This is a genomic window from Nodularia spumigena CCY9414, assembly GCF_000340565.2.
Lineage (GTDB): Bacteria > Cyanobacteriota > Cyanobacteriia > Cyanobacteriales > Nostocaceae > Nodularia > Nodularia spumigena.
In genome coordinates this window covers 4,309,198-4,403,928 of record NZ_CP007203.1, presented here as the reverse complement: position 1 = coordinate 4,403,928, position 94,731 = coordinate 4,309,198, and the positions used below count along the sequence as shown (strand labels likewise).

Sequence of the window (94,731 nt, the reverse complement as noted above, 5' to 3'; positions counted from 1 at the left end):
TGTAAAGAAAAGTTAACCTAATTGGCTTTGTTAAATTTAGTACGTTCTGTCCGGTGTTTTCCTTTTTTACCTCTGGTTTCAACACCATCCATAACTGCATACGCTAGTTCTAATTCATCCTCAAACATTTTTCCAGCAATTTCATCTCGTTTAAGATGTTGCCATTCTAATTCAATTGGATTCATTTCCGAGCAATATTTAGGAAGGAAAAACATATATAAACCCATTTGTTCCCACTTTGTCCATAATGCCTGAACTTCTTTACAACAATGTATTGGTCCATTATCTTGAACTATGACTCTCATTCGTTTACTTTCAGATGCTTCTTGCGCCTCTTGTTCCATCATTTTGATGTAAGAACTGCGCTTAACTCCTCCAATTACTAGACCATAAATAAAGCTAATTAATGGCTGAAATAGCCCAATAATACTGATTCTGCGTCCACGTCTTTTTGTTTGTTCGAGCTTTTTTTGTTCTCCTTTTTGATAGTATGTATAACCTGAATCACTCCAAGCTGAAAATCCTGATTCATCCAAATATTTTAGGTCTATTTCTCCACTAGCCGCAGCCAGTTCTAACATATCCATATCTGCTTGTTTATTTGCACGAGTCACTGGATCTTGTTTTGCTTGATGACTTATTCTTATCCGCTTCCAAATCACCCCTTTTTTTTTAGTCCCCGTCTGATTGTGTTGGTACTTACTTTTATCCCACGCTCTTTATCCAGTTTTTCTGCTAATTGCTTACTGTTATAAGTTTGTGCTTCTTCTTTCAAGCATTTTTCTAAATATTCAATGTCAGCTTCCACCAATTTTGGCTTTCTCCCTCGACCTGGTAACTCATGGAGTCCTTCTATTCCTTCTTTTTCCCACTTATTCAACACGACTCTTACTGTTTGCTCTCCCCAATCAAAGTGAGCCGCTATTTTTTCCACATACCAACCATCTGCATTTAATCTGATTACTTCAGCTCTATCTTTTACTTTCTGCGGTACTTTCGCTGTTCTCAGGTCAAACAACTCTCTATCTTGTTTTTTTGTCAGGAATATCCTTAACCTTGACCCCATATTTACATCACCCTAATATATGTTTTTCCGTATTTACTTATCTTTACACACCTTTAATTTTTTTTGTTTACCTACTTAGACTAGACTAGTTATTTGTAGTGTAGTTTTGTAAAATTCTGTTGGCTTACTGTTTTATGGTTACAAGACTTTCAGCAGCTGTATATGGAGCGGGTACAGCACCAACTGTCACTCCTGGAAAGACTACTGAAGTTGTCCGCAAGACTTATCCGAATTACAAAGTGATTGTTTTAAACGATGACTTTAATACTTTTCAACACGTGTCTGAGTGTTTGATGAAGTATATTCCGGGGATGACTGGTGATAGAGCTTGGGATTTGACTAATCAGATACATTATGAAGGGCAAGCTATTGTCTGGGTTGGCCCCCAAGAAATGGCGGAACTGTATCATCAACAGCTGCGTCGAGCTGGTTTAACAATGGCTCCTTTAGAAGCGGCTTAATTATCATGGGCAAACCCGCAAAAGACGCTTCTGGCAAAGATGGCAGATTAGTCTGGAATCACTCAACTCATCTTTCTGGTCTCATCCCAATTTTAGAACGTCTCTGTCAGCAGGATGGGATTCAAACTGTCACCCCAGGTGTTTTAGGGCGGGCTAAAGGCCATTGTCCAAAAATGCAACTGCGTGTATCTGTACCGATTCGAGGTGGTTATAAAGTCATAGCGCGTCAGGGTAAGACTGTACAAGAGGTTTTTATCCTGACCACTTTAGATCAGGATAAATTTAAAGATACTATTGCGATCGCCATGAAGATAAAATCAGCCTAATAGTCTATTGTCCATCGTGCATCACTTGTTGACTATTGGCTATTCTTCCACTTGGCGGACTGAAAATTTGTGTAATGGCAAACTAAGGACGCAAGAAAAAGTTAAGAAATATGACAAAGCTATCGTCATTTTCACAGACATGAGTACAGTTTCCCAGTCCGGTAAAATCAACTTTTCTAGACCAAAAGCCAAACAGTAAACCAGCCAGTAAGAGAAGCTCATTCTAAAGAGAATTTTCTCTGTTTCTTCTAGATTACCTTTTGGCTGTTTGCGATCGCAAAGTAATAGCAGACCAGCAATACAAGCAACAAAGGATACAGCAACTACAAATTCGTGGCACATTAAATTCATTGAATGCATTTGCGTTGATCCAATACTTTCCCGTTGAGATTCAGTCTAAAGGAATATTCTCCCTATCCCCCAAAAATATTTACAAACTGCAATATATCACTGCAATTAACTTTAAGTAATGCAACGAAAGTTTGAGTCAGATTAAGTTGAATAATTTTAATAATTTTTAATTTAAATTAAATACTTTTGTAAAGCAAGTCTAGGCAACTTATAATGCTAAAAATAATTATTTGTATCAAATAATACTTTGTTTTCCCTTTGAAATAAAAAATGACTATTGAAGAGAACTAATTCTGTTTTGTAACTCAATCAAATCGGGATACTGATTAACATCAAGTTGATTCAACGCCCAATCAAAAAATTTGTCTAGAGCAATATATTGAGATTTTTGTCGCTGCATTGCTTTTTGAATATCCTTACCATGAAACCAGATCAAATACTGCTTCTGTGTCCAAAATTCCTCTTGAGAAAACTGCTGCTGATATATAGCAAGGCTTTGTTCAAATCTATCTGGAGTGACAGTTTCAACAGCCTCTTGAAATCGGTTAATTAATGCCACAGCTTGACTTTGACAGTATTGAAGAGCGAGTGAGGAAGGGAGTTTACCACTTCCACCTGTCCATGTTGTTTTGAGTTGATGTCGAGATGTACTTGATTGTAATAAATCAGCTAATGCCCATCTTACTGCTTGATAATCTTGCAAGCTGATTGCAGCTTCTTCCATCCAACCTGAAATTGCTTCCAAACCTGGTGAATCTCCATGTCCCCATTTAGAATTAGGATTATCTTGTTTTTCTATATATTTTGTGTGCCAATAGTTATGAATTAAATCGGCGTTTAATAGATAATTTTCGACACAAGCACGATGGGTAAGCATCATGGAATTGAGTGGTATTAATGCAATATTATCAGTAGGTTTAGCATCAAAATCGCGGTCGCGAAAAATAATATATTGTTGATTTGTCGCTCCCTCTCTAGAAAAATAACCTTGAAGAAAAACCGAAAAGGTAAATTTACTGCCAGCAGGAACAATTGTGGGCTTATTGGTTAAAACGTTTTCGACAACTCTGTTAAGTAGTCTAAAATCTAAGCTAGTTTGCTTGCCCTCACAGAAAATAATTTTGCCACTAACAACACTCACAATTACACCTCTAGTCTGATAATATATGCTTCAGGTACTAATTGCTCTATATAATCAGAGTGGGTTGTAATAATAAACTGATTATTTGTGCCTAACTTGGGTAAAGCTCTCAGCAATGCCTGTTGCATTGGTGGATGTAGGTGCAACTCAATCTCATCAATAAGAATGACAGAGTTATGAATATTCCAACTAGCAAAGTCCATTAACATCGGGAAAATAGCACGTTCACCCCCGGACATTTCAGAAATTTCATACTGGTTTCTACCGTCATATAAATAAAACCAGAGTTCACTCAAGATATCGTCCACATTCTCTCGCGGAACTGGGCCTTCAAAACTTCGTTCTGGAAAAACTGCTTTGTAAGCGCGTTCAATTTCGGCGTATAAATCCTTTTGTCCTGGGCGTAGAATCCGAATTTTCTCCGTTTCTACATCTTGATGGAATTGTCGCCATTTAGAAAGGCGATCGCGCAAAAGGTCTTCTGTAATTTCTACTTTGCGATCTGGATCTTCTGTAGTTAGGCTAGTTGAAGTTCTCTGTTCTGTGTACCAAAGAATTGTACCCACTCGTTCAAATACTGAAAATCCTTCAGCACGAAGTAATTGTTTAGCGTATTCTCGTCCTTTAAATTGAAATAATTCAGCCGCACTATCTGCTTGAACACGTCCATTTCGCCATTTTAGGGTAACAATATGCTTGTCACCAGGCGGCTGCAAATCACGACCCATATCTTGTAATTTCTGTTGAAAATCTCGCACAGCTTGGAGTTCACCAGATGAGAACTGCACATTTACAGTTACCTCTGGCTCAAATCCTCTCCAGTTACTTCCAAGCAGTTCATAGTTAAATCCTGCCCATTCTAAATCGGAAGGTGCTTTTAAGCGTCCAGTTGCTGTGCCGAGAGTTGACGCGATCGCTTGTAAAAGACTTGTTTTTCCAGCACCATTCATGCCGATGAGAACAATAATATCTCGCGCCAACCCAGTTTCTTGATCTGTGAAATCAAATACTGGAGAAGACCGGAATTTCTTAAAATATTTTAGTTGTAGGGATTGAATTTTCATATTGAGATTCTCCGAAATAGGAGAAACAGTAATTGAAAACAGGATTAGTTTTCACGTAGTTAGCTAAGATTGAATTCACCTAATAAATATGGCTAATGCTCACAAGCAGCAATACTCACCCAGGTGCTAGAACCATCAGCCCAATGTTCTTTTTTCCAAATAGGGGCATTATGTTTAAGAGTATCAATAGCATAACGACAAGCTTCAAAGGCTTCACTACGATGCGGACACCCAACGGCTACTAAGACGCTGATTTCTCCTACTTGCAAACGCCCGACGCGATGATAAATTACTACCCGCTTCACATCAGACCAAGTGGAACGAATATCAGCCGCAATTTGATAGAAAACTCTTAACGCCATTGGTTCATAAGCTTGATATTCTAAGGCAATTACAGGTTGTCCATTTGTTTGATTGCGAACCATTCCACTCATTACGACTACCGCACCGTTAGCTGCGTCGTTGGCTTTGGTGTAGATTTCTTCTAGGGATAATGGTGCAAAGGTGATGGCAAAACTATCTTCGGTTTTTGGTTTAATTGCTGAGGTTAGTGTATTGGACATGGTGGTTTCACGCAGAGGCGCAGAGGCGCAGAGAGAGAGAGTAATTAAGGAAGGGTATTTCTTTGATTCAGAAATTTGAGTTGATGATACATACAGCTAATTTGTGGTAAGTTTACACCTGCTGCTTGGACTTTTTTTAAGGGGTTTCCGAAAATTGCTTCTACTTCTAAGGGGCGGTGTTCATCATAGTCAATTTTCATGCTGGTACGGTATGGTTTCATTTTGAGTGTGTAATTCAGCATGGTTTGAATGAATTTGTCAGGAATTATACGTCCGGAAGTTTTCGCGCCAGCTGCTACTTCGTTCATCAATTGTTCAACTAATTTCCGGGTGTCAGCATCAGCCATTAATTCGTCTGTTGTCGCATTGAGGATTACAGATAGCCCATTGTAGGGTATATTCCACACCAGTTTTTGCCACCGCGCCAGCAATAAATCTGCGGCTAATTCGATGGGGATACCAGCATTTTGAAAGTCATTAGCAATCTGCTGTATCTTGTCTGTAATCGGATGAGGTTGATATTCCGGGGTATATTCCCCCAAGGTAATTTTTCCATAATCTAAGTGATGAATATGCCCTGCTCCCACTTTATTGGAACACAAAAAACATAAACCACCGATAATTTGAACATTGCTGACAATTTGGGCTATGTCTTCTTCTATATTTAATCCATTCTGCAATACTAATACTACGCCAGTATCTTTAACCACGGGTGGTAATAATTTTGGTAGTAAATGGTTTTGTGTTGTCTTCAGTGCCACTATGACTACATCACATTGTGGCATCTGGTTGACATCGTTATAGGCGTTAACTTGGGGAAGGGTAAAATCACCGTCTTTAGACTCGACAAATAAACCAGATTTGCTCACGTGTTCGTAATCACTTTTGAGCAAAAAGTGGACATCTAAACCAGCTTTTTGCAATTTAGCGCCATAAAACCCGCCTAATGCACCAGTTCCGAGGATGGCGTACCTGCGTTCGCGGAGCAGTCCGAAGGAATCGCACATTTCTTTTATACAGGATTCTCTTAGGATGATCATAAAGCGATTTTAACCACGTTATGCATAGTTAACTTTTTTTAATAAAATTTAAAGCTGTTTGATAATAATTTAAATTTTGGTGTGGCTGAGGGAAAATATGAATTTTTTTTTCACTCTGTGGGAAGATTGATGATTATGATAAACATTATTAGAAATTTTTTAAAGTGTTTAAATTATGTTACATGAATGGAGTAATTACTTTAGGTATATGTTAAGGTAAATTCAAATGTCTAAAAATATGTTTTTTCTTATTTTTCAGATGTTGACATTAATCCCACTAAATTGATGCTTGATTTCAACGCCTTAGCTGAATTCTCCCGTAACAATTGCACCAGCATTTGTGCATTTCTTGTCCCAGCAAACATAATTGCTTCATCGCTGACAATTATCCTCACCGTATTGCGTCGCCCCATACATCAAGTGTGGAAATCTGTGGGATTTGCCAGTATTTTCGCCGTAGTGATGGTATACCATGTAATTACTTGGTTTATGATTGGCGTGGTAATGTTGCCAACGTATATATTATTGTCCCTAGCAATCACCTGTTTGCTGACTAATTTTGCAGCTATCCTTTGGCAAAAGCGCCAAGTTCGTAATCATAGTTTGACTCAAAGTGCTTAATATCTCTTGGGAAATAGTTCACCGCTTTTCAGGATATCCAAAATTTGGGCGTGGCTGAATCTGAAGATGAAATGCCAAAATTGCATTTTTTTCATCTTTTTCTCTGCGCCTGGAATGTTTGATGGGTGAGACAACACCAAGTTTAGTTTGGGATATTATTCAGAAATTATACCTTTAATTGTGTATGCTGCCCAGTAGTAAGGATGATTGTAAAGTTTTTTATCGGGAACCATCTTACTACTTCTATATAAATAGGTTGCTAAATAAGCTTTAATTGTTAATTCATCAGTATCGAGATGATTTAGTAAGTCTTCATACCATTTTGTCAGGTCAAGAGCAGTTAGTTCTTTGAGCCATAATGTGGCTTCAGCTAAAGCAGTAACTGGTGATTTATTTAGCTGTAGTCTTCTATAGAACTCAATCATCACTAAAGCACTGGTAGATGATTCTACACTCCATAGTGTACTTACCACATGAGGTATTCCTTCACAGAGAAAACCACTGGCTAAATCCACATATTCGGTAGTAATATTCGGGTTTTTCGTTCTCGCTGTTTCACCAGCCGCAAGAGTAATTAATTTGTAACTATTGAGATTTGTTTGGCAGATTTCTTCTAAGGTTATTTGCTCTTCATCTACTAATAGCAATGCTGATTTTTTTGGTGCAATAAAATTATTGCTCACACGCCCGGCAAAATGCAAAATATTTTTAGGAGCAAACAAGGAATTTGCTACTTGATTTTTGGTAGCATTAGCTCCCTGGATGCGTTGAGGATTATGGAACATCTGGCTAATAATTTCAGATTCTAATTGTGCCAATTTTCCTGGGGAATCATTTGTGCTGTTGGGGTACTCGATACTCAGCAACATTTGATGTTGCAATTGCCAGATATTTTCAGTTTTTACAGACAAACCTTTTTGGACACTGGGCAAATAGCTAATAGTAAAATTATTTGGTAGTTCTTTGTGGGACGGCGAAGAAATATTAAAAAGAGTATGGAGAGGTAATCTATGTAAGTCGCGGTGGGGAATTAATGTTAGTTGGGTGATGTCTTCGAGTTCTTGTGCAATTGTGGAAATTTGGAGAATATTTTGCAGTTGTAACAGCTTTTCTGCCATATCCACTCGCCAAATATGATTGCTTTTGCTGTGTTGGTCTTGGGGTTCACTAAGATATTCTTGGTATTCTTGATGCCAATTTTCCAGCCAATTCTCAAATTCAATTAAGCGTCTGACAGCTTCGGGTAGAGGAAGTTCATCAGCAGGTTGGGGGTTTTCTTCTAAGTCTATTGTGCCGACATCTTGTATGGGTGTAAATAGTAAAATGGGTGATGGGGCTTGGTCTTTAATGATGAAGGTATGTAAGGCTACTGGGCTAATATGCCAATAAATTATGGCTGTGTGGGGATTGAGGAGTTGTTGAACCGAACTGTAGTAGTGTGAGTAAATCTGTTCCTGCCAATCGGATAGTAGCCAAGTTAAACAGGAATTTTTGCCCTGTTCTGCCATTTCCCAGGCTTCTACTAAGTCGCCGTATTCTACGGCTAAATCAACTTCTAATTGACCAATTCCGGCAAATTTGAGCGCTAGCTGTTTTTTACTGTCATCAGAACGAGTTGATTCAGTCAGTAGTTGTGCTAGTAAATCTGCGGCTCGTTGCTGTAATTCTTCTGCTTGTGCTGTTTGACCTATTCCCAAATGTGTTTTAATCAGAGATTGCAAAACTTCTAAATGCAACTCGGTAAAATCTGCTGTTGTGAGAGTTAATAGGGCTTGATTGTATTCAGCTATGGCTTGACACCAATAATTACGGGGTGTGGGAGATTTTTTTCCTAGATCGTAGTATGTATTGCCTTTGGCTAGATGCAATCTACCCCAACCTTCTGGGTGGGTATCTGGGTGAATATGTTTCAAGCCTTCTTCTAGACTTGCTAGTTTACCCTCATAGCCGCTCTGCTGCAAGGCAGGATTTTGTGTGGTGATGCTGGTTAAAGAATTTAATGTTGTGGGGGTAACTAAATGGCTAGCAGCAGTTCCTCGACTAATCCACGCTTCCCAATAGTCAAGTTTAATTTCTAAGGCTTTGTCGTAGGAAACGATCGCATCGGCAAATCTTTCTAAATAAAACAGCGCTACGGCTTGGTTGTACCAAGCTAAGTGAAAATCGGGCTTGATGGCTATGGCGTTGTGGTAGGAGGCGATCGCTTGTTCTCTTTGTCCTAAGTTTTCTAAGGCTATACCCCGGTTATACCAAGCTAAGTATAAATCTGGTTGGGTGGCAAGTGCTTGATCCCAGGAGGCGATCGCTTGGGACCAATTTCCTAAATTAAATAATACTACACCCCGGTCAATCCAAACTTCATGAAAATCTGGTTGAATTTCAATGGCTTTGTCGTAAGAGGCGATCGCTTCTGCATATTGCTCAACAGCCAAGGCTAACCCTCTATAATACCAGTTTCCTGGGTCTTGTGGTTCTAAATTTAGGGCTTGGTCATAATTGGCAATTGCTTCGGGAATTTGTCCTAATTTAAACAGGGCTAAACCCTTGCTAGAGAAAGCTTCTGGATTCTGGGGACCAATGGCGATGGCTTGATCAAAACAGGCGATCGCTTCTTCAAATTGTCCTAACTCACCTAAAGTTGCACCCCGATTATACCAAGATTTGTAGTGATGGGGTTTGAGTGCAATGGCTTGGTCATAAGAGGCGATCGCATCGGCAAAATATTTTAAATGAAATAAAGTTAAACCGTGATTAAACCAATATTCCGAAGAATCAGGATTGATTTCTATAGCTTGATTATAAGAAGCGATCGCTCCGAGCAAATCACCTGTTTTGGCTTGCTGAAGACCTTGATAAAACCAATCTTGCGCTTGAACATCAGGTTGATCAGCAGTAATAACTGGGAGCGGGTTCAAAGTTGAAAGATTAGCCCCTAGCTGTGGGACTAAATTAGCACTTTCATCCCACCTCCCCAAAGAAGCTCCTATTGCTGTTTCAGGTTCTGATTTGGGAATCTCAGTTTTTTGTGCTTCCGACTCCCCCAACATTTCCCTGAAATTGTCCATCACATCTTGCTCAGGCGCTGTGACGAGGGATGGTGCTATATTTTCCTCGGCTTCAACTGCATATTCTGTATTCTCAGTCAATATTCCTGAAGGATAATCAATTGCGGGTATTGCTGCTGTAGTTTCAAACTCTGGGTTTTCCGACTCCCATAAAGATTCGCTGAAATTAGGTATCAACTCCTGTGTTGGAGAGTCTAGAGTGTGATCTAACATTTTTGAGGTTGTGGTGTCACTTTCTGTCTCAGGCTCGCCCAATTCTCCTGTCAACAAGCGGATACCAATATCGTAAGACAGTTCACCAACCTTACCAATTCCCAGTTCGCCTAATTGCATCATTTGTTCTGCTAACTGATAATTGGGCGCTGGTGATAAAAGCAATTTTTCGGCAAATATCAGCAGCCAATCTATCCAGCGATCAACACTGATGCGATCATCCATCCGTTGGAGATACTGGATAGCCCATTGTTGTCCTCGTCCTTGCTGTACGCCTTCCAATAACTGGGTAAATAACACCTCCAGATCCGCATTAGTTAGCTCAGGTAGGGGTTGTGTCACCTCCAAGCCCCTCGCAGCTTTAATAGAACGACTCTGCTGATGATCAACGGGGTTGTTAAAAAATTTGTTAAGCGACTGCAATAGCTGCGTGAGCATCTGGCATACTCTTGGATTTTGTCTCTCCTAAATTGTAGCGATCGTTGTGTCAACAAAAATCAGTAATTACGTAAAACCCAGTGCAATTAAACAGGTTTTTTTGGATCTGGCTATAAAATATATACAAAACTTTTTTATTTCAGGATTGGGGATTGGGGATTGGGGATTGGGGATTTGCGAAGCGCCGCCAGTATTTTAGATGACAGTTCTCCAAAATCTAAAATCTAAAATCTAAAATCTAAAATTTGTGTCTTCCCACGCCCTGATCTCCCTCGTTTCCCAATACCCGCTTAAGTCTGATCTGTATTTGATTGACTGGGAGCATTATATTGATTGATTAGTTCCTGGACAATCAGTTGTGGATCATCTGTCTCAATTGACAGTTGCTGGGCAATTTGCTGGCGTAAATTCTGATCCTGCTGCAACATAATCAACAGCTGATCTAGGGTAACAGTTTGGGTTGCTCCCTCGGTGGGCGAATTTTCTTCCTGACTGACTTTTTCTTCTACTGGGTCATTGTCTGGAGAAGGTAAAGTTGTATTGACTGCATCAGGTCCGTCATATTCCCATATTGGTTCGCCTTGATTACGTGTCAGCACCTGCATTCCAATTTCATAAGCAACATCTCCAACTTGACCAAGGCCCAGATTACCCAGTTGCACGAAGCGAGCAGCTAATTCATTGTTAGGTGTAGGTGATGCTAGCAATCTTTCGCCAAAGCGCCGTAACCATTCTACCCAGCGTTGAGTAGAAACGCGATGTTCAATATTATCTAGCCACTTTTGCGCCCAATCTTTGCCTCTGGCCTGATGCACCCCTTCTAGCAGTTCGTTGAAGAGAAATTCTAAATCAGTGTTGGTTAGGGGGGGTGCTGGTTTGTCTGGCACATGATCCCGGATATTGGAAGAGGTGGGTTGTCCTCCAAATAAGCTGCGAAAAAGACGTTTGAACCATTGAATTAGCCGCCTGAGCATTGTTCTGCACCATTGAGTATTGTTGACTAAAATGTGTAGACTGGAAGTCTTGTGTTTGTTCTAGGGTGTCAGAAACCTCAGTCTAAAGGCATGAGGCTTGAAAGAGAAATCTAGCAAGCCGTTCTGACCAGCCTCAGCACTTCAAGTGCTATGTTTTTTGAGTCACGATACCGGAGGATACGTAGCCAGTCTTCCGCTCTATCGCTAGTGGTTAAACAGTCTTAAGGTCACTGAGACAGTGCTTCTAGCCTAACAAGCTCTTAAAACTTTGGCGAGGCTAACATTACCCCGAAAGGGAGGCTCTTTTAGAGCAACTTACTATGCGTACAGGGTTGGAAAACTTGAAGCAGTAATTGTCCTGCCGAGAGTGCAATACAAAAGCACACCGAGTATCTCAACCCCAAGGCGATAGTAAAACAATTGTCAAGCCGTCATGAAAGGATGGGGTTTCAGACCCATTTTTTTTGATGACACATACATAACCCATGTACAAAAGTTTAAAATAGTTGCATCCCCAACTCGACTGGGTGCTGCTAACCAAAGTAGAAAGGCACTGAAGTCTTCCATCCATGTCTTACGAACCCCTCCACCATAAGTATCGCCCAAAGAGTTTTGCTGAACTGGTGGGACAAGAGGCGATCGCTACTACCCTCACCAACGCGATTCGCACTGCTAAAATTGCCCCAGCCTATTTATTCACAGGCCCCAGAGGCACGGGAAAGACTTCTAGCGCCCGCATTCTCGCTAAATCTTTAAATTGTCTCAACAGTGACCAGCCCACTGCTGAACCCTGTGGAGTGTGTGATGTTTGTCAAGGCATCACCAAGGGCTATTCCCTCGATGTGATAGAAATTGATGCTGCCAGTAACACTGGTGTTGATAATATCCGTGAGTTAATTGAAAAGGCACAGTTTGCCCCTGTACAGTGTCGCTACAAGGTTTATGTAGTCGATGAATGCCATATGCTCAGTACGGCGGCATTCAATGCGTTATTAAAGACATTAGAAGAACCACCGAAGCACGTAGTTTTTGTTTTAGCGACAACAGACCCGCAGCGAGTCTTACCAACGATTATTTCACGCTGCCAAAGATTTGATTTTAGACGTATTCAGTTAGAGGCGATGGTTAATCATTTAAGTGCGATCGCCTCTAAAGAAAATATTAATATTACTTCTGATGCTGTCACCTTAATCGGTCAAATTGCTCAGGGAGGATTGCGAGATGCAGAAAGTTTACTGGATCAATTAGCTTTGACTGTGGGTGAAGTGACACCTGACAAAGTTTGGGATTTGGTCGGTTCGGTGAGTGAACAAGACTTAATTGCCTTATTGAATGCGATCGCACAAAATCGAGCCGAAGGAGTTTTAGATTGTAGCCGGAAAATTCTCGATAGTGGACGGGAACCGCTAATTATTCTGCAAAATCTCGCCGCTTTATACAGAGATTTGCTAATAGCACAAACTGCATCTAATCGTCAAGATTTAGTTACTTGTACTCAGCAAACCTGGACAGCGTTGGTTGAATTGTCCCAAAAACTCGATATGAGTACAATTTTGCAAGGACAGCAACACCTACGCACAGCAGAAGTGCAAATAAAAAATACCACCCAGCCCCGCTTATGGTTGGAAGTAACACTACTAGGATTATTGCCGAGTGCAAATATTCAAACCCAAGCTGCAAGCATACCTCAGCGAGTAAATACGCCTGCTGTAGCTCCCAATTATTACCCAGTTGCTTCTGCACCACCTCAGCCAACAAATCACAATCAGACGGTTAACCCAGTATCTGCACCTCAGCCGACAAATCACAATCCGGTTTATCCAACCCCAACCACACCAGAACCTCAGACTCAAGCACCAGCACCTGTAAATAGTGAACCAGCACCACAGGAAGTTACTACACAATCAGGGTATGACTTAACTCAAGTTTGGCAACAAGTCTGTATGAATATTCAGATGCCTTCTCGGCAAGCTTTACTGGGTCAAATGTGTCAAATTACAGAGTTTAACGGGAACGTGGTTCGTGTTGCTGTCAGAGGCGCTTGGTTAGACACACTTAAATCTGATCTGCCGGTGATTACAGATGCTTTCCAACAGATTTTTCAGCGCGAAATCCAGGTTTATCTGGAAAAAGGAACTTCTTCTACTTCTAAATCAACAAGAACAAATCCTCAACCACAAAATCCTACTCCCGTTCAGCAACCACCAGCAAATAACTATAATCAGCAAATTCAAACTTTAGCACCGACGACTCCAGCGACACCAGCACCAGCACCAGCACCAACACCAACCCCAGCAAAAACCGAATCAACGACGGGTGCAAGTAGAGTGCAAACCCTGCCTCCAAGAACAATGCAAAAGCCTCTGGCTGATTGGGAAACTGATGAAGTGACAATTGCAGCCAAGCGTCTAGCGGATTTCTTCAATGGGCAGGTTATCCGCTTTACAGACGATGGAATTGATTCGCCTGAATCTATGGCTACATCTGAGGGTTTGGATGAACCAGAAATTGATGATGATTAATCATTGACTTTTATTGTGTAATATAGGACTCCTATTTGATTTCTGTTGGCGTAGCCTGCGCTTTGCGCTTACAACTCAAAAAGCTGTTTCCCACGGACCACTCCCTACGGACCACTCCCCACCTACGCAAGTAAGTATGGCTACGCCACGCAAGCTATCAAAAATCAAAGCGGATTACTATAGTACGTAAAATGGCAATAAAACTAGAAAAATTTTGAATTAACCGAGTTTTTCTCCCAAAAAAAAATCCCAAATTAAGAATAAATTCTGAACTTGGAATTTTAAGATTTTTGACTTTTGACTTTTGACTGTTGACTTCCGCAGGTCGGTTAGTCACCGCTACCTGAATGCACTGTTTTAATCCATTTCAGGCGCTTTTCTCTGACGGACATCCGAGCAGTGGTAGCACTCATGACTACCAACCAGTGCAACATATAGAAAGAGCCACGCAGGGTTTGTAACAATAATACAAAAGATGTAGAAATATTGAATTCCTGATCTTGGCGTATGCGCTTAAGTCCGGCAAACATCCCAATAACAGACATACCGACTGATAGTGTAGTTACCGGACCTAAAATTGGTAGACGATGGCGAGCCACCGCCATGAATATATCTGGAACGGCGGCTGTGGGGAGGATATACATAGTGAACATAAATATCAGCATATCCCAGGTTTTCCGCGCGCCCATGCGGTTTTGGAGGATGAGATCCCAGTAATCTAAATAGCGCTGATAGCCGCCTTCTGCCCAACGACTGCGCTGATGCCAAAGAGCGATCGCATTTGTCACACCTTCTTCCTGTACAGCTGGGTATAATGTACACTCAATGTCCCATTTGTCAAGATGTAGGCGCAAAGTCATATCCAAATCATCGGTGATGGTTTCTTCATTCCATCCCCCAAAACTTTCTAAGGCTGTACGCCGGACAAATTGACCATTACCTCGCAGTTCGCCAATCCCAGCGATGGAGACACGTTGCTGCTGAAACCAGGTATCTAAAGCCATTTCAGCCATTTGACCCTGAGTCCAAAAATTTTCCTTGGCGTTGGCTATGGCTTTTCGCACCTGCACCGCCCCCACCTTTTCGCGTTGGAATAAAGGTGCTACCTGTAGCAGTAAGTCTGGTACTACTTGAGCATCAGCATCAAACACTGCGACAATTTCGCCCTTAGTCAATGGCAATACCTGATTCAAAGCTCCTGATTTGCCGCCACTAGCTTCTGGAGAACGCCTGAGAACCTTGAGTTGGTCATATTCTTGGGCTAGTTCCGCTAATAACTGCGGTGTCTGATCGGTGCTGTTATCGTCAATTATCCAGACTTCAAACTGCCCATCTGGATATTCTAGACTACAAAGATTCTTGACTAATTTACCGATAACTGCTTCTTCGTTTTTTGCTGCTACTAACACAGATACAGAGGGAAAATCTCCCTGCATTTCTTTGCTATAGCGCCTGGGTCTAGCAAATACCACCACTAAAGCGTGAAATCCTAGGAGAGTAGTCAGTCCGAGAATAAATATTGAACCCCAAGACGCTAAATGCAGAGCGATAGTACCGCTCCAAACTACAGTTAAAACCAGAGCAGCTTTGCGTCTACGTCCTTGAAACCGGGATGGCAGAGACATGGGATCTACCTCTACCACTGACTCCTCCTCATCTGCCGATGGGTCGGATAATAGGGAGTTAAGTTGGTCAAGCTCGTCGTAATAATCGTCTTCGAGCCAGGAATTCGCTGGCATAGGTTATTTGATTCAAAAACCAGTATCATCATACACCTAAATAAAATAATTGAGGGGAAAATCCAGATGGTTGATTTGAGAATATTTAACCGCCGATGTAGCTGGCTTCTTGAAGGGTACGCCGATGAACGCCGATAAATTAAGATATTTGATGGTTTGATTGGCTGTTTTTCCGATAATTTCGCCTTAAATTAACCCTATGCTTTATATCTTTTAGGGGGGGGGTTAGGGACTGGGTAAATCAATTTTGGATTTTGGATTCGCGTTAGCGCCGTGAGTATTTTAGATTAAACTTCAATCTAAAATCTAAAATTCCTATTCCCCACTCCCTACTCCCCACTCCCTACTCCCTTCTATTCAGCGACTGTAGAAGTTAAGCTCATGGTTTCCCACAGCACCATAGGGTGTGTAGTTGGTAGAGGTTGGTGCAATGCAATTAGCTGGGTTAGGGTGTTCTTTAATTGCGTGCGGGATACGATATCATCTACAAATCCATGCTTTAACAAATCTTCTGCGGTTTGGAAATCTTCTGGTAGTTTTTCGCGCAGGGTTTGCTCAATCACTCGCCGACCTGCAAAACCAATGGTTGCTTTGGGTTCTGCAATGATAATATCTCCCAACATGGCAAAACTAGCGGTAACGCCGCCTGTGGTGGGATTTGTCAAGATGGGAATGTACAGTAATTTGGCTTGACGATGGCGTTCTAAGGCTGCGGAGATTTTAGCCATCTGCATTAAGGAAAGCATTCCTTCTTGCATTCTCGCTCCACCAGAGGTACAAATAATGACTACGGGATAGCGTCGTTGAGTTGCTTGTTCAATTAAGCGGGTAAGTTTTTCACCAACCACTGAACCCATACTACCGCCCATAAAGCGGAAGTCCATCACGCCCAGGGCTATGGGTAAACCGTTGATTTGACCCAAACCGGTTTTAACTGCGTCTACTAAACCCAGTTTATCTTCCATTTCCCGCAGGCGATCGCTATAGGGTTTGCGATCGCGAAATTGCAGGGGATCTGTGGGGCGCAGATGCTCATCTATGGGTTTCCAGGTATTGATATCTATCAACTGGCGGATACGCTCATCGCTATCCACCCGATTATGATGTCCACATTCAACGCAGACCATCTGGTTAGCTTTCAGGTCTTTTGTATAGGTTAATACCCCACATTTGGGACACTTATGCCACAGTCCATCAGCAATTTCTCGTTCTTGGGGTTCTAAGTGGGTAGATCCTGATTTCCTTCGATTTGCAAACCAATCTACCAGAGACTTTAAACCACGTGATTCTTCGTTGTTTGCCATTTTTATCTTTTTTTTAAGTGGGTATGAGGTTGAAAACATATCAAGCCACTATGGGATGTCTAGGTGAAAAAGTTCTAAGTCTAGAGCAACTTAGTTGTGACTCTTGACCTACGCTTTCAAAGTCTCCAGATTTGCTCTTATACAAATGCAAATAACACCCCATTTTAGCTTTTGACTCTTGACTACATCTCAAATTACGCTTATAAGCAATTCCGACCTAATTTTTTATCTGTGGTTGCCAGCTTAACGAAAATGCTGATGCCAACACAAGCCTTTTGCCCGGCTGAATTTTGTCAAGCGATTGCTAGAGTCAAGGTCAATTAAACATCAACCCCCAAACGAGATGCCCTTTTCTCAACCCAATACCGAACCACCGCCCCAATAAATCATTACCGTTGTTAGTTTATGAGAAGTAAGAATCCATAGCGTTGTCTAATCTTCTAGGTATAGCAAAAGTCAAAAGTCAAAAGTGAGCCAGTGCGGTCTTCTCCCAAAGGGAGAGGCTAACGCCAAGGGGGTTTCCCTCATGAGCAACTGGCGAACCCCGAAGGGGTCAAAAGTCAAAAGTGAAAGACTCGCTGTGACTGGGTTTTAGGCTTTTGCCATGTCCTAACAACCTTGGCGGTTGCTATACATAAAGAATTATCTGTGTTCATCTGTGTTTATCTGTGGTTAATTAATTCTTAGCTTACCTACTCAAATTAGAGGTGCTACTTAATCAAACTTATACTTAACAATGGTGATTTTTGATCAAGAGCGTGATACCAGTTACAAGCTGATATTACCAAAAGGTAAAAGGGGTATGGGGTAATGACGGCTACAAACAGGGGGAGTGGGGAGAAGAGGAACGGGGGCAGGGGGTAGGGGGCAGGGGAGAAGAGGAACGGTTGTTAAGTAACCGGAAGTTTTAAAGTAATTTCTCACTCCCCCTTGCTCCGGTGCTCCGGTGCGCCCCTGCTTCTTCTGGGGAGTAGTCCGTGGGGGATAAAATGTTTCATCACTTCCACTAAACCCATGCTCTTTTAAAAAAATAAGCCCAGGTAGGTAGACAGAATCGCTTCACCACCAAATACGGTGATTACTGCTCCTAAAGCTAGAAAAGGGCCAAAAGGTATTTTTTGTCCAACTCTCTGCTGTGATAGCAACATTGCGCCACCACCTATGATTACACCTACGAAACAGGCAATAAAACTAGCCAGAAGCAAATACTTCCAGCCTAACCAAGCTCCCATCATTGCGGCTAGTTTCGCGTCACCTGCGCCCATTGCAGTTTTACCCAAAGCTATAGAACCTACCATAGCGATCGCATCAAACAGCCATAATCCTAATACTGCTCCCACTATGCTGATCATCAGGTGATTGACTAATCCCGTCCAACCCCCTTGTGAAAAGAAACCCACAGTCATTTGAAAGCAAATCCCTATCACTAAACCCGATTTAGTCAGGACATTAGGTAAGGTCATTGTATCCAAGTCAATGAGAGATAAAGCCAAGAGCCAACTACAAAAAGCCCAGTAACTTACTGTAATAATTGAAACTTGAAATTCCCAAAATACTATCAAAAAAATTATACCCGTTATCCCTTCTACCACAGGATAACGGATAGATATCTTGGTTTTACAATAACGGCATCGCCCTCTTAACCATACCCATCCCAACACCGGAACATTATCTGTAGCTCTGAGCTGGTTTAAACAACGAGGACAGCGAGAAGGCGGCCACAGAACAGATAACCTAGCAGGTAATCGATAAACTACAACATTAATAAAGCTGCCAATAGATGCACCCAGAGCGAAGACAATGATACTCGCGGGGACGACCATCAAAATGTCCATATAGTCCTTTGTCATTTTGCATACACTACTCTAGCCTTTCATTGCTGTTTTTTCACAGAAATATCAAGACATTTTCAGAGAGTATATGTCTCATGGCAAAAGTTAATCAATGACCAATGACCAATGACAAATGACCAATGACCAATGACTAATGACTAATACATATGTGATTCAATTTGACTTAATGGTACAAAACATTCTTGAGGTAAAAGTACTGGTTGGTGAGTAAAAATCACTTTACCCCGATGAGTAATGTGATTAATTGCTACTCCTGAAGCTTGTCCAGCTATTTCAGGATGTACCTCACAGTGGATGTAGTAAATCTGCCCTGCTGCTCTGATTAAGGCTGGATCAATCAAAGGAGACTGGTTTTTGGGGGCAGTAAATTTTGCTTGTTCTTGTCGTAATGCGTACACTATCGACTGTTATATAAATTGCTAGATTTGTCTTTAGTTTATCTGATACATTCAGAAAATGTTGCCAAAATGCCAGATTAAGCGGGAAATTATGATTTTTCCATAGCTTTAATTAATGATTCCCCCATAGCACGGCAACCTAGAAGATTCATGCCAGGGGACATAATATCACCCGTGCGATCGCCTTGGGCTAAAACTTGCAATACAGCTTGTTCCATTTTGTCTGCGGCTTGGGGTTGGTCTAAACCGTAGCGTAACATCATCGCTGCACTTAAAACCTGAGCCAGAGGATTGGCTTTATCTTGTCCGGCGATATCGGGGGCCGAACCGTGGACTGGTTCAAACAGACCAGGGCCAGAAGCACCCAAACTAGCAGAGGGTAACATTCCAATACTACCTGTGAGCATGGCGGCTGCATCTGAGAGAATATCGCCAAATAAATTCCCTGTGACAATAGTATCAAACTGCTTAGGAGCGCGTACCAGTTGCATGGCGGCGTTATCAACGTAGAGGTGAGATAATTCCACATCGGGATACTCAGAAGCAAGTTGAGTCATGCGATCGCGCCACAACTGCGATACTTCTAATACATTGGCTTTATCTACAGAACAAAGTCTTCCGCCACGTTTGCGGGCTGCTTCAAAGGCGACGCGCCCAATGCGGTCAATTTCTGACTCAGTGTAAACCATTGTATTTACACCGCGTTTTTCCCCAGTATCAGTGGTGAAAATCCCCTTGGGTTGACCAAAATAAATCCCACCAGTGAGTTCCCGCACCACCATAATATCTACGCCTTCTACAACTTCTCGTTTTAAAGTAGAAGCATCGATTAACTGGGGCAAAATTTGCGCCGGGCGGAGATTAGCAAATAAGCCTAATCCCGCACGTAGTCCTAATAAACCTGCTTCTGGGCGTGAGTTAGATGGTAGGGAGTCCCACTTATAACCACCAATAGCAGCAAGTAAAATTGCGTCACTATGGCGACAAGTATCTAAGGTAGCGGCTGGTAGGGGTTCGCCTGTAGCGTCAATTGCTGCACCGCCAATCAGGGCTTCTGAAAATTCAAATTGTAGGTCAAATTGCTTACCGACAACTTTCAGAACGTCTACCGCTACGGCCATAATTTCGGGGCCAATGCCATCGCCGGGGAGTAGGGTAATGCGGTAGTTCTGGGTCATAGTTAATTATTATGGGGTAAATGCTTGTAGATTAAACATCATACTAAATTAGGTTGCTTACAGGAACTAAGGAAAGGGAACCTCACCCCCAACCCCTCTCCTTACTAAGGAGAGGGGAGTTTTTTGATTACCAATTCCACATGACAGGATTTTCATCGTGATGGTCGGTTACAATGCGCCCAATTGTATCAATTTCTGCGATTTCGTCTTGAGAAAGTCTAATATCAGCAGCTTTGGCGTTGTCTTGGGCTTGTTCGGGATAACGCGCCCCGGCTATAGCATTTGTTTGGGGTTGGGCTATTAACCAAGCTAATGCTAACTGTGCCAGGCTACAATTATGACGCGCTGCGATGGGATGCAGTTTTTCTAAAGCTTGTTGGGCGCGGTCAAAGTTTTCGCCTTGAAATAATTTATTTTTAGCACGGTTATCTGTGGGGTCAAATTTATGACCTGGGGTAAATTTCCCGGTTAATAATCCTTGGGCTAGGGGTGAATAAGCCAATATAGAAATATTATTTTCTATACAATAGGGCATGGCATCTTTTTCTACCTGCCGCCAAAATAAGGAATAAGGTGGTTGTAAGCTGTCAATACGTCCATGCTGTGCGGCTTCTGCTAATTGGGCGCGAGAGAAATTAGATACCCCTATTGACCGGATTTTTCCCTGTTCTTTGAGTTTGTTTAAAGCTTTCATAGTCTCTGCAATGGGGACTATTTCCGAATTGAAAGACCCGGAAGGCCAATGTATTTGGTAAAGGTCTATATAGTCAGTTTTGAGATTTTTTAAGGAGCGATCGCAAGCTTCTATGACTAAATCATACTTGAGATGATTGGCGAAAACTTTTGAGGCGTACTCGACGCGATCGCGCACATCAGATAAAGCTGCGGCGATAATTTGCTCAGAATGTCCTTGACCATAGACTTCCGCCGTATCGATGGTGGTAATACCAGCCTCAAAGGCGGCGCGGATAGTTTTAATTGAGTCCGCATCTTCTATTCCCGTCCACATGGCTTTACCCGCTTGCCAAGTCCCCATCAGAATGGGTGTAATGTGGATATCTGATGTACCTAATCTGCGCTTTTCCATAATGCTTACCTGATGAATATCTCCCAATATCTGATAATTTAACGGTTTTAGCGAAAAATTAAATCACAGTAACGATATATATATGGAATTAACAGTCGTAGCAAATTTTTTTTGAATCTGTGAAAATGCTGCAAACGCAGGTAATGTCAGCCATCCGCCCTCGTGTAGCTATCAAAACAAAGCCTAAATGTGGAAATATCTGCCTAAATCGTAGTTATTGCTACATACAATCGCAAAAACCGCAGATAATATGATAAAAATCTTAACCTTATCGTCAGGTAAGAAAGAAATGTTGGTTTATCCTTATCTCCTACAGGAAGCCATTAATTACCACCCATAGCAGTTAAATAATTTTGCCGTTCTAGTTAGTACACAAAATCACCAATATGTGTGGATAAAAAATTATTACGAATTATCCCACAAGACTGAGGCAGGTATTGACAAAGTTCTGCCAATATGCAATCAAGCGAAAATTAAAGGAGTTTGCCATGCAACGTCAAATGTGCTGGTTATCTAAGTCTGGCGGCGATGGAGAGAAAATTTTACATCTGCAAGCCTCACCCAATCAACCTTGGCGACCCTATACTGCTTTTCCCCACTTTGCAGTGCCTGATTATCAAATTCCTGGTGGTTCTAAAGGTTGGGCAACTTATCAAAAACTTATGAAAGCTGGCTGGACTTTAGTACCTAGCGCACGGGCAAATGAGTTTACCAGCAGCTATGCAGAATCAATTAGGGAGTAGTACCGCAAGGCGTTCGTCAAAAGTCAAAAGTCAAAAGTCAAAAAGCTTTTACGTTGGGCTTTTGAACCTTTTGAAAGGGTATCCATATTTACGCCATGCTGTAGTAGGAAATTAGAAACTACGGGGAAAACCTTGTCCACGAGGGTCTGCGGCTGCTTCTAAATCTCCCTCTGCGGTGACTGCGATCGCGTTAGCATTACCCCAAGAGTTACTTTCGTTAATTTTGTGTCCGCGACGGCGTAACTCTTGCAGGGTCAGTGTATCTAAACCCCAACGTTCCACACGTAGCTGATCGGGTAGCCACTGGTGATGTATGCGTGGGACAGACACTGCTGCACCTACATCCATTTGGTATTCTAACACGTTGAGGATAATTTGCAATACCTGAGTAATGATAGTGCTACCGCCAGGAGTCCCCACGGCCATTCTGAGACGGCCATTCTCAGTGATAATTGTGGGAGTCATGCTAGATAAGGGAGTTTTGCGAGGTGCGATGCCGTTGGCGAGCTGCGCTAACGCATTAGCTTCATTACCCACCAAACCAAAAGCATTGGGTACTCCTGGCGCGGCGGCAAAATCGTCCATCTCGTTGTTAAGAACGATACCCGTTCCCGGTGTGGCTATACCTGCACCAAAGCCTAAATTAATGGTGAAAGTCAGACTGACGGCGTTATGTTCCTCATCGACTACAGTTAAATGGCTGGTTTCAGTGGATTCTTTCGGTAAAATGGGAGTGGGGAGTAGGGAGTGGGGAGTAGGGAAAGAACGTAAATCAACTGGCTTGATTTGACTTGCAGGTTTAGCCGTTGACATATCAATTTCTAAACGGCGTTTTTTGGCGTAGTCTGGGCTGATTAGTTGTTCTACAGGAACTTTGATAAAATCGGGATCACCTAAAAATTCTGAGCGATCAGCATAAGCAATTTTCATCGCTTCCGCCATTAAATGTACAGCATCAGGGTGATGCCATCCTAAAGCTCGCAAATCAGTCTCACCAATCATGTTTAACATCTGCAATAAATGCACACCTCCGGATGAAGGTGGTGGCATTGAGCAGATTTTAGCTTGACGAAAGTTACCACAAACGGGAGTTCGCCAAATTGGTTTGTAGGCTTTGAGGTCTTCTAGAGTAATTAAACCACCATTTTTAGCCATATCCGATGCGATCGCCCAGGCAATATTTCCGGTATAAAAACTGTGGGGACTGCGGGCAATATCCGTTAAAGTCCGCGCCAAATCGCGCTGTACTAGCCTTTCCCCAGGTTGATAAAACTCCCCATTACGAGTAAAAATCTCCCGCATTCCGGGGTTATTTAGCATGGTCTGGAGACGTGTATTGTTGACTGTCAAATAACGAGGAGATAATACACGTCTGAGTATAAAACCATCTTGAGCCAGTGCGATCGCAGGTTTTACCACTTCTGCCCAAGGTAACTTACCATAAAGGCGATGTACTTCATACATTCCGGCTACCGTTCCTGGTGTCGCCACAGCTAAATAGCCAGTAACACTTGCATTGGGACGCACCTTACCATCTGCATCCAAATACATATCTTTTGTCGCTTTTAGGGGTGCGCGTTCCCGAAAATCTAAAGCTTTGATTTCGCCAGTTTTTCCAGAGTGCATTAATAGAAAACCACCTCCACCAATTCCGGCTGAAAATGGTTCCACTACAGAAATCGCAAAAGTTGTGGCTACAGCCGCATCAACTGCGTTACCACCTTGGCGTAACATTTTAATACCTGCGTCACTGGCTAGCGGATGGGCGGAAACCACCATTCCCTTTTGACTGCGTAGGGGTACTGTAAAAGTGTTTACGGCTGTTTGGCTGAAAAAAATAATCAGGCTACAAGAAAAAATAGCGATCGCGAAGCGCTTCGTAGAAATCGCAATCCTTCGGGATACTTTAAAAATAGGCATTTTATGAATTTTGGTTAATATTACTGGGAATTTTAAGTGTACATTATGTCTAGATTTGGCTATTATGATAGTATATTACTGTTATTTAGCTTAAGCAAATTCTCTAAATACTCCCAAAAAATATAATGAACCAAAGCTTAATTATTTTGTAAAAATTATATTATGAATTCTTTTGAAAATATAACTATTCAAGGATATCGCCGTTTGCATAACGTAAAAGTCGATATGCGTAATCTGACAGTTATGATTGGTGCTAATGGCGTAGGTAAAACTTCTTTTTTAGAGATATTTTCACTCTTAGCAGCATCGGCAAAAGGTCAGTTAGAACCAAAGCTTTCAGAGTTGAGTGGACTGAGTGAAATCATCACCCGTGATCAGGCAGATCGTATGGCGATCGCCTTATCGATGAGTGTACCTGGTTATGCAACGCTTGATTACCAACTCGAAGTTGCTCCTAAAGCCTTGTCATACGAAATTGCTTTAGAAACACTTACTCAACAGAATAATCCTGCTGCTTTTGACCCTTTCAAACACATTGACTCTCGTGGTTTAGATGTTAAATATTTTAGTCCAGAGGATCAAAAATTATTGCGTCCGAATTGGGAACATAATCCTTTAGAAACCTCTCTTTCTCAAGTTCCCAAAATGTACCAAGAACCTGAGAATCTTCGTAAAAGATTAGCTTCATGTACTTTTTATGGGGCATTAAATATTGCTGCCAAAAGTCCAATTCGTTTACCTCAATCAATGCGCCCGGCAACTTTGCCAGGTTCCAACGGAGAGGATTTGGTATCCTGTCTTTATTATTTACGAGAAACTGACTCAGAACGATTTGAAATTATAGAAGATACCCTAGTTGCTGCCTTTCCAGATTTTGAGCGATTGGGTTTTCCGCCTGTAGCAGCAGGAACATTGGCAATGACTTGGAAAGATAAAAATTTTTCTAAGCCCCTTTATATGCACCATTTATCTGAGGGAACTTTACGATTTATCTGGTTAGTGACACTGCTGCAAAGTCCAGATTTAACTGCTGTAACTCTAATTGATGAGCCAGAAGTCAGTTTACACCCAGAATTATTGCGACTACTAGCCGATTTAATGCGTGAAGCTGCCAAAAGGACTCAACTAATTGTTGCCACTCACTCAGATAGATTAATCCGATTTTTACACCCTGAAGAAGTACTAGTTTGTAATGCTGAAGATGGTCTAACAACTATGAATTGGGGCGATTCTTTCGATTTAGAGCAATGGCTAGAAGACTATAGTTTAGACCAAATTTGGGCAATGAATTTAATGGGTGGTCGTCCATGAAGATAGCTATTTTAGTGGAAGGTGCAACTGAAAAAGCTTTTCAACCAATTTTAAACGATTTTCTCAAGTCACGCTTACAACAAAGAAAGCCCAGGCTCCAATTCATTCCATATGATGGACGCATCCCCAAAGAAGAAAAACTCAAACGTATTGTCACAAATTTGCTGACAGGAAAACAAGCTGTTAATGCTGTAATTGCACTAACAGATGTTTATACAGGAACCAATGATTTTCAAAATGCAGCAGATGCTAAAGATAAAATGACAGCTTGGGTAGGAAATTGCCCAAATTTTTACCCTCATGCCGCGCAGTATGATTTTGAAGCTTGGCTATTACCTTATTGGAAAACTATTCAGGATTTAGCTCAACATAACAAGTCATCGCCTGGGGTTTTACCTGAGCAAGTTAATCATAATAATCCACCATCATATCGGATTAAAGAAATTTTTGAAATAGGTAAATGTAAACGTAGTTACAATAAGATTCGTGATGCAGCAAGCATTTTGAAAAAAAATGATTTGATAGTTGCGGTTAACCAGTGTGCTGAATTAAAGGCTTTTTTAAACACTATTCTATCTCTTTGTGAGGTTGATTTGATTCCTTGAATAGTATGCGGTTCAAAGCTATAAACAAAACATGGGTTTACGATTAAACGCAGAAATTCCTATAATCCCTGAGACTTGCGAAACTCGCGCACCACAGTTTTGATATCCTGTAATTCACCTTCAACTAAATTATTTAATTCTCGCATTTCATCAGATGTAATTTTTCCAGAAAGTTGATTTATAGCTGTTCTTAATTGCGGATATTTATTCAAAGTTTCTTTACGGACAATGGGCGCAGCTTCATAAGGGGGAAAATATTGTTGATTATCTTTAAGTACCACTAAACCCAAACGGGAGATTTGCCCATCTGTAGAATTTCCTGCTACCATATCCACTTGTTTTTGAATTAAAGCTCGATATATTAAACCCAAGTCCATAATTTGGGGAGATATAGCAAAACGTAAACCGTAGGTTTTCGCTAACCCTGGAAAACCATCTTCCCGTTCTAAAAATTCGTAACCGAACCCACCGCGCCATTGAGGTGTATATTTAGCAGCTTCCGAGAGAGTTTGAATATTATAGCGTCTAGCATCTTCACCGCGAATAATCATGGCAAATGTATTTTCAAACCCTAAACTAGGCATAACTTCTAAATTAAATTGTTTCGCATAAGCCTGTTTTAACTGCTCATGAACTACTTTTGGATCATTAACTGCTTGTTGTTTTAAAATCGCAGTAAAAGCTGTGCCTGTATACTCAATATAAGCATCAATTTGTCCGGCAATAATAGCATTATGACAAACAAAAGAACCACCTAAACGGGGACGACGAGTGACTGTTAAATCAGTGGTTTCTTCAATTTGCTGGGCTAAAAGTTCACCTAAAATATCTTGTTCTGTAAAATCTTTAGAAGCAATAACAATATCACCAGCACCGCTTGTACTAGCATTGAAATTACAACTAGCTATCCCCACCGCCATCACACAAGTTACAATACATAATATCCAAAATCTTTTCATAACCTAAACTTCTCTGTATTCAGCTTTTCACAATCGCCATACTTAAGCGCAATTCAAGCTTTAACTTTTAATTTTTGTTCCAGCCAACCAATAGCTAAATCAGCGACTAATGCAATCATCGCCGCAGGTACCGCACCAGCTAAAATTAACTGATTATTTACCACTGCAATTCCGCGAAAAATAAACACGCCCAAACCACCAGCACCAATGGCTGCGGCGATAGTAGCGATACCGATAGAAATAACTGTTGCTACCCGCACACCTGCCAAAATTACCCCCATTGCTAAGGGAATATCTACTTGTAACAACAATTGTTTATCTGTCATTCCCATACCTCGCCCAGCTTCGCGAATGGCGGGATCTACCCCCATGATACCAGTGTACGTATTGCGAATTATCGGCAGAAAGGAATATAAAGTTAGAGCAACAATTGCTGGGACAACACCAATTCCCCCAATTATCGGGACTGGAATTAATAACCCGAATAATGCTAAACTAGGAATAGTTTGGAGAATATTGGCTATACCGAGAATCGGTTGGCGCAGGTGAGTTTGGCGGGTGATTAAAATACCTAAAGGAATACCGATAAGTGTAGCAGTGGCGATCGCAATACTCACCATAAATAAGTGTTCTAGGGTATGTTGCAGGATTTCTGGGCCATACTTGATCAAGAAAAAGTCTTTCATAAACTCTGTTCCAGTGATTGCAGACATTGCAGAAAAGCTAGACTTTCTGGATGTGGAGAGAGCTTAAATTCATCCTTTGTCCCTAATACTACCAATTCTCCCTCACACATTAACCCAATTCGGTCAGCTAAAACAAAGGCTTCTTGAATATCATGGGTGACAAACACCACTGTTTTATTTAATTCCTGTTGTAAGCGGTGAAATTCTTGTTGGAGTTCTAAGCGGGTAATGGGATCGAGTGCGCCGAAAGGTTCATCCATCAATAATACTGGAGGATCTGCCGCTAATGCTCTAGCTACACCGACTCGTTGCTTTTGTCCGCCGGAAAGTTCATGAGGATAACGCCCCGCAAATTGTCCAGGATCTAAGCCTACCATCTGCAACAATTCATAAACCCGCATTTTAATTTGTTTAGATTGCCAACCGAGCAAATTCGGGACTAAACCCACGTTACGTTCTACAGTAAAATGGGGAAATAAACCAGTTTCTTGAATCACATAACCAATATTACGCCGCAATTTAATTTCATCCCATTGATTTGTGGGAATGCCATTAAATAATACTTCACCTTGTGTAGGTGTAAAAAGGCGATTGATTAATTTCATTGTAGTAGTTTTACCGCTTCCACTACGTCCGAGTAATACTAAGGCTTCTCCTTGACTAATAGAGAAATTGAGATGAGATACTAAAGGGCGATGGTTGCGGCTAAAGGTAACATCGCGAAATTCCACAGCCATTGGTTTTTGTTGTTGCATCACCAAGTTAATTTTTTTTATAGTTATTTACGACTTATGCCAAAAGTTCAGGTTAACGGAATTGATTTGTTCTATGACATCAAAGGACAGGGTGAACCTTTATTATTAATTGCTGGTTTCTTATGCGATCACTCCTATTGGTCGTTAATCATGCCATCCCTCGTTACCCAATATCAAGTTATTCGTGTGGATAATCGCGGACTGGGGCGCAGTTCTGCCCCCGATAGTCCTTATAATCTTCAGCAGATGGCTAATGATATAGCGGCATTACTTGACCACATCGGTATCAATCAGGTAAGTGTAGTCGGTCATTCGATGGGTGGTCAAATTGCCCAAGAACTGGTCTTAGCGCAGCCTGGAAGGGTAAAAAGTCTAATTTTGCTTTCTTCCCTAGCTAAGGGTGATGAAAGATTCAATCATGTGATTTCCACATGGGGCGACCTCCCCAGTAGTATAGACCTGAAGCTTTATCAAAAAGTTGTATTTCCCTGGATATTTACTGATGAGTTTTATAGTATTCCAGGGATGGTAGAACAACTAATTGAGTGGGCAGTGAATTATCCCTTTACACCAGCTACACATACACTCTATCATCATAGTCGGGCTATACTCAGCAGTGATACACAAGACCGACTGCATAAAATTCACTGTCCCACGCTGATTTTAGTGGGAAAAGAAGATATTCTCACCCCAGTTAAGTTTTCTGAACAACTAGCTCAAGGTATTCCCCACGCTGAACTGGTAGTGTTAGACCGTGGTGGTCATGGCTTGTTGATTGAGTCCTCGGATACAGTAATTTCCCTCATGCTGAAATTTTTAGCCCGTCTGTGACTTGCTTCAACATCTCCCCTCTCCTTCTCTCAAAGGGAAACGCTACGCGAAAGCAACCAGAGGGGTTGGGGGTGAGGTTGGTGTATTTGTTCAAATCCGCATTGGGTAACTATTAAGAAAATTTCCTGAGTGACCTAATTGCAGTAATTAACGTAAAGAAAAATGTCAAATTTTTACGTGATTTGGATTCTAGTTAATTTGGGTAGGTGGGATGATAGTGGCATATCATTATAGTAGGCATTGGTCACCCTCTTAATCCTCAAGGATACCAATATAAACATGACAGACTTTAGAGAGCTGCAAGAATGGGAAAAAGCGCACGAACTCACAATTGCAGTCTATGAAATTACTAAAACCTTTCCAGAAGAGGAATTACAGGGGCTAACACAACAAATTCGTTTAGCTTGTGCTGCCATTCCTATTAAAATAGCTCAGGGATGCGATCGCGATGACTATGAAATGCAACTGGATTTTCTGGAAATGGCGCGAGATGCAGTGATAGAGGTGGAATATTACCTGCTGCTTTGCTTTGAGTTGAATATGCTGGACTCGTCTGATTATGATCTTTTAATCAGTGACGTGGTGGAAGTCAAGGAACTGCTAGCATCTTACATTGACAAGCAAAGTCACAATTTTGATGAATAGTCGGGTTCTCAAACTCCTTCCTGAACACCTACAAATTATCTGTACTCATGCTGAAAGCACCTACCCAGAAGAATGCTGTGGACTAATTCTCGGTTTTCTGGGTAGGGAGGGTAAAATTGTTATGGAAATAATGCCTACAGAAAACGCTTGGAATACCCAAGCCGATGATTTTCCAGATGAACCCACAGTACAGAGTACCAGAAAACGATATGCGATCGCTCCCCAAGTTATGTTACAGGCACAAAAAGCCGCAGGCGATCGCGGATTAAATATTATCGGTATCTACCACTCCCACCCAGATAATTCCGCTACACCATCAGAATGCGATCGCCTATATGCTTGGGCAGAATACTCATATATAATAGTTTCTGTTCAAAATGGTAAAGCTGCTACAGTCAAAAGTTGGATTCTTGATGATCATCACCAATTCCAACCAGAGTCAATTGAAAAAATTTAAAAATATCGTTTTTCGATAAGATCAATATTCTCGGCTGATCTACCTAACTGCTATGCTAAATCCCAACCTGGAAGAAATCCAGTTGACTAAAGACGATTACGAACGCTACTCCCGCCATTTAATCTTGCCAGAAATTGGACTAGAAGGACAAAAGCGTTTAAAAGCTGCCAGTGTATTGTGTATTGGTACTGGTGGACTAGGTTCGCCATTACTGTTATATCTTGCAGCCGCAGGTATTGGACGCATTGGTATAGTAGATTTCGATATCGTCGATACTTCCAACCTCCAACGCCAAGTCATACACGGTACATCCTGGGTAGGTAAACCCAAAATTGAATCCGCAAAAAACCGGATACACGAAATTAACCCCCATTGTCAGGTTGACTTATACGAAACTCGCCTCAGTGCTGAAAACGCCCTGGATATCATGAAACCTTATGATATCGTCGTAGATGGTACTGATAATTTCCCCACCAGATACCTCGTGAATGACGCTTGCGTACTGCTAGATAAGCCGAACGTCTACGGCTCCATTTTCCGATTTGAAGGGCAAGCCACGGTCTTTAACTACGAAGGTGGTCCCAACTATCGTGACCTTTACCCAGAACCACCACCACCAGGAATGGTTCCTTCCTGTGCAGAAGGCGGCGTACTCGGTATTTTACCAGGAATGATTGGAATTATTCAGGCGACAGAAACAGTAAAAATCGTCACAGGAAAGGGTACTACCCTCAGTGGAAGATTACTATTGTACGATGCCTTAGAAATGAAATTTCGGGAATTGAAACTTCGTCCAAATCCCATTCGCCCAGTTATTGAAAAACTGATAGACTACGAACAATTCTGCGGAATTCCCCAAGCTCAAGCAGAGGAGGCTAAACAGCAGATGGAAATGTCAGAAATGACCGTCAAAGAATTAAAAGAATTACTGGATAGCGGCGCAAAAGATTTTGTGCTATTAGATGTCCGTAACCCTCATGAATACGAAATCGCCAAAATTCCTGGTGCTGTATTGATACCCTTACCAGATATTGAAAACGGCGACGGTGTAGCCAAAGTCAAAGAAATCCTCAATGGACATCGCTTAATTGCTCATTGTAAACTAGGCGGACGCTCCGCCAAAGCCTTGGCTATCCTCAAAGAAGCCGGAATTGAGGGGACTAATGTCAAAGGCGGAATAAACGCTTGGAGCAAAGAAGTAGATCCTTCAGTTCCAGAATATTAAAATCCTTTCGACAGAGTAACGCAGAGATTCCAAATTGATTCTCTGCGCCTCTGCGCCTCTGCGTGAGGCAAAAAAATTGCTGTTAATTAGGTAGTCGGTTGTGACTGTGATTCATTGGCTGGCGCAGATTCTTTCTTTTCTGTCTGCGTCTCACTTGACTGCTGTACTTGCTGGAAGTGAATGTTATTCACCTGTTGAATAAAGTGTTCTAAAGCTTGGCTGGCTTTTTCTTGCTGTTGCACCTCGTCAGAAGTATCAGAGAAACGATAAGGTTGTGTCACGCCCAAAATAAACTTTTCTTCTTCCGCTTCCAATAATTCTACTACTGTGTTAGCAGCTACCCAATTCTTTTGAAAGGGGAACGACGTAACTATACTGGCGAGTATAGACGCAATAGCGGGACAAATAACCGGTAGCCACTTTAACCAAGTTTGTCCTGCTTCTATTTTATCTACCAGCACTAAAATAGGTGTGATTCCGGAAAAAACCACCGTGGTAATTTGCAGAACATAGTAAATTGTCCTCGATAAATCCCGAACTCGTCTATAGTCGTCAATCAAATCTTGACAGTATTGTAAAGCTTTAGCTTTAATTGGCGTAAAATTTTTGAGCTGCCAAGAGCTATTATTCAATAAATAAGTATAGATTTCGGCTTTTTTGTTAGCTTCGTACTCATTAGCGGCTTTTTTTGAGTCTTGAAATAATTGTCTATTGATGATGAATAATGAAAAGACAAAACAGAGTGCTATAACACCATAAAGAGCAAACTTTTGATTTTCGGAAAAACTAATCGCCAGAATACTCAATAATAGTAAAGATGCTATCAGCAATTTATCAATTATTTTCAGAGTTAAAAATCTTTTTTCCTCTGGCGAAACTGATGAATTACCTCTACTTTCGCCATTGGGATTTTGTATTAAATCCTCAATCATCAAATCTGGTGTAGTCATTGCTTGGTGTCTCTAGTAATTTTTTAGTGAAAAATTAACAACCAAAAGTTTAGATTCTGAATTGTTAATAGTTTTAGATATCCAATGTTTGCGGATGTTTGCAGTTTTTACCAACTCTTGTCGATCAAACCTGATATGGAATTTTCTCACCTTCTAGGGAGGAAATTATCTGTGTACATCTGTTGTGATGTTTAAATCAAAACACAATAGATTATAATCGAACAATTAAGCCGCCGCAATGGAAATTTTAGAGAATTAAGCTTTATTTAAGGAATTAGAGCAAATTTCCAACATCCTTGATGAATTGAATTGCTTGGGGATGTTTGTATTTGTAACTAATTCAATGTTTTTTACCTGCGCCCAAGTATAGTTCACCTACTTTAGGATCGTGTAATAATTCTTGACCGTGGCCAGAGATAGCATCGCGTCCCGACTCAAGTACATAACCACGGTCAGCCATTTCTAAGGCTTTACGGGCATTTTGTTCTACTAAGACAATAGCAGTACCTGTTTGATTAATTTGTTTAATTTGCTCGAATACTTGCGTTACTAGAATGGGGGATAATGCCGCAGAAGGTTCATCCAATAACAGTAAAGTCGGTTCCAACATCAAAGCTTTGCCCATAGCCAGCATTTGACGTTCTCCTCCTGATAGTGTACCAGCACGTTGACGACGGCGATCGCTTAATCTGGGAAACATGGTAAAAATTTGCTCTTTCAGGGGTTTCAGGGGTACATTACGCACAAAAGCGCCCATTTCTAAATTTTCTTCCACACTCAGGGAAGGAAAAACATTAGAGATTTGTGGCACATAACACATTCCCCTCCTGACTATTTGATTTGACTTTAGTCCAGCAATATTTTCACCTTTAAAGGTAATTGTGCCTGTGTGAGGAGTTAACAGCCCAAAAATAGTTTTGGCTAAGGTGGATTTACCCGCACCGTTGGGGCCAATCACTGTTACCAATTCCCCTGATTCCACCCGAAAATTCACCCCTTGCAGGATATCTATATCTTTACTATATCCGGCGTGAACATTTTTAACTTCTAGCAGTGGAGTCGAATCCTTGACTGAACCTGACATAAAATCCTTGGAAGTTGATAATGTAAGCGCTCTTTGCATCCTACCTTGCGGGGATGCCTGCGGAACGTCTGTAAAATTTACCTTTGTCATGGGCTTAACGCTTACGCAGTCGCTTTTATCGGGAAAACGTTCCCACAAATTCGTTTAATTAATCAAAGTTATTTTTTTAATTAAAAATATTAGTATTTAGTTTACATAATTTTTTAGACAAAAAAGCATAGATATTTCACCTATGCTCTGTTTATCGTGATCAACAGCATGAAAATTTACCTCTCACGACTAGGAATACTGGGATTAGACAAATATTTCGCTTTGTATATCCCAATTACAGCGTTTTTCGGTTTATTACCAATGTAGAGAATTTTCATGCAAAGCCTCTACAGGGTTTTAATTGGCGTTGTGTGTTCCATTTACCTGAAAATAGCTGTAATTGGGTTCCTAGTCACACCCTGTACGCCAAAAAAGGTGTTGTTTCCTGATCCTGTGGTTTGGGTTTTGGGCGTTTACTTGATTGCAGTCTACGGGTATGTTTAAAAGTCTTTCCTGACAACCTGATGATATCAAGTTTTCTTAACACTCAAATGTCTTCCATCTGACTTCCACTGAGCAATGACTTTGAGAACAGAAATTTTTTTGGTTTTCTGTCCTCAACTAATGGGCTTCCGCCTTCAATTGCTTTGAAAACTATACAGGCTTTGTTGTCTGTCTACGGCGCGATGCGAAGTAGATTCCCATTAAGGATAAAGCAGCTATACTAGCAGGTTCAGGAACTGAAACAGGAGGTTGGGGATCGACTGGAACATCTGCGACGGTGGCGGTAAGTGGACCTGGGAACTCACCGTTGTTACCCACTTCTCCAACGTAAAGATATAGTGGACCATCTGTAGAAACGGCACTAGTCAGGTTAAATAGAATTGAACCACCATCACCTAAGCTAACAAATCCGTTACCAACCAAATCTGTGGGATCGTTGTTATTAAGGTCAGTATCAATCAAGCTACCATCAAAGCTTCCCAGTGTAGCAACTGCGTTATTAACATTGCCTCCGGTCGTACCAAACAAAGCTGGATCTGTAGGAGTACGTTGGGTTCCTGGAGTGAAAACAGTGTTGGCTGCACTAAAATCGAACACGTTTAACCCGGCAAAAGTGTTGATGTCTGTAGCATTGTTAATTAAGGTGGTGCTGAGTTTGATGGAATCTAAATCAAAACCACTAAATTGACCACCTAGTCCAGCCAAGTTGTTACTATCCTGGAACAGAATCGAATTGAGATCGGAGCCAAGACCAGACAAATTAGCACGGAAAATGCCAATTTCATTTGTGTTAGCGCCTGTGTTGATGGAACCTGCTAGTTGTGTAAAGTTCACATCAAATGTTGCTGCTGTGGCAGCTTGAGCAGACATCAGGCCAATTGCTGTAGTAGACAGACCGAATGCCAATATCTTAGAAATGGTAGTTATGCTGTTTTTGGTCATAAGTTTTGCAAAAGTCTCGCGTGATTTACCGTTTACACGGTTTGTTGTATTACCCAACCAAACAATCATACCTGCTACCTGAGAAATTTGACTAGGCATTTTTACACACTTTACACAAAATTTATTCAGACATTAGCAGGTTGTCATCTGTTATAAATTTATCATATGATTTGGCAGCATAACATAGATTTATACAAAAAACAGGCAATCTTGAAGTGTTTCAAATGCCTGTCTTGAGCAAAAATTTGCGCCAATATTTAAATTTACGGTGTTTTTTGCAAATCAGATCGTTCTTCTGGAACGATCGCATCTGCTACAGGGCAAACTTCGATACATATACCACAATCGATACAGGTGGCAAAATCAATCCAATACCAATCGGTTCCTTTGACATTTTTACCTGGGCCTTCATGAATACAAGCTACTGGACAAGCATCTACGCAGTCAGCAACACCTTCACAAACATCAGTTACAATCGTGTGCGGCATTTTTTTTCGATTCCCTCTGTTTCGGATCAGCTATATCTAGCCTAGCAGGGGAAGAAGCAGGGGGGCAGGGGGCAGGGGGCAGGGGAGAAAAAGTAGTTTCCTACTCCCTACTCCCTACTCCCTACTCCCCACTCCCTAACTAACGCAATGATTCATTCACAATTTCACCATCGGATTTAATCCAGGCAATTTGGGTAATGCCGCGATCGCTTGCGTATTTTCTCATAGCTTCCACATCTGTGCCACCTAAATCCATTTCTACCCTTACCAAATCTGTAGAATCACGCAGTTTTTGGGCGTGGGCAAAGGCCGCAGCTTCAACATTTGGTGTCTGGGCTACTACTAACCAGTCACTAGCTGGGGTTGATTGTGGTAATTGCTGTGTAGATAAAAGAACTTGGTATAGATCTTCGATATTCAGTACAAAACCAATACCGGGAATATCTTCGCCTTGGGGATGATATAATCCTAAAAGCTTGTCGTAGCGACCACCACGCCCTAAAACTCTCGCTTGTGAACCTGTATCGCTGACGATTTCAAAGACTATACCAGTGTAGTAGTCGATGGTTTGGATCAAGCTGAGATCAAGAATTAAAGGAAACTCCCCTTCTGATTGTAATAACTCTACCACAGATTTGAGGTGATTTACTATTTCTTGTTGCTCTGGAGCTAAACCAAGGCTACTGACTTTTTGCAAGACATCAGCGCTGTCACCGCGTAGATCCATCATGATTCTGGCGCGATCGCGTAGTTCATCGCTCAAGGGTAAAGTATCTATGGCAATGCGATCCAGATGGGCGATCGCACTGCGAACTTGAGCTTGAATATTCACCGGAAAGGCATCAAGGAGCGATCGCGTAATTCCCGCTTCGCCCAGAATTAAATGCCAATCTGGCAAACCCAGTGCAGTTAAACAGTTTCTCGCCAATAGCAGGACTTCGGCATTTGCCAACAATCCGCCCACACCTAACAACTCCACCCCAGATTGATAAAACTCTTGCTGGCGATTGTGCCTGTTTTCCCAAGTACGGCGGAAAACATTGGCATTGTAGTATAGACGTTGCGGATAGGTGACATCTGCCATGCGCGTAGCCACTGCACGAGCAATAGAAGCAGTCAACTCTGGACGCAATCCTAATTCTTCATCTTCACCATTTTGCAGTTGAATCACCATCTGGCGTTGAATTGCTTCTCCCGCCATCAAAGTATCCATGCGTTCCAACGTGGAAGTGATAATCCTGTGATATCCCCACCGATGAAACACCTGCTGTAACCGATCTTCAATCCAGCGTTTTTGAGCCACATCTAAAGGTAATAAATCCCTGGCTCCCGCTGCTGGTTGATACACCATTATTTTTTATTCCCACCAAAAAAACCACCAAACATCCCACGACCTCCAGACTTATCTGGTTGCTTAGTTCCATCATCAGGAGGTGGAATTACTTTCGAGCCACCCGATTGTTGCCCTAAAGCCTTTTCTATTTTAGGTTTCCATGTCAACGCTATTTCATCAGTGGGATCTAATTTCAAAGCATTATCAAAATGAATTTTGGCCATTTTTACCTGATTTTGCTTCAAATACACCAAAGCGACCAAACTATGACAGTGACTATTTTTAGGTTCTAGCTTCAGAGCATCCTGTAACTCCACCTTGGCTTGACTAAATTGTTTTTTGTCAATAAAACCTTGAGCGCGACGGACATACTGATCTACAGGCGAATCTTCTTTTACGGCTGGCGGTGGGGTGGCTGTATTTGACTTGGGCGTACCTGAATTACTTTTGGATTTAGCCAATGACGATGGCGAGGTGGACACGTTGGCAGCACTCCGCATCAGGTAAACTAAATTTAACTCGCTGATTTGGGATATGATTTTAACGGATTGGTGTAACGACTCATATTGGGTTGCTGCAACTTTAGCGATCGCAGTTTTGTAAAAAGCATCAATATTAGGCGCACTCACTAATTGTTTAGCCAAGTCGCTAGTCAATTCCACTGAACTAGATTCTTGTACCAAGGACTTGGCAATTTGAGACAACACAATCAAGTATTCGGCGCGACTGCGTTCTTTTGATAGATGTTCATAAGCTGGGTTAACCAACTTGGATAATAATTCATTAGCTAGCTGTTTTTCCCCAGCCGAGATTACCGTCCTGCTATCCGGGTGTAAGCGACGGGCAATTTGCAGATAACGTTCACGTATTTCCTTGACATTCGCGTCAACAGCAACACATAAAATTGCGTGATTATCTATAAAATCATATTTAAACAATCCACTATCTATTTTGAAAGACATAGAGCCGTTTTGCACCAAAAGAGCTTGAGCTTTTTTCTAGTTTACTTCGCTTCATCGGTAATTGGTCAGTAGCAAATAGTCAGGTATTATTTATTAGTTTTCCTGACCTCCCTCACTTCCAGCTCGACAAAGGTGGAACCTCTACCAATTCACGACTCAGATTATGGTGAATATTACCATTAGTAGCCAGAATTCTACCTGATTCTATTTTGAAAGCAGTACCATCATAGGCAGTAACTTTACCCCCAGCTTCTCTTAATAATACTATACCTGCGACAACATCCCAAGGAGAGATTCCCCGTTCCCAGTAACCATCAACACGCCCACAAGCAACATAAGCCAAATCCAGGGCGGCGGAACCGCTACGCCTAACGCCTTGGGTGAGATGAGTCAAGTGACAAAATTCTGCATAGTTATTATCCGGTGTTTCCCGGCGATCATAGGCAAATCCCGTTACCAGCAGGCTTTTACTCAGTTCAGATATTTCTGAAACCTTGATAGAATGGCGGTTGCGCGTCGCTCCCAAGCCAGTAGCAGCCCGAAATAGCTCATCATGAAAAGGGTCATAAATCACACCAACTTGCGGCACACCATTAACTAATAAGCCAATGGAAACAGCAAAAGCGGAATATTGGTGAGCGTAATTGGTTGTACCATCTAAGGGGTCAATTGCCCAGAGGTACTGGTTATCTTGATTGCCTAACTTCCCGGATTCCTCAGCCAGGATAGAATGTTCGGGAAAGTGGCGACGCAAAATTTCCAAAATCACCACTTCCGAGGCCTTATCCGCCGCAGTGACTAAATCACCAGGACGACCTTTTTCAGTAATAGCATCTTCTAACTTACCCAAATACCCTTGCAAAACCGCACCCGCAGCCAACGCCGCTTCCGTAGCAATATCTAGAAAAATTTGTAAATTAGTCATTAGTCAATCAATTTTAGATTTTAGATTTTAAATTTTGGATTAGACTGCAATCTAAAATCGCTTTCTCCAAAATCCAAAATTCTTTACGGACCACTCCCCACTCCTTAAAGATTCCGACGACGAAATTCAGCCGGAGGAAGACGCATAGGGTTTTCTGGGTTCCAAATGCCTTTTCCCATGAGTCTAGCCCATTGTTGGGCGCGTTCCAAGCGCTGGTCATATTTGTGATTAGGCGATCGCCCCACAAATATCGCATATCCTTGTTTAAGGACTTCTTCATTCAATAACTGCTGATCTTTCCACACATAAGCCAAAGTCCGACCCATTTTATCTTTGGCTGACACATCAAATTCCAGAATTACGGGTTTTTCTGGCTCACCAATCAACGTCTCTAAAACTTGTCGAGACTCATCTCCCCAAGGGCGTTGTTGAAAATCTGGTGCATCAATCCCAACCAACCGGACGCGAGAAATCAAATTTGGTTGTTCAGCCATACCTAAAACGTCCAAACTTTGCCCACTCACTACCCGCGCCACCTTCACCTGCACCTGATTGCTTGCAGTCTGATTATTAACTTGACAACTCACCAGCAGCAACAAGGAACCAAAAAGCACAATTTTCCGCACCAAGACCCCAAAAAAACCCTTTGCGTCTACCCTGCGGGAACGGCTTCCCTTCGGGACGCTGCGCGAACGCCGAATGCGCCTTTGCGTGAAAAAAATCTTAATCCTCATCTAAAGGTAAACCCGCCTTAACTTTACCCCTAGCAAAATAGCGCCCAAACTGTAGCTCATAAACCTCATCCTCATCTTGAGTTTCCACCTCCAAATCAGAACGGGCGTAACTGACACATAACAAAGCGTAACCTTGACGACGCAACGCCGGAGATAATCCAATCGCCTCCGGTTGGTAAATATCTCCAGACAGCACCCGCACAGCGCAAGTTGTACAAGCGCCATTGCGGCAAGAAAACGGCAGTTCCCCCCCTTGTTGTTCGATGCTGTGAAGGATGTAGCGATCGCCTGGAACTTGTAGACTGTATTCTTCGCCAGTAGAGCGATCGCGGACTTTAATCGTATATTTATCAGACATCTTAATTTAGGCTTTGGGATGTGAACTTCAACATTAATTTAATCTGCTTAATTATATATTTGCATTTTCTTGGATTTCATAGTATGCTTATAAATCGTTGCCCCTGGAGAGGTGGCCGAGTGGTTTAAGGCGCAGACCTGGAAAGTCTGTTATGCGGGAACGTATACGAGGGTTCGAATCCCTCCCTCTCCGTTTTAATCAAATGAAATGTGCTGTATTTCAAAGCCCCTCCTCCCTTGCCGAGGGGTTAGGTAAGGTATTAAGACTTAGTTTCCTCTGTCTGCGCGTCAATAACTGAACTCCAGTCATCATTCTTCACAGCCGCTTCGAGTTGACGCTGACGTTGAGCTTCACTCCCATCCACCGCTTCTATTTCTTTAGACAAACTTGAATCAGCCATTGCTTTTCGCAACTTTAGCTTTTTCTCCTCGTAGGCTTGGCGTTCCACCTCTGACATTACCGCCTTAGCAGCCTCACCTACCGTACTAGCCCACATTCCCCCTTCAGCAGCATTACCAGGTGGTGTAGTTTCCAGTTCTGCAATCCAAGCATCTCGCAAATCTTCCATTTCTTGACGCTTGGGAAACTTAAAGGTTTGCACACGCACAAAAGCGCACTTTTGTTCACCATATTGGCTAACATGACCGTTGAGAGAAAGCAACACATTCCGGGAATAGCCAATGTATTGGGTTTCGCCTTCTGCATCCAAAACCGCGTAAACTCCCGCAATTTTCGCATTCTGATCAGCCGTGCGCCAAGTCTCCAGAGGCATAATCTCCCCGCCATTATTTCCGAATGCAGGCGTTACAGCCACCTCAGTGGTATCGTGTTCATCGTCAGAACTGTACAAAAATTCATGTAAGCCACGGTGATTGACTGGTACATTTTGATGCTCAATTGGCAAATTGTTCTCAGATTCCATCACAGTTGATCTCCATTTAAATCAGTAAAATGTCCCTATGAATCAACTCAAGCCTCAAAACTGGAATTTCATCAAACAGCGACTGACTCCTTACTTATTTTTGCTACCGGCTTTAGTTCTTTTGGTTTTAACAGTTTTTTGGCCAGCAATACAAGCGTTTTACCTCAGCTTTACCAGCTACGAAGACCTTTCCCAGCCACCCCAATGGATAGGTTTTGGCAACTTTCTCCGCTTGTGGAAGGATGCAGTTTTTTGGAAAACCTTAGAAAATACTTTTCTTTATCTTTTGGTTGTTGTGCCAATTTTGGTCATGGCTCCCTTGGGGCTGGCAATTTTGGTAAATCAGAAGCTGCGAGGAATGAATTGGTTTAGAGCAGCTTACTACACCCCCGTAGTGATATCAATGGTAGTTGCTGGTATAGCTTGGAAATGGCTGTATGCAGAAAACGGCTTACTCAATCAGTTACTCAAAACTTTGAATATTTTTCCCGAAGGAATTCCCTGGTTAACCAGTCCAGATAAACTGCTGGGCATTGTACCAATTTCTCTAGCCAGTGTCATGGCTGTTACCATCTGGAAGGGACTCGGCTACTACATGGTAATTTATTTAGCGGGATTACAATCAATTCCGGCTGATGTGTATGAAGCCGCAGCTATTGATGGTTCAGATGGTATCCGCAAACACTGGGATATTACCGTACCCTTGATGAAGCCTTATTTAGCGCTAGTGGCGGTAATTTCTGCGATTTCGGCGACTAAAGTCTTTGAAGAAGTATTTATTATGACCCAAGGCGGTCCACTAAATAGCTCAAAAACCATTGTTTACTATTTGTATGAAGAAGCCTTTAGTAATTTAGAAATTAGCTATGCTTGCACAATTGGATTAGTCTTATTTTTGATTATTTTAGGGTTATCGGTTTTAAGATTAGCGATTAATCAAGAGGAAGATATTACAATTTAAAGGTTTGTTCTTTAGCGTAATTTTTTAGAAACCTCTACAAAACCTCACCCCAACCATCTCCTTGCTAAGGAAGCACGGTGTACACACAAATGATTAAATTACTCAAAATCCTTTTTTTGTAGGGTGTGTTGTCGCGTAGCGCAACGCACCATCCCAAATTTTCGGTGCGTTAGGACTAACGTCCATAACACACCCTACTTAAATGAAAGGTTTTTGGACTTGTGTGTAAACGGTAGTTACTAAGGAGAGGGATCAGAAATATTAGTTTACCAAAGCTAGGGCGGGTGAATAAAGTTTTATAGGCGCTTGAAAGGAAATTATTTCTCTGGATTTATTAATAAATTAGACACTGTTTTTTGTGTTCTGGGAGATTTTGGGAAAGGATGAATAAATCCTCATGCGGCTGAGAATTAGCAATATAATATCTTTTTTTTTGCCGGCTAGAACTGTAATCAAAAAAATATCGCAAATCTATCAGAATTTATAGGTAATTTACCCCGATGAAAAATGCTCCCAGTAGCTGCAAAAATTACAGTCCCGATGGAACCTGTACATGATTTATAATTTTCTGGGGATATAAACTCTCTCATTTTTGAATCTTGAATGTAGCCAGATGTATATTTTAAAGCTTTGACTATTTCTAAGGTTAAATTTTGGGGGATGTATTGAAGTGGTCCTGTATACTCATTAATATCATTTAAATAAATGATAATTTTCAGGATTTTTCTATCTTCTCTATCTATATGCCATAACCTGGAACCTTGCTCAATGTTATTAGCAATATCTCTGCGAAAATATAGTCCATTGTAGGCTACTGGTAAACCAAGATAATTATCCACAATATTTAGTAAACGTTCTTCCAGTCCCCAGTAAAAAATTTCTGGATATTCCATTATTTGCTGGGAACTAGCATGAACAACAAATCCATTTTTTTGTCCAGAAATATTCGGAGGTAGTTTTTGTTTCAGGTTTATTGCGGCTTTGAGTATGTCAGGCGTAGATGGAATTCCTAATTCTTCTAATGAAGTGATTACGACTCCTTCATATTTTATTTTTTCTACTAGTTCTTGGTCAGCTTTTGTCATAATAGGTAAATTTATAATGTGGTTTTTTACTGCTGTTTGATAAGCCAGATCATTTTGATACTTTATCAAGGGTATAGAATCAATTTTTTTTAAAATTTTATTCCGCGTTTTTTTTAGAAATTTATACATCACTTTTATCCTCACACTCTTTTAATTTGCGTGAAATAACTTAGGGTGAACAATTGCGAATTACAATAATTTATATATGGTAAAAGCTAGTAATCTGGTCGAATTGTCCAAATTTAATGATGTCTTATTTTAGATTTATGCTTACGGCATTTTGCTGGTGGGTTTAATAGATAAAAAGATAATTAACCACAGATATACACAGATAGGGTATTTAGATAATTTTGTACTTGATCTCAATGAAAAATGCTGTATTTGTTTTGTACAGGTAGTTTTTGTCCGTTTATATCTCAAGATACCTGTCCCTAGTAAGATTAATTATCTTCCTTAAGTTATAAATTTGCTGAATATTTCCATGACTGGATAACATTTACAGTTTATACACTGTAATATGTCAGCATTTTTGATCCACCTAAAGGCAGTAGATAAAACGTGAGCGAAATCACTATAAAAGATGAAATAGCTCTGCTTTCCAAACAGTTACGAAGGAACAGATTTTTATGACATTTGATTATGACTTGTTTGTCATCGGTACTGGGACTGGGGGATTAGCAGCAGCAAAACAAGCGGCTAGCTATGGTGTCCGTGTGGCTATGGCTGAACAAGAAACCATTGGTGGTACTTGTGTAAATCGGGGTTGTGTTCCTAAAAAACTGATTGTTTACGCAGCTGACTTTGCTCAGGATAACCAAATGGCAAACAGTTACGGGTGGAGTAAGTGTAAACGGTATTTTGACTGGACACTGTTTATGAAATCCGTACACCGACATATCGAACACATTAACTACTCCTATTGTCAACAGTTACGAAATGCGGGAATTGAAATAATTAAGGAACGTGCTGTTTTTGTTGATGCTCATACTCTAGATTTAAATGGACACCAAGTTACAGCTGATAAAATTTTAATTGCTGTGGGGGGAAAACCTAATAAGCCTCAGATTCCGGGGATAGAATACGCTATTACATCCCGCCAGATGTTTCATTTACCCTATTTACCAAAACGGTTGGCAATTATTGGGGGTGGTTATATTGGTGCTGAATTTTCTAGCATGATGCACGCTTTAGGGTGCAAGGTAACACTGCTGGAAAGAGATGAGATGATGTTATCAGGGTTTGATGATGATATCCGCTCTGGTGTCCAACAGGGTTTAAGTAAACGCGGAATTAGAATTTTTACTAACTGCACTGCTGAAGAAATCACTCACTTAGATGAAGGTTGGCTGTTGAAGACTACTGGGGACTGTGCAGAAACTATTGCCGCAGATACTATCCTCGTGGCTACAGGTTTCAGTGCTAATACTCAAAATCTGGGTTTAGAAAAGGCGAAAGTCGAAGTTGGTAAACAAGGTGAAATTCAAGTAAACGAATACTTCTGTACTACCCAAGAAAATATTTTTGCTGTGGGAGACTGTATCAACCGTATGCAATTAACTCCAGTAGCGAAGGCGGAAGGTATGGCGTTTGCGAATACAGTTTTTGGCAACAACCCCCAAACGGTAAATTACGATTATGTGCCTTCTGCTGTGTTTTCTCGTCCAGAAGGTTCTGGTGTGGGGATGACGGAAGCCCAGGCGCGGGAAAAATTTGGGGAGTCTGTAAAATGCTACTGTAAACGGTTCCAACCTCTTTTGTATCAGCTAGTGGAAGCAGAGGAGCCAGCGATGATGAAGTTGGTGGTAGATGACAATTCGCAACAAGTTTTGGGCGCTCATATGCTGGGTGAAAATGCCGCCGAAATTATTCAAACTTTAGGGGTGGCAATTCGTCAAGGTATTACCAAGCAAGATTTGAATGAAACTATAGGCATTCATCCGACTACAGCAGAAGATTTTTTATCGTTATAATAGGGGGTTAGGGGCGATACGACGTAAGGCTTTGACTCAATCATGCTGACTGCATAGACATGAAGCTGAGGATAAAAGGCGGGTGTTTTCACTGCTAGGGTGACTTAAAAATGACTGCGGAAACTGAAATTGGCGTAATGTCAGGTTAGGGAAGCGATCGCCAGCAATTTTGTAACTCTCACACCAACCTTAGCATAGTTTTCGCTCATCTGAGTGTATGCACAGTGCTTCAAAGGAAAAGACTTCAGTGGTTCTCAGTAGCCATACTGTTGCCGATTTGTTTTATAGTACTGTTCGGGAAGAGAAATTGACTAATGAGCAATTGCCAAAGTTACGATCTTTTTTCGAGGTATTATTGACCCACGCCTTGATTTTCTAGCAATTGAACCTAATCCTCACCACAGACAGTCAGCAAATGACCTAAACGCCCCATGAGCCGACATTGCTGTGATGCTGCGCTCTGAATCACGTTTTTCGGTTTACTAGAGGTTCTATTGGCAACAGAGATATATTTTTTGGTTAAGGTAGATGTAGGTTATGCTGCCATATCGTGTTAATAGTTGACTTACCTACTTACTACGTTATTTATTTATTCAGGGCTGGTTTGACTACAAATACATGGAAATAAGACTTAAATGAGAATCTTATACTTTTGTAATGACTTTTCTTTATCCTACCCCAAGACCTATGCCTGATCTCTTTAGAAGTAAACTTGAAAGTTATATAGCTCAGAATGTTGTTAATCAGTCAATTTTATTGATAGATTTTGATCACGAGGTGTCTCTGAAACTGTTAAAGGTGAAAAGGTTCAAGTCTGGACACCTTAAGTCCAATATTTTCACCAATTTTATGCGGTGTAAGAGGTAAGATAAAAGCTATACATAAAACCCTGTTATAGGGATTTTAGCAAATTTATCATTTGAGAATTGCTATAATCTATTGTCCAAACTAATTACTTTTCTATTTGTTAGGTGTATTTTTCTATGGGTTCCCCAATGAATCGTCTGTCTATTTTTGTAGACGGAAACAATATGTTCTATGCTCAACAAAAAAATGGCTGGTTTTTTGATCCAAGACGAGTCTTAGACTATTTCAAACACGAGCAATCAGACACAACATTAATCAATGCCTTCTGGTACACTGGCTTAAAAGACCCGCAAGATCAGCGAGGTTTCAGAGATGCTCTGATTAGCTTAGGATATACGGTGAGAACTAAAATTCTTAAAGAATATTATGATGACTCATCCGGGCGCTATTCCCAAAAGGCTAATTTAGATATTGAAATTGTCGTAGATATGTTTAATACAGTAGATCAATATGACCGAGTAGTTTTATTCAGTGGTGATGGAGATTTTGAAAGGGCTATCGAACTATTACGTTCAAAAAATACGCATATCACAGTCGTATCAACTGAAGGAATGATAGCCAGAGAGCTACGCAATGCTACGGACAGATATATTGATCTAAACGATATCAGAGACAGTATAGAAAAAGTAGAAGGTTAGTAATCTTAGCAAATATTTACAAATCTTAAGAATAAAAAAACTAAGGTTCAAGATATTTTAAGATTCAACAAAAACTCAACCAGGAGGAACAATGACCAACAAAGCCGAAAAAATTATCATTTTTGATACGACACTCAGAGATGGAGAACAATGTCCTGGAGCAACTCTAAATATAGATGAAAAGCTAGCGATCGCCAAACAATTATCCCGGTTAGGCGTAGATGTAATTGAAGCTGGTTTTGCTTTTGCGAGTCCGGGAGACTTTCAAGCGGTGCAGAAAATAGCCCAACTTGTGGGGACAGAAGATGGCCCCGTAATTTGTAGTTTAGCTAGAGCCATTAAAGCGGATATTGAAGCCGCAGCCGAGGCGTTAAAACCAGCAGTTCACGGCAGAATTCACACATTTATTTCCACATCTGATATTCATTTAGAGTATCAGTTGCGGAAGTCACGCGCCGAAGTGTTAGCGATCGCCGAAGAAATGGTAGCTTATGCTAAGTCATTCATGGCAGATGTAGAATTTTCGCCAATGGATGCGGCGCGTTCTGATCCAGATTTTCTTTATCAAGTATTAGAGCGAGCGATCGCAGTTGGCGCAACAACAATTAACATTCCAGACACTGTAGGTTACATGACCCCCAGTGAATTTGGGGCAATGATTAAGGGGATTAAAGATCATGTCCCCAATATTGATCAAGCAATTATTTCCGTACACGGACATAACGATTTAGGATTAGCAGTTGCCAACTTCCTAGAAGCTGTAAAAAATGGTGCAACCCAATTAGAATGTACCATTAACGGCATTGGAGAACGCGCCGGAAATGCCTCCTTAGAAGAATTAGTCATGGCCTTACACGTCCGGCGACAATACTTCAATCCCTTCTTAGGAAGACCAGCAGATTCTGAAGCACCACTAACTAACATTGACACCCGTCAAATTTATAAAACCTCCCGCCTCGTTTCTAATTTGACAGGAATGTTAGTGCAGCCAAACAAAGCTATAGTAGGGGCAAACGCCTTTGCTCACGAGTCTGGAATTCACCAAGATGGGGTGCTGAAAAACAAGCTCACCTACGAAATCATGGATGCTCAATTGATTGGTTTAACAGACAATCAAATTGTATTGGGCAAACATTCCGGGAGAAATGCTTTCCGTAGTCGTTTGACAGAATTGGGTTTTGAACTATCAGAAACCGAATTAAATAAAGCATTCGTCAAATTTAAAGACGTAGCCGACAAAAAGAAAGAAATTACCGATTGGGATTTAGAAGCTATTGTTAATGATGAAATTCAACAAGCTCCCGATTTATTCAGAGTTGAGTTAGTGCAAATTTCCTGCGGTAATAATGCTCAACCTACGGCGACTGTCACCCTCCGCACCCCAGCCGGTGAAGAATTGACTGATGCGGCCATTGGTACTGGCCCTGTAGATGCTGTTTACAAAGCCATTAACCGCGTAGTAAACGTACCCAATCAGTTGATTGAATTCTCTGTACAATCAGTCACAGAAGGAATTGATGCTCTAGGGGAAGTTACTATTCGTCTCCGACATGATTCTAGAGTGTTTTCCGGTCATGCGGCGAACACAGATATCATTGTTGCTTCCGCGCAAGCTTATGTTAATGCGCTAAATCGTCTTTATGCATCTTTGCAGACTCAAGAGAAGCAAGAAGAAGTAACTGCACATAAAATTTAGATATCTGGTTTCGGGGTGGGTTTTTTCCGCCCTATTTTTTTGGCTAAGACATGGAATAAAATATCGAACCTCACCCCCAACCCCTCTGGTTGCTTTCGCGTAGCGTCTCCCTTTGGGAGAAGGAGAGGGGAGGTTTGAACGCAAGTCCAAAAACCTTTCATTTAGGTAGGGTGTGTTATGGACGTTAGTCCTAACGCACCGCAAATTTGGGATGGTGCGTTGCGCTGCGCGACAACACACCCTACAAAACAAGGATTTTGAGAATTTAATCATTTGTGTGTACACGGTAGTTGCTAAGGAGAGGGGAGATTTGAACGCAAGTCAAAGGCGGTGTGAGAGAAAATCACATATTTTTACATTAGAAATCTCCAACAAAGTAGAGACGTTCCAGGGAATGTCTCTAAAAGGGTTTTAGAAAAAGCATATGTAAATATAAATATTTGTTGCTTTTTTATCTGTTGAGATTTACTTACGAATAAAAAAAATATACTGAAAATTGATATAAGTATCTAGCTAAATCTCATGACAGAATTACCACTTTGGGTGCAAGATAGAGAAACTGTCCTTGCTCATGATCAAGGAGTAGAATGGCGGGAAGGACAACGACCTGATTATTCTTACACAAATGAATTTCTGCACAAAGAAAGCAAATTTAACCATCCCGAAGGTTCTTTAGAAGCGATAGCGCCAGCGCTGACTTGTCAGTTCGCGCAAAACTTAGTCCGTACCTTTGAAATGGAAGCTTCTCATAAAATAAATCCGCAACAATGGCTGTCAATTGTCGCTGATCAGTTTAGAATGAGTAGCAACGGCGGAGAACAATACACTGCTGAAGAGGTAGTAAAAGAAGGTACTTATAACTTATTTATTAGTGAAACTGAGCATTATAGCTCTAAAAACGAAACCTTTGAAAGTTCATTTGAACTGTTTCATAATGCCTTTCCCAACGGCTTTTTGTGGGAATTGACCGAAAAACGAGACGCAAGCCCCTGACTTTAGGCATGGGGAGAAGGCGGTAAGAACTTTTAAGTTCCGTCAAACGATTGCGTGGCTTTAGCCACAGTGTTAAAATAGATTAGCGAGAAAACAAGTAGGAATAACCTTCAGCGCATTGAAGTATCCTAGTACGGAGCAATCCCGGCAACGGACATATCCGACTCGATTCGGAATAGTTAAAGGGCGAATAATGGCAGGATATGGAGCGTTCATCTTTAAAATATGAAGGACTCAGAAAGTATGCGCGAATGAGAGCAAAAGCTCTTTGAGTGAGTAGAGGGATACTTGAATGTCCCGTTGTCGCCTTTTTCAGGTAGGCAAGAATCCCCTGGCTTTAGACGTGGGGAGGTTCAAAGAAGTGCTAGCTGGCCCACCTAATGTTACCTTTAAATGGCGGCATTGGGGATCATTTACAGGTAGTTACAAAGATTATAAACCCACTGGGGAAACAATAGAAATTACTGGAATCAGTATTGCCCGTGTCACTGAAGATTTAAAGATTGAGTCTTTAGAGCATTATTTTGATAACAATGCCTTCCTAGAAAAACTAACTGCTGGTGGTTGTCCTTTCCATTCCTAAAATTACCATAAATTAAAAATTTATTTCAATGTTGAGGCGTTTACGACCGTTTCCACATTGAAATAGATCAGGATTAATACAGATGCAGGTTTATGAGGTACTCTCAGGAATAATCAACCACAGATGTAGACAGATAAATATAATAAATGAAAAATCCTGTATTCTCATCGCCACTTTTTTAATGGTAGAATTCTTTTGTAATACTTATGTAAATGACCAGACATAAATCCTATTTAATTAATCAAGAAATTTATGCTAAAAAAACAGATTAAAAAAATTCTTAAAGCTTGTGGATACACCCTCTATCATACCAAAACAATGCCTTTTGGATGTGATTTAAAAGAAGATATTGCTAGACTATCACCTGATTTAAACCTGAGAACAATTTTTGATGTGGGAGCGAACAAAGGACAAACTACCCTTGATTATCGGCGAAAATTTCCTGAAGCCAAGATTTTTTGTTTTGAACCAGTTAGTCAAACTTTTGAAGTTTTAAAAGCGAATGTTGGTCTTGACCCTAATGTTTATTGCTTCAATTTAGCGTTGGGGGAAGAAAACAAGCAGGATAAAATATTAGTCCAAGGAACATCTGGTTCCAACTCAATTTCCAATGTTAGTAAGGTTAATCCTTCAGCAGATCAATCTTTAGAAACAGTAAATATAATGACATTAGATCAGTTTATGGCAGAAGACGACCATAAAATTGATCAGATTGATCTGTTGAAAATAGATACGGAAGGCTATGAATGTCAAGTTTTAAGAGGTGCAGAAGCAACTTTCCGCTCAGAGAAAATTTTATATATTTCCATAGAAGTCACTTTTCGCCAGCAAGATAACCATCACACTCAGTTTTCTACAATCAGTGAGATGTTGGCGGACTATAATTTTAATTTTGTCGGATTATACGACGCATCTCCCTTTTGGGGTGGCGGAAATGCTATTGATTACGGTAATGCTCTATTTAAACGGTGGGAAAAAGGTAAAAATTTAAAACTTTGGGAATAATATTCCTAGAAAAATTCAGTAACGGCGGGAGTTGGAGTGTTGATGAATCCATCTGTAAAAACGTCTTGGCAAGCAGTCCGCGCTACTTTTCAACAAATTTGGGGTTACGATGATTTCCGTCCGCCCCAGGGCGAAATAATCAGGAGTTTATTAGCTAAAAAAGATGCGTTGATTATTATGCCTACAGGTGGCGGAAAATCAATTTGTTTTCAACTTCCCGCACTGCTACAAACAGGATTAACTTTAGTAATTTCGCCCTTGGTAGCACTCATGGAAAACCAAGTCCAGGAATTACTTCAACGCCAACAAAAAGCAGCACTTTTGCATAGTGAATTGCCTTCATTCCAACGCTATAAAACATTACAAGCTTTAGAAAGACAACAATTAAGATTACTGTATTTATCCCCAGAGACTTTATTGAGTCCGCCAGTCTGGGAAAAATTGTGTCATCCCAACTTACAAATTAATGGTTTGATATTAGATGAAGCTCATTGTTTAGTCCAGTGGGGAGATACATTTAGACCAGCTTATCGCAGATTAGGCGCTGTCAGAACTGCACTACTGAAATCAAAACCACCAGGAACAAAAATCAGTATTGCTGCTTTTACCGCTACTGCTGACACCGCAGCCCAAAAAACTATTGAAACAGTTTTACAATTACAGCAACCCGAAATTTTTCGCTTAAATCCCTACCGCTCAAATTTGCATCCCATTGTTCGCATAGCTTGGACTCCACGCAGTAGAAAACAGCAATTATTAAAGTTTATTCAAAATCGCCCCAAACAATCGGGATTAATTTATGTTCGGGCTAGAAAAGATAGCGAAGATTTAGCTGTATGGTTCACAAAGATGGGTTACACTACAGCTAGTTATCATGCGGGATTGGGTGCAGCAGAACGCCGTGATGTAGAAGCTAAATGGTTAAGTGGTAAAATTCCTTTTGTGGTCTGTACTGGTGCTTTTGGGATGGGGATAAATAAATCAGATGTGCGTTATGTAATTCACTTTCACGCCCCTCTCCTGATGTCTGAATATGTGCAAGAAATTGGCCGTGCTGGACGAGATGGAAAACCAGCAGAAGCGCTGGCTTTAATCAGTGAACCTACTGGTTGGTTAGATCCAGAGGATAAGCAAAGACAACAGTTTTTTGATGACCAAATGCGATCGCAACAACGCACAGCGCAGCAATTGGTGAAAAAATTACCCAAACAGGGAGAAGTCAATGCAGTTACCCGTGAATTTCGTGATGCTGCTATAACCTTGGCTTTACTCCACAGCACTGGTCAACTCAATTGGGTTGACCCGTTTCATTACACTATTGAATCAGGGGTGAAAAATCAGCCAATGACACAATCACAAGCTGCTAAACACATGCAGCAATATTTGCATACTAAAAAATGTCGTTGGCAATTTTTACTAAATGCTTTTGGTTTTGACAAAGAAGCTGCTAACTGGCGTTGTGGACATTGTGATAATTGTCGAAATTAGCTTTTTTGTTGATGAATAGTAAAATATTATGACTTGGAAATCCGTTTTTATCAAAGTTTTGTTAAAAATTTTATTCACCAATCATATCCGAGTCTTCTATTTTCAAAGATGTTCAGGTGATGTAATAGATTCGGTTTGGCGATAATATTGTTTTGTCGATGCACAATTATCTATTTGGTTCCGAAAATTGTCCATCATTCTTATTATCTGTGTGTGTAATTCATCATAGTCTTTTTCATCTATATCAAGATAATTTCCATGAGCTATGATATTTCTTTTTTTGAGTAATTTTTCATCTATAAGAACTTCTTTTGATTCATAAAAACTGTAATCTAATCCAAGCATACAGACTATCTCTTTAAACACTGATGATGATAAATTAGATGTCGTAATTCTATTTACATATTTTATGGAACTACGTTCAGCCATTTTTGTAAGAAAAAATTCTGCAACTTCATTATATACAGTTGCCTTATTCGTTTGATTTGCTTGATCTAATTTATCTTTCATTGCCAATGCTATAAAATTGTTAGAAAGATTATTATAAGGCAGATTCTGCATAGCAACAAATTCTAAATAACTATTGGATGATACTTTGATAAATCCCTCCCAGTGAGCATACAGCATTGTGATTCCACTACGAAGTAATGCCTTATTTTTTCCTGAAGAAAACGACTTTAAATCAATCATGCCTTTCAATGCTGATAACTCAATTTTTCGCCATGCAAGTTCCTCTGCAAGCTTATCACTAAGCTGTTCTAAAGTACGTATTTTCATTACTGGAACATCTGACGACCAAAGGGAACTAATCTTGGTACTCTTCGCTGTGCAGTAGTACCAGAGCCTGACCATTCTGTATATTCAGGTCTTGTCCAAATCTCTTGTACCTTCTCTTTTAAATTAATTTGTGAGTTAGATACATTTTTATAGTTGTAACCAATTCCTAAAGCAATAACTTCATAAGCAGAAACCAAAAAACCACCTAGAAACTTATCTTTACTTGTAGAGTATCTCCGAAAACTATCACTTCCCATTTGTTCGTACAAAATTGTAAATGTTTCGTTAAATGCAGTTTCTTCTTCAGAATAATCAAAGTTTTCGTTTTTAGCCATCTCTACCATTTTATCGGTTAAGAATCCACTTAAATCATTACCTATTTTCCTCATTTCTCTTTCTTCGAGAGTGCGAAATACTAAAAATCTTAGTAGTAGCTCCATATCATATTTTTGTTCAATTGGTTTTTCACTAAGAGCTATACACTCTTTAAAAATTTCCTTTTGACTTAACTCTTTCATCCACTGAAACATCTGACGATTAAACATTACTAAAATACAATTTCTTACTTCTTGCGGGGTAGCTATTGATCCACCATTGTTTAATCTTTGAAATAGTTCATATTTAGCAATTTTATCACTCTCTTTTAAAAGAATAGTTGCATCAATTTTAGACCTTTTAATCAAGAGGCGTTGAGTTTGTGTTAATGAATTTTCTGGATCATTTATATCTTCCCATTTCTTACCTTCTAGGTTAGGTAAATATTTGGTTTTTTCAAGAACTAATGGGTCTAAAATTTTTTGATTTTCATCCTTTAATTTTCCCACAAATTCATATATTGTAGACAGTCTTTGCAGACCATCTACAACGTCCCAAACTCCATCTTCACGTTGAGAGACAAAAATCGGTGGAATAGGTATACCCAGCAAAATAGACTCTATTAAGCTTGTCTTTTGGGTAGTAGTCCAACGAAAAAATCTTTGAAACTCAGGATGTATCTCAATTTCTGAGTTTTCATATAAGCTAATCCATTCTCCAATAGACATTGAATAGTCATCGGCTCGAATCTCTTGTCTCATTTTGTCGATTTCTTCCTGAAGTCCCATATTTATGCTCCAATGTTGTTGAATATGTAGAATTTTTTTTGGTTAGCTAGACTGATTATTGATGCTCTTTAGATTAAAGTATTTTACCTTTTGGTCTACAGTTAACAGCAAATTCAGCCTTGTTACTAGTGCTAAAGTAGAGGAAGTTTCAAAAGCCTGCATTTGCAGGCTTTTTGTCCAGAATTTTAAGTTTATAGTCTGAGAGCAATTAGCTACTCATCACAAGAAGCCTAATTCACCTTTGGAACCAAAAGTTAAAACTGCTGTAAAAACCGTAAATCGCTAGAGTACAAACGGCGGATATCGTCGATTTGATGTAACACCATCGCAAAACGTTCTACACCGAAACCAGCAGCAAATCCAGTGTAAATTTCTGGATCATAGCCTACTGATTTCATCACATTTGGATCAACCATTCCGCAGCCCATCACTTCTAACCAGCGCCCATTCCACTGTAAATCTACTTCAGCCGAAGGTTCTGTAAAGGGGAAATAACTAGCACGGAAACGAATGGGTAAATCCCCAAATATGGCTTGTAAAAACAGCTTGACAGTACCTTTGAGGTCTGTAAATGTCAAACCCTCATCGATCGCTAAAAGTTCGATTTGATGGAAAACCGCCGAGTGCGTAGCATCGACATTATCTCGCCGATAAACTCGCCCTGGGGCTACAACCCGGATGGGTGGTTCCTCCTTTTCCATGTAGCGAATTTGTACTGATGAGGTATGAGTCCGCAGAAGATTTCCGTCTGGTAGGTAGAAGGTATCCTGCATATCACGGGCGGGGTGATCAGGTGGAGTATTCAGAGCTTCAAAATTATAATAATCTGTTTCCATCTCTGGCCCTTCTGCTACGGTGTAGCCCATGCCGACAAAAGTATCCAGCGCCCGGTCAATAATACCATTGAGTGGATGAATCCGACCTTGGGGGCGGTAAATTCCCGGCATAGTCACATCTAGGGTTTCCGCTTCTAGTTGTGCTTTAATTTTGGCGGATTCTAAAGCGGTGCGTTGCTGGTCTAGACTATTTTGTAGGGATTCTTTGACTGTATTGGCGATCGCCCCAATTTTTGGTCTTTCCTCCGCACTCATTTGCCCCATACTTCGCAATAAAGCCCCCAGTTGCCCTTTTTTACCCAAATAGCTAATTCTGAGTTCTTCTAGACGTTCTAGGGTGTCTGCGGCGGCGATCGCTTGTTCTCCTTCGTGCCGCAGTGCTAAAAGTTGAGCCTCTAAATTGGTAGTCATTAGTTCTTAGTCATTGGTCATGAGTCATTGCTTATTAGTCTACGACTTTGGACTGCTCAAAATCCCACCTCTGGTTACTAGTTTAGAGGTCATTGGCTGGTGAGGGTGTTGTTTTGCCTCATACTGGAGATATCTCAATATTGACAAATGATTCCGCAAAAATCACAACTAACTATTGACCCATAGTTCCTTAATTGTAGAAGCCCCCAGATTGCTCTGTGGGTCGAACCAAAATCTAACATCTAAAATCCCAAATTGTTTGACCCATGAAATTACTCATTAGTAATGATGACGGAGTTTCTGCCTTGGGTATTCGTACCCTAGCTGACTCCTTAGCAGAAGCAGGACATGATGTCACTGTAGTTTGCCCAGATCGGGAGCGTTCCGCAACTGGACATGGACTAACCATGCACCAACCCATTCGCGCCGAAGTAATCGAATCAGTATTTCATCCGGCTATCAATGCTTGGGCTTGTGATGGGACTCCCTCAGACTGTGTAAAATTGGCACTGTGGGCTTTGCTAGATTCTCCCCCTGATTTGGTGCTATCTGGCATTAATCAAGGCGCAAATTTGGGAACTGAAATTCTTTATTCCGGTACTGTTTCGGCTGCTATGGAAGGCATAATTGAGGGCATTCCCAGCATAGCCTTCAGTCTCACCAGCCACACATCCAAAGACTTTCAACCTGCTGCTAAGTTTGCCCAAATCCTGGTGGAGAAAATAGCTGTAAATCCCCTACCAGAATTAATGTTGCTCAATGTTAACGTTCCCCCTGTCAAATGGGAAAAAATTGCCGGAGTTACCTTTACTCGTCAAGGAGTGCGGCGTTACGTTGATGTTTTTGATAAGCGAGTCGATCCCCGTGGCAAAATCTATTACTGGTTAACCGGAGAAGTTTTAGAAGAGGTGGAACCACCCGAAGGTTTAAATTTATCTGAAAACGTGCCTATCGATGTTCATGTGATCCGCAATAACTACATCAGCATCACGCCATTACAATATAATCTCACCTATCCTACAGGACTAGATAAATTGTCTAACTGGGAATTTCAGCTTCCTTGAGTTCTTGGTGTAATCGATTAGAGCAACTTGGCTGTGCTAGTATAAAAGTTGTGAAACCGAAAAATTTTTACCCATTACTTAGGCTCACCAAATAATTTTGGTTTTGGAGACCATAGCAGCTATTAGCGCGATCGCCTACCTTCCCAAAAAATTGGGTTGAAAGCCTGCGGATTCTAGGGGGACTTGATCTGAGTGTATAATACCCATAAGTTCTCTCATAAAGTTGGAGTAGGGGGTTCCGAAGAGTAGTTGTTCGGGTAAAACTTCAAGCAACACCAGAGAATGTAGCCAAATAGTTTAGTTGGGACAGAGCATTGCTAGCGGTAAAATGCAGAATGCCAAGACTATAAAGCCTCAAGAAAGAAAACCAACTCTGGTAGTTTGGAGTCATCCAACTCGATAGGGCGTTATCGAGTCTGCGAGAGAGTGTCAGACGGGGTTTGCTCCGCAACTTTCGCCAGTAGCAGAGAATCCCCGTGCGTTCACGTCGGGGAGTATGTCAAAAATACGCCGTGACCCACTCGAAGATCAGCTATGTGGTTTATTAGCTAATCAAAAACGCTTGTAGACCCCTGCTCTTGCGCCTAGACACTAACCAAATGCACTCATTAGAGATACTTTTTGCAGAAGTAGGGTAAAGGAGCCGAGAGGAGGATTAAAGATCAAGCTTTGATTGTAGACGGTTGAACGTAAGGTAGCTTGTGGCTGATGGCTAAATAAACCTAAAATCCCAGAATCTGGATGCTCAATTTGTCTAAAAATGGACGTTCTATGTGGGTTACTTCCTCAATGGAAACGTTGCTCAAGCCAACTGCTGTGGCTCTTGGCAAATTTGATGGTGTGCATCTTGGTCATCACAGAGTTATTCAACCAATTTTGCCCCCAACAAAGGATGAGCCAAGACGAGAAGATGGGGAAAATTTCCTAAACTACTCGGACTCCTCACCAACCCCACCACAAGAACAGACATACTCGACAGTTGTCACCTTTGACCCCCATCCACTAGAATTTTTTACAGGTCAACCAAGGCCTTTATTAACACCACTGGAGGAAAAAGTCCAACAATTGCGATCGCTAGGAGTAGAACAACTTGTACTGCTACCCTTTGACAAAGAATTATCTGCATTATCTCCCCAAGATTTTGTCGAGCAGATATTAGTCAAACAACTCCAATGTCGGCGAATTAGTGTTGGACAAGACTTTTGTTTTGGCAAACAGCGTCGTGGTACTGCCAAAGATTTGCAGCTACTAGCCGCCAAGTATCATATCCCCGTCACCATCGTTTCCCTACAAACTTATACAGACAAAGCTCCCACCCAGGAGGCTCCCATTAGCACTTCACTGATCCGCCACTACTTAGAAAGTGGTGACATCAAAAACGCCAACCTCCTACTGGGAAGACCTTACACCCTCATTGGTACTGTCGTTCCCGGTCAAAAAATGGGACGAACCATTGGTTTTCCTACCGCCAACCTGCAACTACCAAAGGACAAATTTGTCCCCCGCCAAGGTGTTTATGCAGTCCGTGCTGCTATTTTGAGTCAGACACCAGATGCAACCACTCCATATCAGAACTTGGGTGTGATGAACATCGGGAACCGCCCCACAGTCAATGGTAGTAACTTATCAGTGGAAGTGCATCTGTTCGATTGGTCTAGTGATTTATATGGCAAACAATTGGGTGTACAGCTAGTGGAATTTTTGCGCCCCGAACAGAAATTTCCCACTCTAGAAGACCTGAAAACACAAATTCAACTTGACTGTACTGTTGCTAGAGAACATTTGAGCGCTGAATGCTGATTTCTCATCACTAAATGGGAATACTCTAAATTAGGGAATGGAGAATCTAGCATAGGTAATTCTCCATTCCAATTCCTTACCCAATTAGAAAGATTTATTCTTTGGTGCATGAGAGAAAAAATTGATACCCTCACCCAAAATCTGGCTCGTACCATCGTTGGCAAAAACGAAGCCATCCGCTTAGTCCTAGTCGCCCTATTAGGTGGCGGTCATGCACTACTAGAAGATGTCCCTGGAGTTGGTAAAACTCTCCTCGCTAAATCCCTAGCCCGTTCACTGGATGGCCAATTTCAACGGCTACAATGTACCCCCGACTTACTACCAACTGACATCACTGGTACAAATATTTGGAACCCCAAAAGCGGCGAATTTACCTTTCTCCCAGGGCCAATATTTGCCAATATCCTCCTAGCCGACGAAATCAACCGCGCCACACCCCGCACCCAGTCAGCCTTGCTGGAAGTCATGGAAGAGCATCAAGTCACAATTGATAGTGTCTCTCGTCCAGTTCCTCAGCCGTTCTTTGTCATTGCTACCCAGAACCCCATAGAATATCAAGGCACTTTTCCCTTACCAGAAGCCCAGATGGATCGGTTCATGTTGTCCTTAAGTTTGGGCTATCCTGGGGCTACAGAAGAACTAGAGATGTTGCAAAACCTGCAAAACGGTCGGAGTTTTACTGATTTGCAGCCTTGTCTTACCTTGGCGGAAGTAGCTGAATTGCGTAAAGTCTGTTCGCAAGTCAGAGTAGAAACTTCTCTGCAACAATACATTCTCGAATTAGTCCGCTCAACAAGACAAGATGAAGAAATCACTTTGGGTGTAAGTCCGCGTGGTACTGTGGCATTACAAAAGGCTACCCAAGCCCTAGCTTTTCTCTTAGGGCGTGATTACGCTATTCCCGATGATGTCAAATTTCTCGTCCCTCACGTCCTCTGTCATCGCCTCATTCCCAGGGGAGGACGCAATGCTAGAACTGTAGTTGAGCGATTATTAAGGTCAGTTCCTATTCCTTAATGTCCTTGTCCTGTTGAGATTTGGGCGTGTTAGGATCTTCGACAAAACAAGTAGATAAAACATGAAAGCTATCGAAGTTACTGGCAAGATTGACGCTGAGGGCAATTTAGTTCTAGATCAGCCGATTCAGGGAACAACTTATCCTCATCAAGTGCGGGTAATTGTGTTAGTTCCAGAACAGGTAGAAATAGAAGCAGTTGACCCAGATGATACACCCGTTGAAGAAATTAAAGCCAGCTTGAAAAGAGCTTTACAACAAGCCAAAGCAGGACAACGCCTACCATTATCCCAAATGTGGGAGGGAATCGATGCCGAATGAACAGCCAATGGTATTAATCGATTTAACTCCTGAATATAAACAAAACTTACGTGACCTTTCCAAAAGATTTCGCAATATTCGTTCTGACTTACAAGGGATTATTGAACAATTACAACAAGGTAGTGTTCTGGGAGATAGAATTGGCGGCCTTGGTGAGGAATATGTTGTATATAAGGCGAGAGTTCGCAACAGTAATATCCAAAGAGGTAAAAGTGCTGGATACCGCTTAATTTATCAAGTTGAATCACCTACAAGTATTTTGCTACTAACAATTTATTCCAAGTCTGACCGAGAAGATATTAGTGTAAATGAAATCCGAGATATTGTGACTGATTTTTCAGTTTAATATGCTTGATTAATATATTAGGTCTGTGTAAGCTTTATGATTGGTTAAAAGCGCCACATCTAAGTATTGGGGAATGTGAGGAATGTCAAATTTTATCAAGCGTAAATTCCGAAAACGCCAACTCAAAGGCCGTTCCCTAGGCTTAATTGTGGTAATTTTAGCTTGGAGTCTGGCTATGGGCTGGCTGCTTTCCCTTGCCACTAGCGCTTACAGTGCTACTCCCACATCAGAAATTGGTACAGTTGACGTAGTACCTGCACAGTATCAGTTAGGGAAACAATTATATCTGGAGAACTGCTCCACCTGTCACATAGCTCTCCCCCCAGAAGTTTTACCCTCCCAAACCTGGAGAAATCTTTTACAAGACTCACAGCACTACGGCGTACAACTTAAACCTTTAATTGATCCTCCCCGGATACTCGTTTGGAGGTATCTTTCTACTTTCTCTCGTATACAGCGACAAGACGAAGCTACATCCTATCGCGTCAATTCTTCACGTTATTTTCAGGCTTTGCACCCCCAAGTCGATTTACCCCGTCCTGTTGAACTCAGCAGTTGTGTGAGTTGTCATCCGGGCGCGAGGGATTTTAATTTTCGCCGCCTGAGTGGGGAATGGGAAGAGGTAGGGGAGCAGGGAGCAGGGAGCAGGGGGGAGAAGACGGTAACTTCCCAATGACCAATGACCAATGACCAATGACCAGACTGTATGACTCAGTTGTGGGCAAAATGATACTATTAGATTAGTTGCAAATTTAAACTGAAAAATAACACCAATCGGTTTAATAAATGATTGGATCTACTTTTTGCTGTTTTTGAGTTAATTCTGATTTTCTACCCATCTAAAACCTAAATGGCTGGATTGGGTTAAATTCTTATAATCAATACAAAAACTTTATTCACCGTAACCCTTGACTTATTTCCATAATCTGCCATGCTAAAACTTTTGTTGGGCGATCCCAACGCTCGTAAGCTGAAAAAATACCAACCTTATATTAGTGAGATTAACCTCTTAGAGGAAGACATTGCAGCCCTTTCCGATGAGGAGTTAAAAGGTAAAACCGGAGAATTTAAAGAGCGGCTTGCTAAAGGCGAAACGCTGGATGATATTCTACCAGAAGCCTTTGCTGTGGTCAGAGAAGCCGGACGGCGAGTCTTGGGATTGCGACATTTTGATGTCCAGATGTTGGGCGGTGTCATCCTACACTCTGGGCAAATTGCGGAAATGAAAACCGGGGAAGGTAAAACTCTGGTTGCTACTTTGCCAAGTTATTTAAATGCTCTAACTGGTAAAGGTGTACACGTAATTACAGTCAACGATTACCTGGCTCGTCGGGATGCTGAATGGATGGGACAGGTACATCGGTTTTTGGGATTGAGTGTGGGACTAATTCAGTCGAGCATGATTCCCAGTGAACGCCAGAAAAACTATGCGTGCGACATCACTTATGTCACTAACAGTGAGATCGGTTTTGACTACCTGCGGGACAATATGTCCACATCGATGGCTGATGTGGTACAACGCCCGTTTAATTATTGTGTGATTGACGAGGTAGACTCGATTTTAGTTGATGAGGCGCGGACACCACTCATTATTTCTGGACAGGTAGAAAGACCTACAGAAAAATACTTACAAGCTGCTGAAATTGCTTCCAGACTGCAAGTAGATGAGCATTACGAGGTCGATGAAAAAGCTCGGAACGTGCTGTTAACTGATGAAGGGTTCGCGGAATCAGAAAATCTTTTGGGTGTTACAGATTTATTTGACCCGGAAGATCCTTGGGCGCATTTCATGTTCAATGCTATTAAAGCTAAGGAACTTTTCCTCAAGGACAAACACTACATCGTTGGTAATAAGGAAGTAGTAATTGTTGATGAATTTACTGGGCGTGTTTTACCCGGAAGGCGTTGGAGTGATGGTTTACACCAAGCAATTGAAGCGAAAGAACACGTAGATATTCAACCGGAAACTCAAACTCTGGCGACAATTACTTATCAAAATTTGTTCTTGCTTTATCCCAAACTCGGTGGGATGACAGGAACGGCAAAAACTGAAGAGCCAGAATTTGAAAAAATCTATAAATTAGAAGTTGCGGTAATTCCCACCAATAGAGTCAGAAGACGGCAAGACTGGCCGGATATGGTGTTTAAAACAGAACCTGGTAAATGGCGGGCGATCGCCGGAGAATGTGCCGAAATGCACGAACTCGGCAGACCAGTTTTGGTAGGAACCACCAGTGTGGAAAAATCGGAATATCTCAGTCAGCTGCTCAAGCAGATGGAGATTCCCCACGAACTGCTCAACGCTCGACCAGAAAACGTGGAACGGGAAGCGGAAATTGTCGCCCAAGCGGGACGCAGAGGTGCTGTAACCATTGCCACAAACATGGCTGGTAGAGGTACAGACATCATCCTGGGTGGTAACTCCGAATACATGGCACGTCTGAAGCTGCGGGAATACTTTATGCCGCGAATTGTCAGGCCAGAAGATGAAGATGTTTTTGGTGTGCAAAGAGCTGCTGGTTTGCCTACAGGACACGGTGGTGGTCAAGGTTTTGTTCCTGGGAAGAAAGTCAAAACTTGGCGAGCTTCACCGGAAATTTTTCCCACTGAACTGACAAAGGAAACGGAACAGTTATTAAAAGATGCTGTGGAAGTCGCTGTGCGGGAGTATGGCGATCGCAGTTTACCAGAACTGGAAGCTGAGGATAAGGTAGCTGTAGCAGCAGAAAAAGCTCCCATTGATGACCCTGTGATTCTCAGGTTACGGGAAGCTTACAACCGTGTGAAGGAAGAATACGAACAATTCACCGAATCAGAACACAATGAGGTAATTGAATTAGGTGGTTTGCACGTAATTGGTACAGAACGCCACGAATCACGGCGGATTGATAACCAATTGCGGGGACGTGCGGGACGACAAGGAGACCCCGGTTCGACAAGATTTTTCCTCAGTTTAGAGGATAACTTATTGCGGATCTTTGGAGGCGATCGCGTCGCTGGATTAATGAATGCTTTCCAAGTAGAGGAAGATATGCCCATTGAATCCGGGATGCTGACTCGCAGTTTGGAAGGCGCACAGAAAAAAGTTGAAACCTACTACTACGACATCCGTAAACAGGTGTTTGAGTACGACGAGGTAATGAATAACCAACGTCGCGCTATTTACGCTGAACGTCGTCGAGTTCTAGAAGGTCAAGACTTAAAAGAACAGGTAATCAAGTACGCTGAAAAAACGATGGATGAAATCGTTGATTTCTACATCAACCCAGACTTACCCTCCGAAGAGTGGGAGTTACAAAAGTTGGTGGACAAAGTGAAGGAATTTGTCTATCTGCTAGCGGACATGGAACCAACTCAGTTAGAGGATATGGGCGTTAGCGAGATTAAGGCATTTCTCCACGAACAAGTGCGAATTGCCTACGACCTCAAAGAAGCGCAAATTGACCAAATTCAACCGGGACTGATGCGACAAGCTGAAAGGTTCTTTATTTTGCAGCGTATTGATACTTTGTGGCGGGAACACTTGCAACAAATGGATGCTTTGCGCGAATCTGTAGGTTTGCGTGGTTATGGGCAGAAAGACCCGTTGATTGAGTACAAGAGCGAGGGTTATGAACTGTTCTTGGATATGATGGTCAACATCCGCCGCGACGTGGTTTACTCGTTGTTTATGTTCCAGCCTCAGCCTCAACCTGTGGCGCAGCCATCATCTGAGATGGTTTAAGGAAGGTTTTTCACGCTCCAGACGCACCAGGCGCAGAGAGTTTTCTGCGTCTTTGTTTTATGGTGAGGTTAATTATTCCCCAAACATTTGGGCTAGGACATCAAGAACTGTTTTTTGTGCTTCTACACTAATTTGACCAATAAATTTGACTAATCGAGTTTTATCCACTGTGCGAATTTGGTCAAGTACAATTTGTCCATTTTGTCCTTGAAATTGACAAGTTACCCTTGTTGGATATGTTTGTCCTTTTGTAGTCATTGGTGCAACAATTACGGTGGCAATATGGTGGTTGATCTCGTTTGGTGAAATTACTAAACAGGGGCGTGTTTTTTGAATTTCACTCCCGATAGTAGGATCAAGACTAACTAGGAAAACATCAAAGCGATTGACTACCACTCCCATTCAACCTGATCCCATTCTGTTGTATTGATATCATCTAATAGGATATCATCGTGTTTTTCTGCCATTGCTGCAAATGCTTTGTCCCAATTCGCCCTTGCTTGTTCAACTGGGCGAATAATCAGATGATTTCCATGAACTTCAATTTCTACTTCTGAGTTAATACCGCTTTGTTCTAATAGGATTTTGGGTATACGAAGTCCTTGGGAATTGCCGATTTTTACTATTCGGGTTTTAATTGCTTTACCCATTTTATTTTATTGGAAATAGGATAGTGTTTACATTGTAATTACATATATAACAATAGTCAAGTCGAAAGCCTCACGCAAGGTGGAAACTTCTGCTATGGGTTAAGATTTTTGTCACGCTCCAGGCGCAGAGAGTTTTTTTGAGTTGATCATTCAGGGACATCTGGCAAATTATCCGACTGTTGACTAAGCGATTTGGAGAACTGTCGGAGGAAATGCGCTCTTCGATTTATGGTTTATCTTTGCCTATTCTCGAAGATTTGAGCGAAGCATTTTTAAATTTTACGAGTTTAAATGATTTACAATCCTGGTTAGAATCGCTGGAAAATTAAATCAGTGAACAGTTATCAAGTGTCTCTTGACTGGTAACTGATAACTGATAACTGATAACTGATAAAGAGAGGGGTTGGGGGTGAGGTTATTTACTTTATTAAAACAGGTTCACCTTCCGTCTGTGGAAACTCATAAACCAAGCTAGTTTTATTCTGTTGCTGTCCAGTTAAATACCTAAACTCAGTTAAACGGGTATACAGGCGTTAATTGGGATAGTTGATTGTGATTTTAATCTCTCACGAATTCGCCAGTATATCTGCCACATTTATTTGAAATTTTTTAAGCAAAACTGTCCGTTGCTATAAAAGGTCTGGTCTGTACTTTTGCCAATAATAAAGATTGCATTCATTGTCATAATCCGTCCAGGTGTAGTATTCCAAATCAGGTGAATTTTGCCAAATAATTGAACTAGGATTAACAGCAATAATCCAACCAGCTTTTTTAACTAGTAAGCACAAATCTATATCATCAACGTGAAGACAAGAATCTTTAAATACTCCAAAATGCTGCACAACTTGATGGCGCAATAGGATTGATTTATCTGCACAAACGTCTACCCTAATATAAGGTTTATCTTTTAGTAGTTCATCATTTAAAATATGATTATCCTTGCCAAACTTTATTTTTGATGGTGCTGGCTCACTATTAATCAATCTCCCAAATTCTTGAATAGTCTTAGGTTCTGTTCTTTGATAAAGTTGAGAACCAACTAAGCCGACTTCATCATGATTTTGCAAAGTTGTAATTAGTGTACTAAGAGCCAATGGGTCTAGACGCACATCATCATTAAGTAGCCAGATGTAATCATATTTAAGTTTTCTAACATATTGTAAACCATAATAAAATCCACCATAATCACCTAACTTTTTACCAGTGTGCAGTACCTTAATATGAGCAAAATCAAATTTTTCTAAATAAGCTTGAGTCCTATCATCTGCTGCATTATCCACAATATAGATATCAAGTTTTGTCTGATATAATTTCAGTCTGCCAATATCTTCTAGCACTGAAAACAGAGAATTGAAGTCATTAAGAGTCTCAATAATAATTGCAACTTTTGTCATGTGTGTACGAGTAAAGTAGGTTTGTACCTCTGGTTGAGCTAAAAATCCTGAAAAGTAAGATTTCACTTTTGCAACTCTCCAAAACGCCTATTTTGATTTTCGATAATTCTCAATCGACTAATGAACTTAAAATATGCATTTTTCCCATGCATAATAAAAGCACACATAGCTCAAAAATGTAACTTGTTGTTTTTTTTAACTCGTCTGTCTAAAGAGTGAACAGTAACAACAAATTAAGGCGTACAAAGTAAAATATGCTACATCTAAGCAGCTTTTGTTTAATGGTTTGAATGTAAATTTGTTGTCAAATTGCCTACAATATAAGCATTACAGCACTCATGTTGAGTGAATAATCAGTGTGTTATTTCGCCCCGTCTTTGAAAAAAATCAAAAACTCCCATCAAGCTTTGCCGATTGCGCCTCCTCACGTATCATTAATCGCTTATACTCCTAATAGCAGGTTTTACGGCACAAGCGATCAATGGCAGAAGACCCAAAAGAACAGAACACACTCCTCAACCTTGAAGGCTTTTGGAAACTCCTAGATTCAAAGCTTATCAGTTTAGGTATTCCAGGGGCTTTAATTGGTGTTGCACTGGATTTCGCGCGTAAAACCGATTGGAAAAATGCAGGACTTTGTATATTGGCTGCTGGTGGTGTCTGGTTAGTTATCAAAGTTGGTAGCAAACTCAGCCCACAGATTGATAAGTTTTTAGATTGGATACTTAATACTCAAATTCCCAAATGGTGGACAACAGTTACAGATCGGTTTGGGGCGGAGTATCTTGCCGGACTAATCGCTGAATGTAAAGAATACCAGGGGCGCGGATTTAGTGGCGAAGGGCTGGATTTGGAAAATGTGTTTGTCCCCTTGGGTTTTAATTCTGAAACGCCAGCGTCTAATGCTCAAGATGTTACCTCCACTGGTCAAACTGAGTCGCAGCAAAATCTGGAATCCGGGCAAACAAGCATTCTAACTTTTGCTACTCAGCAGGAAAGTGAAATTGGCAGTTTGCTGAGAGGAATTACTAAAAAAAATTCGACGTGGCGACGATTGGTGATTTTAGGAGCGCCTGGTTCAGGAAAAACTACACTTTTACGGCACATTACGCTGCTGTTTGCTCTGCGAAAACAATCAAAATTGTATCGAGATTTGCCTGGACTCGTTCCTGTTTTGTTGAGGTTGAGAGATGTTGCTTCCGTTATTGTTGCAGATGATAGTTCCTCTCTAGCTCAAATAATTGCCAAAGCGGAGAAAGATGAACCATCAAAAACTCAGGACTGGTTTGAAAAGCAGCTTAACAATGGCAAGTGTCTGGTAATGTTAGATGGACTTGATGAAATTGCGGACTATGAGGAGCGACGCAAGGTAAGTAAATGGGTTTCTCAGCAACTCCAAAATTATAAGCAAAAATTACCGTTCATTTTGACATCGCGCCCAGAAGCTTACGATAAAGCTCTTCTGCCAAATACTCCAGCTTATTTTGTGCGGTCATTCACCACTGCACAGCGCAATAATTTTCTTTTCAACTGGTATTTCAATCTAGAAAAACGTAGAAATTCTGGGGGACAATCGCAAAAACAGATCAAGAAAATTGCCGAAACCAAAAAAAGCGAGTTAATGCGGCAAATTGATGCAGTTCCTTCACTGCGTTTGATGGCAACTAACCCATTGTTACTGGCATTGATTATTAATGCTTACAAGCAGAAAAACAGTCTGGCTCCAACGCAAACAGGGCTTTACAAGCAAGTTTGTGATGTGTTTCTCCAAGGACGGCAATCTGCTTTTGGAACTACCCGATATCCACTCAAGCCAGAGCAAAAACAAGAAGCTTTGCAGGCACTGGCACTGGAGATGACTAAACGCCGATTACTTCGGTTTACGCTAGATGAGAGAAATCAGGACAATAATATTTTTCTCGCAAAAGGGTTTCTTCAGACAGAACTAGCTCAGATGGTTCAGGCGGGACAAGAATTTAAACCAGAAGAGTTTATTGAAAAAGATGATATTGGTGTGCGAGAATTGTTGAGCGATCGCAAACAAGAAAAACTCTATGAATTTACGCATCGCACATTTCAGGAGTATTTAACGGCGGTTGAACTCACAAAGGCAGAGCATGAGCCTTATTTATTAGAAGTTTTTACGAAAGATCAAGAATACCTCGATTGGATGAGAAAAACCATTTTGTTTTATGCAGGCCAGGTCAAAGTAGATAAACTGATTGATGCGGCATTGAACAACCCAACAGTAGCAACCCTAACCCTCGCTTACGAGTGTTTGCAGAACAAGCTCAGAGTTAGTCGGGAGAAAGAGCAGGAACTACTGGACAAGGTAGAACAGGGTTTGAAGTCAGATGACGTGAAAGTTTTTAAGTTAGCAGCATCAGTGCAACTGCAAAAACGGCTATATCGTCTGAACGAAGATTGTTTTGTAGAAAGTTCAGAGAACGAAAACCAGCCTACAGTCATCACAACAGAAGCAGGTAAAAAAATCTGGGCAGTACAATTAGTAGATAATACTGAGATTACTGAGGCAGAATATCGGCTGTTTATCTTAGAGACAACCAACAGCGAGTTAACGATTGAAGACAAACCAAGTAAAATCGGCTTTGCACAAGGAAATGCTTTTTGTGCTTGGTTGAGTGAAAGAACTAGAGAGCGATTTAGTGACGCAGGAATCTGTTATCTACGGGAAACCTCAACAGATACATTCTGCCTAGTTCGGTTTCGCATACCGGAACAGTATCATCAACTCGCTTACTATCTAGCAGCAGGTATGTGGAAAGAGGCTGATGAGGAAACATTCAAAGTGATGCTGGAAGTGGCGGGATGTGAAAAACAAGGTTATCTAAAACCAGAAGACATTCGGCAATTTCCCTGTGAAGACTTGAGAATTATTGATAAACTGTGGGTTGATTATAGTAATGGACACTTTGGATTTAGTGTTCAGAAAGAAATATATCTCGAAGAGGGTGGAATCTTAGAAGGAAATCGAACAAGTTCGCCTTTTAAGAAGGCTCTTGCCCCATTCAGATGGATATATGAGCGTTTTGGTGGTAGAGTGAGAGATGAAGATGACGAATTTCGAGCTTTAGGCGCGTACGTGGATCGCGTGGGGTGGAGAGTGGAACAAGAGTGGATAGGAAGGGAACAAGTAATATATAGCACTTCAGCCCTAAAGGGACACTTACCCTATTGGAGTTGGGGTTATTGGGGGTTTGTTGTAGACTCTTTTCTCTCTTCTCTCGCGTCCAGACTTGTAAAATGTAACATATAAAGCTTTCAGAAGTTTGTAAACATTTATAACAACCTCCTTTCCCACGCAATAATCAACATTTCATAAATCCGATACCTGGCACGGGCGGCTCATAACAATTTGCGTGAATAAACTTTTCTGCTACCTCATGCACCTCCGTACTTTCAGTTACTTTTTGGTTATTCCAAGGTAAACTCATTTGCCCAGGCGACGACTTTTTAGCCTTCCCTCTCTTAATCATCGAAGGCAAAAAGCGACTTCCCCAATGATTTCGCTTCTCTGGTTTTGCCTTTGGTTTATATTTGCGACAAAATCGGCGATACCTAGCCGCGCACTCCTCCAACGTTCTCCCCAATTGTAAAAAGGCTGGATGCCATTGAGTGATGCCATCATTACTCAAACGGTCATGAGTGCCATAATTGCTAAAATCATAGAAAAAACCCTGCTGCATTCCCGCCGCTTTCGGGTTAGCGTGGATATATCGCAAAGTATTTAAAGCCCGTAACTTATCCGTATTCGCAAAACCCGTACTGTGATATCGTTTCTCCCAAAAATGCCCTGTGCGGTTCAACATTCGGTTAAAGCACATGGCAGTATACCAGTTGAGCCAGTGCATAATTTTGGGTAATTCCTCTGGCTGTTTGGGTTCCAGCAGGTAATGTACATGATTGCTCATAATGCACAAAGCATAGAGCTTAAATCCATACTTATCCTGTGCCTTCTTAATGGCATAAAGGAAAACTTCACGACATTCTAACCGCGTCAGCCGAAATTCCCGATTATTGCAACGGGTAGTAATGTGATAACAAAAGCCAGATTTAAGTTCGCGTTGAGGGCGAGGCATAACAATAGAAATTAATAAACAAAAGTTGCTAAATTAAATTTTAAAATAGGCTTATCACTAAAAAACCTGAAATTATGGCTCAAATCTTAGTTGAAAATTTAGACCCCTTGATTCTAGAAAAGCTAGAAACTCTTGCCAAACAACACGGTAGGTCTTTGCAAGAGGAATTAAAACATATCCTGCAACAAGCGAGAGCATAAATAAACGGAGTAATCTGTAGTTTATGTGAACCAAACCACTCAAAACATGAGTAAACGTTATCTAGGTCATAACACCTTGGGATTCGCTAGTCCCCTGCCATGTTGCTACTTATTAAACAATCCGCAAGGATAGTGTATTTAGCATAACAAGCTCAGATAACAAGGTTGAAGCAAACATTACCCTGAAAAGGTGAAATTTAAATGTCTAATTTTGTTCTAGTTCTTGATACCAACAAAAAACCACTTACTCCAATTCATCCAGGAGATGCACGTTTTTTATTAAATCAACAAAAAGCTGCTGTATTTAGAAGATTTCCATTTACCATAATTTTGAAAGAACCTAAATCTGAAGTTCCAACTCAACCGATTGAATTAAAAATAGATCCAGGGAGTAAAACTACAGGTTTTGCGTTAGTTCAAAATAATAAAGTCATCTGGGGTATGGAATTACAACACAGAGGTTTAGCTATTAAAGAAAGCCTAGAAACTCGAAAAGGAGTAAGGCGAGGAAGACGTTCTAGACATACTCGTTATCGTCAAGCTAGATTTCTTAACCGCACTAAACCTCAAGGTTGGTTAGCACCTTCTTTAAGCCATAGAGTTTTAACTATTAACACTTGGGTTAAAAGATTATGTAATTTTGCCCCAATAACTGACATAGTTCAAGAGCTTGCTAGGTTTGACCTACAGCAGCTAGAAAACCCGGAGATATCAGGCTTTGAGTATCAACAGGGAGAGTTACAAGGGTATGAAGTCCGTGAATATCTTTTGAATAAATGGAATAGAAAATGTGCATACTGTACTGCGGAAAATGTCCCTTTACAAGTTGAGCATATTAAACCAAAAGCCAAAGGAGGAACTAATAGAATTTCTAATTTGTGTCTAGCTTGTGAGAAATGCAATATCAAAAAAGGTACTCAAGATATTGAGAAGTTTTTAGCAAAAAAGCCTGAGTTGTTGAAGCAAATTTTATCCCAAGCCAAGCGTCCACTAAAAGATGCGTCTGCTGTAAATTCAACGAGATGGGCTTTATTTAATAAGTTAAAAGAAACTGGATTACCTATAACAACAGGTTCAGGAGGTTTAACTAAGTTTAATAGAACTCGTTTAGGATTGCCTAAAACTCATTGGATTGATGCTGCTTGTGTAGGAAAAGTTGAAACTCTCAAAATACTGACAACAAAAATTTTAACAGTAAAAAGCACGGGGCATAGTTGCAGAAGATTCTGTAGGATCAATAAATTTGGTTTTCCTTGCACTGAGCCTAAAAAAAATATTCACTCATGTTTCTACAGGAGATTTTGTTAAGGCTACTTTGCACAAAGATCGTAAAAACATAACTTCTGGAAAGTATGTAAGTCGTGTTAAAACTCCCACAAAAAACGGATGTGAGATTGTTATCAATGGTTTTAGAGTTGAATTTTCAACAATGAAAGATATTACTAAGGTTCATTGTAGTGACGGGTATAGCTACGTTTGAATACGGAAAACTACAATTTTATGAGATTAAATGCAAAGACTGAAAGACAAGCACATCAACACAGTAGCGGGGACATAGAACAAGTTAAACAAGCAGCCTTCCGAATTAGACAGCAGTTAGCTGGTGGTATCCATACCGATAGCACTGAACTGATAAGAGAGCTAATCTTTTGGATAGAACTCACGAATTAATAGCACCAGATTTATTACTACCTGAATTTGGTAATATTCTTTGGAAAAAAGTTCAGCGTGGACAAATTAGTGTAGAAACCAGTCGCCAAATTTTGCAAGAATTTAAAGCCGTTAAGTTACCTTTGTTAGATACTGCCGTTGACCAGGCGATCGCACTACGAAGAACTGTGTATGATTGTTTTTACCTTGCTCTTGCTGTGACGCAACAATGCCAGATGGTGACAGCAGACGAGAAATTTTACAATGCGTTGCAAAACACTACTTACATAAATAATCTTCTGTGGGTGGAGAATATTTAAAGTCAGATGCCAGCGTCAAGCCCCTACTTTCACTGCTAGACTAAATACAACCCTCACTCTAAGCAAAGGTAGCTTTATGACCTCTGCAACCAATCCAGCCACTGAAGAACTCACCCCTTTTCCTGACCATACTCAGCTACCAGAGTCTGATGGTACTTTTGTGAAAAATTTCCAGGAACATCCTCAAAGCATTCTACTGACGGACTCCATTAAACCAATACTGCAAAAACTCCACCCCGATGGGCAGTACTGTATTGGACAAGATAGCGGTATTTACTGGCGCATGAGTGACCCCCCAGAAAAAGGCGCAGAAGCTCCTGACTGGTTTTATGTCCCGAATGTACCGCCCTTATTGGATGGACAAACCCGACGCTCTTACGTGCTGTGGCGAGAATTTATTGCCCCGTTGATTGTCTTAGAGTTTGTCTCTGGGGATGGTAGCGAGGAGCGAGACAAAACTCCTTGGAAGGGGAAATTTTGGATTTATGAGCAGGTGATTCGTCCTCCCTTCTATGGCATTTATGAAGTGAAAAAAGCCAGTGTAGAAGTTTATCATCTAATTGAAGGACAGTATCAGCCATTACCAGCAAATGAGCGTGGACATTATCCTATACCTCATTTGGGAGTTGAGTTAGGTATTTGGCAAGGAGAATATCACAATATGGAATTACCCTGGCTGCGTTGGTGGGATTTGCAAGGTAATTTGTTGTTGACTGGTGAAGAAAGAGCCGAACGCTTAACAGCTCAATTGCGTGCTTTGGGTATTGAACCAGAAGCGTGAGCAAGAGAAGAGGCAAGGGAGCAGGGAGAAGAGGCAGGGGAGCAGGGAGCAGGGAGCAGGGGAGAAAAACTTCCCATTACCCAGTAGGGGCGTTGAGAAATATCATTCAATCAAGAGGGCGGGCATCTTTGCCCTCCCCCACAACAACAATATAGATAATTAATTAATTTTAGTTAATGAATGCAATCCAAGTTCAAAATCAACCGGATCTAGAACAAGCACAAAAACCATCGCCACCATATTTAGGGCTGGTTTGTGTGACTATATCCAAGCAGGTGCGTTTTCGGGCTATGACACGCACGCGTTACTTAAAACTGTCTTTCAAAGAACGCGAAACTGTTTTAAAAGAACTCTATCAAGATAATTTGCAGCGTTTAGATGCAGCATTGTCTTTTTGTCAGCAAAATAATATTCGCCTGTATCGCATGACTTCGGCTTTATTTCCCCTGAGTGATATGGAAGACGAAATCGGCGCGAATATATTAGAGGAAATGAGCGCTGATTTAAGTAAAATTGGTCAAAAAGCGCAAGCATTAGATATTAGAATGGTGCTACACCCAGATCAATTTGTTGTGCTGAGTTCTGATTCTCCCGAAGTCGTCAAAACAAGTATCAAAATTTTAGCACGACACGCCCGGACATTTGACTTGTTAGGCTTACCTCGTTCCCCTTGGTCATTGATGAATATTCACGGTGGAAAATCTCAACGCCCAGCCGAACTAATTAAGGTAATCTCAGAATTACCAGCAGAAATTAAAAATCGTTTAACTCTAGAAAACGACGAATACGCCTACAGTTCTGAGGAAATTTTAGCAGTGTGTGAGCAGACTGGCATCCCAATGGTATTCGATGCTCATCACCAAATTTGCCATGAAAAATTAGATAGTTACGATGATCCCAGTGTAGCCGCTATGTTGTACGCAGCAAGAGAAACTTGGGCTAACCCAGATTGGCAATTAGTTCACATTTCCAACGGTGAAACCGCTTTTAAGGACAGAAAGCACAGTAACTTAATCACCGCCATGCCCCAAGTTTACCACCAAGCCCCCTGGATAGAAGTCGAAGCCAAACACAAAGAAGAAGCGATCGCACATTTGCGTTCTTGGTGGCTTATGGGACAATAATCTTAAAAACACTTTGCGCCTTTGCGCCTATCCTGCGGGAACGTTTTCAACGAATGCGCGAAATAAATAAAAAGATATGGGTATAGCTATAGATTTTGGTACAAGTAACACAGTTATTGCCCGTTGGAACCCCGTCACCCAACAGCCCGAAACCCTGACTATACCGGGTTTATCAATTCAGCAAAGCCTCAACCCGCCACTAATTCCCAGCTTAGTGTACATAGAAGAGGCAACACAAGGTAAAGTTTTAGTAGGGCAAGAAGTACGCGATCGCGGTTTTGACCTCAAGAACGACACGCGATTTTTCCGCAGCTTCAAACGGGGAATTGGTGCAGATATTCAAGGTTTCTTACCCGAAATAGATGGCGAGAACATCACCTTTGAGCAAGTAGGACAATTATTCCTCACACAGGTAATTGAAAAACTAGCACCCACCCAAGGCGGTTTAGATTCTCTAATCTTAACAGTACCCGTAGACAGCTTTGAAGCTTATCGTCATTGGTTAGGCAAAGTTTGTCAAGCCCTCCCCGTCGAAAGAGTGCAGATGGTAGATGAACCCACCGCAGCAGCTTTGGGTTACGGTTTAGCAGACCAAGAAATTCTCTTGGTGATTGACTTTGGCGGTGGTACATTAGATTTATCTCTGGTACGCTTGGATCAAAGTGTGCAAACCAAAAAGCCTATAGGATTTCTCCTGAAATGGGGGAATAAATCTCTAGGTGACAATTCTCGCCAAAAACCTAAAACAGCCCGTGTACTAGCCAAAGCAGGGCAGAATCTGGGCGGTACTGATATTGATGCTTGGTTAGTAGATTACTTTGCTAAAACTCAAGGACTAGCGGTGACTCCCTTGACAACACGATTAGCCGAACGGGTGAAAATTCAGCTATCGACCCAAAACCAAGCTAGTGAAGTTTATTTTGATGACGAGAATTTTGAAAGCTATGAATTGTCACTCAGCCGCGAAGTTTTAGAGGATATTCTCAAAGAACAGGGATTTTTTGCTCAATTAGATGAGTCGATGACGAGTTTATTACAGCAAGCGCGACGACAGGGGATAGAAGTTGCAGATATTAACGCTGTGTTGTTAGTGGGTGGGACTGTGCAATTACCCGCAGTGCAGACATGGGTAAAAAAATATTTTCAGCCGGAAAAAATTCGCTGTGAACGTCCTTTTGAAGCGATCGCTCAAGGTGCGTTACAGTTAGCTCAAGGTATGGAAATTAAAGACTTTCTCTACCATAGTTACGGTGTCCGCTATTGGGATCGCCGCAATCAACGCCACAATTGGCATTCTATTATTAAAACTGGACAGGCTTACCCCATGAGTGAGTCAGTGGAATTAGTTTTAGGCGCATCTTTAGAAAATCAACCCAGCATTGAATTAATTATTGGGGAATTGGGATCTCAAACCGCTAGCACTGAAGTTTATTTTGATGGCGATCGCTTAATTACTCGCCGCATGGAAGAAGGCGGAACCAGCGTTAAACCCCTGAATGATCAAGCAGGTGCGAGAACCATCGCCCAATTGACACCGCCAGGATTTCCGGGAAGCGATCGCATTAAAATATTGTTTCAAGTAGACGAACAGCGTTTTTTACGCATCACAGTTGAGGATTTGTTAACCAATGACACGCTTTTAGAAAATCAACTTGTCGCCCAGTTGAGTTAGATGGGGGAGTGGGGAGTGTGGGAGGTGTGGGGAGTGTGGGGAGTGTGGGGAGTGTGGGGGGTGTGGGGAGAAGACGGTAACTTCCTAATGACCAATGACCAATGACCAATGACCAATGACCAATGACCAATGACCAATGACCAATGACTAATGACTAATACTCAAAATCCCCTGGTCTGCGTCTAATGTTGCTAATACACCCACAGGTAAAGCTGCATTAGGATTGCCGTGACCAAAGGGTAAATCGGATACAATGGGAATGCCTAAATCCCCCAGGCGATCGCGTAAGACTTCTTGTACACTGAAACTAGGCACATTTGGCGGTGGTTCGCATTTAGTAAAGCTTCCCAAAGCAATACCACGGACTTTTGATAAAACACCACTTAAACGCCACTGCGTCAACATTCGGTCAATGCGGTAGGGTGCTTCTGTGACATCTTCCCATGCCAAAATCACACCATCCAAATCTGGTATTATGGATGTAGCTAAAAGATGAGTTGTGACTGTGAGATTACCTGGTAGTAAAAGACCTGTAGCCATTCCACCCCCCCAACCACAACCCACCAGAGGAGGGATAGGGCGACCTTCGACAAAATCGAATAATCGCTGAATTGACCAATCTGTCTCATCTGCTAGGGTCGTCAGGACAGGAGCATGAACACTGGAAATTCCTGCTGTGTAAAGACTCCATAACAAAGCTGTGATGTCGGAAAACCCAATCAGCCATTTTGGGGGTGCTGAGTTGATATCCCAAGTCCAATTTTCTAAAATGCGGGTGGTACCAAATCCGCCCCTGGTGCAGAGGATACCACGACAATTTGGATCTGACCAGGCTGTGGTTAGTTGTTGACGACGAGATTCGTCTGTTTGAGCTAAATATCCCCATTTATCAGCTAATATTGGCATTATATCGACTTGATAACCACGCGATCGCCAAATTTCTACACTCCGGTCAAATGCTTCAAATTCTCGCAACGCACCACTCGGAGCAATTACTCTTAATAAGTCACCAGGTTGTAGGGGTGGAGGTAATATCTGAGATTGCATAAATAATTTACTAAGATTCCAAAGTACAGATAGACCAAGATCAAAAATTAATCGTTAGGAGTGAGAAATAAGCTCATAACTAATATAAATTTTCTGTCAGTATAATCTATGCTTGACTTTTTTGATAATTTATAGGAATTACCCACAAATTACGGAATAACGAACCACACCAGACGCAGAGAACACAGAGGAATAAGGGTTTGAGAGAGTTTTTGCGTAAGTCCTGAATTTAGTGTGCAATTACCGGGAATAGGTATTATTTATTGATTTATATAAGAAGTAGCTAATTGCGTAGGTGGGGAGTGGTCCGTAGGGAGTAGTCCGTGGGAAACAGCTTTTTGAGTTGTCAGCGCAAAGCGCAGGCTACGCCAACAGAAATCAAATAGGAGTCCAATATATAGGCCAATCCATCAAATTATCGTTAGAACCAAAATGAGTATTGATATGTATCTGTTACCAATTAATGCCAAACTGTACTTAGTTTACAGAAATTTTGGTTCAATTGGGTGAAAACTTACTTATGGTTAAAAAATTAGGACTTAGTGTGCTGCTACTTGCAGTTATGGGAAACTTCGCCTGGACATCGATTGCTAGGGGAAATTTCCAGGGAAATCTCACCGTGGAAATTGATGGATTGAGAAACACAGAAGGACAGGTGTGTGTGAGCATATTTGCTAATAGTCAAGGATTTCCCAACAATAGCGATCGCGTACTCAAAAGACAATGTACGAAGATTACCGATACATCCTTAAAAGTTACTTTTGATAACTTAGAAGCTGGTAGTTATGCTGTCGCCCTGATCCATGATCAGAATAAAGACCAAATCCTTAATCGTAATAACCTCGGTATGCCCCTCGAAGGCTTTGGGTTTTCCAGAAACCCAGAAGTTCGCACCAGTCCTCCCAAATTCAGCAATGCCGCTTTTTTGTTAGCAGGCCCAAATACAGTTGTCCAAATCCAATTGAAATATTTATAATTTCCTTTGTTCTGGCTGTGTGTGATGGTCTTCCGGTAGACTCTGTTGATTGGGTAAAACCCGCAATTGATTCATCTGAGTCAGAGCATACTTTGCCGTAGTTTGCACATCAGCATCCGAGTCTTCCACCGCGTGAGCTAACATCTGGCTCATTTGAGACATCATGTCATAAACGCGAGTCAAGTCACGGATGGCATTTTGTCGCACTTGTGGACTTTCATCTTGTAATGAAATTGCCAAAGCACGGTTCATCGGTCTGAGTGCGCGAGCATTAATTTCTGCCAAAGCCGCCAAAATTAAACTGCGTTGTTGAGAATCGGCATTAATCATCAAGTCTACCAGTGGCTGAATGGCGCGTGAGTCGCCTTGCTGACCCAAATTCCAAATAGCCTTGCGCCGCTTCGAGCGGTCATGACTGCGTAAGTCCTGAATCAGTTGATCAACAATACTCAGTTTAGTCAGACGCGAAGTCATTTCCGGTGGTAATACTGCTGTGGTAACTGATGGTTTTGCTGTTTGTGGACTGCTCACAGATACATGATTTTCCTGTGGGTCGGATAGGTTTTCCACCTCTGGAACAGGTGGCTTTCTCCGGGCTTTTTTATCAGATCCCGAAGCCGTAAATTCGCTAGTTGTAGATATTGAATCACCTTTGCTCTGACCCAACAATTTCACCCCGAACAGGAGTGCGCCAACACTTCCGAGAATTCCCAGACCCAATAACGACCACCAGATAAACCCTCGCTGGCTTTGTTGAGCCGGCTCAGTTTCTGGGACATCAGTTTCTGAGACAGTTGAAATAGAAGAGGCGAAAACCGGATTTTTCTCTGACCAAAATGTTTGCAGACTGTTCCTAGTTGTCAGGTCAGCAACACCATCTGTTCTTCCTAAATTGCGGAATTTCTGAAACTGAACTACAGCATTTTGCGTATCTGGCCCATATAGTCCATCTATCTCACTATTGTAGTATCCTAAATCCTTTAATTTGGTTTGCAGTCTCTTAACATCTGCCCCTCGACTACCGGGGATGAGAATACTCTCTATGGTAGGCGTTGTCGAACTTGCTTGTGCAATTTCTAGGGATGCTAGGTTAGATGTTGCTGTACTTGCCCGATGTGGGTAAAAACCCAGGCAAGTAAAACAGGTAAAAATCAGAATTGAGGAATGGCATAGCCTCATATTGTCAGTTTCAGCCTGAATGTGCTATTTAAGTTATCGATTCCACAATAACTTGAAGATGTCTAAATGTTAACTTTTAAAGTAACAGAAAAAACATTAAAATTACTAATTTATATTCGAGTAGATGCTTCTAAGACTGCTGATTGCTGTCTAGTTTCTTCTCCCACACTCAGTTTGTTATTCTCTCCCGCCAGGTTTTCACGCTGGTTAATGAGATAGATGCTGATTAGAGTTAGTCCTACTCCCACCCACTGCAAGGGACTGAGAACTTCCGAGAGGAAGAGATTGCCAAATAATAGGGCAAAGACCGGAGTTAAAAAGGTCAGAGAACTGAGACTGGTCAAACTACCGCTAGAAGCAAAGTAAAAAAATAATCCATAGGCGATCGCACTCCCAAAAACTGTAGCATAACCCAAAGCAATCCATTCAGATGTCACCAGATTCTGCCACTGTTGAGATTCTGCCACAGATGAAATTCCCCACAACGGCAATCCACCCAAAATCATGTGCCATCCCGTAGCCATTACCGGGTCTGCATATCTACACACAAACCGAATCATGACTGTTCCCACAGCCATTGAGAGGGCGGCTAACAGCATTAACCATTCACCACTAGCAAACAAATCTTGCCAATTACCAATAGTTGCATTGACGTTGGCATCAAAAAACTGAAAAATCCACTCATCGGGCAAACCAATTAAACTTATGCCTACAACTCCTATTCCTAATCCCAGCCATCCCCACAAACCAATATGTTCTTGGAATAGCCACAACGACAACAAAGCCACCGCCAAAGGTTGGGAGTCAATCATCACAGACCCCAACCCAGCAGTAGTTCTAACTAATCCTTCTGCCAAAAAGCCTTGAAATAAAGCCCCATCTATCAAGGCAAATAAAATAATCCACAGCCATGCTGACCAACCGCTAGGCTGGGGTTTACCCATAATTACTGCTGCCATCAAAATTAACACCCCCGCAGGTAGCAATCGCACACCTGCCATAAATAGGGGCGCAGTGTGGGGTATGACTCCTTTCATAGCCACCATTGCTGTTCCCCAGAAGAAAAAAGGGGCGATTAACAATAAGGGAGCGAAAGGAAATTTAGATGCACTGAGTTTCAGTTGCATGGATTTGCTGATGCCTTTGTTTTACAAATGCCAAAATTACTTTACCCAATTTTACCGAATTATGTACTTTTGTGTTCGCGTAATCTCTTGAACAGAAGCAACAATTAATTACAAGTAGCAACAATTACAAAAAAATGTATAGGTTTCAGCACTTAATTTTGGTCATTTTGCCTCAAGTTCTGCTTCTATATCAGCCAGCACCTCTTCTGTATTTAGTTTTTTTATACATACGAGTAAGTTCATTTAAGGTTATTCACGAAGCTGGATTTGTGCTTTCTCCCAACACAGTAGCAAAAATAAATCTTTATATTTTAGCTAGCTTAGTAGGTGCGTTCAACCAGTGAAACGCACCAAAATCTTTTGTGTTAGGACTTACGCAAAAATTACGGAATAACGAACCACACCAGACGCAGAGGACACAGAGGAATAAGGGTTTGAGAGGATTTGTGCGTAAGTCCTGTGTGTAAACTATATCTTGGCAAAAGGAGAATGTTTCAAATAAGCCACCAATTTCACCTTGAATTCATCTTCAAACACTGGTTTTTTATAATCTAAACTCCAAAGTTCTAAGGCACAGTCATCACCAGGTTGAGAGGGAAAAATCAACATTTGTAATTCCTGGCTATCAGGATGATACTCACACTGTACGCAGGATATCGCCCCAATTTGTCGTCTATCTAATGCCACCGCCAATCTCAAAATACCACTCAACTGACTGACTATTTGTCGATGCTGTTTACTCAATAAATTACGGTAATTTTCGTGTTTTTTCTTGGGCTGTGATTTACGGTGATAACGGGCTAAATTAGCAATAATTTCAATCTCGGTTTCGGTATAGCCGAGTAATTCACTATTGCGAACTAGATAGTAGGAATGCTTGTGGTGAGACGAATGGCTAATATAATGCCCACAATTATGTAATATAGCCGCAGCCCATAGCAGTTGTCGCTCGTTGACTCCCCAGTTATGTAATTTCCCTTGGGTTTGGTCAAATAAACTCAAAGCAAATAAGGCCACGCGATCGCTATGTTCTAAATTAATATGATACTTGTCAGCCTGTTTGAGCACACTGCGTTGACGCACGGAACCTTGATAGCGCAGTCTATCTTCAATCAAACCATGTGCCAGCATCCAGTCCACAATTACCCCTTCCCGGAGAGCGCGCCCGCACACCGTCAATGATTCCACCCCTAACAAAGTCATGGTTTCCTGTAAAATGACAGCGCCAGCCAATATCACTTCTGAGCGCTTATCTGGCATACCCGGTATATTAGAAATCTCTGAGTTAGGCATTTTCCGCAAGCGATATACCCAATTCTGCAAATCCTTCAGACTGAACTGGTAGCCATTGAGGGTGGAAGGAACAGTATCTAAATTTTCACGTGCATTAATCATTGCTAGGGTTTCAATCGTACCGGAGGTTCCCACCAAAAGGGGAGATTCGCCCAACTGGATATTTCCTAGCACATCTTCCACAGAACGTTCTAACATCCCGCGTGTATAGGCTTGCAGGTACTGAAACTCGGCATCGCTAATGGGGTCCTTAGTGATGAACTCGCCAGTGAGTCTAACTGCACCAACTTTTGTACTGGTGAGACTGCGCGCTTCTTGACTATCGCCCAAAATTAATTCTGTGGAACCACCGCCAATATCAACAATTATATGGGGTTGGTTGTGAAATTCCATCCCCGAAAGTACACCCAGGTAGATGCGTCGCGCTTCTTCTTGACCAGAAATCAAGTCAACGCTTAAACCTAACTCGTCTTCTACTCTGTGCAGAAAGTCTCTACCATTGGGGGCTTCTCGCACAGCGCTAGTTGCTACAGCAATGATTGTTTCAGCATTCGCAGTTTTGGCAACTTCTTGAAAGCGTTTGAGGACGGTAATCGCCTTGTCAATGATTTCTGGTTTCAGTTCTCCAGTAGCGATATCACGATTACCCAGTCTGACGGTTTCTTTTTCTTTGGCAATAATCCCAAACGATGGTAATGTCGGGTCAATCTTTACTACTACCATGTGCAGGGAATTAGTTCCCATGTCAATAGCAGCAATAATCCGGTTTTGCTTAACTGGTTGAGTGCTAACACTTTCCCAGCTAGCTGAAACTAAATTCAGCATCTAAATTTCTCTCATTCAAGGAAGGACTTTAAAAAGGTGGTGCATCAAGGTGTTCAGCTTGACTATGTAATCTAAAAATAGTTACCCTACTACCGACAAATTCGGCGAATAACTGGAAAAATACGGTGTAATGAGTAATAATACGAGCTAGTAACACCATTTTCAGGACAACTGTTGAAGTTTTGTCACCGAAGATACCAGTTGATGGCGGTGCTTTTACAAATATCAAATCACGTTATTCTATAGATATAAAGATGTGTGAATTCATCTATCTAAAGTTATTACTTGATTTCTATGCTGAATCCTCAAGAACTCAAACAGGAACCTGTATGGCTGACTATTATCCGGCTTTTGCGGTGGCATAAACCAGAAGGAAGATTAATTTTAATGATTCCGGCTCTTTGGGCTGTGTTTTTAGCAGCCTCTGGAAAACCACCTTTACCTTTAGTAGGCGTAATTGTTTTGGGGACTCTAGCCACAAGTGCGGCTGGTTGTGTAGTTAACGATTTGTGGGATCGGAACATTGACCCGGAAGTAGAAAGAACACGAAATCGCCCTCTAGCTTCCCGCGCCCTGTCTATCAAAGTCGGTATTGTGGTCGCTATTGTTTCCTTAGTGTGTGCAGCAGCACTTGCTTTATATCTTAACCCCTTAAGTTTCTGGTTATCTGTGGCAGCTGTACCAGTAATTTTATTTTATCCAGGTGCAAAGCGAGTATTTCCAGTACCGCAGCTAGTTCTTTCCATTGCTTGGGGTTTTGCGGTGTTGATTAGCTGGAGTGCGGTAACACCAACCCTTTCTCAACCTACTTGGCTATTGTGGGGTGCAACAATTCTCTGGACATTGGGATTTGATACGGTTTATGCTATGAGCGATCGCGAAGATGATCGACGCATTGGCGTTAATTCCAGCGCTTTATTTTTTGGTCATTACGCCCCTACAGCTATTGGCATTTTCTTTGTTACTACAGTAATTCTACTGATTCGGTTAGGTCTATTGATTAACCTGAACTTCACATTTTGGGTTAGCCTAGGAATTGCTACTATTGCCTGGAGTTGGCAGTATTTACGTTTAAGAAAGCAAGACCTACCCAACTCTGAGTATGGTCAAATGTTCCGCCAAAATGTCTGGATTGGTTTTATTTTACTTGCGGGAATGATTGCTGGCTCTCTCTTTTGAAAGTAGCTCAAACAATAGATCAGAAAAAAGCGACCTAGCCGACTCAGCCAGATCGTCCTCTCAATTTAAAAGTCGTTGATCTACGTAAAATCATACTTTGAAACCTACGACAAGGGCTTGATATTTATTACGCAATAATTGTCTATTTTTTAGATATTTTCACGGGGCTGGGTACTAGGAAAGATGGATTTGACCTCTCCCCAGCCTCTTCTGTGTCCCATGCTTTTACAGTAATTTTACAATTGCCTTGTCTTTGTGCATATTACGCAAAGTTTTGCTCAATATCTCGGTTAGTAGTGTTTAGTAATTGGGTATGTGACTATGAAATTTAGACGTACCCAACTCCATGAAGCGATCGCATCTTATCAAAATAGCCATGATAGCTTTACTTTCACTAGGTAGTCTTGGTATGGTTGAGAAAAGTTTTTTTTCCAAAAAAGACTTGAGCAGTAGCAACGAAATTCAAGTCCTAACTGACACAGATCGCTATAAAGAAATTCGTCAGCAACTATGGTCTAATAACAACCATATTCAACATTTTCCTAATGAGTTACCTGATGGGGCAGAAAACGTCCCTATTGCCTATTATGATGGACTCGCAACAGAGAGTAGTTTTTTTCAAATTAGGCTAAAACATTCACCAGAAAAAATCCAAAAATTACTTTCACAATATAAAAATCTGGCTAAACATCAGTATAAAGGTGGTAATACCAACGATCATGTTAACTTAGAAAATGGTGTGCCAACAACATTCTTCCACACCAGTGATGCTTCTAAAGAATCATTTCCACCCACCTATGAAATATTAGTATTAAATGCCAAAGATAGAGGTACATCCGGCTTTAAATGGAATCATGGGGATAGCTACGGCGTAGCCATTGATATCTCAGCCTCAGAAATTGTCTATTGGGCTGAAAAATGGTAAATCGTAATTGATCCCCCCTTCAGGCAGATAATAACAAGCTGAGGAGATCATCACCCTGAGATTCAGGATGATGGCGACGTTCCTGAATTTCTCGGTAAATCAATTTATTAAACTGCTGTTTAGTCCGGATAAATTTTCCCCAAGGAGGCCAAGGGTCTAAGTCGCGTTGCAATCACCTTTAATGAATCTGGGTGCAGTGAAGAGTGAATAGCGATCGCCTTTAACAAAACATTCAAAAAAAGCCACATCGAAGAACACCACCCAAGACTAAGACCAAAAACTTTCACATCCACAATGCAACAAACCGTTAAACTTGATTGCGAATTAAGAAGCAAAGCAAAACAATGTGATAAGTTCTTATGATGTGAAGACAAACAGTGAAGAAAGGAGAACCCAGTGGCAATGGAATCAAAAATCTCAACGGGCGCAGTTGTAAAAAATGAAGACTTCAGCGAATATGTTGCCCACTTGCAACTTCACATGACTCTACAAGCCCGCAATCTGGTTCCAACCCTGAAGCAGACATTTTCACTTGAAGATAGCCGAGAGCAACTGCTTCACCAAACGCAAGCCAACTTTGAAAAGCTAATTTCCCGGCAAGGGCTGTAATATATAAAAATTTTCTCAAAATTCTCATAAAATAAAAGCAGATACTGTTGAGTCAACACTAAACAGATCTGCTTTATTTTAGTCTATTTATGCTCATATTTTAGTATCTAGTCACAAAAATCACCCTTTTGGAGCAAGAGATAGGGGCGAAAAGCCGTTAGAATTGATTATTGCAAGAGTTCCTCAGACCCAGTAAGTTAAGGCTAAATGGCAGCTCGAATTAAAATGACTTCATTACTTCCTCGAAACCTCAGCGTTGTCATCCGGCCAGCCCAATACCGGGATCTGGACGGAATTGAACAAATAACGCAAGACTCATTCGCAACCCTCACTCCCAAAGAGGCGGAACTGGCCATCAGCCAAATGCAATGGTTACGCCGTTGGTATGGATTTCTGAAATTTTTGAGCTGGTTTCCTAACCCCCTAAAGTATCGTTTCTGTGCCTACGTAGCAGAGCAAGGGCGAGTGCTTTTAGGAATGATTCAAGTGTCACCATTCAACCGCACACGCAGTACATGGCGGATTGATCGCGTAATGCTGGCTCCATCTGTGGAAAAGCAAGCAGTCGGTTCGCAACTTTTGCGCCATTGCTTTGAGTCGATTTTGGAAGCTCGGACTTGGCTATTAGAAGTCAGTATTAACGATAAAGACGCACTGGCACTGTATCGCCAAAATGGGTTCCAGCGTCTAGCAGAAATGACTTATTGGGAAATTAAACCCGAATTACTCGCCCAATTGGCGCAAGCAGAGCCTGACTTACCCAATCTTCTGCCTGTAAGTAATGCCGATGCCCAGTTACTATATCAATTAGATACAGCATCAATGCCGCCTTTGGTGCGTCAGGTATTTGATCGGAATACTCGCGACTTTAAAACCAGTTTCTTTGGCGCTTTAACTGATGCTGTCAAGCAGTGGGTGACAAAAACCGAAGTAGTTAGTGGCTACGTATTTGAACCCCAACGCAAAGCAGCTATCGGTTATTTTCAAGTCCAACTTGACCGCAAAGGCAAAACTCCTCATGTCGCCAGGCTGACAGTTCACCCTGCTTATACCTGGCTGTACCCAGAGTTGCTTTCCCAACTGGCGCGCATTGTCCAAGATTTCCCTCAGCAAGGTTTACAATTAGCATCCTCAGACTACCAAGCAGAACGAGAAGAGTATTTAGAGCGCATTGGTGCAGAACGCATAGAACATACCCTGATTATGTCTCGCTCGGTTTGGCATAAGCTCCGGGAGTCTAAATTTGTCTCCTTAGAAGGAATTCAGTGGACTGGAGTGCTGCAAGGGTTGCAACCGGCTCGTAAACCCATCCCTGGTGGAATGTCATGGGTAAAACCAAGCAAGCAACCAGCGTCAGAAAGACCCGCGCCCACCAAATCAGAACCTGTGGCCTTTAAGTGCGAAAATTTAAGTATGGAAGCATTGCCCATTCCTGAATCCACAGATACAACACAGGAGAACTAGTTTGACACCCCAAGAACAACCACAACCGTTTATTTCCGCCTTGGGATTAGATTTCGGTCGCAAGCGGATGGGTGTGGCGGGGTGTGATGGTACGGGTTTAATTGCTACAGGACTGACCACCATTGAGCGGACATCTTTTGAAAGGGATGTCCAACAAATCCGCAACATAGTGGATGAGCGTCAGGTGCAAATCCTGGTGATTGGTTTACCTTACTCGATGGATGGGACTCTAGGATTCCAGGCGCGTCAAGTCCAGAAATTTGCCAAAAGATTGGGGAAAGCGCTGAATTTACCTGTGGAATATATAGATGAGCGTTTAACTTCTTTTCAAGCAGAACAACTGTTAATCGCTGAAAATCGCTCCCCATCACGCCATAAAGGTTTAATTGACCGTAAGGCAGCATCGATAATTTTGCAACAATGGCTGGACTCCAGGCGAGCCAGCTGCCAAACATCAGTACTAGCCCGATAGTATTGATACCTGTTTAGTCAAAAATTGGGTTGAAAGTTCCCCGTCGTTCTACGACGGCTTTTAATTCATTAATGTACTAAGATGCTGCTATACTGATTGTAGTGTCAAGGTAATCAACCACTTAAAAAACCTAGCTGTCGAAAGACAAAGCACTGATCCTTCTCCCATAGGGAGAGGCTTCGCCAAGATAATTGAACGGCAGTTGCTCTAATTGGGGAAACCCCAAGACCGCAATGCCTCATCTATGCGGTTATACTGCATTGTTCTAGTTTCCTCCTAGCAGTAGGTAAAAGATTCATAGGGGCTAGACTTGTGTTGAGCGAAGTCGAAACACGAATCAGCTTTTACTAAACAAATTGTTTCAAACGAAACAGGACTTGCACTAATGCAAATAGGGTAGGGCATACCCGAATTAACGCTTGGGGAGAATCCCACCTCTGGTTTAGACGACGCAAGGACTCTAGGTTAAGTGGTTTCGTTGAACCAAGAATCCCCGTCGATTTATCGTGGGGAGTGTCAAATGATATTCTGAATTGGATAACCAACACTTGTATCAAGTTCTGAAACTATCTTTTGACTTAATTAGTCATTAAACTGTCAAGAAATTTACACATCTGCTGGTATTTATAAATTTTCACATTTCGGCTATGTTTTCCTCTCAATTTCCTGAAGAAAATGATCATGCTCATGCAGGTTCCATCACTCTAACCGATGACACAGGGCGAACCCTCGACTGTTATGTTGAACATTCGCTCTCGGTAGATGGACAAGAATACGTTTTACTGCTTCCTGTAGACTCACCTATCGAAATTTTTGCTTGGCAAGGTGATGACGAAGAAGAAGAGGCGGTTTTGGTAGATGATGATGCTGTGATTGACCAAATTTTTGGCACGGCTCAAGCTGTCTTAGCTGAACAAAATCTGATAGTCAAGCATACTGCTTATGCTCTGACTGTAGCTGGTGATTTGCCACCAGTGGAAGAGTCAGAAATTTTCACCTTAGAAATTGAAGATGAAGAGGCAGATTTGGAGCCAGAACAATTGCAGCTACTTGCTAATTTCTATGACCAAGAGCAAGAATACGCAATTTATACACCAATCGATCCTCTACTATTTTTTGCCCGGATTTCAACCACAGGTCAACCTGAATTACTTTCACCGGAGGAATTTCAAAAAATACAACCATTGTTAGAAGAACAACTGTTTAACGAAGTTCAATAAATTAAAAATTCCCAATTGAAATTTAGAATATGACGGTTTTAAATTTTTAATCGAGAATTTTTACATTAAGCATCTATAGCAATCCTATTTGTGATGAGAATTCCCTGGAGTTGAGTTCAAGGAGGAGTCAATACTTAATTAGGACTGCTATATAATTTTTATTTTAAGTCTTGAAATTTGACTATGACTTGGAACAAGCTCTTACAGCCTGATTTGATTTTAGAAGGTTCTGTATTAAACCTCACACCCGAAATGATTCAACAATACGGGCTGAAAGGGCTGGTGTTGGATGTGGATGAAACTTTAGTACCTTTTACAGTGGGGGTAGCTTCACCAGAACTACAAGAGTGGGTAGAGCAAATACGTGTTTCTACAGAGTTGTTTTTGGTAAGTAATAATCTTAGTGAAGCACGGATCGGTGGTATCGCGCGATCGCTCAATTTGCCATATTATCTAGGTGCTGCCAAGCCATCGCGACGGAAAATAAGAGCCGCACTCACTGCAATGAATTTACCAGTACAGCAAGTAGGAATGGTAGGCGATCGCTTATTTACAGATGTTATAGCGGGTAATCGTCTGGGAATGTTCACAGTTTTAGTAGATCCCATTGTCGATCCTGATGCAGCCTTGCGCTCTCATCCTGTCCGCAATTTTGAAGTTTGGTTATCGGAAATCTTGGGAGCCACTATTACTCCTAAAAAAACAAAAATTCACAAAACTTGATAAATACTCACCAAAGTAAATCTAAAGAAATAGTTAAGAAATGTATCCAATATCCAAAAATCGGGGATTATTATTATTGATAATATGGGGTCAGCCAAATAAAGACCCTAGTTCATAATAGAGAAAAATAAACCAGTAGAGCGTCGGTCTTCACCTATAGAAGGCTCGGCGCTTTACAAATTTTTACCACAATCTAACACCCCACCCCAGCCCCTGCGGTGCAAGGGAGGAGGGGAGATATAGCAAAAGTCAAAAGTCAAAAGTCAAAAGTGAAAGACTCGCTGTGACTGCGTTTTAGGCTTTTGCTATAAGACACAAAGTATAGAGGTTTAATGTCATCCAATGACCAACGACCAATGACAAATGACAAATGACTAAGACAATTGTTGTCAAAATCGGCACTTCTAGCCTGACTAAACCAGAGACTGGACAACTAGCACTTTCCACCATTGCCACCTTAGCAGAAACACTGTGTCATTTAAGACAACAAGGGCATCGAGTGATTTTAGTGTCCTCTGGTGCTGTGGGAGTGGGTTGCGCTAGGTTGGGCTTAACGGAACGCCCCAAAGCGATCGCTCTCAAACAAGCAGTAGCAGCAGTGGGACARGGACGGTTAATGCGGATATATGATGATTTATTTACTACCTTAAATCAGCCCATTGCTCAAGTGTTACTGACTCGCAGCGACTTGGTACAGCGTAGCCGTTATCTCAACGCTTACAACACTTTTCAAGAACTCCTGGGACTGGGTGTAATTCCTGTAGTCAATGAAAATGATACAGTGGCAGTGGACGAACTGAAATTTGGCGATAATGACACCCTCTCGGCATTGGTTGCGAGTTTAGTCGAAGCAGATTGGTTATTTCTACTCACCGATGTAGACAAGCTATATTCCGCCGATCCCCGTTCCGTACCTGATGCACAGCCCATATCTTTGGTAAGTAGCCTTAAAGAATTGGCAGAATTACAAATACAAACCACCTCTCAAGGCTCTCAATGGGGTACTGGTGGGATGTCCACTAAAATTTCCGCCGCCAGAATTGCTATTGCTGCGGGAGTTCGTACAGTCATTACTCAAGGACGATTTCCGCAGAATATTGAGAAAATTATCGAAGGAGAACCCCTGGGGACTCACTTTCAACCACAACCGGAACCAACTTCGGCGCGGAAACGTTGGATAGCTTATGGTCTAGTACCTATGGGAAAATTATACTTGGATACAGGAGCGATCGCAGCGATCGCCCAAGCCGGAAAATCCTTATTAGCAGCTGGAATTAAATCCGTATCAGGAGAATTTGAAGCTCAAGAAGCGGTGCAGTTGTGCGATCATCAGGGAACAGAAATTGCCAGAGGACTTGTCAACTATAGCAGCGACGAACTACAAAAGATTCGCGGCTGTCATTCTAGGGAAATTTTCCCAATTTTGGGCTATGTAGGTGCAGAAACTGTAATTCATCGCGATAACTTAGTTCTGACTTAAAATTAAATTCCTCAACTATGACATGGCTGTAGATGCTATAATAGTTAATAGTATGCAATCAATTTTTTGCCAAAATGATGGCATTTGCCTAAATTTAATACATACCTGGAGAGGTGTCCGAGTGGTTGATGGTGACGCACTCGAAATGCGTTTTGGGGAAACCCAACGGGGGTTCGAATCCCCCCCTCTCCGTTTTCATCTCTGGTGTTATTTTTCTGGGTTCAAGTTTATTTAATTAAATTTGTCCCCAGTTTTACTTAAAATATACCGAAAATACTGATATTTCGGCTAAAATAATGCCATTGTGTGAGGATTGACAATGGCAAATCAAAGAGTAGCAAAATTACTCTCATTTGGTTTTATTAGTGGCTGTTTTTGTCTAGGTATTGCTATGGGAGCATTCATTCGCTTTGGACAATTCCCCGCATCAGACGCAACCACAGCAGTGACTGAAGCAGAACCTACACCACCAGAGCCAGAAAAAACTGTTTTAGATACCATTAGCATCAAAGCAGTTGGGGATATTATTCCTGGAACTAACTTCCCTAATTATAGATTGCCTAAGTCTCCAGATAATTTGTTACCACAGTCTGTGAGACAATCGTTACAAGGATCTGATCTTTTGCTGGGGAACTTTGAAAGCACCTTCACCAACCATCCCCATACTTCCAAAGATATCAGTCGGGGACAAGTTTTTGCTTTTCGCTCTCCACCTAGTTATGCAAAATTATTTTCTGCGGTGGGGTTTAATGTCTTCCATATAGCAAATAACCATGCAATGGACTTTGGACAGGTGGGTTTTCAGGATACAGTTAAAAATCTGAAAAACGTTGGTATTGCAACATTAGGTCATAAAAATCAAATTCTTTATTTAGAAGCAAATAATATGGCGATCGCCATGATCGGATTTGCTCCCTATAATATGTATAATTCTATTCATAATCTGGCAGCAGCCCAAGCACTGGTCACTGAAGCTAAAAAAAATGCTAATATTGTAATTGTCTCGATGCACGCTGGAGCCGAAGGAACCGCAGCACTGCACGTAAAAAATCAAACCGAGTTTTTCTATGGAGAAAACCGAGGTAATTCTATCAAATTTGCCCGGACAGTCATAGACGCAGGAGCCGACTTAGTGCTAGGACATGGGCCTCACGTTCCCAGAGCAATGGAAATTTACCAGGGTAAATTGATAGCTTATTCTTTGGGTAACTTTATCGGATATCGGACTTTATCCACAAAGGCTCAGACTGCATACTCAATGATACTAGAAGTCAAGCTCAATTCCCAGGGTGATTTAGTTGCAGCTCGAATTATCCCCGTACATTTGAATAAACAGGGAATACCTGAAATTGATCAGTATTTTCGCACTGTGGGACTGCTGCGTTATTTAAATAAAAATGATCATCTTGTGAGTCCGGTAAAAATTAACGAGCAAGGGAAAATTGTCTTACCATCGCCGATAAACCCTGTGAGGTGATTAATTATAACATCTCTACAGGGTTTGATTCAAAAATTTTAGATTACTTAACATAGTGGGAATTTCACCCGCCGACTAACTTAACTCGCGGCTAATTTTCCCCAACCCACATAAGGAAGTTTAGCAGCAGTTGCCCGCACTTGGTCAGCATTAGCGACTAACTGACCGCAAGCATCCCATGTCCCAGCAATAAAAGTGCTGCGAGTGCCTTCATTCATGGTGACTTTGGCTGTATAATCACCAATTTGCACTTCTAAAGTTTCCAAGTTCACTGTCACAGCTGCTTGAGCATTGGCTGCTACTAATTCTTGCAGTTTTTTGACTGTAGCTGCATCGGCTGTCAAACAAGGTATACCCATTGCGACACAGTTACCAAAAAAGATTTCGGCGAAACTTTCACCGATTAAAGCTTGAATTCCCCATTTAGCGATCGCTTGAGGTGCGTGTTCTCGTGATGAACCACAGCCAAAGTTACGGTTAACGATTAAAACATTTGCCCCTTGATATTGAGGTTGGTCAAAGGGATGTTCACCCTTTAATGCTGTGCGGTCATCGATAAATACGCCTTCGCCTAAACCATCAAAGGTAATAGCTTTCAAATAACGGGCGGGAATAATCCTATCTGTATCTATATCATCCCCAATAAGGATTATACCGCGCCCTGAGATTTTTTTAACTTCACTAACCATAATTTTCAATTTTGAATTGATTTTTGACAACAATCTAATTTGAGAAGAGATTTTCCACCACAGATATAGAAACGGTGTAGGGGCGGGTTAACAGATATGACCAACCATTAACGATGATTTTAATCAACCCGCCCTTCATGTTCGTACACAGATGAGTTATAATTTACACAGAGGCGGGCATCTTGCCCACCCCACAATAAGATATATCTGTGATTTTATTTTGATAGCAACTCGCGCACATCTGAAACTTCCCCTTGGATAGCCGCAGTTGCAACCATCGCCGGACTCATTAATAATGTGCGACCAGAAGACGAACCTTGTCTACCTTTAAAGTTGCGGTTAGAGGAAGACGCGCTGATTTGTCTACCTTGGAGTTTGTCGGGGTTCATGGCTAAACACATAGAACATCCCGGTTCACGCCATTCAAAGCCAGCTGCTTCAAAGATTTTATCTAGTCCTTCGGCTTCGGCTTCTTGCTTCACCCGTTCCGAACCGGGTACAACAAAGGCTTTCACACCCTCAGCAACTTTACGACCTTGGGCAATTTTTGCTGCTTCTCGCAAGTCGCTGATTCTGCCGTTGGTGCAACTTCCAATAAAGCAGACATCAATTTTAGTGCCTTTTATCGGTTGACCGGGAAACAAATCCATATATTGATAAGCTTCTTCCGCAATAAATCGGTCTTCTTCTAACAACTCTTCTGGTTTTGGTATAAATTGATTTACGCCGATACCTTGACCGGGTGTAATTCCCCAAGTAACTGTGGGGGAAATATCCGCCGCATCGAAGACCACCACATCATCATATTCAGCATCAGCATCACTTTTGATGGATTCCCACCAAGTTACAGCTTTGTCCCATTCTGCACCTTTAGGAGCGAAGTCCCTACCGTTTAAGTAATCATAAGTGACTTGATCAGGGTTGACATAACCGCATCTCGCGCCGCCTTCAATAGCCATGTTGCAAACGGTCATCCGTTCTTCCATGTTCATTTGGTCAAAGGTGGTTCCTGCATATTCATACGCATAACCTACGCCACCTTTTACACCTAATGTCCGAATGATGTGCAGGATGACATCTTTGGCATAAACACCAGGGTTTAAAGTCCCGTTCACTTCTATTTTGCGGACTTTCAGTTTCGATAAAGCCAGAGTTTGAGAGGCGAGAACGTCCCGGACTTGGCTAGTACCAATCCCAAATGCGATCGCACCGAATGCGCCGTGGCTAGATGTGTGACTATCACCACAAGCGATGGTCATTCCTGGTTGAGTTAATCCTTGTTCTGGGGCGATGACATGGACTATCCCTTGATTACCAGAACCGATGTTATGAAAGGTAATATTATTTTCTTGACAGTTTTGTTCTAAAGCCTGGATCATATCTTCCGCCAAGCTGTCAATAAATGGCCGGGCTTGGTTTTCAGTCGGGACGATGTGATCGACTGTGGCTATAGTTCGTTCTGGAAACAGCATCTTCAGACCCCTTTCTTGCAACATGGCAAAGGCTTGGGGACTGGTGACTTCGTGAATCAGGTGAAGCCCGATAAATAGTTGCGTCAGCCCTGAAGGAAGTGTTCCAACGGTGTGTAAGTTCCAAACTTTATCAAACAGGGTGCCTTTGCTCATACGAAAATCGTTATGTCACGAGTTAGAGCTACTATCGTATCAAAAAAGTGTCCGGCTTTTGCTGTTTTACGTTAAATGTACTGCTCCCTACTATTTAGGCTAAGATAGAGTAGGAAAAATTAAATTACCTTTTGGTAATACCATGCAAGCTGAAAAACTTTCTATTTCCTTACCAGCCTCTTTGGTGCAGTTTGTGGAGAATTACAAAGTTACTAAAGGGTGTAAATCTCGTTCTCAAGTGATTGAGTTAGCAATAGAATTACTGCGATATCAAGAGCTAGAACAACCTTATCGCGAAGCTGCGGCGGAATTTAACCCAGAATGGGATGTCACCGTAGGGGATGGGCTGACAGATGAAACGTGGTGAAATTTACCTTGCAAATCTCAGTCCCGCAGTCGGTTCAGAAATGGATAAACGCCGTCCTGTACTGATTGTCAGCAATGACGCTAATAATCATGCTTCAAATACGGTGACAATTTTACCAATTACATCTAATATAAATCGTGTGTATTCTTTTGAAGTTTTGTTAAATCCAGGGTGCGTTAGGATGAAATCCGTAACGCACCAGAGCCTTAATAATGGTGCGTTACGCTGCGCTAACACACCCTACGTGTTTGTTCAATCATCAAATAGTAGTCCTATATAACAAATAAATCATTCTATTGTTTCTCGTTCTTCATATTCACCTTGAGGATGTCTAATAATGGGATCATCTGCTAAACAACCGTAAGTCATATTAATAAAATCATGCCATTCTAATTTGTTAACTTCTTCTTCTGCTAACAAATCAATGACTTTCTGAACAGGTTTGACTGTAATTGTTACTTCTCAATCTGTTTCTTGCATATCTCTCTTAGGTTTAAAGCCATGCCTCTGAGAAAACGTATCCATATTTTAATGTTAAAATTCGCTCAATTAGTTACGTTATAGCCTAATTAACTAAAAAAAAAGCTACTTAAATCTAAAGTTTAGCAGTGACTCAAGTTTTATTATTACAATTTAGGCGATCGCACAACTGAAAAATTTCCCTTCAACTCTTTCTTACCTTTGCGCCTTTGCGTGAAACTAATTCA

General features: G+C 41.4%; 90 protein-coding genes, 2 tRNA genes and 3 pseudogenes. 49 read left to right on the top strand and 46 right to left on the bottom strand.

From position 1 onward, the window contains the following. Positions 1–17: 17 nt before the first annotated feature. Positions 18–1,066, bottom strand: a protein-coding gene (locus NSP_RS24885; protein ID WP_231859466.1) for an IS630 family transposase whose coding sequence is annotated in 2 segments (ribosomal slippage) — positions 18–671 and positions 674–1,066 — 1,047 coding nt in all. Because the reading frame shifts where the segments join, the coding sequence is not laid out codon by codon here. A gap of 134 nt (positions 1,067–1,200) precedes the next feature. Between NSP_RS24885 and clpS the strand changes: the two genes are divergently transcribed. Both clpS and NSP_RS19130 read left to right on the top strand, forming a co-directional pair. Beyond that, entirely contained in the window at positions 1,201–1,527 is a 327-nt protein-coding gene (gene clpS, locus NSP_RS19135) for an ATP-dependent Clp protease adapter ClpS (protein WP_006196047.1), read from the top strand. Between the two features lie 5 nt (positions 1,528–1,532). Then, complete coding sequence (locus NSP_RS19130; protein WP_006196048.1) at positions 1,533–1,853, top strand: DUF2103 domain-containing protein; 321 nt, start codon at positions 1,533–1,535, stop codon at positions 1,851–1,853. 39 nt (positions 1,854–1,892) lie between these two features. Here NSP_RS19130 and NSP_RS19125 read toward each other — a convergent pair whose 3' ends face one another. From NSP_RS19125 to NSP_RS19105, 5 genes are all read right to left on the bottom strand, one after another. Next, complete coding sequence (locus tag NSP_RS19125; protein WP_173403307.1) at positions 1,893–2,213, bottom strand: hypothetical protein; 321 nt, start codon at positions 2,211–2,213, stop codon at positions 1,893–1,895. 265 nt (positions 2,214–2,478) lie between these two features. Further along, positions 2,479–3,345, bottom strand: coding sequence for a hypothetical protein (locus NSP_RS19120; protein ID WP_006196050.1), 867 nt, complete (start codon positions 3,343–3,345; stop codon positions 2,479–2,481). A gap of 2 nt (positions 3,346–3,347) precedes the next feature. After that, complete coding sequence (locus tag NSP_RS19115; protein ID WP_006196051.1) at positions 3,348–4,409, bottom strand: AAA family ATPase; 1,062 nt, start codon at positions 4,407–4,409, stop codon at positions 3,348–3,350. Positions 4,410–4,501: 92 nt separating this feature from the next. Further along, entirely contained in the window at positions 4,502–4,972 is a 471-nt protein-coding gene (locus tag NSP_RS19110) for a molybdenum cofactor biosynthesis protein MoaE (protein ID WP_006196052.1), read from the bottom strand. A gap of 44 nt (positions 4,973–5,016) precedes the next feature. Next, positions 5,017–5,979, bottom strand: coding sequence for a putative 2-dehydropantoate 2-reductase (locus NSP_RS19105; RefSeq protein ID WP_006196053.1), 963 nt, complete (start codon positions 5,977–5,979; stop codon positions 5,017–5,019). A 318-nt stretch (positions 5,980–6,297) separates the two neighbouring features. Here NSP_RS19105 and NSP_RS19100 point away from each other — a divergent pair, with 318 nt between their 5' ends. Further along, complete coding sequence (locus NSP_RS19100) at positions 6,298–6,633, top strand: hypothetical protein (protein ID WP_006196054.1); 336 nt, start codon at positions 6,298–6,300, stop codon at positions 6,631–6,633. A 155-nt stretch (positions 6,634–6,788) separates the two neighbouring features. On the opposite strand, the gene NSP_RS19095 is transcribed toward NSP_RS19100, so the two are convergent. After that, entirely contained in the window at positions 6,789–10,349 is a 3,561-nt protein-coding gene (locus NSP_RS19095) for a CHAT domain-containing protein (protein ID WP_017804344.1), read from the bottom strand. A gap of 290 nt (positions 10,350–10,639) precedes the next feature. Continuing rightward, positions 10,640–11,323, bottom strand: coding sequence for a hypothetical protein (locus NSP_RS19090; RefSeq protein ID WP_006198765.1), 684 nt, complete (start codon positions 11,321–11,323; stop codon positions 10,640–10,642). 569 nt (positions 11,324–11,892) lie between these two features. Here NSP_RS19090 and NSP_RS19085 point away from each other — a divergent pair. Beyond that, positions 11,893–13,845 (top strand): DNA polymerase III subunit gamma/tau, encoded by a 1,953-nt coding sequence (locus NSP_RS19085; RefSeq protein ID WP_006198767.1) that lies wholly within the window; start codon positions 11,893–11,895, stop codon positions 13,843–13,845. A gap of 329 nt (positions 13,846–14,174) precedes the next feature. Here the strand turns inward: NSP_RS19085 and NSP_RS19075 are convergent, their stop codons facing one another. The 6 genes from NSP_RS19075 to NSP_RS19050 form a co-directional block, all read right to left on the bottom strand. Continuing rightward, entirely contained in the window at positions 14,175–15,584 is a 1,410-nt protein-coding gene (locus tag NSP_RS19075; RefSeq protein ID WP_006198770.1) for a glycosyltransferase family 2 protein, read from the bottom strand. A gap of 353 nt (positions 15,585–15,937) precedes the next feature. Beyond that, complete coding sequence (accD, locus tag NSP_RS19070; protein WP_006198771.1) at positions 15,938–16,888, bottom strand: acetyl-CoA carboxylase, carboxyltransferase subunit beta; 951 nt, start codon at positions 16,886–16,888, stop codon at positions 15,938–15,940. Between the two features lie 1,022 nt (positions 16,889–17,910). Further along, complete coding sequence (locus NSP_RS19065) at positions 17,911–18,723, bottom strand: prepilin peptidase (RefSeq protein WP_006198772.1); 813 nt, start codon at positions 18,721–18,723, stop codon at positions 17,911–17,913. A 155-nt stretch (positions 18,724–18,878) separates the two neighbouring features. Further along, entirely contained in the window at positions 18,879–19,139 is a 261-nt protein-coding gene (locus tag NSP_RS19060) for a hypothetical protein (RefSeq protein WP_006198773.1), read from the bottom strand. A gap of 89 nt (positions 19,140–19,228) precedes the next feature. Beyond that, complete coding sequence (leuB, locus tag NSP_RS19055; protein WP_006198774.1) at positions 19,229–20,317, bottom strand: 3-isopropylmalate dehydrogenase; 1,089 nt, start codon at positions 20,315–20,317, stop codon at positions 19,229–19,231. A 127-nt stretch (positions 20,318–20,444) separates the two neighbouring features. Continuing rightward, complete coding sequence (locus NSP_RS19050) at positions 20,445–21,404, bottom strand: aldo/keto reductase (RefSeq protein ID WP_006198775.1); 960 nt, start codon at positions 21,402–21,404, stop codon at positions 20,445–20,447. Positions 21,405–21,892: 488 nt separating this feature from the next. Between NSP_RS19050 and NSP_RS19045 the strand changes: the two genes are divergently transcribed. Beyond that, complete coding sequence (locus NSP_RS19045) at positions 21,893–22,147, top strand: hypothetical protein (protein WP_006198776.1); 255 nt, start codon at positions 21,893–21,895, stop codon at positions 22,145–22,147. A 111-nt stretch (positions 22,148–22,258) separates the two neighbouring features. Here the strand turns inward: NSP_RS19045 and ggt are convergent, their stop codons facing one another. After that, positions 22,259–24,067, bottom strand: coding sequence for a gamma-glutamyltransferase (gene ggt / locus NSP_RS19040; protein ID WP_006198777.1), 1,809 nt, complete (start codon positions 24,065–24,067; stop codon positions 22,259–22,261). A gap of 162 nt (positions 24,068–24,229) precedes the next feature. Between ggt and NSP_RS19035 the strand changes: the two genes are divergently transcribed. Further along, positions 24,230–25,378: an AAA family ATPase gene (locus NSP_RS19035; protein WP_017804343.1), complete on the top strand. Its 1,149-nt coding sequence runs from the start codon at positions 24,230–24,232 to the stop codon at positions 25,376–25,378. Further along, a complete protein-coding gene (locus NSP_RS19030) occupies positions 25,375–25,983 on the top strand; it encodes a DUF4276 family protein (protein ID WP_006196777.1) in 609 nt (202 codons plus the stop codon). Before NSP_RS19035 ends, NSP_RS19030 begins: the two co-directional genes overlap by 4 nt. A gap of 59 nt (positions 25,984–26,042) precedes the next feature. On the opposite strand, the gene NSP_RS19025 is transcribed toward NSP_RS19030, so the two are convergent. Genes NSP_RS19025 through NSP_RS19015 form a run of 3 tightly spaced genes read right to left on the bottom strand, consistent with a single transcriptional unit; the run spans position 26,043 to position 28,383 of the window. Further along, the gene (locus NSP_RS19025) at positions 26,043–26,942 is read right to left on the bottom strand and encodes a glycine betaine ABC transporter substrate-binding protein (RefSeq protein ID WP_042202315.1); all 900 of its coding nucleotides are present in this window, start codon (positions 26,940–26,942) and stop codon (positions 26,043–26,045) included. A gap of 53 nt (positions 26,943–26,995) precedes the next feature. Next, positions 26,996–27,628, bottom strand: a complete 633-nt coding sequence (locus NSP_RS19020) for an ABC transporter permease (protein ID WP_006196779.1) — start codon at positions 27,626–27,628, stop codon at positions 26,996–26,998. Continuing rightward, a complete protein-coding gene (locus NSP_RS19015; protein ID WP_006196780.1) occupies positions 27,625–28,383 on the bottom strand; it encodes an ATP-binding cassette domain-containing protein in 759 nt (252 codons plus the stop codon). Before NSP_RS19015 ends, NSP_RS19020 begins: the two co-directional genes overlap by 4 nt. A 36-nt stretch (positions 28,384–28,419) precedes the next feature. Here NSP_RS19015 and NSP_RS19010 point away from each other — a divergent pair, with 36 nt between their 5' ends. The 4 genes from NSP_RS19010 to moeB all read left to right on the top strand — a co-directional run bounded on the left by NSP_RS19010 (position 28,420) and on the right by moeB (position 31,541). Next, the gene (locus NSP_RS19010) at positions 28,420–29,214 is read left to right on the top strand and encodes an alpha/beta fold hydrolase (RefSeq protein WP_017804342.1); all 795 of its coding nucleotides are present in this window, start codon (positions 28,420–28,422) and stop codon (positions 29,212–29,214) included. A 279-nt stretch (positions 29,215–29,493) separates the two neighbouring features. Continuing rightward, complete coding sequence (locus NSP_RS19005; protein WP_006196782.1) at positions 29,494–29,859, top strand: four helix bundle protein; 366 nt, start codon at positions 29,494–29,496, stop codon at positions 29,857–29,859. Further along, complete coding sequence (locus tag NSP_RS19000; protein ID WP_006196783.1) at positions 29,852–30,316, top strand: M67 family metallopeptidase; 465 nt, start codon at positions 29,852–29,854, stop codon at positions 30,314–30,316. Before NSP_RS19005 ends, NSP_RS19000 begins: the two co-directional genes overlap by 8 nt. Positions 30,317–30,368: 52 nt before the next feature. After that, a complete protein-coding gene (gene moeB, locus NSP_RS18995; protein WP_006196784.1) occupies positions 30,369–31,541 on the top strand; it encodes a molybdopterin-synthase adenylyltransferase MoeB in 1,173 nt (390 codons plus the stop codon). A gap of 86 nt (positions 31,542–31,627) precedes the next feature. Here the strand turns inward: moeB and NSP_RS18990 are convergent, their stop codons facing one another. From NSP_RS18990 to NSP_RS18950, 9 genes are all read right to left on the bottom strand, one after another. Beyond that, positions 31,628–32,491 (bottom strand): DUF4231 domain-containing protein, encoded by an 864-nt coding sequence (locus NSP_RS18990; RefSeq protein WP_006196785.1) that lies wholly within the window; start codon positions 32,489–32,491, stop codon positions 31,628–31,630. Positions 32,492–32,831: 340 nt separating this feature from the next. Then, entirely contained in the window at positions 32,832–33,575 is a 744-nt protein-coding gene (locus tag NSP_RS18985; protein ID WP_017804341.1) for an ABC transporter ATP-binding protein, read from the bottom strand. A 684-nt stretch (positions 33,576–34,259) separates the two neighbouring features. Beyond that, a complete protein-coding gene (locus tag NSP_RS18980; protein ID WP_006196787.1) occupies positions 34,260–35,150 on the bottom strand; it encodes a PEP-CTERM sorting domain-containing protein in 891 nt (296 codons plus the stop codon). A gap of 164 nt (positions 35,151–35,314) precedes the next feature. Further along, the gene (locus tag NSP_RS18975) at positions 35,315–35,539 is read right to left on the bottom strand and encodes an indolepyruvate ferredoxin oxidoreductase subunit alpha (RefSeq protein WP_006196788.1); all 225 of its coding nucleotides are present in this window, start codon (positions 35,537–35,539) and stop codon (positions 35,315–35,317) included. 139 nt (positions 35,540–35,678) lie between these two features. Continuing rightward, positions 35,679–36,890 carry an ATP phosphoribosyltransferase regulatory subunit gene (locus NSP_RS18970; RefSeq protein ID WP_006196789.1) on the bottom strand — a complete coding sequence of 404 codons (1,212 nt, stop codon included), beginning with the start codon at positions 36,888–36,890 and terminating at the stop codon, positions 35,679–35,681. Next, complete coding sequence (locus NSP_RS18965) at positions 36,890–37,834, bottom strand: J domain-containing protein (protein ID WP_006196790.1); 945 nt, start codon at positions 37,832–37,834, stop codon at positions 36,890–36,892. Before NSP_RS18965 ends, NSP_RS18970 begins: the two co-directional genes overlap by 1 nt. 112 nt (positions 37,835–37,946) lie before the next feature. Next, positions 37,947–38,759: an inositol monophosphatase family protein gene (locus tag NSP_RS18960; protein WP_006196791.1), complete on the bottom strand. Its 813-nt coding sequence runs from the start codon at positions 38,757–38,759 to the stop codon at positions 37,947–37,949. Between the two features lie 104 nt (positions 38,760–38,863). Beyond that, on the bottom strand, positions 38,864–39,493 hold the full coding sequence (locus NSP_RS18955) for a thermonuclease family protein (protein ID WP_006196792.1): 630 nt from the start codon (positions 39,491–39,493) through the stop codon (positions 38,864–38,866). Next, a complete protein-coding gene (locus NSP_RS18950) occupies positions 39,483–39,851 on the bottom strand; it encodes a 2Fe-2S iron-sulfur cluster-binding protein (RefSeq protein WP_006196793.1) in 369 nt (122 codons plus the stop codon). Before NSP_RS18950 ends, NSP_RS18955 begins: the two co-directional genes overlap by 11 nt. A 105-nt stretch (positions 39,852–39,956) precedes the next feature. On the opposite strand from NSP_RS18950, the gene NSP_RS18945 reads away from it, so the two are divergent. Then, positions 39,957–40,043 (top strand) — tRNA-Ser (locus NSP_RS18945). A gap of 67 nt (positions 40,044–40,110) precedes the next feature. On the opposite strand, the gene NSP_RS18940 is transcribed toward NSP_RS18945, so the two are convergent. After that, positions 40,111–40,773 (bottom strand): GIY-YIG nuclease family protein, encoded by a 663-nt coding sequence (locus NSP_RS18940; RefSeq protein ID WP_006196794.1) that lies wholly within the window; start codon positions 40,771–40,773, stop codon positions 40,111–40,113. A gap of 37 nt (positions 40,774–40,810) precedes the next feature. On the opposite strand from NSP_RS18940, the gene NSP_RS18935 reads away from it, so the two are divergent. After that, complete coding sequence (locus tag NSP_RS18935; protein WP_006196795.1) at positions 40,811–41,734, top strand: carbohydrate ABC transporter permease; 924 nt, start codon at positions 40,811–40,813, stop codon at positions 41,732–41,734. Positions 41,735–42,186: 452 nt separating this feature from the next. On the opposite strand, the gene NSP_RS18930 is transcribed toward NSP_RS18935, so the two are convergent. Next, a complete protein-coding gene (locus tag NSP_RS18930; RefSeq protein ID WP_017804340.1) occupies positions 42,187–42,948 on the bottom strand; it encodes a phytanoyl-CoA dioxygenase family protein in 762 nt (253 codons plus the stop codon). A 497-nt stretch (positions 42,949–43,445) separates the two neighbouring features. On the opposite strand from NSP_RS18930, the gene gorA reads away from it, so the two are divergent. The 7 genes and pseudogenes from gorA to NSP_RS18885 all read left to right on the top strand — a co-directional run bounded on the left by gorA (position 43,446) and on the right by NSP_RS18885 (position 52,059). Further along, positions 43,446–44,789: a glutathione-disulfide reductase gene (gorA, locus tag NSP_RS18925; protein ID WP_006196797.1), complete on the top strand. Its 1,344-nt coding sequence runs from the start codon at positions 43,446–43,448 to the stop codon at positions 44,787–44,789. Positions 44,790–45,772: 983 nt separating this feature from the next. Next, positions 45,773–46,294 carry a LabA-like NYN domain-containing protein gene (locus NSP_RS18915; RefSeq protein WP_006196798.1) on the top strand — a complete coding sequence of 174 codons (522 nt, stop codon included), beginning with the start codon at positions 45,773–45,775 and terminating at the stop codon, positions 46,292–46,294. Positions 46,295–46,385: 91 nt separating this feature from the next. Continuing rightward, positions 46,386–47,990, top strand: coding sequence for a 2-isopropylmalate synthase (locus NSP_RS18910; RefSeq protein WP_006196799.1), 1,605 nt, complete (start codon positions 46,386–46,388; stop codon positions 47,988–47,990). A 522-nt stretch (positions 47,991–48,512) separates the two neighbouring features. Further along, positions 48,513–48,980: pseudogene (locus tag NSP_RS18900) on the top strand (SnoaL-like polyketide cyclase); the annotation flags it as partial. A gap of 361 nt (positions 48,981–49,341) precedes the next feature. After that, positions 49,342–49,566: pseudogene (locus tag NSP_RS18895) on the top strand (SnoaL-like polyketide cyclase); the annotation flags it as partial. Positions 49,567–49,818: 252 nt separating this feature from the next. After that, positions 49,819–50,571 (top strand): FkbM family methyltransferase, encoded by a 753-nt coding sequence (locus tag NSP_RS18890; protein ID WP_006196803.1) that lies wholly within the window; start codon positions 49,819–49,821, stop codon positions 50,569–50,571. Between the two features lie 42 nt (positions 50,572–50,613). Further along, positions 50,614–52,059 carry a RecQ family ATP-dependent DNA helicase gene (locus tag NSP_RS18885; protein WP_017804338.1) on the top strand — a complete coding sequence of 482 codons (1,446 nt, stop codon included), beginning with the start codon at positions 50,614–50,616 and terminating at the stop codon, positions 52,057–52,059. 102 nt (positions 52,060–52,161) lie between these two features. Here NSP_RS18885 and NSP_RS18880 read toward each other — a convergent pair whose 3' ends face one another. The 3 genes from NSP_RS18880 to pheS form a co-directional block, all read right to left on the bottom strand. Continuing rightward, positions 52,162–52,836: an MAE_28990/MAE_18760 family HEPN-like nuclease gene (locus NSP_RS18880; RefSeq protein WP_006196807.1), complete on the bottom strand. Its 675-nt coding sequence runs from the start codon at positions 52,834–52,836 to the stop codon at positions 52,162–52,164. Then, the gene (locus NSP_RS18875; RefSeq protein WP_006196808.1) at positions 52,836–53,939 is read right to left on the bottom strand and encodes a DUF262 domain-containing protein; all 1,104 of its coding nucleotides are present in this window, start codon (positions 53,937–53,939) and stop codon (positions 52,836–52,838) included. The genes NSP_RS18880 and NSP_RS18875 overlap by 1 nt, the downstream gene beginning before the upstream one ends. A gap of 254 nt (positions 53,940–54,193) precedes the next feature. Further along, the gene (gene pheS, locus NSP_RS18870; protein WP_006196809.1) at positions 54,194–55,186 is read right to left on the bottom strand and encodes a phenylalanine--tRNA ligase subunit alpha; all 993 of its coding nucleotides are present in this window, start codon (positions 55,184–55,186) and stop codon (positions 54,194–54,196) included. Between the two features lie 266 nt (positions 55,187–55,452). On the opposite strand from pheS, the gene surE reads away from it, so the two are divergent. From surE to secA, 7 genes are all read left to right on the top strand, one after another. Continuing rightward, a complete protein-coding gene (surE, locus tag NSP_RS18865) occupies positions 55,453–56,250 on the top strand; it encodes a 5'/3'-nucleotidase SurE (protein WP_006196810.1) in 798 nt (265 codons plus the stop codon). A 741-nt stretch (positions 56,251–56,991) separates the two neighbouring features. Continuing rightward, positions 56,992–58,050 carry a bifunctional riboflavin kinase/FAD synthetase gene (locus tag NSP_RS18860; protein ID WP_006196811.1) on the top strand — a complete coding sequence of 353 codons (1,059 nt, stop codon included), beginning with the start codon at positions 56,992–56,994 and terminating at the stop codon, positions 58,048–58,050. 108 nt (positions 58,051–58,158) lie between these two features. Next, positions 58,159–59,067, top strand: coding sequence for an AAA family ATPase (locus NSP_RS18855; protein WP_006196812.1), 909 nt, complete (start codon positions 58,159–58,161; stop codon positions 59,065–59,067). 61 nt (positions 59,068–59,128) lie between these two features. Next, positions 59,129–59,386 carry a type II toxin-antitoxin system RelN family antitoxin gene (locus NSP_RS18850; RefSeq protein WP_006196813.1) on the top strand — a complete coding sequence of 86 codons (258 nt, stop codon included), beginning with the start codon at positions 59,129–59,131 and terminating at the stop codon, positions 59,384–59,386. Further along, entirely contained in the window at positions 59,376–59,732 is a 357-nt protein-coding gene (locus NSP_RS18845; RefSeq protein ID WP_006196814.1) for a type II toxin-antitoxin system RelE family toxin, read from the top strand. Before NSP_RS18850 ends, NSP_RS18845 begins: the two co-directional genes overlap by 11 nt. Before the next feature lie 82 nt (positions 59,733–59,814). After that, entirely contained in the window at positions 59,815–60,408 is a 594-nt protein-coding gene (locus NSP_RS18840) for a diheme cytochrome c (RefSeq protein ID WP_006196815.1), read from the top strand. A 255-nt stretch (positions 60,409–60,663) separates the two neighbouring features. Further along, positions 60,664–63,456 (top strand): preprotein translocase subunit SecA, encoded by a 2,793-nt coding sequence (secA, locus tag NSP_RS18835; protein WP_006196816.1) that lies wholly within the window; start codon positions 60,664–60,666, stop codon positions 63,454–63,456. Between the two features lie 72 nt (positions 63,457–63,528). Here secA and NSP_RS18830 read toward each other — a convergent pair whose 3' ends face one another. Together NSP_RS18830 and NSP_RS18825 are read right to left on the bottom strand one after the other, a co-directional pair. Then, positions 63,529–63,858, bottom strand: a complete 330-nt coding sequence (locus NSP_RS18830; protein WP_006196817.1) for a type II toxin-antitoxin system PemK/MazF family toxin — start codon at positions 63,856–63,858, stop codon at positions 63,529–63,531. Then, entirely contained in the window at positions 63,846–64,106 is a 261-nt protein-coding gene (locus NSP_RS18825) for an AbrB/MazE/SpoVT family DNA-binding domain-containing protein (protein WP_006196818.1), read from the bottom strand. Before NSP_RS18825 ends, NSP_RS18830 begins: the two co-directional genes overlap by 13 nt. 179 nt (positions 64,107–64,285) lie before the next feature. Between NSP_RS18825 and NSP_RS24490 the strand changes: the two genes are divergently transcribed. Beyond that, complete coding sequence (locus NSP_RS24490; protein WP_081450154.1) at positions 64,286–64,435, top strand: DUF4351 domain-containing protein; 150 nt, start codon at positions 64,286–64,288, stop codon at positions 64,433–64,435. A gap of 300 nt (positions 64,436–64,735) precedes the next feature. Here NSP_RS24490 and NSP_RS18820 read toward each other — a convergent pair whose 3' ends face one another. Further along, positions 64,736–65,566 (bottom strand): glycosyltransferase, encoded by an 831-nt coding sequence (locus NSP_RS18820; protein ID WP_006196820.1) that lies wholly within the window; start codon positions 65,564–65,566, stop codon positions 64,736–64,738. A 415-nt stretch (positions 65,567–65,981) separates the two neighbouring features. Between NSP_RS18820 and NSP_RS18815 the strand changes: the two genes are divergently transcribed. Next, entirely contained in the window at positions 65,982–68,777 is a 2,796-nt protein-coding gene (locus NSP_RS18815; protein ID WP_017804337.1) for an NACHT domain-containing protein, read from the top strand. Positions 68,778–68,829: 52 nt separating this feature from the next. On the opposite strand, the gene NSP_RS18810 is transcribed toward NSP_RS18815, so the two are convergent. Further along, entirely contained in the window at positions 68,830–69,600 is a 771-nt protein-coding gene (locus NSP_RS18810) for a transposase (protein WP_017804336.1), read from the bottom strand. A 74-nt stretch (positions 69,601–69,674) separates the two neighbouring features. Between NSP_RS18810 and NSP_RS27270 the strand changes: the two genes are divergently transcribed. The 7 genes and pseudogenes from NSP_RS27270 to NSP_RS18785 all read left to right on the top strand — a co-directional run bounded on the left by NSP_RS27270 (position 69,675) and on the right by NSP_RS18785 (position 75,347). Continuing rightward, entirely contained in the window at positions 69,675–69,800 is a 126-nt protein-coding gene (locus tag NSP_RS27270) for a FitA-like ribbon-helix-helix domain-containing protein (protein WP_006198128.1), read from the top strand. 201 nt (positions 69,801–70,001) lie between these two features. After that, positions 70,002–71,280, top strand: a pseudogene (iscB, locus tag NSP_RS18805) (RNA-guided endonuclease IscB). Between the two features lie 20 nt (positions 71,281–71,300). Further along, positions 71,301–71,471: a hypothetical protein gene (locus NSP_RS26390; protein ID WP_006198129.1), complete on the top strand. Its 171-nt coding sequence runs from the start codon at positions 71,301–71,303 to the stop codon at positions 71,469–71,471. Further along, on the top strand, positions 71,450–71,770 hold the full coding sequence (locus NSP_RS18800) for a type II toxin-antitoxin system VapC family toxin (protein WP_006198131.1): 321 nt from the start codon (positions 71,450–71,452) through the stop codon (positions 71,768–71,770). Before NSP_RS26390 ends, NSP_RS18800 begins: the two co-directional genes overlap by 22 nt. A 76-nt stretch (positions 71,771–71,846) precedes the next feature. After that, positions 71,847–72,551, top strand: a complete 705-nt coding sequence (locus tag NSP_RS18795; protein ID WP_006198132.1) for a Uma2 family endonuclease — start codon at positions 71,847–71,849, stop codon at positions 72,549–72,551. Between the two features lie 176 nt (positions 72,552–72,727). After that, positions 72,728–73,675: a UV DNA damage repair endonuclease UvsE gene (uvsE, locus tag NSP_RS18790; protein WP_006198133.1), complete on the top strand. Its 948-nt coding sequence runs from the start codon at positions 72,728–72,730 to the stop codon at positions 73,673–73,675. A gap of 76 nt (positions 73,676–73,751) precedes the next feature. Next, on the top strand, positions 73,752–75,347 hold the full coding sequence (locus NSP_RS18785; RefSeq protein WP_006198134.1) for an Hsp70 family protein: 1,596 nt from the start codon (positions 73,752–73,754) through the stop codon (positions 75,345–75,347). Here the strand turns inward: NSP_RS18785 and NSP_RS27065 are convergent. Both NSP_RS27065 and NSP_RS18780 read right to left on the bottom strand, forming a co-directional pair. Then, positions 75,344–75,484 carry a hypothetical protein gene (locus tag NSP_RS27065; protein WP_198138102.1) on the bottom strand — a complete coding sequence of 47 codons (141 nt, stop codon included), beginning with the start codon at positions 75,482–75,484 and terminating at the stop codon, positions 75,344–75,346. The genes NSP_RS18785 and NSP_RS27065 overlap by 4 nt on opposite strands. 10 nt (positions 75,485–75,494) lie before the next feature. Beyond that, positions 75,495–76,394 (bottom strand): S66 peptidase family protein, encoded by a 900-nt coding sequence (locus tag NSP_RS18780; RefSeq protein WP_006198136.1) that lies wholly within the window; start codon positions 76,392–76,394, stop codon positions 75,495–75,497. 520 nt (positions 76,395–76,914) lie between these two features. Between NSP_RS18780 and NSP_RS18775 the strand changes: the two genes are divergently transcribed. Next, positions 76,915–77,370 carry a DUF2141 domain-containing protein gene (locus tag NSP_RS18775; protein ID WP_006198137.1) on the top strand — a complete coding sequence of 152 codons (456 nt, stop codon included), beginning with the start codon at positions 76,915–76,917 and terminating at the stop codon, positions 77,368–77,370. Here NSP_RS18775 and NSP_RS18770 read toward each other — a convergent pair. The 4 genes from NSP_RS18770 to NSP_RS25620 all read right to left on the bottom strand — a co-directional run bounded on the left by NSP_RS18770 (position 77,365) and on the right by NSP_RS25620 (position 82,023). Then, positions 77,365–78,549 (bottom strand): peptidoglycan-binding protein, encoded by a 1,185-nt coding sequence (locus tag NSP_RS18770; protein WP_006198138.1) that lies wholly within the window; start codon positions 78,547–78,549, stop codon positions 77,365–77,367. The two genes, NSP_RS18775 and NSP_RS18770, sit on opposite strands and share 6 nt — an antisense overlap. A 110-nt stretch (positions 78,550–78,659) precedes the next feature. Further along, complete coding sequence (locus NSP_RS18765; RefSeq protein ID WP_006198139.1) at positions 78,660–79,676, bottom strand: DMT family transporter; 1,017 nt, start codon at positions 79,674–79,676, stop codon at positions 78,660–78,662. Positions 79,677–80,144: 468 nt separating this feature from the next. After that, positions 80,145–81,794, bottom strand: a complete 1,650-nt coding sequence (locus NSP_RS18760; protein ID WP_006198140.1) for a Ppx/GppA phosphatase family protein — start codon at positions 81,792–81,794, stop codon at positions 80,145–80,147. A gap of 28 nt (positions 81,795–81,822) precedes the next feature. Beyond that, positions 81,823–82,023, bottom strand: a complete 201-nt coding sequence (locus NSP_RS25620; RefSeq protein WP_144360570.1) for a hypothetical protein — start codon at positions 82,021–82,023, stop codon at positions 81,823–81,825. Between the two features lie 65 nt (positions 82,024–82,088). Between NSP_RS25620 and NSP_RS18755 the strand changes: the two genes are divergently transcribed. Next, positions 82,089–82,973 (top strand): 4-hydroxybenzoate solanesyltransferase, encoded by an 885-nt coding sequence (locus NSP_RS18755; protein WP_006198142.1) that lies wholly within the window; start codon positions 82,089–82,091, stop codon positions 82,971–82,973. A gap of 376 nt (positions 82,974–83,349) precedes the next feature. After that, positions 83,350–83,898 carry a hypothetical protein gene (locus NSP_RS18750; RefSeq protein ID WP_006198143.1) on the top strand — a complete coding sequence of 183 codons (549 nt, stop codon included), beginning with the start codon at positions 83,350–83,352 and terminating at the stop codon, positions 83,896–83,898. Between the two features lie 19 nt (positions 83,899–83,917). On the opposite strand, the gene NSP_RS26385 is transcribed toward NSP_RS18750, so the two are convergent. Next, the gene (locus NSP_RS26385) at positions 83,918–84,070 is read right to left on the bottom strand and encodes a hypothetical protein (protein WP_006198144.1); all 153 of its coding nucleotides are present in this window, start codon (positions 84,068–84,070) and stop codon (positions 83,918–83,920) included. A 230-nt stretch (positions 84,071–84,300) separates the two neighbouring features. Between NSP_RS26385 and NSP_RS18745 the strand changes: the two genes are divergently transcribed. From NSP_RS18745 to NSP_RS18710, 8 genes are all read left to right on the top strand, one after another. Further along, positions 84,301–84,507 (top strand): hypothetical protein, encoded by a 207-nt coding sequence (locus tag NSP_RS18745; protein ID WP_006198145.1) that lies wholly within the window; start codon positions 84,301–84,303, stop codon positions 84,505–84,507. 207 nt (positions 84,508–84,714) lie between these two features. After that, positions 84,715–85,971, top strand: a complete 1,257-nt coding sequence (locus NSP_RS18740; RefSeq protein ID WP_017804335.1) for a GNAT family N-acetyltransferase — start codon at positions 84,715–84,717, stop codon at positions 85,969–85,971. Between the two features lies 1 nt (position 85,972). After that, on the top strand, positions 85,973–86,443 hold the full coding sequence (gene ruvX / locus NSP_RS18735; protein WP_006198148.1) for a Holliday junction resolvase RuvX: 471 nt from the start codon (positions 85,973–85,975) through the stop codon (positions 86,441–86,443). Between the two features lie 647 nt (positions 86,444–87,090). Then, positions 87,091–87,663, top strand: a complete 573-nt coding sequence (locus NSP_RS18730) for a DUF3727 domain-containing protein (RefSeq protein ID WP_006198149.1) — start codon at positions 87,091–87,093, stop codon at positions 87,661–87,663. Positions 87,664–87,846: 183 nt separating this feature from the next. Further along, positions 87,847–88,386, top strand: coding sequence for a YqeG family HAD IIIA-type phosphatase (locus NSP_RS18725; protein WP_006198150.1), 540 nt, complete (start codon positions 87,847–87,849; stop codon positions 88,384–88,386). A 370-nt stretch (positions 88,387–88,756) separates the two neighbouring features. After that, entirely contained in the window at positions 88,757–89,866 is a 1,110-nt protein-coding gene (gene proB / locus NSP_RS18720; RefSeq protein WP_006198151.1) for a glutamate 5-kinase, read from the top strand. A gap of 107 nt (positions 89,867–89,973) precedes the next feature. Next, positions 89,974–90,058 (top strand) — tRNA-Ser (locus NSP_RS18715). A gap of 127 nt (positions 90,059–90,185) precedes the next feature. Next, the gene (locus NSP_RS18710; protein ID WP_006198152.1) at positions 90,186–91,343 is read left to right on the top strand and encodes a CapA family protein; all 1,158 of its coding nucleotides are present in this window, start codon (positions 90,186–90,188) and stop codon (positions 91,341–91,343) included. 80 nt (positions 91,344–91,423) lie between these two features. Here the strand turns inward: NSP_RS18710 and leuD are convergent, their stop codons facing one another. Then, positions 91,424–92,032, bottom strand: coding sequence for a 3-isopropylmalate dehydratase small subunit (gene leuD, locus NSP_RS18705; RefSeq protein WP_006198153.1), 609 nt, complete (start codon positions 92,030–92,032; stop codon positions 91,424–91,426). 215 nt (positions 92,033–92,247) lie between these two features. Further along, positions 92,248–93,657 carry a 3-isopropylmalate dehydratase large subunit gene (gene leuC, locus NSP_RS18700; protein WP_006198154.1) on the bottom strand — a complete coding sequence of 470 codons (1,410 nt, stop codon included), beginning with the start codon at positions 93,655–93,657 and terminating at the stop codon, positions 92,248–92,250. A gap of 142 nt (positions 93,658–93,799) precedes the next feature. On the opposite strand from leuC, the gene NSP_RS18695 reads away from it, so the two are divergent. Both NSP_RS18695 and NSP_RS24880 read left to right on the top strand, forming a co-directional pair. Continuing rightward, a complete protein-coding gene (locus NSP_RS18695) occupies positions 93,800–94,024 on the top strand; it encodes a hypothetical protein (RefSeq protein WP_006198155.1) in 225 nt (74 codons plus the stop codon). Beyond that, entirely contained in the window at positions 94,011–94,304 is a 294-nt protein-coding gene (locus NSP_RS24880; protein WP_082209975.1) for a type II toxin-antitoxin system PemK/MazF family toxin, read from the top strand. The genes NSP_RS18695 and NSP_RS24880 overlap by 14 nt, the downstream gene beginning before the upstream one ends. Positions 94,305–94,312: 8 nt before the next feature. Here the strand turns inward: NSP_RS24880 and NSP_RS27265 are convergent, their stop codons facing one another. Continuing rightward, the gene (locus NSP_RS27265; protein WP_017804334.1) at positions 94,313–94,444 is read right to left on the bottom strand and encodes a hypothetical protein; all 132 of its coding nucleotides are present in this window, start codon (positions 94,442–94,444) and stop codon (positions 94,313–94,315) included. Between the last annotated feature and the right edge of the window lie 287 nt (positions 94,445–94,731).

Coding starts and splice junctions, on each gene's coding strand:
- clpS (WP_006196047.1), top strand. CDS start 1,201: ATGGTTACAAGACTTTCAGCAGCTGTATATGGAGCGGGTACAGCACCA.
- NSP_RS19130 (WP_006196048.1), top strand. CDS start 1,533: ATGGGCAAACCCGCAAAAGACGCTTCTGGCAAAGATGGCAGATTAGTC.
- NSP_RS19125 (WP_173403307.1), bottom strand. CDS start 2,213: ATGCATTCAATGAATTTAATGTGCCACGAATTTGTAGTTGCTGTATCC.
- NSP_RS19115 (WP_006196051.1), bottom strand. CDS start 4,409: ATGAAAATTCAATCCCTACAACTAAAATATTTTAAGAAATTCCGGTCT.
- NSP_RS19110 (WP_006196052.1), bottom strand. CDS start 4,972: ATGTCCAATACACTAACCTCAGCAATTAAACCAAAAACCGAAGATAGT.
- NSP_RS19105 (WP_006196053.1), bottom strand. CDS start 5,979: ATGTGCGATTCCTTCGGACTGCTCCGCGAACGCAGGTACGCCATCCTC.
- NSP_RS19100 (WP_006196054.1), top strand. CDS start 6,298: ATGCTTGATTTCAACGCCTTAGCTGAATTCTCCCGTAACAATTGCACC.
- NSP_RS19095 (WP_017804344.1), bottom strand. CDS start 10,349: ATGCTCACGCAGCTATTGCAGTCGCTTAACAAATTTTTTAACAACCCC.
- NSP_RS19090 (WP_006198765.1), bottom strand. CDS start 11,323: ATGCTCAGGCGGCTAATTCAATGGTTCAAACGTCTTTTTCGCAGCTTA.
- NSP_RS19085 (WP_006198767.1), top strand. CDS start 11,893: ATGTCTTACGAACCCCTCCACCATAAGTATCGCCCAAAGAGTTTTGCT.
- NSP_RS19075 (WP_006198770.1), bottom strand. CDS start 15,584: ATGCCAGCGAATTCCTGGCTCGAAGACGATTATTACGACGAGCTTGAC.
- accD (WP_006198771.1), bottom strand. CDS start 16,888: ATGGCAAACAACGAAGAATCACGTGGTTTAAAGTCTCTGGTAGATTGG.
- NSP_RS19065 (WP_006198772.1), bottom strand. CDS start 18,723: ATGGACATTTTGATGGTCGTCCCCGCGAGTATCATTGTCTTCGCTCTG.
- leuB (WP_006198774.1), bottom strand. CDS start 20,317: ATGACCCAGAACTACCGCATTACCCTACTCCCCGGCGATGGCATTGGC.
- NSP_RS19050 (WP_006198775.1), bottom strand. CDS start 21,404: ATGGAAAAGCGCAGATTAGGTACATCAGATATCCACATTACACCCATT.
- NSP_RS19045 (WP_006198776.1), top strand. CDS start 21,893: ATGCAACGTCAAATGTGCTGGTTATCTAAGTCTGGCGGCGATGGAGAG.
- ggt (WP_006198777.1), bottom strand. CDS start 24,067: ATGCCTATTTTTAAAGTATCCCGAAGGATTGCGATTTCTACGAAGCGC.
- NSP_RS19035 (WP_017804343.1), top strand. CDS start 24,230: ATGAATTCTTTTGAAAATATAACTATTCAAGGATATCGCCGTTTGCAT.
- NSP_RS19030 (WP_006196777.1), top strand. CDS start 25,375: ATGAAGATAGCTATTTTAGTGGAAGGTGCAACTGAAAAAGCTTTTCAA.
- NSP_RS19025 (WP_042202315.1), bottom strand. CDS start 26,942: ATGAAAAGATTTTGGATATTATGTATTGTAACTTGTGTGATGGCGGTG.
- NSP_RS19020 (WP_006196779.1), bottom strand. CDS start 27,628: ATGAAAGACTTTTTCTTGATCAAGTATGGCCCAGAAATCCTGCAACAT.
- NSP_RS19015 (WP_006196780.1), bottom strand. CDS start 28,383: ATGCAACAACAAAAACCAATGGCTGTGGAATTTCGCGATGTTACCTTT.
- NSP_RS19010 (WP_017804342.1), top strand. CDS start 28,420: ATGCCAAAAGTTCAGGTTAACGGAATTGATTTGTTCTATGACATCAAA.
- NSP_RS19005 (WP_006196782.1), top strand. CDS start 29,494: ATGACAGACTTTAGAGAGCTGCAAGAATGGGAAAAAGCGCACGAACTC.
- NSP_RS19000 (WP_006196783.1), top strand. CDS start 29,852: ATGAATAGTCGGGTTCTCAAACTCCTTCCTGAACACCTACAAATTATC.
- moeB (WP_006196784.1), top strand. CDS start 30,369: ATGCTAAATCCCAACCTGGAAGAAATCCAGTTGACTAAAGACGATTAC.
- NSP_RS18990 (WP_006196785.1), bottom strand. CDS start 32,491: ATGACTACACCAGATTTGATGATTGAGGATTTAATACAAAATCCCAAT.
- NSP_RS18985 (WP_017804341.1), bottom strand. CDS start 33,575: ATGTCAGGTTCAGTCAAGGATTCGACTCCACTGCTAGAAGTTAAAAAT.
- NSP_RS18980 (WP_006196787.1), bottom strand. CDS start 35,150: ATGCCTAGTCAAATTTCTCAGGTAGCAGGTATGATTGTTTGGTTGGGT.
- NSP_RS18975 (WP_006196788.1), bottom strand. CDS start 35,539: ATGCCGCACACGATTGTAACTGATGTTTGTGAAGGTGTTGCTGACTGC.
- NSP_RS18970 (WP_006196789.1), bottom strand. CDS start 36,890: ATGGTGTATCAACCAGCAGCGGGAGCCAGGGATTTATTACCTTTAGAT.
- NSP_RS18965 (WP_006196790.1), bottom strand. CDS start 37,834: ATGTCTTTCAAAATAGATAGTGGATTGTTTAAATATGATTTTATAGAT.
- NSP_RS18960 (WP_006196791.1), bottom strand. CDS start 38,759: ATGACTAATTTACAAATTTTTCTAGATATTGCTACGGAAGCGGCGTTG.
- NSP_RS18955 (WP_006196792.1), bottom strand. CDS start 39,493: ATGAGGATTAAGATTTTTTTCACGCAAAGGCGCATTCGGCGTTCGCGC.
- NSP_RS18950 (WP_006196793.1), bottom strand. CDS start 39,851: ATGTCTGATAAATATACGATTAAAGTCCGCGATCGCTCTACTGGCGAA.
- NSP_RS18940 (WP_006196794.1), bottom strand. CDS start 40,773: ATGGAATCTGAGAACAATTTGCCAATTGAGCATCAAAATGTACCAGTC.
- NSP_RS18935 (WP_006196795.1), top strand. CDS start 40,811: ATGAATCAACTCAAGCCTCAAAACTGGAATTTCATCAAACAGCGACTG.
- NSP_RS18930 (WP_017804340.1), bottom strand. CDS start 42,948: ATGTATAAATTTCTAAAAAAAACGCGGAATAAAATTTTAAAAAAAATT.
- gorA (WP_006196797.1), top strand. CDS start 43,446: ATGACATTTGATTATGACTTGTTTGTCATCGGTACTGGGACTGGGGGA.
- NSP_RS18915 (WP_006196798.1), top strand. CDS start 45,773: ATGGGTTCCCCAATGAATCGTCTGTCTATTTTTGTAGACGGAAACAAT.
- NSP_RS18910 (WP_006196799.1), top strand. CDS start 46,386: ATGACCAACAAAGCCGAAAAAATTATCATTTTTGATACGACACTCAGA.
- NSP_RS18890 (WP_006196803.1), top strand. CDS start 49,819: ATGCTAAAAAAACAGATTAAAAAAATTCTTAAAGCTTGTGGATACACC.
- NSP_RS18885 (WP_017804338.1), top strand. CDS start 50,614: ATGAATCCATCTGTAAAAACGTCTTGGCAAGCAGTCCGCGCTACTTTT.
- NSP_RS18880 (WP_006196807.1), bottom strand. CDS start 52,836: ATGAAAATACGTACTTTAGAACAGCTTAGTGATAAGCTTGCAGAGGAA.
- NSP_RS18875 (WP_006196808.1), bottom strand. CDS start 53,939: ATGGGACTTCAGGAAGAAATCGACAAAATGAGACAAGAGATTCGAGCC.
- pheS (WP_006196809.1), bottom strand. CDS start 55,186: ATGACTACCAATTTAGAGGCTCAACTTTTAGCACTGCGGCACGAAGGA.
- surE (WP_006196810.1), top strand. CDS start 55,453: ATGAAATTACTCATTAGTAATGATGACGGAGTTTCTGCCTTGGGTATT.
- NSP_RS18860 (WP_006196811.1), top strand. CDS start 56,992: ATGCTCAATTTGTCTAAAAATGGACGTTCTATGTGGGTTACTTCCTCA.
- NSP_RS18855 (WP_006196812.1), top strand. CDS start 58,159: ATGAGAGAAAAAATTGATACCCTCACCCAAAATCTGGCTCGTACCATC.
- NSP_RS18850 (WP_006196813.1), top strand. CDS start 59,129: ATGAAAGCTATCGAAGTTACTGGCAAGATTGACGCTGAGGGCAATTTA.
- NSP_RS18845 (WP_006196814.1), top strand. CDS start 59,376: ATGCCGAATGAACAGCCAATGGTATTAATCGATTTAACTCCTGAATAT.
- NSP_RS18840 (WP_006196815.1), top strand. CDS start 59,815: ATGTCAAATTTTATCAAGCGTAAATTCCGAAAACGCCAACTCAAAGGC.
- secA (WP_006196816.1), top strand. CDS start 60,664: ATGCTAAAACTTTTGTTGGGCGATCCCAACGCTCGTAAGCTGAAAAAA.
- NSP_RS18830 (WP_006196817.1), bottom strand. CDS start 63,858: ATGGGAGTGGTAGTCAATCGCTTTGATGTTTTCCTAGTTAGTCTTGAT.
- NSP_RS18825 (WP_006196818.1), bottom strand. CDS start 64,106: ATGGGTAAAGCAATTAAAACCCGAATAGTAAAAATCGGCAATTCCCAA.
- NSP_RS18815 (WP_017804337.1), top strand. CDS start 65,982: ATGGCAGAAGACCCAAAAGAACAGAACACACTCCTCAACCTTGAAGGC.
- NSP_RS18810 (WP_017804336.1), bottom strand. CDS start 69,600: ATGCCTCGCCCTCAACGCGAACTTAAATCTGGCTTTTGTTATCACATT.
- NSP_RS27270 (WP_006198128.1), top strand. CDS start 69,675: ATGGCTCAAATCTTAGTTGAAAATTTAGACCCCTTGATTCTAGAAAAG.
- NSP_RS26390 (WP_006198129.1), top strand. CDS start 71,301: ATGAGATTAAATGCAAAGACTGAAAGACAAGCACATCAACACAGTAGC.
- NSP_RS18795 (WP_006198132.1), top strand. CDS start 71,847: ATGACCTCTGCAACCAATCCAGCCACTGAAGAACTCACCCCTTTTCCT.
- uvsE (WP_006198133.1), top strand. CDS start 72,728: ATGAATGCAATCCAAGTTCAAAATCAACCGGATCTAGAACAAGCACAA.
- NSP_RS18785 (WP_006198134.1), top strand. CDS start 73,752: ATGGGTATAGCTATAGATTTTGGTACAAGTAACACAGTTATTGCCCGT.
- NSP_RS18780 (WP_006198136.1), bottom strand. CDS start 76,394: ATGCAATCTCAGATATTACCTCCACCCCTACAACCTGGTGACTTATTA.
- NSP_RS18775 (WP_006198137.1), top strand. CDS start 76,915: ATGGTTAAAAAATTAGGACTTAGTGTGCTGCTACTTGCAGTTATGGGA.
- NSP_RS18770 (WP_006198138.1), bottom strand. CDS start 78,549: ATGAGGCTATGCCATTCCTCAATTCTGATTTTTACCTGTTTTACTTGC.
- NSP_RS18765 (WP_006198139.1), bottom strand. CDS start 79,676: ATGCAACTGAAACTCAGTGCATCTAAATTTCCTTTCGCTCCCTTATTG.
- NSP_RS18760 (WP_006198140.1), bottom strand. CDS start 81,794: ATGCTGAATTTAGTTTCAGCTAGCTGGGAAAGTGTTAGCACTCAACCA.
- NSP_RS18755 (WP_006198142.1), top strand. CDS start 82,089: ATGCTGAATCCTCAAGAACTCAAACAGGAACCTGTATGGCTGACTATT.
- NSP_RS18750 (WP_006198143.1), top strand. CDS start 83,350: ATGATAGCTTTACTTTCACTAGGTAGTCTTGGTATGGTTGAGAAAAGT.
- NSP_RS18745 (WP_006198145.1), top strand. CDS start 84,301: ATGGAATCAAAAATCTCAACGGGCGCAGTTGTAAAAAATGAAGACTTC.
- NSP_RS18740 (WP_017804335.1), top strand. CDS start 84,715: ATGGCAGCTCGAATTAAAATGACTTCATTACTTCCTCGAAACCTCAGC.
- NSP_RS18730 (WP_006198149.1), top strand. CDS start 87,091: ATGTTTTCCTCTCAATTTCCTGAAGAAAATGATCATGCTCATGCAGGT.
- NSP_RS18725 (WP_006198150.1), top strand. CDS start 87,847: ATGACTTGGAACAAGCTCTTACAGCCTGATTTGATTTTAGAAGGTTCT.
- NSP_RS18710 (WP_006198152.1), top strand. CDS start 90,186: ATGGCAAATCAAAGAGTAGCAAAATTACTCTCATTTGGTTTTATTAGT.
- leuD (WP_006198153.1), bottom strand. CDS start 92,032: ATGGTTAGTGAAGTTAAAAAAATCTCAGGGCGCGGTATAATCCTTATT.
- leuC (WP_006198154.1), bottom strand. CDS start 93,657: ATGAGCAAAGGCACCCTGTTTGATAAAGTTTGGAACTTACACACCGTT.
- NSP_RS18695 (WP_006198155.1), top strand. CDS start 93,800: ATGCAAGCTGAAAAACTTTCTATTTCCTTACCAGCCTCTTTGGTGCAG.
- NSP_RS24880 (WP_082209975.1), top strand. CDS start 94,011: ATGAAACGTGGTGAAATTTACCTTGCAAATCTCAGTCCCGCAGTCGGT.